Raw genomic sequence first — 115,343 nt, 5'->3', positions numbered from 1 at the left:
CCATAAGTTGGCGGCCTGTTTGACAAATGCCGAGCGTGAAGGAATGTCAGGAAACAGGTGTCGCCAGTGTCGGGTAAAATACTTCCAAATCTCAGTGTCCTTATGATGCCCAAGCCATTCACCGACAACTTCCATGGTGATCGCTTCACTATCAGTGAGCTTTGGTGGAAACCCTCGAAGTCGCAGTGGTACAGGAAAAAGCTCTTTTACCAAATCGTCGATCAAGCAGTAGACTGTAGTGATAAACTCTTCAACGGGCATGACTGAAACCTTCTTTGCTTTCTACTGCTTTTAATAGCAGAAAGCAGGATCAGTCATGTCTCCTTATGCAAACCTAAAAGTCGCACATGGCGTAAAGTATATAAAAATCATAGGGTCATGAACTAAGGAACAATATACATTTTTAATCAGATTATGAGCATATGTGCAAGAAGTGAAACCGCCTTCTATAATCAGGCGTTCAACCGGATGGATTTGCAAAATGCCTACCAGCAATATACTGGCGAGTGTTTTTGGTCGCTCACCAATAGGACCTATTCAAAAGCATATCACCACTGTTCATGAATGTGCGTCACAGTTGGAGCCATTCTTTCAGGCAGTGTTTGCGGAAGAGTGGGAGACTGCTTATGACATTCAGCAGAAAATCATCAAATTTGAGCACGAAGCGGATGCAATCAAGCGAAGCATCCGCCTGTCGCTTCCAAAAAGCCTTTTTCTTCCGGTTCCCCGTACCGACCTGCTGCAGATAGTAACCGTTCAGGATAAGGTTGCTAACCGTGCAAAGGATATTGCAGGCCTTGTGGTAGGACGCAAGATGATTATTCCTGAATCGATGCACGAAGCATTTATCACCTATGTGCGTCGCTCAATTGCAACATCTGCACAGGCGTTGAAGGCTATTCATGAGCTGGATGAGCTTCTGGAAACGGGCTTTCAGGGGCGGGAAGTAGATTTGGTAGAAAAAATGGTTGAAGAGCTGGACAACATTGAGAGTGAAACTGACAAGGATCAGGTGAAAATACGCCGTATGCTGTTTGATCTTGAGCAAACGCTGCCACCGGTAGAAGTCATGTTTCTGTACAAAATTATCGACTGGGTGGGTGATCTTGCGGATCGGGCTTCCCGTGTTGGTAGCCACCTCCAGTTGTTGCTGGCCCGTTAACTGAACCGGATGCAGACTGATGAGTATTATCGCTGAATATGGCACAGTCCTCCTGATTCTGGCCTGCCTGTTTGGGTTTTTTATGGCCTGGGGGGTTGGGGCCAACGATGTTGCCAATGCCATGGGAACTTCAGTTGGATCCGGTGCCCTGACGGTAAAACAGGCTATTTTTATCGCCATCCTGCTGGAGTTTACCGGTGCCTATCTGGCTGGCGGATCGGTTACCGAGACGATACGCAAGGGAATCATTGATCCCTCCATGCCCCTTCTGGTTGAGAACCCCAATCTGTTGGTCTACGGAATGCTGGCCTCACTGCTGGCCGCTGGAACCTGGTTGCTGGTAGCGACCCATTACGGTTGGCCGGTGTCTACTACTCACTCAATTGTTGGGGCTATTGTTGGTTTCGCTGCTGTTGGCATCTCTGCCGATGCAGTCAGCTGGGGAAAAGTTGCAACCATTGTTGCCAGTTGGGTTGTTTCTCCCCTGATGTCGGGACTGTTCGCTTTCCTGATTTTTGTCAGTGTGCAGAAGCTGATTCTGGATACCGAAAACCCCTTCAGAAACGCTAAGCGCTATATGCCTCTTTATATGTTTCTGGTTGGCTTCATGATGTCGATGGTGACGCTGATTAAAGGTCTGAAACATATTGGCTTACCGTTGGATTACACAGAAAGCATAGTGCTCTCACTCATTATTGGTTTGGTCATTATGTTTATTGGCCAGATGGCACTTTCAAAGATAAAAGAAGATGTTCAGGCGGATAAATCATTCCATTTCTCCAGTGTGGAGAAGGTCTTTGGTGTAATGATGATTTTTACCGCCTGTTCCATGGCATTTGCCCACGGCTCCAACGATGTTGCCAATGCGGTCGGGCCACTGGCAGCGGTGGTCAGCGTGGTTCACAGTGGTGGTGAAATTGTTGGTAAGTCTTCCGTTCCTGCCTGGGTTCTTCTGCTGGGGGCTGTAGGTATTGTTGTAGGGCTGGCAACTTGGGGCTATAAGGTCATGGCTACGATAGGCTCTCATATCACTGAGTTAACTCCCAGCAGAGGTTTTGCTGCTGAGCTTGCCGCAGCCTCCACCGTTGTGATGGCGTCAGGTACAGGGTTACCAATTTCCACAACTCATACACTGGTTGGTGCCGTTCTGGGTGTGGGGCTTGCCAGAGGAATTGGCGCTTTAAACCTCCGTGTTATTAGTACCATTTTCATGTCCTGGTTGATTACTCTGCCAGCAGGAGCCATTCTGGCCATTGTTTTCTTCCATTGCCTCAAGTGGATTTTTGGTTAGGCTCAAGTAGATTTAGTTTCCAATAAGGCTTGCCCTGTTTATCATCAACAGATACTCCCTCCACTAGAAGGTGATAATCAGGGCTATGAGCAGCCAGCCAACTTTCCAGCATGCACTTTCAAGATTGATAGAGATACCTTCTGTCAGCTCGACCCTCCCTGAACTTGATATGAGTAACCTGCCGGTTATCAATGAGCTGGCAGCCTGGTTTGAAGTCATGGGGTTTCAGTGTGAAATTCATTATCTGCCCCATGCTCCTCACAAGGCAAACCTGATTGCAACATTGGGAAGCGGTCCTGGAGGTCTGGTATTTGCTGGGCATACTGATACTGTTCCTTACGATGACAGCCTATGGAAGAGTTCACCATTTGCGCTTGAAGAAAGAGATGGCCGGTTTTATGGATTGGGTGTCTGCGATATGAAAGGCTTTTTTGCATTGGTGATGGAAGCCGTTCGCGGGTACCTGGACACCCCGCTGAAAGCACCGTTGATTATTCTGGCCACGGCTGATGAAGAGTCCTCAATGAATGGGGCTCGAGCACTGGCTGAACTGGGTCGACCTAAAGCACGTTACGCTGTGGTTGGCGAACCTACAGGGATGCGGCCTATTCATATGCATAAGGGCATCATGATGGAGCGTATCCAGATTCTGGGGCAGTCTGGCCATTCCAGCAACCCGGCCTTGGGGCGAAACGCCATGGAAACTGCCCACAAGGTGATTACTGATTTGATGCAGTTCCGTGAAGAGCTGGCAGAACGTTACCAGAATCATGGGTTTACTATTCCCGTACCTACTTTAAACCTGGGGTGTATCCATGGTGGTGATAACCCGAATAGGATTTGTGGGCAGTGCCAGCTGGACTTTGACATTCGTATGCTACCAGGCATGGACAGTGAACAGTTGCGTCAACAGATTCGCCAGAGATTGAAGACAATTGCTGAAGCGGATCAGGTTAAGGTATCCCTTGAAACCATCACACCTGCAATTGAGGCCTTTGCTGGTCATGAGAACTCAGCACTGGTTGCAGCCTGTGAGAAGCTGACAGGATATCAGGCAGAAAGTGTTGCATTTGGTACTGAAGCACCGTTTTTTAGTCGATTAGGCATGGATACGGTGGTATTTGGGCCAGGTGATATTGATCAGGCTCATCAGCCAGATGAATACCTCTCACATGATCGAATTAACCCAATGATTGAGGTTTTGAAGTCATTGATAAGACAGTACTGCTTGTCTTGAGCAGATGTAGTACATGATATTTGCTTAGCCTGAGCATGTGATTCTCATGGCTGCTTTATAATGGGTAAACAAGTGTGGCTTGCGTGAAAAAAAAGGATAACTCAGCAGACAGCGCAGAAAAATACGTAAAATTTTTCCGTCAATCGTCACCCTATATTCATGCTCACAGGGGTAAAACTTTTGTGATCATGCTCAGTGGTGAAACACTGGCACACCCGAATTTAAGTAATATCATCAGTGATATTGCCCTGATGAGCAGTTTAGGCGTTCGGTTGGTGCTAGTGCACGGCGCCCGGCCACAAATTGATGAGCGTTTACGTGAAAGAGGCATTAAAACGGCTATTCATAAAGGTGCGGTCGATAATGGGGGGCAGCATAATGAACGGCGAATTACTGATAGGCAGAGCCTTGAGTCTGTTAAAGATGCAGTAGGGAATATGAGAGCCTTGATTGAGTCAAGACTCTCGGTAGGTCTGGTAAATTCACCAATGCATGGTGCCAGAATTCGGGTTGTCAGTGGTAACTTTGTGACCGCAAGGCCCTTGGGAGTTCTTGATGGCATCGACTTTCAACATACTGGCGAAGTTCGAAAGATAGACAGTCAGGCTATTGGTCACCTGCTGGACAGCGGCTATGTGGTTTTGCTCTCCTGTCTCGGGCTTTCTCCAACCGGAGAAATTTTTAACATTGAGGTTGAAGAAGTGGCTACCCGAACGGCAATCAGCCTGGGAGCTGAAAAGTTGATACTCTATGGTGAGCAGCAAGGCGTTTTTGATCAGCTGGGTAACCTGATCAATCGAATTTCTCCCCATGAAGCCGGTAAGGAACTTGAAACTCAGGTTGGTGAGTCCAGAAGGTTACTTTCCTCAGCGGTTATCGCTTGCACCGAGGGTGTTGAGCGAGCCCAGATTATCAGCTATCAGGATGATGGCTCTTTGCTGATGGAACTGTTCACCCGAGATGGTGCTGGCACGTTGATTTCCAGAGACCACTATGAAGAAGTTCGTGGTGCAACCATTGAAGATGTCGGGGGGATTCTTGAACTTATCCGTCCATTTGAGGAAAAAGGCATTCTGCGCCGCCGTTCCAGAAAAGAACTGGAGCGGGAAATAAGGTTATTCAGTGTCGTTTTACTGGATGGCATGATTATCGGCTGTGCAGCTCTTCATCCATACTATGAACATGGTATCTGCAGGGCAGAGCTTGCCTGTGTTGTGGTTCACCCAGAGTACCGTCAGGCTCAGCGTGGAGACCGGTTGCTTGCGCATATTGAAGCATTGGCGAAAGACAAGGGAATGAACGAAATCTATGTGATGACGACTCAAACTGCGCACTGGTTTATTGAAAGGGAGTTTATTGAAGTGGCTTATGATGAGTTACCGGAAGAACTCAAAATCAAATATAACCCAAAGAGGCAATCAAAAGTCCTTATGAAAAGAATAAGCTGAGAAAGTGTGGGACTAGTTATCATTAAACGTTGCACCACAGTGAGGGCACTGATTAAGGTCAAGAGTCACACGGTATTGAGAGCCTGATTTCTCCATTGGCATATGCTGGCATGCGGGGCAACGTGCTAACTTATGATAAGCGAGAGATAACCAGAGAATATCCAGAAATATTATTATGAAACCAACCGTGAAAATGGGGTTGTGGGTAATAAAGAAAAGGGCAAATAGACTGATTCCTGTAATCAGAACGAGAGAGAATAGCTTGATTTGCCTTCTAAGCTTGAGGATGTTGGCTTGGTAAGTTTGACTCCAGTTTTCCCCTTGGTGGTGTAAAGGGTGGTACTCTTTTCCTGTGAATATGGTGAATATTGCCTGAGCAAAGATCAGCCCTCCAATGGAAAAGGGTATCAATATAATAAATTTGGCCATATCAGGCCGGCCTTCATGCCATAAGAGTGTTTCAAGAGCGAGTTGTACTGCAAAACCTGAGGCCGCAATAAGCCATCCGGTTAAAGCCTGTTTCTTAACTTTTTTAAATCGTACCCTTCCTTCATGTTCGGAGTCCTTTCTTGTCCTGACTTTCTGCCTTGCGGTGTGAGTCCTTTCACGTACACCTGGTCTTTAATCAGGATAGCAAGGCTTTGCCCTTAAAGGCCTTCTACTGCTTTGTAGCGGCTTTATTATCGGCAATCCATTTCAGGAAGCGTTCACGAGTTGTCTCGTCTGCCTGGTTATACCAGTACTGCAGCATACTTTCACTCATAGGCTGGGCGGTTGCCGGGGCAGGCATTACAGAGGGCTGTTGGGCTACCTGATAAGAAACACCCTGTGGGGTTGCGATATAAACGGTTCCCGCCATTTCTCGAACAGCAGCCGGGTTGTCTGATAAGTTGAATTTTTGAATATCCTCTACTGTATCGACACCAATCAACAGACCCGATTTATTTAGAACGCTGAACTCAAAGGGAGTGACCTGGCCTTTCTCGTTGCTCAGTGAGAACTGAGACTTTGGAGATTTTGACAGCCTGTCGGTATCTCTTGCTGTCTTCAGCTTTGGGGCTTTAATAGTGTAAGTCTGATCACCGGACAGGTTGAATGTCATGATATAAGGGCTGGAAGTAAACATCTTGGTATCACCACCCTCCCTTACCAGTGTTTTTAGCTGGAACACCAATTGGTGGCGGCCATTGCTGAGTGAAAGGTCTCTCTTGCCATCTAGCTTATCAGCATCTTTACCATCAAGAACCAACAGCTTTGTCTTCTCGGGCAAGATCAGAGTGTTATCTGCAATGGCTGGTATAGCCAGCGAGGACACCAGAAGTGCACCCAATATACGACGTATAAACATAAGACTGTGTTCTCCTATAGATAGTCAGTTGATTATAGGTGGGTAAAACTACCGGTTCGTATTGTTGTTTTCCGAAGTCTTTGTCTTGGGGAAAAACCTTATCGTCCGGGGGGGATAAGTCTTCGAGAGTCGGTAAGATGTTGGGCGTCGTATGGCTTTGAGTATCTTTGGTTCTTTGTTAACTCAACATGGTATTGAAATCGCCTAAGTATCGTCGCTTCTTTATCATCTTTGGCATCAGAGATAGCGTGGCCTAGCCAACCAAATAAGCTATCAAGGTTGAGATCATCCAGCTGAGTTTGCATCTCCTTAATGGCGGTTCTCTCATTAATCTCACCACGGCGGTATTTTGCAATTAGTTTTCCAGCCTCAGAGTTCTGGATGACTCTATAGTAAATATCAGAATTTTTCAGTTGTAGCATCCCATCAGCAGATAATGGCTGACTCATGCTTGGATTTTTGACTCTTACAGGTTGTGGTAAGAAAGGAAGTGTTTCACTTTGGGGCTGTGCTGAGATGGTCAGAGCCTTACTTCCATGGGCTACAAGCTGCCTCTTAAGGTGGCGGTTCCAATGATCCACCTTCGAAAGAACCAGCTCTTTAAACTGCATAAATGCGCAATCGACTTGTTGCCTAATTAAGTGTTGCCAGGCAGAGTATTTCAAAATGACAATTGCTGCATCTTCATCGCTCATGGCTCCAAAGCTTTTTTTTCCAAGAGCTTGACTTCTTTTTCGAACATCATGAAGGTCACTGCCTATTTTTTCCATATCTTTGATAGACTCCAGTAAATGATCAACCATAGGCTCAACCTCATTTTTCGCTACGGCACGCATAGTCGCAATTTCTTCTCGCTCTGTTCTCTCTCTTGTACCAAATAACTGTAATGTTGTTCCTTTTTTTCCAGTCCTGATTTCGTTCATTCTTCTTTGGTTTTGCTTGGAATTTTGATGGCTTGAGAAAAGATCTAAAAAGAAAAAAGCCGCGAACAAGGCTGTCCCCTGAATTGTAATCTGTGGGAGTGTAATGGTTCCTGGAACAAAGCGTACATTTCTTCCCGTTACTTTGATCAAATTTCCTAAATTTGCAAAGAAGAAGTTCTTTACCTGTTTAAATAGGAATCCCTGAATGAAACTACTGGCCATCGACAGTGATTTGTCGGTGTTTGATAGCTTTATATCTTCAATAGCGGGGGTGGGGGTGCTTCTTGCTTTTTTAACCGATGTTTTTCTTGATATCCGCGAAGGAATTATATTTCTTACCCAGTTATCGCCGTCTGTTTTTATCTGTTTTCCGTGAATCAAAAGTTGCTTATCTCTGGATACTTTCTTAAGTAGTTCTTTAATTTCTCCTTCAGACTTGCCGGAAAATTTTTCCTGCCACAAATCCTGTAAATCTTTGAGGTATCTATAATTAAGTACTTGCTGATGGATGGCGACATTTTCTTTGAGCAAGTCAAAGAAAAACAAATTTTCTTTCAGCTTTTGATGTTTTTTTTCATAAAGTGCTTTTGCTTCTTCAAGCTTAATGAGTTCCTGAGGAGGTAGATCTGGTTTTCCCGCCATTTTTTCAATTTTATCTTTTAGCTTTTCAAGGTCTCCAGCCTCATTATAAATGGCGGTAAAGTTTTTGTGCTTACAAACGTAAAGAAGCCATTGGATAAGGTCTTTTCTTTTTTTATCATCCTTTGGATCAACGCTTGAAAAATCAAAATCGGCATATTGCCTGATCTTCTTTAAACCATATAGTATTCGAAGCTTTCTAAAAACAGTAGTTCCACCTGTCCAGAATACAAGATAGCTGAAATTCGCAGCTAAACTCACACCTACAGCAACCCCAATGGTAATGCCTGCAGCAGGAGGAAATAATACTGACATTAATACCCCGGCAATAACGCCAATTCCAAACAGTATCTGGTTGCGCTTATTACGCAATATGACTCTCTTAAACCTGTTGGCAACTTCTTTAAGCTTCAGTTTTGAAAAAAATCTTTTTTGTGAAACTGTTTTTTTAATATGCTCGGTGCTTCTATCACGAATGAAATAGGCGGTTCTTTTGGGTGGATCCAGTACGGGTGCCGAAGCAGCTGCATGTTTTGGTCTGGTATTATTTTGAGTTGCTTCCAGTTCTTCTATGGGTTTGACGATGGACTTTCTTATTTTGTTGTCCAGTTCTATCATCAATTCAAGAGAGAAAGCTTTTTCATCCACTAAGCCTACTTCTTTAGCAAGCATTTTTATTGTTGTTTTAAGAAACTTTTGATTTTTTGAAAAGGTAGCCTCGCGGTCTTCCAGAGTGCCATTATGATCATTCAACCATTTGAATGACGCATTTACCTCCTTTAATAGTTGCGGATAAAGGACTTTATCAAAATAACCTGAAGGTAACTCTTTCCCTTTTCTAAGATATTCGTAAGCCAGGCTGACACCATCAAGCTTCATCGACTCATGCATGGCTTCTAGCGTTTCTGTGCTGACAGCAACTGTGCCGTTAACTATATCTTTTTTGTTGAGTTGATCCAGGGGAAGATGGCTATCTGTATGGAGATTATATACGGCAACAGCTACTTCTCTCTCTCTCTCTTTCTCTTTTCTGAAACTTTTTCTGGTATAGGTATTGGAACTCGCCTTGGTAAGGGAGGTTAGAACTTCCCATACAGGCTCTTTTCGATGGGAATGGAATAGCCATTTTTTAATTTTTCCAGGTATAGACGTTACCTTGCGTGACCAGTCCGCATGTTCAGTTGCCTGAAGAATCGCTGATTCAATATCCTTTTTCTCTTGGGCGCTTTTTTTGGGCAAATGAGCGTTCTGGTTACCCAGTGTATGGGGGCTGTGATTGCCAGAAGATACTTTTTGGGGCATTCCTCATTCCCTAAGGTAACCCGAAATGGTTTAGTATTTGTCTAGTAAAAACAACACATTAACAGTAAATCTGGATTTTGAGAGCCTAGCCTTGTGTTATTTCTACGGATTCAGCTAATTATAGACAATCCAAATAATTCTGATTTGTACGCCATTACCGCTTTGAACAAATCAGAATTACATCAACCAATAGTGCACTCAGTCTCTGTCAAGCACCAGGTAGCTGTAAGTAAGGGGCTGATCATCTTCTGACTGAATGTCCTCCCGAGAGGTTTCCCGCCACTCCTGCTGGTTGATTTCCGGAAAGAAGGCATCACCGTCAAAACTTTGGTAAACCCGGGTCAGGTAAAGGCGGTCAGCTCGGTCAATGGCCTGTCGATAGATCTGCTCACCACCAATGATCATGATTTCTTCGTTACCATTGATCAGGGCGATATCTTCAGCGAGTGCAATCGCATTATCCAGACTGTGAACTACTTTGACACCTTCATGAGTCCAGTCTTTATCCCGGGTAATGATGATATTAGTTCTGCCAGGCAGAGGCTTTTTCAGGGAGTCGAAGGTTTTCCGACCCATGATGATGGGCTTGCCCATGGTGACAGCCTTGAAGTAGCGCAGGTCTCCTGGCAGGTACCAGGGCATTTTATTGTTGATACCAATGGCATTGTTATCTGCCACTGCGGCTATCAGGGCCAGCTTCATCCGTGTCTACTCCGTTCTGATCCACAATACTCCTGGAAAGCGTATTGAGGTTAAAAATTATTGCCCAGCTTTTGGGTTGAAGACTCCAACATTTTCATGACCTTCTTCACGAAGGTGCATGGCGTGAAGCTGGCTCATTACACCTTTTTCGCAGTAGAGCAGGTAATGACGATCTTTGTCCAGCTCAGGGAAGCGTGTTCTTAGCTGATAGAAGGGGATGGTCACCACTTCACGCCCTGGCATGGTAAATGGTTTAATCTCTTCTTCAGTCGGGTGGCGAATATCGATAATCACTTCACCCTGATGAACTTCATTAACAACCTCAACTTCTTCACGGGTCAGATCATCTGCAATGATATCGTGGATAGAGACCATTCGTCGGCTTTGAATGGCATCTTCAAGTACTTCGAAGTTAAACCGCTCCTCTTCCGCTGCAATTTTTTCTTCCTTTGCCCGGGTTGTCGGGTTCTTGGAGATAACAGCGCAGTATTCCGGAATATTACGAACGAACTCTTCGGTACCGATTCGTATGGATATATCGATAATTGCCTGCTTATCCATGGTAATCAGAGGTCTGAGTACCAGGGCATCGGTTACCGAGTCAATCACCGCAAGATTGGGTAGTGTCTGGCTGGAAACCTGACCAATGGCTTCACCGGTGACCAGTGCAGCCATTTCCATTTCTTCAGCTACCTTACTGGCAGCCCTGAGCATCATCCGTTTCAGAATAACGCCCATCTGGGAGTTATCCACTTTGGTCAGAATTTCTTCAACTACGCCTTCAAACGGTACGGTAACGAACTTAACCCGGTGAGAAGCACCAAAGCGGTTCCACAGGTAGAAAGCCACTTCTTTTACTGCCAGCTCGTGAGCGTGTCCGCCAAGATTGAAGAAGCAGAAGTGGGTACGAATGCCGCGTTTCATGGTGAGGAAACTGGAGACCGTCGAATCAAAACCACCTGAAATCAGAGAGAGAACCGGTTCCTGAGATCCCAGAGGATAACCTCCCAGACCTTCTCCCCGTTTCTGAGTCATGAAATAGCGGTCATTTTTGATATCAATACGAACGGTTATTTCAGGGTTTTTAAGGCTCACCCCGCTGGCTTCGGTCTGCTGGTTCAGGCCGCCACCGACAAAGCGCTCTACATCAATGGATTGGAAGTCGTGCTTGCCGTTTCGGTTGCAGCGAACACAGAATGTTTTGCCAGCAAGCGTTTCTGAATGGGCTTCTATGGCTTTTTCCAGAATATCTTCCAGGCTGACCAGTTTGTGCTCTGCAACCTGCAGCCAGTAGGCAATCCCCGGAATATGGCTTAACAGATCACTGACCTCTGCCACCAGGATTTCATCATTGCTACTGGTCGTGACCTCAATATGATCCCATACACCCGAGACATCAATATTCTCATCCACGCGCTTGAGAATGGTGCGAATGTTTTTTCGCAGCATTTTGATAAAGCGTTTTCTTACCGGGGCACTTTTAATCGTGATTTCCGGAAACAGTTTGATGATGAACTTCATGGATCAGGAGACCTTGTGGGCTGGATAGTCCGGGCAGGTGGGGCGGATAGTTAAAACGTAACTATTCAGCACCCAGCAAAGGCGTATTGTTGTAATTTCGAACCGCTTTAAGAAGCGCCTGAAATATGTTCAACCCCTGCTTTTTAGCAGATGATAAATAGCTTCGGATTCGGGTAAACATGGTACCTCCGTCTTCGCTTCTGAAGCAGCCTGAGATCTTCTGCTTAAGTTTGGCCATCCTGGCATCACGTTCACTGCCATTGTTATCGAAGGGAATTGAAAAGTCCGACATGAAGCGCAACGTTTCAACCTTAAACTCAATAAGCCTTTTGAACAGGTTGTAGGCCTTGGTATTCCTGACCTTCTTACGTCCAAGCACCTGTCGTTGTTTTTCCATATAAGCGGTTTCCTTCGTGAGAGCCCTTTGAAGGATTTGGTCGTATATCGTCTCAATGCGAAGCTGTATTGCACCAGGCATTTGAGTCAGACCGGCTGCTTTGTATTTCTTGCAGAAGTGCCAGGAGAGCGTAAGCAATTTCATCAGCCGCAGAGCCAGCTTATTCGCATCCCTATCGACAACTCCCTGAAGCTCTCTCAGATGATGGGCATTACAAAGCACATGCACTGCCGCATAGGCAAAGTAGGACTTCCAATGATCGTGAACCAGAATGCCTGCAAAAGTCAGCAGGATGCCCATTGCATCCATTGCTTCACAACCTCGCCTTTCTGAGAGGTAGTAAAGCGTCCATTGGTCATCTCGCATAATGTGTAACCACCACAGTGAACCGTCAACCCGCATGCCAGTTTCATCCGCTCCTGCAACCGGACTTTCTTGTAAAGCATCGCGGATACTCTGCTCAGTAGAGGCCAGGTTCTCATGGGTATAGGCAACAAAATTGGCAACAGAGCCTGCGCTGACACTCATGCAATAAATAGTATTGAAATACTCAGACACCCGGTGATATGGGATGAAGTGATACTGGTTTAAATGAACAGCCATTGCCTGAGTCACTTCTCCGTATTGAGCAGCGGCTTTCACTCCTTGGGGAAACTCAGCGGTGTTCCGTTTACCACAAGGACATACTTTAACGTCTGCCCAGTACGCGGTAACTTCAAATTCTCCGGGTCTACCTGGATCAAAAACCTGTCGCTCAATGTATTTGGTGGGTTTAATATCGATAAGCGAAGACTGGCAACAGCAACATTTTTCAACCTTCAGATGCCTGACATAATCGGGTAAGGCGACACGTCTCAAACAAGAGCCTTGATGACCTTTCTGGCCACCTGGTTTATTGCCTGAAGATGGTCTAAGGCTTTTGGGGTTCGGTGTTTCCTGTGAGGAGCAGGGGGCTTCTTTGGAAGATGTATCACCTTTATCACTCCCTTTTTTACTGGGCTTTTGATAACCATCTGACGATGGTGGCTTACTACTGTTTTGACTGTTTTTATTAACCCTTTCTTCCAGTTCGCTGCAACGTTCCCGTAAAAGCGCATTCTCGGTCCGAAGCTCTTCATTCTCTTTAAGGAGAGCTTCGGTAAACGGAGTAGCTGGGAAGTCTGGTTCCATACTGGAGATTTGTTAGAAAAATTGAGTATAAGATGATGGTCGAAAAATCAGAAAATTCCAGATTTATATGAAGGGTGCTGAATAGTTACGTTAAAACATTAATTCATTGTGCATTATACCGAATAACCAGGTGCTCTGGACACCCTTGTGATAAAGACTGGCTTTAGGGCTCAAACGTCCGTAGAGAAGGACTCTGAAAAGCAGGTTTATCAAGGCAGGGTTGGTATATGTCTCTATACGTGTAAGTAAAACTGCAAATCCTATTTCAAAGGGGGTACACTGTCTGCCGCTGTTTTGTGAGATGGGTGTTTTGAAAACCATTTCGCACCTATTTGGTGCGCGGTATTCTTTTCTTGCACTAAAGTGGGTGTTTTGCTTTCTGGTCTCACTGCGCCATGCCTTATTCAGGTGCGTGAGAGTCGGGAGGATGATGTGCCTTGGATAACCTGAAGGCGTTAAAGTGAACAATAACCTTACTGGCTGGGTCGGTAGCTGGCTGTTTTTTGGTCACTTTTTACCTTTTTTCAGATTTTTCAACGAAGAGCACTAATTTTGCCCATCCCATCTGGTGGAGTTGCAAAATGTGGCATAGCTATTGCTATAGCTCCAGCAAGCGTATTTCTTTAGCTGCTGCTGGTTGATGAGACCTGGAAGCAAAGAGATTGATCAGTAAACCGCCTGATCCGAATACATTCGTCGCCAGTGCGGTGTTTGTCCTCTGGAGGAAATAATAAATGTCGAAGACTCTTAGCCTGATTAAGGAACATGACGTTAAGTGGGTTGATCTGCGTTTCACCGATACCAAGGGTAAAGAGCAGCACGTATCGATTCCTATTGGTGAAATAGACGACGAATTCTTCGAAGTCGGCAAGATGTTCGACGGTTCCTCTATTGCTGGCTGGAAGGGCATTAATGAGTCTGACATGATTCTAATGCCTGACGACAGTACAGCTACCATCGATCCATTCACTGAGGCGGCTACTCTTAACCTGCGCTGTGACATCGTTGAGCCATCCACCATGCAAGGTTATGAGCGTGACCCACGCTCTGTTGCCAAGCGTGCTGAAGAGTACCTGAAGTCTACCGGAATTGCCGACACCGCTTTCTTTGGTCCTGAGCCAGAGTTCTTCGTTTTTGACGACGTTAAGTGGAGTGTTGATATCTCTGGAGCTTCTTACGAAGTGAACTCTGAAGAAGCTGCATGGTCTTCCAACGCCAAATTTGAAGGCGGTAATATCGGTCACCGTCCAAAAGTGAAGGGCGGATACTTCCCGGTTCCACCAGTTGACTCCCTGCATGACCTGCGTGCTGCGATGTGCGATGCCATGGAAGCACAGGGTCTGGACGTTGAAGTTCATCACCACGAAGTAGGTACTGCTGGTCAGTGTGAAATCGGTGTTAAATTCAACACTCTGGTGAAGAAGGCTGACGAAGTTCAAATTCTGAAGTATGCAGTGCATAACGTTGCTCATGCTTATGGCAAAACGGCTACCTTCATGCCGAAGCCACTGGTAGGCGACAATGGTTCTGGCATGCACGTTCATATGTCTCTGTCCAAGAACGGTGACAACCTGTTTGCTGGTGACGGCTATGCCGGTCTGTCTGAAGAAGCGCTGTACTACATTGGTGGTGTTATCAAGCATGCTAAGGCGATCAATGCATTCGCCAATGCTTCTACCAACTCTTACAAGCGTCTGATCCCAGGTTTTGAAGCCCCGGTAATGCTGGCTTACTCTGCCCGTAATCGTTCTGCTTCTATCCGTATTCCATACGTGAATAGCCCTAAGGCCCGTCGTATCGAAGTGCGTTTCCCTGACCCGACTGCCAACCCATATCTGGCTTTTGCTGCCCTGATGATGGCTGGTCTGGACGGAATCAAGAACAAGATCCATCCTGGTGATGCTGCTGATAAGGACCTGTACGATCTGCCACCAGAAGAAGCTGCTGAGATCCCAACAGTTTCTACCAGCTTCGAAGAAGCTCTGGCTGCCCTGGATGCTGATCGTGAGTTCCTGACTGCTGGTGGTGTATTTACTGATGACATGATCGATGGTTACATCGAACTCAAGAAGGAAGAGTGCCTTGCCGTGAGCCAGACTACTCACCCTGTAGAGTTTGATCTGTACTACTCTGTCTAAAGCATCCTTATAGACTTTCTGAAAAATTGTTGTTTACCTCAAGCCAGAGCGATAGCTCTGGCTTTTTTATGCCCATGGACGGGCTGTATGCTGGCAATATCGCGAGCCAGTACCGTGTTAATTGTCAGTATCGATTTTCCCTGTTAAATAGTATTGGTAGCCATTAAGCTAACCTAAGATCGACGCGATATAAGTCGTGTAAGACTTCATCCGGAGCAAGAGGCTCATGAATATAAAAAAGGCAATGGTACAGTCTTTTCTGGCAGTTATTCTGCCAATGATCTTAGCGGACTTGGCATTGGCCGCTATTTACAAGACGGTGGATAAGGATGGAAACATTATCTTCACTGACTCTCGTCCTGCGGACCAACCCAGTGAAGAAGTTCAGTTGCGGCCTATTACTCCTATGTCTTCAGTTCCAACCAGTAGGCCCGGATCATCAGTATCATCGCAAGAAGAGAGTGAAGAGATGTATTCTCTTCTGGAAATTGTAGAGCCTGCCAACGATGCCACAGTGCGAAGCCAGGGGAACTTTACGGTGAGAATCGCTACTGAACCAAGAGTTCTTTCAGGTCACAGGATTCGTTTATTGCTGGATGGTGATGTAGTTGGTGAGTCCAAGCGAAAGTTAAGCTTTGAACTCAAGAATATAGATCGAGGCACCCATACTCTGACAGTAGAAATTGTAGATAACCGGAAAAAAGTGGTTCAGTCCTCTAACAATACCATCCATGTGCATCGCACGACGTTCAAACCTGCAGTTTCTATAAACCCCCCTTCACCCTGATTTAAAGTACCTTTTGCACCAAAAAGGGGAGTATCAAGCTGATACTTCCTCCTTACTCTAACAACCTCTCCTGATAACCCTGTTTTCAAACCTTGCTTGTATCGTCAATAAACTTGATGCTCTGAATATATAAGCGCACTATTATGGTGCGTCTAAAAGTTAATAAAATGGAATTAACTTTCAGCCATCACATTGAAAAGAGCCAATTGAATCGGGCTTAAGAGATAGGATGTGGGGTAGTTCAGGAAATTATCGCTAAAGAGAGGCCAGTCTTTGAAGGATGGTTTGATTTTTGCATTCACGATACCTGATGCTATTTCTCATTAAAACGAGACGACAACAGCAATAACAAGACTTGACCATGAGACCATGAAGCAGCTTTTACCTGAGATGATCCCTGAAACAGGAACTATGCAAAACATCATTCTGGATAACCTGAATACTGTGGTGATGGTGCTGGACCAGGAATTCAGGGTGATTACCCTGAACCCTGCTGCAGAAACCCTGCTGGATACCAGCTTGAAACGGGTGCTTAACCAGCCAGTTACTACCGTGATTCCTGAAGACAATTTCAGGGCTGATCTGGATCGCAGTCTAAGTCAGCATCAGCAGTTCACACGCCGGGAAACCGACTTTCCCATCAATGGGGAAATGATTAATGTCGATTACAGTATTTCACCCATAGCCTGTGGAGAAGCAAGGCTGCTTCTGGAAATCAATCCTCGTGACCGTGTTCAAAAGATTACACGAGAAGAGTCGCTGATTGCCAAGCAGGAAACCTCCCGTATTCTGGTGCGAGGTCTGGCTCATGAAGTGAAGAATCCACTGGGTGGAATTCGTGGTGCGGCTCAGCTTCTGGCCAGAGAACTGGACGATAAAGGGCTGAAAGAGTTTACCGAAATCATTATTCAGGAAGCTGATCGACTGCGTGATCTGGTCGACCAGATGCTGGGTCCCCTGCAGCCACCAAAGATGGAAGACCTCAATATTCATGAAGTACTTGAAAGGGTGATGCAGTTAATTAATGCAGAAACTGGGGGAGAGCTCAGGCTCAAACGGGACTACGACCCAAGTATTCCAGATATCCCGGGTGATTTTGAGCGATTGATACAGGCCATCCTGAACCTGGTGCGTAATGCCATGCAGGCCATAGATCAGGCAATGCCGCGTTCTGAAGGTTTGATTACATTGCGAACCCGTATTGCACGACAGTTTACGATTGGCACCCAGCGACGAAGATTGGTCTGCCATTTATCCATTATTGATAATGGGCCAGGTATTCCCACAGAACTGATTGAAAATATTTTTTATCCCATGATCAGTGGTCGTGCAGATGGCACAGGTCTTGGATTACCCATGGCGCAGTCGATAATCAGTTTACATCAGGGACTGGTTGAGTGTGAGAGTAAACCAGGCGAAACCGTATTCAATGTCTATTTACCGCTTTCGATGGACATGTCACAGGAGTGAAGTATGAGTTTGAATTCCAAAGTCTGGATCGTGGATGATGATCAGGCGATACGCTGGGTTCTGGAGCGAGCCCTGAATTCAGAAGGCATTGAAACGCAGTCCTTTGATGCGCCGGAAAAAGTGCTGGCTGCGCTGGAGCAAAGTGAGCCGTCAGTGTTGATCAGCGATGTTCGCATGCCAGGCATGAATGGTCTGGAGCTGCTGAAGGCGGTTCATGATCAGAAACCCGATGTGCCCGTTATTATCATGACCGCTCATTCTGACCTCGACAGTGCGGTGTCATCTTACCAGAGCGGTGCATTTGAATACCTGCCCAAGCCTTTTGATATTGATGAGGCTGTGGCACTGGTTAAGCGTGGGCAGGAGCATCGCCAGCAGCAATTGGCTGAAGCGCTGATTCCGGAGGCATCTCTGCAGGAAGAAGAGTCAACGGAGATTATTGGTGAAGCCCCTGCCATGCAGGAAGTATTCCGTGCCATTGGCCGTCTGTCTCATTCCAACATTACGGTGCTGATTAATGGTGAATCAGGAACGGGTAAGGAGCTGGTGGCCAGGGCGTTGCATCGACATAGCCCACGGGCAGATCGATCTTTTATTGCACTGAATATGGCAGCCATTCCCCGTGACCTGATTGAGTCTGAACTCTTTGGTCATGAAAAAGGCGCATTTACCGGTGCGGGTGGCATGCGACGTGGGCGTTTTGAGCAGGCAGGAGGCGGTACGCTGTTTCTGGATGAGATTGGAGATATGCCCGCAGATACTCAGACCCGATTGTTACGGGTACTTGCCGATGGTGAATTTTATCGGGTCGGTGGACACACACCGGTAAAGGCCGATGTTCGGATTATTGCAGCAACTCACCAGAATCTTGAAAAACTGGTTGAAGAAGGCAAGTTCCGTGAAGACCTTTTTCACCGACTGAACGTTATCCGGGTACATCTGCCAAGGCTTAAGGATCGGCGTGAAGATATTCCAAGGCTGGCGCGTTTCTTCCTTGATAAGGCGGGGAAAGAGTTGGACGTGGAGCCCAAGATTCTTCACACGGAAGCTGCCAATTATATCAGCTCTCTGGATTGGCCTGGTAATGTCCGGCAACTGGAAAATACCTGCCGGTGGTTAACGGTAATGGCTTCAGGCCGGGAAGTGCTGCTTTCTGACCTGCCTCCAGAGCTGATGAATAAAGGAGATAATGACCAGGGAGCAATTACGGGCTTCGGAAGTTGGGAGCAGCTTTTTCGCCAATGGTGTGATCGTGAGCTGGCCGCAGGCCATGTGGGTATCCTTGATCAGGCAGTGCCTGCTTTTGAAACCATCGTTATCGAGTCAGCCCTGGCCTATACCGGTGGACGCAAAAAGGATGCTGCTGAGCTACTGGGTTGGGGGCGGAATACGCTTACCCGTAAGATCAAGGAGCTGAACCTTGAACCTTCAGAGTCTTCAGAGGAGGAAGAGCTGACCGTTTAGATATTATTCTTTAATAACTCCCCAGCTTAGATGCTCCGCTTTCGTCCAAGTATGACCCAGAATCAGAAGGGAAAGGGGGAGCATGGCTTTGGAACACCAGAAATAGGGGAGTTATTCAGAAAGTATTTCTTAAGGTTTGAAAAATCAGTCCCCCAATATAATCAAGTCTGCCAGTATTTAACATTAAGAGCTGGTGGCTGCTACCGATACTGAACTAATAACGATTTAGCAAGGTAGCAAAAGCGTGGAACGGATTCCATTATTTAAGCAGGAAACAGTCCTTCAGAGAATTGGGGCTCTTTTATTTTCTGTTACCTTTGCCGTCACTATGGTGACAGAAACTGAGGCAGGCACCCAAGGAAAGCTGGGAAAAACCTCTTCAGGCTCATTTTCTATCACACTGATTGTATATCCTTCTTTAGAGTCACTGGTTGCCATTGTGGATGAAAACGCAACCGATGAAGAAGGTAATCCGATCATTATCCCAACGAATACTCTGAGCTTTGACCGCCCGGTTTCCCTTTGCATCTCAGGTCGTGGCCTCTCCCAGTTCAGCCTTGCTGCCAATGGCATCCGGGGCATTGATCTGAAAGTAACCGAGCCTGAACGTGAAATCTGGATTACTGAACAGCCATCAGCGGCATTTGGTGTTGAAAAAGACTGTCGCAACAGTACTCGAAAACTGATCGCACAGCCTGAGGTGGGTTTTCAGGGTTCAAAGCAGCCAGCGACCCTTCTAATTCATGCAGAGTAATCAGTGGGTTTTGGATATACTGACAGAAAAACCCATTTGAGATTATTTCTCTGGACAATAGAATAGGGGTAACAGTGTTCATCCCCTGTCGTCTCAAGCGCTAAAAAGCAACTCAGTAAAGTTTGGTCCAGGGCAAACCGGAATTACCATTATATGTTCATGAAACGCATTGCCAGTGGAGCCTGCCTGCTGGCGACTCTTATCGCCAGCTCACAAGCGCTGGCAACCATGTCTCTTGATCGTATGATCGTCTACTTCAAGCCAGACCAGCTGCCGCGGCAGGATGTGGTGGTCTCCAACCCGGATAAAGAAAACCTTTACCTTCAAACCGAGGTCTACAAGGTAGTTAACCCGGGTACAGAGAAAGAAGAACGTATTCGGATCACAGATCCCAATGAAATCAAATTACTGGCTACGCCAGGAAAAGCCATTATTCCACCCAGTGGTCGTAAAACCGTGCGTCTGGTGAGTCTGGAAACCCCTAAAGAGAAAGAGCTGGTTTATCGGGTAACATTCCGGCCGGTGGTGGGTGATCTGGAGGCTAAGAAAACCGCAATTAAACTGCTGGTGGCTTATCAGGCACTGGTTTTTGTCCGCCCGCAGAATCCAGAGTATAAAGTGGTCGGGAAGCTGAATAATGGCAAAATGACGTTTACTAACAGTGGCAACATCAATGTTGTTCTACGTAATGGAAAATATTGCACCAGCAGCAAAGAAGAAAGCTGTACTGACCTGAGCGATGGTACCCGTATCTATGCCGGTGAAAGCTGGGAAATGCCTTTGCCTGAGGGCGCAGCCAAAGGCAAAGGATTTATCCAGTATGGCCTGTTTGATGGTGAGTTTGAGGAGACTCAGAAGTTCTCTCTTTAATATCATATTAGTAACCTGTTGCGACACTCCTGCATTGATTATGTGGGAAGCTGTCATTCAGGCGTAATAGCGGAGGCATCGTACGATGTTGTCTACCATTTTATTATTTTTTCTACTCGTTCCAATAATTTAGAACTTACGCATTGACAGCTCTGATAAAAGATGGTCTCAGCCAGTCTTTACCATCAGAGAAGCTCTTAATGAAGTCCCAAATAGCATCCTTGAGCGCATCATTCTTAACGCGATAGATGCTACTGAGAGATTCAGATACTTTCTTGGCCTGAAGGCAGGCATACCCAAAGATAGAGGCAAAAATATGGTTCCTGACCTGCTGCTTTCCTCTCACCTGAAAGCGCTCAATACTGCAGAGTTGTTTCAGCGCCCGGTGATACTCTTCGATCGCCCAATGGTGCAGGTGAAGTTCATTAAAGCCTACCTGTGGTGATACCTCTGATCCAGCATGGGGTGTGTAGACGACGTAATGGCGCAGCTCGTTTTTTAGCCGCGTCCGGTACAAACGCACAGAACCAAAATTACGTAGCCAAACGGTTATTCCCTCTTCAGGAATCTCCAGGCTCTGCACTTGTTGGTAGTCACCCTTTTGGATAGAAACAGTACGGTTGCTTTTAACGGCAAACATAAAACCCAGACCGTTGTTTTTCACAGTCTTCAGGTTTGCGGCACTGCTATACCAGGAATCCCCCGTAACAAATGCAGGTCGTAAGCCCCATACAAGTACTTCTTTCAGCATCTCGAGAAAATAATCATTTTTGGACTTTCCGTCCGCAGAGTCATAGATACGGAAATTGACAGGAAGGCTATAGCCTTTGATATCGGTGTAATAGAGCGTTATGAGATTAATGCCCTTGACGGCTTTATGATGCTTGCCCGAGTAATGATAGCCGATGAATGCCGTGTAGTTACTGTACGGCTTATCCAGCACCGTATCATCAACCGATAGCGTGCCCCCATCAAGAATCAGCCTTGCGGCTACTTCCATGAAAAGGTCATTGGGAGCAAAGTCTTCACGTTGTAGAAAACGGTTAACGCTGTGGTGTGACATATCTCCGATCTCACTAAGGCGAGTACAGGTTGCTGATTTCGGCTCACACAATAGAAACCCTGTATATTTCGGCAAATCACACCCAGCTGTTGTAGGTCTTGTTATCTTTCTACGCACGACGACATCCGCTATTTTTTGCTGATCTAGCAATTTTTACAGCTGCCTGTCAATGCGAAAGTCCTATAATTCTTCTCCGTAGTGGATAGCTTCATAGCTGCTATGCGAAAAAATAGTTCGAATAGAACATGGGCCAAAGTTTGGTTCAGGCTATGGATGAATTCTAATAGTATTGGCTGAGCTGCAATCTTCTGGAGTATCAAGTTTCAACTTTTTGGAAGCTGGTTCAGTAATAACCGTTTCATCCGATTTCCGCTTTTCAATTGCCCGGGATTCCAAGCCTTTCTCCGATTGCTTTTTAGAGGCGTTGCAGCTGGAAATAAGCATAGAGCTAGAGCGCCCTGAAATACTTCTGGATTTAAGCCGAGCTTTGAATTCAGAAAAGCGTTCCGGTTTTTTGCTGTCCTTGAGTCTTTTATGAGTTTTATAGTGACTTTTACCATTCGCATCGCGAGTCACTATTTCTTCTTGAATGTCCTTTAGGGGCTTTGACCTTGGCACATAAGAAGGTTTATGCATAACGTACATAAAGGATTTCTAGTTCAATTATGTACGGAATGCAAACTGTCATGATTCAACTTTGCCAGTAACATATTTTTCCTGAGCAGAGCTGGCCAGTTATAATTCTGGTAGTAGGGCTTCAGCTGGGAGTTACCGTGATAGTCACAGTACCCTGATACCGCCCTCCATCGAAGGGTTGCTTTTTCAACGTTATCCTCACTTCAGCATTGTCCTTTCCACCACAATTTTCTTTATTGCTGCCTGTGCCGGTAACACCAGTTCCCGGTCTAATGCTGTTCTGCCATGCTTTCCCTATAGAGCGGAAGTCCACTTGGTAAGGTAACCGTCTGCTGCCCTGACTCAGGTTAAACTCATTGTTGTGGTCAGTATGGCCACCATTGGCTCTAAGCAGATATTTCCGCCATCAGAAACATAAACACAGAACGACATGGTTCTAGCGTCATAATTGCCAGCGGAGCCTTGGGTTAGCGATACATCTTTCAGATTGCTGATTTTTGCGGTTCGGTTTGCTTTCTTTCGAATACGAAATTCCAGAGTATCGTGATATTGAGTCTGTTCATCATCAAGACCAACGAGATAGACACTTTTATACTGACCGGGTTGTAAGCCCGTGAGTCCACTTTTCTTGAGTCTTAATTCAAAAGTAACGGTTCTTTCTTTTGCCACTTTCTCAGGGGCTTCAAAAAGCGATGACCAGTTATTCCAGCCATTGCTATAGATGGTGTACTTTCTACCGGTCTCGGATTGAAAACGTACCCGCCTCAAAAAAGTAGAAAGCCCATCCCGGTTGAGAGACGGTTTTCCTCTTCCTTCACCTTCATCCTGACTGGAAACACCAAAGCGGTAGTCCTGACCTCTGCCCACGGGGTTACAGCCACTCAGCTCACATACTGTTTTAAATTGAACGGTAATATTGCGATTGAAGTTATTGCCGACCTCATCCAGATTGACATCTATGTATTCAATATCCCGATCGAAAAAGAAGGCTGCTTTTGTGGTGCCAGAGAGCCATAACAGTGATACGGCAAGCCAGACTCTGAGCGGTGCTAAGATAGAATTCATTGTTTTAATATGAAATTTATAAGAATAGGATAATGGTAGGATTAAGCAGGGTTTCTAATGATTTAGGACTTTCGCATTGACAGGCAGCTGTAAAAATTGCTAGATCAGCAAAAAATAGCGGATGTCGTCGTGCGTAGAAAGATAACAAGACCTACAACAGCTGGGTGTGATTTGCCGAAATATACAGGGTTTCTATTGTGTGAGCCGAAATCAGCAACCTGTACTCGCCTTAGTGAGATCGGAGATATGTCACACCACAGCGTTAACCGTTTTCTACAACGTGAAGACTTTGCTCCCAATGACCTTTTCATGGAAGTAGCCGCAAGGCTGATTCTTGATGGGGGCACGCTATCGGTTGATGATACGGTGCTGGATAAGCCGTACAGTAACTACACGGCATTCATCGGCTATCATTACTCGGGCAAGCATCATAAAGCCGTCAAGGGCATTAATCTCATAACGCTCTATTACACCGATATCAAAGGCTATAGCCTTCCTGTCAATTTCCGTATCTATGACTCTGCGGACGGAAAGTCCAAAAATGATTATTTTCTCGAGATGCTGAAAGAAGTACTTGTATGGGGCTTACGACCTGCATTTGTTACGGGGGATTCCTGGTATAGCAGTGCCGCAAACCTGAAGACTGTGAAAAACAACGGTCTGGGTTTTATGTTTGCCGTTAAAAGCAACCGTACTGTTTCTATCCAAAAGGGTGACTACCAACAAGTGCAGAGCCTGGAGATTCCTGAAGAGGGAATAACCGTTTGGCTACGTAATTTTGGTTCTGTGCGTTTGTACCGGACGCGGCTAAAAAACGAGCTGCGCCATTACGTCGTCTACACACCCCATGCTGGATCAGAGGTATCACCACAGGTAGGCTTTAATGAACTTCACCTGCACCATTGGGCGATCGAAGAGTATCACCGGGCGCTGAAACAACTCTGCAGTATTGAGCGCTTTCAGGTGAGAGGAAAGCAGCAGGTCAGGAACCATATTTTTGCCTCTATCTTTGGGTATGCCTGCCTTCAGGCCAAGAAAGTATCTGAATCTCTCAGTAGCATCTATCGCGTTAAGAATGATGCGCTCAAGGATGCTATTTGGGACTTCATTAAGAGCTTCTCTGATGGTAAAGACTGGCTGAGACCATCTTTTATCAGAGCTGTCAATGCGTAAGTTCTATGATTATAAAATAGTCAGTTCTCTTAACTCTGAGCAGCACCTTATTAGAATAAACGATATGTCTAGCCGTAATAATATTGCTTATTACTGTGTGCTCCCGAATGGGTAGTAGTGGATCTTGCCTGAAGTCATCAAAGACATTCTCTGTATGTTAATCAGTCTTGGTTTGAACCAGGGGGGAGGTTATTTGGGAGTGATTACAACCGTCATGACATCGCTAAAAACACCCGAAGGCGCGTTGTTCACAAAGGACTGATCTGCTTCAATGGTAATGGTGGAGTTATAGCCAAACTTGGTATCCAGGCAGTTTCCTTCCTTACCACTTATCTTATAGGGCTCTGTCTCTTTTTCTCCCTCTTTGGCTATATTGAAACTGTCCTGCTCTTTACCGTTTTTATTCAGGAAACGGATGTCAACTTTATAAGGAATACTGTAGGCCTGAGTGCTGTCCGTGAGGTAGTACTCTTCTCCTTTTACCGTATTTCTGGCATCAAACAGGACACTGGCTTTACCTGAGCTGCTGTAGATGCAGGGATAGATAGTGGCAGAGGCATTGTTAGCGGGGAGAATCATATCTTCCAGTTTGGATATCCTGGCCTGACCCGGTTTGGCCAGTGAAATTGTCACGGGAATTGAAAGCCAGTGATACTCCGGTGTCTGGGCATCCTGACCCACCAGATAAAACTCCAGATTCTCTTTATTATCGAATAACTTTTTCAAGCCACTGGTCTTGAGCGTCAGGGTAAACGTCAATGTTGTAATATCATTGTCAGGTGCTGCCTGAGTAGACCATCTACCCAGCTTAAGTGAGATGCCCTGTGGCGTACCAGATACCTGAATTGTATTCTGAATGTATTCACCATAATCACCGTTGGGTTGGCTGGGCAGTGTATTGCCTCTACCGGACATACTGTCATCTGAAATGGCAAACCGGTATCTCTGGTATATCTTCTGCTGGCTTTCAATCGCGTATGAGCGGAAGCGAACATCAAAAGTGATATCTACACTGTTGTCAGAAGGAATAGTTACGGTTTTCCTGATTTCATAATCAAGAAACACAAACACTGCTTGGGCAGTAACTGGTAGGCACAGGGAGGTTACGCAAAGGGCACTGGCGAACAGAAAGTAGACTTTATTAAGGGCTTGCCTTGCCATTAAGACCTGTCTTGAGTAGTAGGGACTGAATTACAATCTATTGCATATTAATATTCATAAGGTGGCAATGGTGGAAAACCGAATGCTTTTGGCAAGGCATCACGGGATTGAAAATTAATCTATTGAAGTTAATTAACCGGGAGCAACCGTCAGATAGGCCGTGTCTTGATAAACACCTGCAGGCTTACCGTTGATCTCAATATCTTGAATCGTAATGTTCAGCTGCATATTTTCAGAAGTGCCGTTGCCGCAGGAGGTAGAATCAGCAGCGGTCCATGAATTATGAGTCACATAGCTGCCACCTTCAGCGAGTGCTTTCATATTGCTCTGGCCACTCCCACCCGCTTTTCCAACGGCCAGGCCATATTCAATATTGTCACTGCCATTGGAAAGCAAAAACTGACCACTGCCGTATGTGCTTTCACCGCGAATTTTTAAACTGGTGGTGCCAAAGCCGTAGACACAAAAGGTCTGCCCCTGGTCAACATCGCTGCCGGCGGTGTGGTTTATGGTCATATCTTCCAGACCAGAAATCTGGACCATAGGCACCAGTTCAATAGAAACGGTAAATTCAACTTCAACCGTGAGCTGAGGACTGGAACGTTCGGTAATTAAGGTAAACCGGCTTTCATACCGGTTAGTAAAGGCATTGTTGAGAATATCCGAGCGTTTAATTTTAGCTCGCAGAATATACTCATTATTTCTGCACTGCTGATGCTGCTGACTGGCCGTAAAGTTGAAAGGAGTATTTATCAGATCATCAGAAAATCCGCTCTGGGCATCACCATCCGCGCCCATAAGGGTCAGTGTAACGGGCAATGCTGCACTGGAACTGCTCTCAAGGACATACTGTCCATTTCGCCTCGGGCCATCAAAGCGCACCTGGAAATCGTTCAACTGGCGGTTCTTTGGGCCACTCCGGTTTTCCCGGTAGGCAATCAGGCAGAACAGGCGACCATCGGTTGCCGCTTCGGTAGCGCCACTGGCAATCTCTTCGCCACCCCACTGTCCCATCTCGATTGGGTAGAGACGTTTTATTTTGATCCAGTAGTTGTAGGCCCCGTCATTGCTGCTGGCGCAGTCGGCATCGGACTTGTTACAGTCATTATCGGGGTGCTCTCTCAATTTGATAACTGACTCATAGGTTAGCTTCAACCTTTCCAGTCATGAACTCAGACCAAAGTTGTTCCCAGCGCCCCTTACTCTGGATCAGTGCTCTTGTTGTCAAAAGCACTTCCGCTCCTGTTGCTTTCCACCTCATTCCAGAACCACATAATCGTTGCTTTACCAGAGTCTTACAAGCCGCTTCAGTAACTCCTGAACCTATTGGCCAATGGCGTTTAAGCGCCTGATGATAATTCATTAACTGGTGATTGTTTGTAAAATAGCTCACAGCTTTGTAGCGCTTCTCTGTCAGTGCGATTGTCTTTTTCGGGAGCTCGGCTGATTCAATTTCCTGAAGGATTTTTTTGGCTGCTCCACGCTTGTTTTTCAAACTATGTAGCCTGTCTTCAAGCCACTGGTGTCGCTTCGCCTTACTGGTTGGAAACAGTGCTTCCGCTGCTCCAGCTAAATATTCAGATGCATGATAAAAATCGAGTATCTGCCCAGAGGTATGTTGTTTCAAATAACTCCAGTTTTCTCTAGCCCCGTCAGCTACCCCGATGTATGTGGCATTTGGGTAGAGTCGTTTTAGATCTGCAATCTCCTCGTCGAGCTTGCTCATAAAGCTTTGTTTACCATACTCTGGCGAACTGGCTGTATATATCGTGTGGAGCCTGTCTCCATCTGCAGAATATAGGCTCAATGTCCCACACATGGCTTCCCTCCAGCCTTCTTCACAAAGCAGCATGCAGGTTCCATCCAGACCAATGGCTATTGTTTCAACAGGCTCTTTTAGTGGAGGAAGGTGGTAGTGAGTGTCTTGCTGGTCTTCAATTAATGCACCTACTCTGTCCGATAAATGCTTGATATAAGAATTTGAAAGCGTCCTTTGATGGTTGGTCTCAAAATCTTCTTTTACCGCAGGCGCTGGCATCTGGCTGTATTTCCAGGCGATAGACTTGGCAAATTTGGGGGTAGCTGAACCAATAATACCGGCACGAAGATCAAGTGCTGCCAGAGTACTGCCACCTCTGACACCCTGATATACGGAGCGCTCCAAAGGTATACGACCGTATAAGGTTTCATAGTGCTTAAGAACCTTTCCTTTGTAGTTCCACTTCTGCTGATTAACGACGATAGGTTCTTTATTGGGTGATTCAAATAGCCCCAATAACTCTTTTGTTCCAAGCTGCCCGGCTTCATTGAGTGCACGCTGTAAACTATCTTCAAGATTCAGCATGTTGCCTGAATCTATAGAAACTTCAATTTGCAAAACGATGCTTTTGGTAGAGCTGGAAATAACAGAAGCGGGCATGACAGTTAACTATTATGAGTGGTGTTCCCATAGTAGCTGTGAAAATAGAGCACTATTGTTTCAATCATTCAGAGAGAGTACCCCATTATCGGCATGGGAAACGACAGAGAAAAGAAGGGCTAAGACAAAGATAAAAGCGTTAAACAGCATAACGCAGTACTCCTGCAACTACCGTTATTATTCTTGATAACTGGTAAGGCAGGCTCTCCTTCCAACAAACCTCATTACTACCAGAATGAACATGGTCATAATACAGAATTTAATAAGGCTTATGAACACCCCTAGACAGCGCTCACCGTGAGGGTAACCGTGTCGCTATAGGTACCACTATTAACGGGTGTTTCATCCAGGTAGATACGTAGCCAGGCATTGAATGCATTGCCACAATTTTCTGTTGAACTTCCAGTACCGTAAAGGCTGTCTCCTGGTCGAATGTCCGCTTGCCAGCCAGAATTATCAGGAGAGAAATCCATTTTATAAACGACCCTTTCACTGCCATTGATCAGGTTGAATTTGTTTTTAAAATCATCATTACTGCCATTGGCTCTCAGGACGTACTGGTCACCATCAGTGACATAGATACAGAATGGCATCTGTTCTGCCCTGCTCTGGCTATTATTGTATTCAGTCAGATCAACGTCTTTGAGCTGACTGATTTTGACTTTTCGGTTGTCTGCTCTGCGAATTCGTATTTCAAGGGTTTCCCAGAGGTTGTATATTTCTCCTCCAACAAAACCGACATCACGACCAACAAGATAAATCGACTGATATTCTCCCGGGGCTAAGTTGTTTTTAAGACTTCCTCTTTTTAACGTTAATTCAAAAGAAGCCGTACGCCATGTTCCCTGCGGCTGGTTTATTTCAAAAGTGTCTGTCCAATCTCCCCCATTAGTAGGTATGTCTGCTCCCTGGGTACTATAACTGGCATTTGCTACTACGTTGTTTAAATCCCGATGATCTAGGTCTGGTGCTGGGCTCGGGGTGAAGAGAGAGAAACTGTTATTTTCACCGGCATCTTTCTGTGAAAGCCCAAACTTGTAGCTATGCTCCTCACCAATACAGTTTGGAAAACCCTGGTCAACATTGCATACCGACATAAAGCTGACCGTTACAGTACGAGTGAATTGTGAACTAACCTCATCAAGGTCGACATCGATGTACTCAATTTCACGATCAATATAAAAAGCAGAAAAGGCAGGTTGACTGGTAAACAGGAAAAATAGGCAAGCCAGGGATGGGCGAAAAAGTGACATGGTTACAGTCCTGAGTGAAGCAACCAATAACACGCAGTTATCAGAGCTTTTAAATTATCCAGCGATTAACCGTGAAGAACAGAAAACCGTGGCTTGCCTCAGAACAGCTACAGGTAAACATCTCCTTTTCAGAGGTGGTCTTATGTCAAAATTATTACTGAATAAAAACATGAAGTACAGTGTCAGGTAGCTTCTACATGAATTGTTACTGTATCCGTATATACGCCAGTGGAGAGGCTTTGATTACCTGGGATATCAATGAATAGCTGCATATTGTTTGCAGTATGTCCGTAACAATTCTGGCTATCAGATCCCGTCAGGCCATTAAGAAAAACACCCGGAGATAGGCTCTGGGGAGTGCCTCCCTGAAGAACAGGTTGCAGCATAATTTTGTAGTTTATAGGCTCTCCTCCTTGAGAGAGGTAAAACTGCTGATTAGCATCATTTTTTCCTGTGGCCTTGAGTTTAAATTCTGTACCTCCCTGAGAAAAAACACAGAAGTTCATCGGTTCGCTGGTAACAGCCTGGTTGCCTTCCGAAGTCATCCTTATGTCTTTAAGACCACTCACCTTGACTCTCTCTGGAACCTTGATTTTGAACAGCAGGTCTACCTCGTCATTGTAGGTAATCCAGCCAGTTTCTTCTCCGAACAACGAATAATTTGAGATGTAGGTTCCGGGAAGTGTGGAGTCCAGGGCATTATTAAAAATGGTAAATGTCAGAGTACTGTCCACGGCCTGATATTGCCCAGGCCGAAGTCCTGCTGAAAGTTCATTATTGTTGAGGGTCAGATCATTATTACCCTGTTTGTATTTGACTTGGCCAATCACAATATCTTCGGTGACCTGGTTCGTTTCCTGGTGCAGAAACGTAAAGTCAGAGCCTCTCAGGTAGTATGTCTCTTGTGACTGAAAAAAGTCACAACCACTCAGACTGGTTCCCCGGCAAGACTGTAATGTGAGATTGACTGGAACATCAAACTGTTGATTCTCCCAGTTCAGAGGAATTTCTATATCAACAGCGTTGTTGCTTAGAAAGGTAAAGTAACCAAAACCAGGTTGAGAGAATGAAAGCAGTAGAATGAATAAATAATTACGAAGGGAGGTTTCTTTCTCAGTACAAAAGCACATACAGACATTCCATGCTCTAAGTTCACTCTTATCCTTGCCTGTTAACGCTGAACGTTTTGGAAAATGCGCTTGCGATATAGGCAATATTTGCACTGACCAATCCGAAACCAGTCATCGATTTTCTGCTGTGTTGCGTGGCAGAATTAGACGAAAGTGCAATTCTATTTTAACGCAAGAATGTCTGGATCAGTAAGGGTTATTGCTTAAATGGCACGTATTTTCTGCGGATTTTGGGGGCGTGAGTGTATTTTTGCTTTTCAGGAAGGCTCCACCGTCAGATAAAGCGTCCCCTTGTACACTCCCGCAGGCTTTCCATTTATCCAGCTATCCAGTACCACAATCCTTACTTTCGTATTGGTACTGCCATTACAGTTTAACGACGTACTGCTATTTGTTGCTTCCAGCCATTCTCCGGGATCGACGGTGTTAAGGTTGGATCCATTGCTGGATAAACGAACCCTGTAGGGAATGTTATTAGCTCCATTGTGAAGTAAGAAAGGCTCTGTAGAGCCAGCCCCACCACTGGCCTTGATACGATAATCACCGCCACCGGAAACAAACACGCAGAACGGCTCTTCCTGTCGGTAGCGGTTATTGCCGCGGCCAGTCAGCACCATATCATCCAGTCCACTGATCTTGACCAGCGTTGGTAGATTTACCGTGAAATTAACATCGGAATGGTAACCGGTTGAGTCCTGGCCAATATCGACGGAAAAATTACCGCTGTAACTGCCAGGCAAGAGACTCTGTAGCTCAGAAGACAGCAGTTCAAACCGAACCCATGCCTGTGAAAAAGGCTGCTCATTACAGGACGTGGCACCCTGTTGATCGGACGTCAGGTTGCCCGGGCCCGGTTCTTCCCAGATGGACGAACCATTCACAGGAGCACCGCCACGCCACTTAAAAGCAACGGGTAGGGTATTGCTGCCGTTGCTTAAGACAAAATCATTGCCATCTCTGTCACCATCCACCTGCACATCAAATGGTAAACGGCTGAAGGCGTTGATATTGCTGTTGCCAGAGGGTTTTGTATAGGAAAGAATACAGTACTGCTGTTCGCCGTAAATCACGGAGCTATTATTGATAATCTCTTCTGTCTGAATCGTGATTTCCTGGTTTTCCATTCCAATGACGTCGGCACACCGTTCACTGTTTCCGGAGAGAGAAGCACACTCTAATGCCGCCAGAGAGGGAGTTATCCACAGGGTGAAAATAATAGCGGGGAAACGTTTTAGAGCGATCGAGAAAACATCATACAACATAACCAATTACTGCCTGTGCCATCACTTCGCTCACACTGAAACAAAAGATGGCCGAGCCCTGTTTTATTATTCTTACGTGTGACTAATGTAACTGATTTTATTGAGTTATAAACCCATTTTATCCAGTCAGGTGTCGATGCCAGTGTGATGGATTTTTCCCAAAAAATCCAACCGGTGAAACCATTCAGTGAACTGAAGCAGGGAAGAAAAGCTTAATCAGGAGTTACCGTAAACGTCATGGTGTCGCTATAAGCTCCCGTTGCCTCGCTAATATCGGGTGCATTGACGTTCACCGTCATATTGGGAACCAGGCACTGCTGTTCAGTAGTTGGGGTAAAACCATCCTTTTCTCTGTTTCTGAAATAGTACCTGCTTCTTCCTGCAGAGTCAGAGACGGTCAGGTTGTATTCAATGTAACTGCTGTTGCCGTTCTGCAGAGCGAACTTCTGGTTAGGTCGCTCAGCTCCAACGGAGCTGGATGCTTCCAGTGCGAATTTATTGGCTCCCATGGCAAACACACAGAATTGGTGGCTGCCTGTTGCTGAATTCCCATTGGGCTGCAGCGTAATATCTTCCAGCCCGAGAATTTGAATGACCGGTAATATTTCAATTTCTACCTCAAACTCCATCCATACCGGCCCCAGGCTGGTGGCATCCATGGTTGATTGCGATGATACCCGGAAGAATCCGGTATAAGTGCCGGTCCTGACTGTAGCAATAATATCCTGCCTGGCAACGGAAGCCGAAATCGTCAGCTCATTGTCCCTGCATTGCTGATAATTGTTGTTTCCCTTTAACGTAATGCGTTGTCCGGGGGTAAATATCTGCTTTGCCTGTGGCGCGCTGCCAGTTGTATCGCTGATCTCGAAGGTTACCGGTATCGAATAGCCGCCATTGTTCAGCAGGTACTGACCTGATGAAGATGAGCCATCAATCGTGATCTGAAGATCAAACATCTCCCGTGGGCTGCCTTCTAAAAAGGCAATGGTACAAAATTGTTTGCCACTGCTGACTCCGGTACTACCAGAGACAACCTCTTCACCACCCCAGGCCGGCAGCTCCAGTTCTTCAGGCAGGCGCTTTATCTTAACCCAGTACTTTCCATCCTGATCACAGTTGTTGTCAAAGCAGTCACTGTCAGCGTAAACAGGTGTCGCTTGAAGGGTTGAAAGGGCGAAAAGAAAAAGAGAGTACAGTGAAAGGAACTTCACCTTCTCAGCGGTTTGTGTGACAACAGCGCTCACAATAAGTCCTGATGAATAGGTTGTCTTTGGTAAGGGATCTTATACGACGTTTCTCAGCCTGCAGATTTCAGCAGGCTGAGAAGTGATGGAGAAATGAAATTATTGGTCGATATCATCCCGCTTAGTAATCGCCAGCTGGCCTTCCAGCAGCGGTGCGCACTGGGTATCGGCAAGATCAATGGTGCCCATCTGCAATACGTAACCGGCATCCAGTGGTTTCACGGGCAGCTGGCATAACCAGCCATTGTCCAGTTCAACCTGCAGGTTGCCCACATCGGAGCGGGTTTCCAGCTGGAACATACCGATATCGTCGGTGCTGCCAGGGTAGAGGCCACCGTTGATGCGCGCTCCTTCTAAAGGCTGACCATTAAACAGCAGTCGTCCAAACAGCAGCTGCAGCGGGATCGCTTCGTAATCGAGTGTCACCACATTACCAGGGTAAAGTGTCACAGTCTTTTCGCGCTCATCAAAACTGTACAGGGTTTCACCGGCCGGGCTCAGGCTGACCCGATACTGCTCGTAGGGTGACAGGGCAATAATGGATGGCGAACCGGCGATGGCATAACCACGACGCTGACCATTGACCTTAACGTCAAACACATCACCAGGTCGGCCGTCCAGATTCACCACCAGAGCACTCTCGGCACGCTCTTCACCGCCCAGGGCAAACACGTCACCATCGGTTAGGAAGCTGGTGCTCATGCTGCCACCCCAGGAGGTGGTATTGCTGGTATCGCCACGGGTATGGCTGGCACTGAAGCTGGCCCGACCATAGCGGTTGGCGTACTGTACGCTGCCATCCATGCGGTCATCGCCGGTTCCTCCTTCAACGCCCGCATCAAAACGGAGGTCGCCGTCCAGCAGATCACCATCATCCCATGAAGCTGAAAGGCGGAGTCGTTCAGAGCTGTCCGTTTCACCGTCACGCTTGCTGACTTCGGCCCGTGGCGTAGCCCGGAAGTTCCAGCGGTCTTCCCGATAACGGAAGCTGAAGCTGACCAGACCAATCTCGGTATCGCCGGATTTGCTCAAGCTCAGGGTGATATCACCATCGTAATCAAAGGTGCGGAACAGGGTGCGGCGATAGTCCAGACTGTGAGTCCGGGTCGGGTCCTGTTCTTCATTGTTGTCGTCATAGCTCTGGTTCAGGCTGTAACGGTAGCCCAGGCTGCCATCGAGCAGGGGCATGGACGCCGACAACGAGTGCTGCTCAAAGGCATTGCCAAACAGGCCGGGAATCTCTTCGCCATTGTCATCGACATCATTATCAATGGGTTCGTCGTGCCATAAACGACGATAGTTACCTGAAAGGGAAAGGTCACCCAAGGTCAGTCGGCTGTTGACGGTAAACCCCTTGCTGCCATTATCCGCCAGCATCAGTGATGGGGAAATTTCATAACGGTAGCCAAAGTGGTACAGCCCGAACTCCATCAGGGCATCGTCATTATTAATGGCCACCGCACCGGTAGCAGCCAGGGTATCAAACACCCGGCGGCTGGCCCCAGCACGGGTCAGCCACTGCTCGGTAAGCTCTGGCAGGGCTTTGTCGGCTTCACGATTTACCAGTCGGCCGGATTCCGCAAAGAACAGCCACTCACCGATGGGGGGAATCTGGCTCTGCTTGGCAAAGAAGCGGGTTTCGGTGGAGATCAGGTTGCCGTTCTCATCCAGAATACGAATCTCAATATCGTAAGCGCCACTGGGAAAGCTGGTGGTGTCCAGCTGCTGTGAGCCTGCTTCGAAGAATGCGCTGTCGATCAGGCGGTCATCTTTCCGAACCTCTACCCGACCACGGGTGGGCAGAAAGATTTCCACCGGCATACCGCCGGAGAAGTCCAGGTCTTCCCGTGTATTGTCGGAACTGTTGATTCTCAGGCCAACCATGGGCTGGTCAGAAGTCAGGTTCAGGCCAAAGCCGCTGGTGGATAACAGGCCACCGTTGTATTCCAGCCCTTCAAAATCCCGCTGACCGTAGAACTGGCTGACGGAGAAGTGGTTGGTATCGGAATAGTCCCAGCTCCAGTACAGGCTGTTCTCTTCCCAGGCGGCCATGGTCAGGCCGTTCAGGGTGTAACTGTTATCGCTGCCCTCGGCACTGGAGCCAGAAACGGCCGCAGAGAAGTTCTGCATCAAGGCAAAGCCCGCATCGGAAGGCGGCAGGTATTTGCGCACATCAGCAGCACGGGTCAGCATAAAACGACGATTGATGAAGATATCCACCCGGAAGCGGGACTCGTCAAAGATCACACCGGCCACCGGCGTTTCCAGAATGCCACAGTTTTGTGAATTATCCGTCAGACAGACCCGATCCGCATGGCTGTTCAGTTCACCAGTCAGGGTGCTGACGATCAGGGTTGGGTCATTCAGGTTACCAATCTGGCGGATCAGTTCGGCCGGGTTGGGCAGCTCAATAATGCCGGGGCTGAACGAGGCCAGCTGGGAACCGATATAGCGGTTGCCGAAGTAGATATCCACCAGGGATTGCTGGGTACCGCTGAGTTCTTCAAAACCATCGGGTGGGTTGGTTGCGGCGAGAAAAATAGGGTCATCAGTGTATGCCATGTGACTGAAAGTGAACATGGGAAATGCAAAAAGCATTGAGATGATGCACTTCCAACGACGCATAATAACTGAATCTTATCCTGGGTGTTTAACCACGGAGCTCACAAAGCTCACTGAGATTTATTGGGCTTCCACATTGGGTGGAGGCTGTTGGTTTTTGTTTGCACCACAAAGGCACAGAGGCACAAAGTTTTTGATTTGTCTCGTTCCCATGCTTTTAGGCCCTGTGGGTCCTGCGTGGGAATACATACCCTGTGTTGAGGGCTGCTGGAAATTTGTAGGTCGGTAACCGCAGAGCGGTTGCCGACATTGGGTTCAGACTATTCTGATCTTATTTGTCGGCTCTTTTTGATAACCTTCATCGTCGGCTCGCAAGCGAACCGACCTACATGGCTTAACTTAAATGGGAGCTACGAGGAGTGTTAAAGTATCAGTCCAAGCACCAATCTGGCTTGTAGCAGTTTTGACATTTGCTTCTGGGATTTCCACAAAGACTGTTGCGTTATCATCATTACAAGCTAGAGTGCTATCGTTTGATACGAATCCAGCTGCCCCATTGTCGTTGGTTTCCCCAGATTTGAGAGTGGCTTTACTTCCAGGAATAGTTGAAGTGGCTAACTTTCCAACTGAGTAATATACATTGTATTCCACGAAATCAGCTGCATCTGGGCTCATCAGCCTGAATTTGTTGCCATCTGCATTGTCACTTGATGCAGTAATTGCATATTTACCGCCAACACTATTGGTTGATACACAGTGTTGAGTACCTCCAATGAGATCCCCTTTGCCAAGAGGGGCTGAGAAGTCTACACTTTCAAGACCCTTGATAATAATTTGTCCCTTGATGTCCAGATTAATATCGAATGATCCTTCAGATGTAGCTCCTAGCAAGCCGTCGACACCTGGAGTTGCTGCAGCTATAGCGCCAGAACCCAATAAACCTGCAGAAACCGCCGTCGCCAGTGCCAATGTCTTTAATGTTTTCATTCTTTTGCCCCCATGCAGTGGTTAGCTGCCGTTTGCCTGTGATTACGTTCTGATCCGATGTCGCCTGGTTGGTGATTGGGGAAAAGGGGAATAGTCAATGGTGAAGAGTGAATAGATAAGGGGCAACCCCGCTTGTTACGCTTAACCAGTCACTATTTACAGTTAACGATTCACACTTTCCACAAACCCAGTCACAAACCTTTTCAAGTCAACACCGGATAATGGTTGTTTTGTGACCAAAGCCCTCTGCTGTATGACTTTCAGACAGATTGTAAACTTTTGGTCAGCCATTATATCGATCCCCGATTTTCAACATCTCGGAATAATACTCAAGCTTTTTGTGACTCGTATCACAATAAATTTTGCTGACTTTCGGTTTTTACGAATGGGGTGTGTGCGAGCATCTGTGCTTGGTCGATAATTGTCAGTTTTATGCTCGCACAGTCTGTCTCACTACTTACCAATTTGTTGCGTTTTTCTATCGCTTCTTCACAGCTGAAAATGCTGCTTATTCCCATCCAGCTTCCTGGCTGATGCATTATGCCGAAGCCGCCTGAATGATCAGCCATTCCACGCTTCATTATCACTTTTCACTGTCACAGAAATGTCATCGGTTTTTTCCTGAACCGCACAGGGCACAAGACTCTTAATGTGTTTTGGTTATTGGTTCGCTGCGACGAAGTACAGACTTGGAAACTATTTCCTTGTTTTTGGTTTTCACTGGAGTGTGATAGTGACAGCATAAAAAAATGCTGTGTACGTTGAGCACTTTGTGATGAAAACACTGACTAACCGTTGACTCCCCATAAATAGCCACTGGTTCCATCCACCTTGAACACCAGATTCATAAACTATTCTTAAAAGACATCTCTTTGTATGAATCCCCGATTTGAGGCTTTTGACAATGGACTTGTCTCCCTACGACCACAATCGCAATGACAGCAAACTGTTCCGCTATGGCTGTGGCGGTAATATGCTCGCCTTGTTTTTGACACTGGTGATGATCTTCGGGTTTACCCAGGCTGGCTAGGCTGTTGAGATCAAAAGCCTTTTGAACCACAAAGACCACAGAGCCCATAAAGGTTTTCTATCCTGGATCTATGGAAATTGAGGTAGGTCTGAGTTTTTGGTAGAAAAAACCAAAAATCTTTTCTTTATGCGACCGCCAAGGATGGTGGACGTGCTGGTAATGCACGACTGCATGGAAGCGGGAGTTAGGGTAACGCATGGAGCAGTTACCGAGGAGCAATTACCAGTGCTCTTTGTGGTTCAAAAATCATTGCTCTCTGTAGTTCCACCCCCTCCAGATGCTCTATGATTGGCGCTCTGTCATCTGTTGGATCTGCCCATGCTTGATGTTGTTCTCTACCAGCCGGAAATCCCCCCCAATACCGGCAATATCATCCGCCTCTGTGCCAATACCGGCTTTCGCCTGCATCTCATAGAACCCCTGGGCTTTGAGCTGGATGATCAACGGTTGAAGCGGGCCGGGCTGGATTATCATGAGTTTGCCGAGCTGAAGATTCACCCGGACTACCCGAGCTTTCTGGAAACCGTCAAACCGGGTCGTGTGCTGGCATTGAGCACCAAGGGTACCAGTAATTACAGTTGCTGCGCGTTTCGTGAGGGAGATGCTCTGCTCTTTGGCCCGGAAACCCGTGGCTTACCAGCGGAAATACTGGCGTCTCTGCCTCAAGATCAGGTGTTGAGATTACCCATGCTCCCGGACAGCCGGAGCTTGAATCTGTCCAATACGGTGGCAGTGATGGTCTATGAAGCCTGGCGGCAGATGGGGTTTGCAGGAGGAAGTTAGATTGTTAGATCGTTTCCCGTTTCCCGTTTCCCGTTTCCCGTTTCCCACAACAGCGCAGGTGATCTGGCTTGTTCGGGCATCGGTAAGCGGGAAACGGGTCGCGTTTATCAGTTAAAGGCTTCTGGCTGCTGCTGAGCGGACTGCTGTTCGCGAGCCTGCATGTAAAGTGCGTCGAAGTTCACTGGCGCCAGCATGAGCGGAGGGAAGCTGCCACGCAGTACCAGGTTATCGATGGCTTCACGGGCGTATGGGAACAGGATGTTCGGGCAGAAAGCACCCAGGGTACGGTGCAGTTCTTCTTCGTCCAGACCTTTGGCCAGGAAGACACCTGCTTGATGCACTTCAGTCACGAAAGCCGTTTCCTTGCTGTCTTCAGTACCGTTTTCTACGGTCACGGTCAGGGACAGAACCACTTCGTACAGGCCTTCTTCCAGCGGACGGTTGCTGGTGCTCAGGTCCAGTTTGACTTCTGGCTGCCACTGCTTCTGAAAGATTTCAGGCGCCTTTGGAGATTCAAAGGAGATATCTTTCATGTAGATTCGCTGCAACGCAAACTGCGGTGCCTGCTGCTGATTATCAGCCATTGTCATTTCCTTACTTTTGATGAACTAAGCGAATAACGCATTTTGGTAACGATCGTGCAGATTGTCCAGCCTGAGCCTATTTCTTGACGACTGGCAGGCTGTCAGAGGTCCAGGTAGACATACCACCCTGAAGCCTGACCACATTGGCAAAGCCTTCAGTTTTCAGCGTTTTGCCAACACTGCAGCTGTGTTGTCCCATGGCGTCGACCACAATGATGGTCTTTTCACGGTATTTTTCCAGTTCGCCAGCACGTTCCTTGATTTTTGCATAAGGAATGTTGATGGCGTTTACGATATGACCTTTGGAAAAGTCTGCTTTTTCCCGAACGTCGATCACCACACCCTGGTCCTGATTGACCATTTGGGTCAGCTGGGCGGTGGAAACACTCTGCCCACCCTTACGCATTTCAGTGAAGGCCAGTGCGCTGGCCAGCGCCACCAGTGCACCAACGTGCAGGGGGTGGTTAATGATAAACTCTATGAATTGTTCCATGCCGACAAGCTGTCAATCTATAAATTGAAAGGAGGCAAGTATACTTATCCCGCCTCAGGAAAGTAAGGACGAAACCACGGAAAAAAGCTGGCAGGCTTTTTGTCTGCATTGTGCGTTAGTACAAAAACCCTTCGCCAACTAAAATTACCGTATAAAGGTTGTCGGTGATAATTGTGCGGATAATTTCAGGAAATTGCAGAAATTTCCAAGGAATATCGCCGGTTGACGCCTTCTGATGTGATAGTTTGCAATTACTGGCATTTCACTGGAAACCGGCGGCAAAGCAGGTAGAATGCGAACCATTCCACTCACCATGAGGTTGGTTCAAGAGATCGCTGACGCAGGCTGATAAGACAAAAATGCAGCCTTATCTCGGACACGCTTCCAGACGCAGCCTTTTCTATGGCCATCCAGTTCGCCAAGGTTAAGAGCCCATGACTGATAAGCGCACACCTACCGCCCTGATCATCCTTGATGGTTACGGCTACCGTGAAGAAAAAGACAGCAACGCCATTCTGGCCGCCAAAACGCCGGTAATGGACCGTCTTTGGAAAGATAACCCTCACAGCTTCGTTTCCGGCTCCGGAATGGACGTTGGCCTGCCCGACGGCCAGATGGGTAACAGTGAAGTTGGCCATATGAATCTGGGTGCCGGTCGCGTGGTTTACCAGGAGCTGACCCGCATTACCAAAGCCATTCAGGACGGCGACTTCTACGAAAACGATGTGATTACCGGCGTTGTGGATAAAGCCATCAGTGCAGGTAAAGCCGTTCATATTATGGGGCTGGTTTCACTCGGTGGTGTTCACAGCCATGAAGACCACATTCATGCCATGATTGAGCTGGCTGCCCGTCGTGGTGCTAAAGAAGTCTATGTACACGCCTTCCTGGATGGTCGTGATACCCCACCGCGCAGCGCTGAATCGTCCCTGGAAAAACTGGACGCCCTGCTGAAAGAGAAAGGCATCGGCCGTGTAGCCAGCCTGATCGGTCGTTACTTCGCCATGGATCGTGATAACCGCTGGGATCGTGTACAGCAGGCTTATGACCTCATCACTGATGGCAAGGCCGAGTTCTCTGCTGCAACCGCTGTAGAAGGCCTGAAGGCCGCTTATGAGCGTGATGAAAACGATGAGTTTGTCAAAGCGACTGTGATCGGTGCGGAAGCAGCCCGCCTGAACGATGGCGACGCACTGGTATTTATGAACTTCCGTGCTGACCGTGCCCGTGAAATCACCCGTGCATTTGTTGATCAGGACTTTGAAGGTTTCCAGCGCAGCCGTGTGGCCAGTCTGGCTGGCTTCGTGATGCTGACTCAGTACTCTGCGGACATTCATGCACCTTGTGCGTTCCCGCCAAGTGAGCTGGTGAACACGCTGGGTGAATACATGGAGAAACTGGGCAAGACCCAGCTCCGTATTGCTGAAACCGAGAAGTACGCTCACGTAACCTTCTTCTTCAGTGGCGGTCGTGAAGAGCCGTTTGATGGTGAGAAGCGTGTGCTGGTCGCCTCTCCAAAAGTAGCAACCTACGATCTTCAGCCAGAAATGAGTGCTCCTGAAGTCACCGATCGTCTGGTTCAGGAAATTCGCAGTGGTGAGCACGACCTGATCATCTGTAACTACGCAAACTGCGATATGGTTGGCCATACCGGTGACTTCAATGCAGCGGTTAAGGCAGTTGAAGCGGTAGACGAAAGCATCGGCCGTGTGGTGGAAGCCCTGGAAGAGGTGGGTGGCCAGTGCCTGATCACCGCTGACCACGGTAACGCCGAGCAGATGGAAGACCCGACAACCGGTCAGGCGCACACTGCCCACACCTGTGAGCTGGTTCCTCTGGTTTACGCGGGACCTCAGGCTATTCAGCTGAAAGACGGTATTCTGTCTGACCTGGCTCCAACCCTGCTGGATTTGATGGGTGTGGAACAGCCTGCCGAGATGTCTGGAAAATCTTTGCTGGTTAAGTAAATTTTTCAGTATTCCCTGTTGTGGATAAGTGTAGCTATATACTTATCCACAACTGAGTTTATTTAAAATGACTAATCTTCTTGTATATTTTCGGATCCAGATTTCTGCTTTATCCTTTCGCCATACTGTGGGTAGATCATCCGGGTGTGTTATGAAAATTAAAACGTAAATTATGTTGACCCATCATCAAAGCTTTTCGTGCTTTGAAGCTATCTATGAATTCTTCTATGTGCTCTTCCCCGTGTTCTTTGAAGATTGTCTTCAAGTCCTTATAACGTTCGATAACTGAATCAGATAGTTCTTGAATGAGATAAATACGCGTCTGAAAGTCTTCTTTCCACTCGTCAACGAACTCGTGATAGTTTTTATACTCAGGCAACCCTGATAAGTTGAAGCTGATGTGGGGCATTGTATCCAGTATGGATACTAAGCGGGAGAGCATCTGTTTAGGGGGGGGATTGTTAACAGGGGGAGAAATTGAGGACAAAGAGTCTTGAACTTCAGTCATGACAACTTCAGAGGATAGCTCTTCTACTGTCCTCTTTTCGATGCCCTGACGGTTTAGTGATTTTTTAGTATCCATAATCAAGCCCTGTTCTAAACCATATTTATAATTATCAGTATCCTGAATATGCAGGAATCATGATTGACTTAATCTAGGATAGTGTGTGGTTTTAAATGCATTCAATCTTTACAATCTATTTTAATGCTTATTTAAATTTATAAATATTTAGACTTAAGAACGCCGGCTTTTCAATAAGTATTCCCATTAAGGTTTCTTTGCACAAAAAATACAGCGGCAAAGTGATTTTTCGTTTACAAAATCACTTTGCTTATTCAGCTGGGTAGCTATATTCAGGCTACGACATCCAGCAGTTCAACTTCGAAAACCAGTGTCGTGTATGGGCCGATTGCACCACCTGCACCGCGCTCGCCATAAGCGAGGTGATAAGGAACAAACAGTTTCCATTTGGAGCCCACATTCATCATTTGCAGAGCTTCAGTCCAGCCTGCAATCACTCCAGATACCGGAAATTCCGCAGGTTCGCCACGTTGAACGGAGCTATCGAATACGGTGCCGTCAATCAGGGTGCCGTGGTAATGAGTTCTTACGGTACTGGCACGAGTTGGCTTTTCACCACTGCCTTCAGTAATCACTTCAAACTGCAGGCCGGATTCAGTGACCTGAACACCTTCGCGTTTCGCGTTTTCTGCCAGAAACTGCTCACCTTCTGCAGACAGAACACGTGCTTTTTCTGCTTCTTCAGCCTGCAGGCGCTTTTGCATCTCGGTAAATGCTGCATGCAGGTCTTCATGGGAAACCGCGCTTTCTGCCCCATTCAGAGCATCAGCCAGACCAGCCAGTACCGCATCAATCGATAAGCCAGCGATTGGGTTGGATGCCAGTTGATCTCCCATCTGGCGGCCAATACCGTAGCTGACCCGTTCTTCCATGGTTTTGTAGATATCAGACATTAATAATCAACTTCTTTATGAACCAAGCATGGGAGTGTATCACGATTACCAGAAAAACAGTGGGGCGATAAGCCGTAGCAAATCCGATTTTCTGTATGCTGGTTAAGCTACAAGTCGCTACTTTCGAAGTAATATCCTGCTTGTTTTTCCAGGGCATGCACGATAGCAGGCGCCCAGTGTCGGGAAATAGGGCTTGAGGTTGGATTTGCAGATGGGATAACGAAAACGGCCACCCCTTTTGGGAGGGAGCTTTGTAAAAAATAGTGACTCCATGAGTTTAGGGTATTGAGGCTCTCCCCTTGAACTTTGCTTACTATCAACGTCTTTTCGTGCTCTTTCAGGATCCTGTGTGCAGGCGCTCGATCCATCTGGCTGCGAGAGAGGACTGCTTTCAGGCGTAGCTTCTCAGGAAGAGTCAAAGTATTAAAAACGATCGCCTGAGAGCCACAGGCCAAACTTGCGTACTGTGCTATGGCTCCTCCCAGAGAGCTTCCTGTTAGCACTATGCGTTTAAAACGACGGCTTTCATTGAGGCTTTTACAAAGGTAAGCAGCTTCATGCAAAATTTCGGGTTCGTAATTTTGAGAGATTTGAAACGAGGCCGTCATGGTGACCAGGCTGCGATAGTTAGCCTCGAAGACGGTGCCCGCAAATCCAAGAATAAGGGTATCAGTGGGTGTATGAATAAGACCACGAGCCTGTAACCCAGAGGACCTTCCTTCGAAGCGGCCGGTTTTCTGATTGAAATGCGTTTCAGCTTCAGTGGTAAGGAGATCAGAGGCGGTTAACGGTTTTAACTGCTGATGCTCAAGGCGGACAATGTTCCACTGGCTTCTTTGAGGGTTTGAGTGCTCCAGTTTATAGCTGTATGCCAAAAGGCTGGTGAGGGCATAAGGATAGAGAAACTCAGCCAGATTAGAGTCTACAGTAATTTCGGGGTTTCTGGTGTCACTGGTTGCATTATCGGATGAATATGGAGATAGACCTGCAGCACTACTGCCTTCAAATGCCGAAACGACAGGGATGGTTTTCAGAACGATGATAATAAAATAAGAAAAAACCATCTTTCTTTTAGCTACCATCATTCCACCTTTGCCATCATATGAACGAAGAACTGGTAACGTGAGACCGTCAAACGGTAACTTGGTTCAGCAGATTTATGCTTTTTCAGGCTCTGTCACCAGTGCGCTTCTGATTTTAATACTCACATCTATCAGGTGTTTTGAAAGTGTGATGTTGTATATGCTTGCTGACGATCGCTTACCTGGTTTTAGCGGGATGGTCGTTAACTTTATTCTGAAAACTCAATTATCGTCATTTAGCGATCATGATATGTCTGACGAATGAGGGTTGTGTATTCAAGCGGTAATTAACCGATTTGCCCGATCTAGCTCCCAAACACTTAAATCTGTGGCCATACCGATATTACAGGAGCAATAACTTTCAGCTTCAGCTTTTAATGCCAATACACTGTTTGGGCCCGCTTCAGGAGAGAGTTGGTAGCGCCCACTGAAGTGGGTAAGGATCAGGTTTGGAACACCACTGGCCTCAGCAGCTTCTGCAACCATACGAGCTGAGCTGTGCATCCAGACTGGGCCGACCTTTTGCAGAGCCGCATCGGTTAGCGTGGCTTCATGAACCAAGACATGCGCACCCTGAAGGGCATCAATTAATAGCTCTGGCTTATCGTTATCTCCCGCAATCACCGCGATGCGGCTACCAGGTGGAGGTTGCATAACCTGCTCAGGAGAAATACGTCTGCCATCTTCAAGAGTGACTTCCTGTCCTTTTTGCAACAGTCCCCACAGCTTTCCCTTGGGGACTCCCAGCGTATTCAGTTGGTCAATATTGAGTTGAGTGCTTAATGTTTTCTCCACAAAACGATAAGCGAAGCTGGGAACACGATGAGAGAGCTCATGAGCGGTCACTGTTACCTGATTATCCTGATACTGAAAATCTGACTGGTCACTGTGAATATACTCAATACTGAATGGAAGGTGGGAGACATCTGAGTAGTGTAATGCGGCTTCAACAAACTGCTGTACGCCATCCGGTGCGCAGATGGTCAGGGGGGCTTGCCGTCCCTGCATACTGGCGGAGGTAATCAGCCCTGGCAGGCCGTACATGTGATCGCCGTGAACATGAGTAATAAAGATGGTTTTGAGATTACTGAGTGTATAGCGACAGCGAAGCAATTGATGCTGTGTTCCTTCACCACAATCCACCAGATACCACTGTTTAGCATCATCAATAGCAAGAGCCAGTGCAGTGACATTTCTGTCGGTAGTTGGCATACCTGCTGATGTTCCGAGAAAAGTCAGTCTCATGAGTATCTGATTGGGATTTGAGTATATAAAGAAGTGTACCAGAGATGTTCTTCATATTGCTTATGAATGTCTTTCTTTTCTCGTTGTCTAAGTTGACCTTACCAATATAACGTATTTTTTATTAGAGATTTATAGATGGATTTTCCTAGGCATTTTGATCATCAGTCACATTTGTCTTCCATACAATCTGGCATTAGTACAAAGAAAACTACTCATGAATCAGCTTTTTTTTCTATGCATCAATGCAGAGAAACGGAGGGCCGTAAAGAAGTTACTGGCTCACACTCCCCGTTCAGGGTAGAGGAAGCAGCAGGTATAGAGTCACTCGTGAAACATGGTGATGTTCGAGAGGTATCTCCAGTCCGGTATCTTGGAGAAGGTGTAAGTGAACAGCAGCACAATAAAAATGAGGAATATGCAGTTCCCCGGCTTCACAAAGACGAAACTCTTGCAGGTGAAGCTAGCAGTTCAGTTGTAGAGGAAGAAGATGACAAAGAGCCAGCGCGTAAAAAAGCAAAAGTTGAGTGCGGTGAAACAGCTTGTGATAAATACCAGTGTGAATCTAATGAAATGTCGAAAGACAGTGCTGTCATTCTTGATCTTTCAAAACCTAAAAAGGCGGTAAAGCAGAAGCTGGATCACGTAAGCGAAGACAAGCCCTTAGACCCACCCATTGGGCCGACAAAAAGAAGTGCTTATTATGGCTATACAGGAGCAGCTGATCTATTGGTAGATCATCGAAGATCTAGACTCGAGGGTGATACTGCTGAAAATATCTGCAGCATATATACAAGCAATGGCGTTCGACAAAGCTATGGCTGTTTCGTTGATAGAAGTTGGGATAAACAGTTCCAAGTGACTGAAGAATGCCTGAGTTTTAATCAAAATTACAAAAAGCGAAAAAGAGACGAAGCTCTACTTAAAGAACTGATTGATGATGCGAAATCGTTATTCCCTGATGCAGGCGAAGAGCTTGATCGTTACGTAAAGGAGGTTTCGAGGGGGGGGGGAAGAGCTAAAACTCTCAGATATTATAAATAGGCATAAAACTGATTGGCTTTCATCTCATTCTTGGTCAAGCGGTTTATCAACAAATGTAACTATTCAGCACCCTTCATATAAATCTGGAATTTTCTGATTTTTCGACCATCATCTTATACTCAATTTTTCTAACAAATCTCCAGTATGGAACCAGACTTCCCAGCTACTCCGTTTACCGAAGCTCTCCTTAAAGAGAATGAAGAGCTTCGGACCGAGAATGCGCTTTTACGGGAACGTTGCAGCGAACTGGAAGAAAGGGTTAATAAAAACAGTCAAAACAGTAGTAAGCCACCATCGTCAGATGGTTATCAAAAGCCCAGTAAAAAAGGGAGTGATAAAGGTGATACATCTTCCAAAGAAGCCCCCTGCTCCTCACAGGAAACACCGAACCCCAAAAGCCTTAGACCATCTTCAGGCAATAAACCAGGTGGCCAGAAAGGTCATCAAGGCTCTTGTTTGAGACGTGTCGCCTTACCCGATTATGTCAGGCATCTGAAGGTTGAAAAATGTTGCTGTTGCCAGTCTTCGCTTATCGATATTAAACCCACCAAATACATTGAGCGACAGGTTTTTGATCCAGGTAGACCCGGAGAATTTGAAGTTACCGCGTACTGGGCAGACGTTAAAGTATGTCCTTGTGGTAAACGGAACACCGCTGAGTTTCCCCAAGGAGTGAAAGCCGCTGCTCAATACGGAGAAGTGACTCAGGCAATGGCTGTTCATTTAAACCAGTATCACTTCATCCCATATCACCGGGTGTCTGAGTATTTCAATACTATTTATTGCATGAGTGTCAGCGCAGGCTCTGTTGCCAATTTTGTTGCCTATACCCATGAGAACCTGGCCTCTACTGAGCAGAGTATCCGCGATGCTTTACAAGAAAGTCCGGTTGCAGGAGCGGATGAAACTGGCATGCGGGTTGACGGTTCACTGTGGTGGTTACACATTATGCGAGATGACCAATGGACGCTTTACTACCTCTCAGAAAGGCGAGGTTGTGAAGCAATGGATGCAATGGGCATCCTGCTGACTTTTGCAGGCATTCTGGTTCACGATCATTGGAAGTCCTACTTTGCCTATGCGGCAGTGCATGTGCTTTGTAATGCCCATCATCTGAGAGAGCTTCAGGGAGTTGTCGATAGGGATGCGAATAAGCTGGCTCTGCGGCTGATGAAATTGCTTACGCTCTCCTGGCACTTCTGCAAGAAATACAAAGCAGCCGGTCTGACTCAAATGCCTGGTGCAATACAGCTTCGCATTGAGACGATATACGACCAAATCCTTCAAAGGGCTCTCACGAAGGAAACCGCTTATATGGAAAAACAACGACAGGTGCTTGGACGTAAGAAGGTCAGGAATACCAAGGCCTACAACCTGTTCAAAAGGCTTATTGAGTTTAAGGTTGAAACGTTGCGCTTCATGTCGGACTTTTCAATTCCCTTCGATAACAATGGCAGTGAACGTGATGCCAGGATGGCCAAACTTAAGCAGAAGATCTCAGGCTGCTTCAGAAGCGAAGACGGAGGTACCATGTTTACCCGAATCCGAAGCTATTTATCATCTGCTAAAAAGCAGGGGTTGAACATATTTCAGGCGCTTCTTAAAGCGGTTCGAAATTACAACAATACGCCTTTGCTGGGTGCTGAATAGTTACCAACAAATAATAGCTCTCGAGATGATAGAAGGATCGTGGGTTTAAATGATTCTCAAAGAGATAAGCTTAAGTTGATTTTAATGCGCAGCAAACCTGGTGATTTTGGGATTGATGAGTACAAGTGGTCTTCTGCGAGTGTAAAAGAGTTAATACAGCTTCAATTTTCTGTCGTGTATCAAGAGAGCTCAGTGAAAAAACTGGTTCATCGGATGGGATTAAAGTTTGGGGATATTAACGACATTGGAAGGCTAAAATAAGTAAGCAGCCTACCCCCTATTTTTCATTAATTACGAGTGCATCCCACTGGGTTGATGTTGAGCAATCTTGAACAGCAGAAAATAACTACAGTTTTCAAGCATGAGCTTATGGTTGAACTCTGCCCTCTGAAAGCTCGTCAGCCAGTTCTTCAAGCTCTTCAGGGTCATGCCAGGCGTTGATGATTTTCTGGATGGTATCTGGACTCATTGATGCCTTATTGATGATACCTGCCATCTCCTCCGCGCTCAGACACTGGCCATCAAGCCCATAGCAGAGTGTGCTGAAGGCTTGAAGCTGGTCAATAATGTTGCTGGTTGACAAACTTTTCAGACCAATAAACTGAATCGCATTCAGTACCCGGGGGTGCAGGTGTCCATTTCTTCCCAGTGTATGAATGGCTTGACGAAAAACTTCAGCAAGAATGGGGGAGGCAGCGTCATTATTTTCAAATGGCGTGTTATTCAGGATATTGCACCAGCGCTCCTGCTCATCATAAGACCACCGACGCATCAGGATACTGAAATCATCATTACTCAGTCCCGGGTTAAATACCTGTAGTTTGCGAAAGGCCTTCAGGCGAGGCTCTATTCCCGGCCATTCCATATATATGCGGCCAAGGTCTTCGCTGAAGGCCTTATATTCCAGAGGGTTTGCTATCAGACCAGATGCAATAAGTTGTTGACTGGTGATGCTCTGAAGTGCTTTCGGTGTTTCGGCATACGCCTGCGCTGATGCCATCGGGTTTTCCTGATCCCTGGTGAGTGAGTTTATTGGGTATACAACCCATTCGATGTCTTTTCTGTCTTTCTGGTGTTTGTTTACAAATTCTGTGATGGCCTGGTTAATAGCCTCACTGACACAGTTAATCAGTGTTTCATCCGGTGCTTCATCGGCTTCCTGCCGAGCCCGTATCTTTTCGCTGGTGGTTTCTACCAGAAGGTTTTTAAAATAACTCAGATCTTTGTCTGAATTATTTTTTGCATGGAACTGTTTCCAGGTATTATTCAGCTGCTCGAGCAATCTGGAAAACCAGTCACTTTCTGTGAGTTCTGAAAGTTCATTGCAGTGGCGGCTAAAACCGGTATTTATACTTTTTTCCAGAATACTGACCGTTTCAATTGCCTGTCCATGGGCGCTGTCTACAAGGCTGCGGATCGTGTTAGCAACACCTTCGATTGTCGCTGATTGCCAGTCAAACTGGGTATAAATGCGGGTGAACTGCTCTTCAAGACCCATTTCACAGCCCAGTTGGTCTGCTTTTCTGGCTGTTTTCAGGCAAACTGACTTTATTAGCTCCCGCTCAGTGTTGCCTTTCATGGAAGACACTTTCTTTAGTAACCCCTTTTTCAGGCTTTTCCCTGCAACTATCTGTTTTTTCTCATTTAAACGGGCAGGAGAGGATCCCTCTCCATTTTTGATAATCAAATCAGCCTGCTTAAGCCATTTGCGGAGATAGTGGTAGTCCGAGAGCATCGAGAGAATCCTTTCTAAACTCTTTTGTTTTTTTCTTATCATTTTTAATTTAGTTCAGTAATAAAAGGTGGGTTGCCCTTTATTCCGGTTTATTGACATCTGGCAAGATAACCCGATTACAGCCTCCATATACTCAGAACCAATGATAACAATGAAGATGTGAGGCGCTCGTTATGAAAAGCGGCATGGCTGAGTTACACAGCGACCCTATCCGAAATATTGCCCTTCTGGGCCACTCCGGCAGTGGCAAGTCTGCCTTGATTGAATCGCTCCTGAGAGAGGCCGGAGCCATAACTGACCCGGAGGGGCGAAGGGCTACGGACTATACGCCTCAGGAGCAAAAAGCTGGCCACTCACTGGAAACCTCACTTTTTCATCTTCATTCCCACAATACCCGCATTAACCTGATTGATACTCCCGGAACCCCTGAACTCTTTGGCCGGGCTATGAGCATCCTGCCTGCGGTTGAATCAGTTGCACTGGTTATCAATGCCCGGCAGGGGGTGGAGCAGATTGCCCGCAAGTCGTTTGAACAGGTCCGAAGCCGGAAAAAATGCGGGCTGATTATTATCAATCACTGTGATGCTAGTGATGCTAAGGCAGAAAGCACATTAACTGCTCTGCAGGATCGTTTTGGTCAGCACTGTCTGCCGATCAACCTTCCCTCCAGTGATCATTCTCAGGTTGTGGACTGTTATTTCCAGCCAGACTGTACCGCAGAGGTTGCTTTCAGCTCAGTCAATGAGGCACATGATCGCCTGGTTGAACAGGTAATCGAGGTAGATGATGACCTGATGGATCTCTATCTTGAGCAGGGACAGTCCATTGAACCGCCTCAACTCCATGATCCTTTTGAACAGTGTCTGCGGGAGGGCCACCTGCTGCCTGTCTGCTTTGTTTCCGCCAGAACAGGGGCTGGGGTGGATCAACTCCTGAGAATCATCAGTGAGCTAATGCCGACTCCTGAAGAAGGGAATGCACCACTGTTCATGAAGAAAGAAGGGGCGAAAATGGGAGAGGAGGGCGTTCCGGCTCTGGTGACTGCGGACCCTGAAGCGCATACCCTAGCCCATGTGTTCAAGGTAGTAACCGACCCGTTCATAGGCCGCATGGGGGTATTTAGAATCCACCAGGGGACCGTAGAAACAGGCAGCCAGCTCTATATTGGCGATGGACGCAAAGCCTTCAGGGTAAATCATCTGTTGAAACTGCAGGGAGACCAGTCACTGGAGGTTAGCTCTGCTGGCCCTGGGGATATTTGTGCCGTCGCAAAAGTGGATAACATCCACTTTGATGGGGTACTCCATGACTCCCATGATGAAGATCACTTTTATCTGGAGCCTCTGGCCTTCCCTGAGCCCATGAGTAGTCTGGCTATAGATACCACTCGTCATGGTGATGAACAGAAATTGTCGGATGCCCTGCACCGCATGGTGCTTGAGGATCCCAGCCTGGTCGTTGAGCACCGCGAATCCCAGAATGAAACCATTATCTGCGGCCTCGGAAGTGTGCATCTGCAGATCGTTCTGGAAAAAATGCAGGCGGTATATAATCTTGAAGTGAGTACACGCTTACCAAGGGTTGCCTACCATGAAACCATTCTGAAACCCTCAGAAGGGCACCATCGACATAAAAAACAGAGTGGAGGCTCTGGCCAGTTCGGCGAAGTTTTCCTGCGAATCGAGCCGCTATCAAGAGGGGCTGGCTTTGAGTTTGCCAGTGAGGTTGTTGGTGGTGTGATACCGAGTCAGTACATGCCAGCTGTGGAAAAAGGCGTCCGTGAGGTGATGAGTTCAGGCGCCATCGCCGGTTACCCGATGCAGGATATTCGGGTTGTTGTCTATGATGGTAAGCATCACAGTGTGGATTCAAAAGAAATCGCCTTTGTCACAGCGGGAAAGAAGGCTTTTCTTGATGCCATCAGCCGTGCGGAACCGGTAATCCTTGAACCTTATATGGCGATAAAAGTGACAGCTCCAGTATGGAGCGTAGGAGATATTACCGGCCACCTTTCTGCTGACCGGGGAATGATCACCGGATCGGAGTCCAGAGAAGGGGATGAAGTTTGCATTGAGGCAGAGGCTCCCCTGGCCAGTATTATGGAATACAGTAACGCCTTGAAATCCATGACCTCCGGAGAGGGGGAGTTTTCCATGGCTTTCAGCCGTTATGAGCAGGTTCCTGCTAATGTCCAGAAAACTCTGATTGCTGACGCCAGGCAATAATCTCCTGTGGCACTCAATTCACTGAGTTGAGTGCCCTCTTTTTCCTCATCTATATCTGTCTTTTAATTGCAGGCATACTGGTAGTGTTTTAGCCAACAGCCAAAGATTCCTTCCATGACGTTTTTCAATTCGCTGATCCATAGCAGAGACAAAAAGAAGAGGGTGCTCTCAGCGCTGGTATTTGCAGTGTTCTCGATGACTCCCCAGTGGGGAATGAGTAATGAGCAAGCCACGACCGAGGCAGAAATCAAAGCCATTGATAGTGATATTCAGCATGCAAAGAAGTTGCTGGAATCATTGAATGCGGAAAGATCTTCTGCCCAGGATCAGGTTCAGAAAAATGATAAGGCTATCCATCAACTGAACAGCGATATCAGCAACCTTGAAACTCGCCTCAAGGAGGGGCAGGGCGAAATAAAAAAGCTCCAGAGCCGTCAGGAACAACTGACGGCAAAAAGTGAGCAGCAGAAGACTCAGGTTGCCCAAAGTCTGCAGTCACTCCATAAAAGCCTGGGGGATAGCCGCATCAAACTCCTGTTGAATCAGGAAGACCCGGAGAGTGTGTCCCGCCAGCTGGTTTATCTGGATTATTTTCAGCAGGCCCAGCTTCAGTCGATTCGAGAGTATGAAAAAACGGTAGCTGAACTTGAGTCAGTAAAAAACAGTCGCCATGAACTCATTGCTCAGCTGAGTGAAGAGAAAGTATTGATTGATCAGAAGAAGCAAAAGCTGGTCAAACAGCAAGCAGAGCGTAAGAAACTGCTGAGTGACCTCGCAAATCGCTATCGCAAAGGCGGTAGGGAATTGCAACAGCTGGAGCAGGAACGGGAAAAGCTGGATAAGGTGCTGGCCAGTATCATCAGCCGTAAACTCAGCAACAGCCAGTCCTTCAAGAACCGCAAAGGCAAGCTTCTCTGGCCGGTCAATGGCAAAGTGCTGTTTTCGTTCAATGATCAGAATCCGGAAACCCGCATGCGGTGGCAGGGAATGTTTATTGCCACTAAATCAGGAACCACTGTGAATGCCGTGCACGATGGGCGGGTCATTTTCGCAGACTGGTTAAGCAGTTATGGCCTTTTGGCGATCGTTGATCATGGTGATAACTTCCTGACGCTTTATGCCCACAATGACTCCATTCTCAAGCAGGAAGGTGATACCGTGCTGGCAGGTGAACCTCTGGCATTAAGTGGCCAGAGTGGTGGACAGCAAGCCGAAGGGGTCTATTTTGAAGTGCGGCAAAATGGTAAACCCCAGAATCCTTCTTTATGGCTTGGCCGGTAGGTAATTCAGTGTAGTTTCGATCGGTGAGACCGATAAGTAATTCCTATACTTCACTGATTTTAAAAAATGCTCGGGAGCATTCATGAATTTGAATTTAAACCTCAACCGGCTTTTCAAGGCTTCATCTCTGGCTCTGGCCACCAGTCTGGCACTGACTGGCTGGGCTGATTCTGTCAGCGAGGAGCCTCAGGCGCTTGAGATTCCTGCTTCCGGGAACGCCAGCCAGAGTGTCCAGGTTGAGCTGGATGCCGAGCATCCCAAAGAACAGAAAGGCCGGCTTCCCCTGGATGAACTTCGTACCTTTACTGAAGTGATGGAGCGCATTAAAAAGGCCTACGTTGAGGAAGTGGATGACAAGACGCTGCTCGAAAATGCCATTCAGGGAATGCTCAGTGGCCTTGATCCGCACTCGGCGTATTTGAAACCAGACGACTTTAAAGAGCTTGAAGAAAATACTTCTGGTGAGTTTGGTGGGCTTGGTATTGAAGTGGGTATGGAAGATGGGTTTATCAAGGTGGTCAGCCCCATTGATGATACACCAGCCTCCAAAGCTGGCATTCAGGCTGGGGATCTGATTATCAAGCTGGATGATATTTCAGTTAAAGGAATGAGCCTGGGAGATTCGGTTGACAAGATGCGGGGTAAGGCTGGTACTCCCATCAAACTGACCATTGTTCGCGAAGGTGAAGAGAAACCACTTGACGTCTCTCTGGAACGTGCAGTTATTAAAGTCCAGAGTGTCAAGGCGAAGACGCTTGAGCCAGGCTACGGCTATATCCGTGTCAGTCAGTTTCAAGCGGATACTGGTAAAGAACTGGTTGATACGTTGAATGAGCTGAAGAAAAAGCAGAAAGGCGACAAACTTCACGGTCTGGTTCTTGACCTTCGCAATAACCCTGGGGGGGTACTTCAGGCAGCAGTTGGTGTTACCGATGCGTTCATCAGTGAAGGCCTGATTGTTTATACCGAAGGGCGAATTCCAAACTCAGAACTGCGTTTTAACGCCACTGCCGATGATCCTTCTCAAGGGGTGCCTCTGGTGGTACTGATTAATGGTGGCTCTGCATCGGCTTCAGAGATTGTTGCCGGTGCATTACAGGATCACAAACGTGCGGTTTTGATGGGCACTGAGTCTTTTGGTAAGGGATCTGTACAAACGGTATTACCATTAAGCGTTGATTCGGAAAAGGGGTTAAAGCTGACCACTGCCTTATATTACACGCCCAATGGTCGCTCCATTCAGGCCGAAGGTATTAAACCGGATATTGTTGTTCATCGCGCCAAAGTCACACCGATTGATGCCCCTCAGCAGTATAAGGAAGCTGACCTGCAACGACATCTTAGCAATGGCAACAAAGATGAGGCATCCAGCGGTAAGAAAGTGAATTCCAGTAAGGCAGAGAAAGAGGTTGCCGAGCTGCTCGCTCAGGATTATCAACTGAATCAGGCATTGAACGTATTAAAAGGAATGCACATTAATGCGGTTACAGCTGGTAAGGTTGATGAAAAGAAAACCGCTGCACTTAAACCTATGAAAACGGCTCCATAGCTTAAAAAAGCTTAGAATCGATAGGATACACCAAAATTGATGACGGGCTGCCAGCGGGCTGTATTTGTTTCATCGAAATTGTTTTTTGAGATGGACTTCAAACTATTGACGGTAGGGGAGGCAAGGTTGCTCCCCTCATTATTTTCATAAACGGCGCCAATGTCGACTCGAACCCCCAGCCTGGCCTGATCAACCATTTTTTTCCAGCCTACGCCAAGGTAAGTTTTGTTGTTATAACGTGCACTTTGTGAGTCTTTGGATGAATGGTGGAAGCTGCCTGCAGACATACTGAAGTTGTTATCAAATGGCTGATAATCAATGCGCAGGCCTTTGGCATTATCCGCTGGGCTCAATGGTTGGTTGCTTAGCTCAATGGTAGAGGAGTGGTCTTTACTTTGGGAAACTTCGGAACGTTGTTCAGTAACCAGATCAACAGCGCCCATCATATTTACATGGTCGTCTGCCTGAGCAGTGCTCAGAACCGTTACTCCTAAGGCAATGATTAACAGATGACCATTCATGGCACCTTTTCCTCCATCCTTCTCTTCATTGGTATGAAGAACCGGAAAACGGTAGCTTTATGCCAGTAGATATTGAACAGCTTTTTTATAAGACAACTTACTTTATCCTCTCTGTATTTATCACAAGAATCAACTGTTCTTTTGCGCAAACTCTATCTATTTTTTAATGCACTATTTTTGTTCGCTGATTCATTTTCATGAAGTGTACAGACCGTGTACTAAGTATTTTTCGCAATACCCGCTGAATTTACCACTCTGATGCCCGATTCTTCTCACTGATAGACTTAGCGCCAAAATCGATTGGCTGTGGATAACCCCCATGCAAGTTCAAAATATGCCCAACTATGGTGCAGTTCCTCCTGCGGAAATGGCAAAGCTGGCTGAGCAGGCGGCAATAGGCAAAGCAAAAAAACATCCTGAAGTAACCGTGATCCTGGCGATTATGGCCGGTATCTTTGTTGCCATTGCCGGAATGTTTTATTCCGTTGTTATGGCCGGTGCTCAAGGCATGCCTTACGGTATGTCCAAGCTGGTCGGTGGTATCGTGTTCAGTACCGGTCTGATGCTCGTAGTACTCTGCGGTGCAGAACTGTTTACCAGCATTACTCTGCTGCTGATGGGGAAAGCAACTGGCAAACTGAAGTTCCGTAATATCGTAAAGAACTGGAGTCTGGTTTACGTTGGCAACTTTATTGGTTCTATTCTCTTTGCCCTGTTGATTATTGGTGGCGGTGTCTGGGAAGGTGGCAATGGACAGGTTGGTCTCTCTTCCATGTATATTGCCAAGGCCAAACTGGGCTATCCATTCTTCCAGGCCCTGATCCTGGGTATCCTCTGTAACCTGCTGGTTTGTCTGTGCTACTGGATGACCCTGAGTGCACGCACGGCTGCTGGTAAAATGATGGCCTGTATTCTGCCGGTAGCAGCGTTTGTTGTCGCTGGTTTTGAGCACTCCGTAGCCAATATGTACCTGCTACCAATGGGCTACATGATTAAGTCTCTGGCAGGCCCTGAGTTCTGGCAGGCGATTGGTTACACCGCCGCCGACTTCGATATGATCAATCTGACCAACATCTTTATGAATCTGCTGCCGGTAACCATTGGTAATATCATCGGTGGTGGTGTGATGGTGGGATTGAGCAAGTGGTTTGTGTACCTTCGTGTAAAAGGCTGATCAGTATCTCACTGAGCAACCATTAACACGGTTAAAAGCGGCGATAGAGCCGCTTTTTTTTTATTTAATGGTCAGGCATTCGCTATCTTTTATGTCAGGTGCTCTGGTGGCTGGTATTATCTGATGGATCGATGAAAATTACCGTGATGGGGGAAGCATGAGGTCAGTCGCAATATTCTGTGGTGCCCGGTCTGGTCGTAAGGAGGCGTATCGTCAGGCAGCTGAAGCATTGGTGGACTCTTTGTTAGAGCAAGGCATCACCATTGTTTATGGTGGCGGCAATATTGGACTGATGGGAGCTATTGCTGACCGAGCCATTGCTGGTGGTGGCAGGGTGGTGGGTGTTATTCCCCATGCTCTCGTCGAACAGGAACAGGCACACGAAGGTTTGAGTGAATTGATTCATGTAAATGACATGCATGAGCGCAAGCAGAAGATGAATGAACTGGCAGATGGCTTTATCACGCTGTCTGGTGGTGCTGGTAGCATGGATGAACTGTTTCAGGAGATTGCTCATAAGCAGGTGGGCTACCACGGTAAACCCTGTGCCATTTTGAATACGGCTGGCTATTATGATCATTTAGTGGCCTGGTTGGAGAATGCCGTGGATGAAGGCTTTATTACCCAGTACTGGTATGACCAGTTGGTGATTGATGACTCTCCGGCAGAACTGGTGAATAGAATGATGGGGGCAAGAATATGAAGCCACTGCTGGTCTATCTGCATGGCCTGAACAGTTCATCCCAGTCCAGAAAGGCTATTCAAACGACAGAGTATGTGCAAGACAACCAGTTGGATCTTGAGTTATGGATACCCGACCTGCCGGTTTTCCCGTCGGATATCGTGCAGTGTTTACAGAGTCACCTCAAAAAGTCACTGAACCTGCGGGATATCTACATCATTGGCAGCTCTCTTGGTGGCTTCCTGGGTACCTGGCTGCAAAGCTGGTTACTGGATAATGGACACAGCCAAAAGGCCAGACTGGTGCTGATTAATCCAGCCGTTGTTCCCCATGAACGATTCGAAGAGTTTCTTGGCCCCCAGAAAAACTTTCACACCGGTGCTGACTGGGTAATGACCGAAGAGTATGTTGAGCAGTTGCTCCTTCTGGAAGTAGACCCGCCAGCATCACCGGAAAACACGCTGCTCATGGTACAGACGGGAGATGAAACGCTGGACTACCGCATGGCGGTGGAAAAATATCAGCAATGCAAATCGATCATTCAGCCAGGAGGCAGTCACGCCTTTGATCATTTTGAGAAAATGCTGCCAGAAGTCTTTGACTTTCTAGGAGCCTGTCGGACTTAACCAGACTTTGTCGCAGTAGGCCAGCGTGAAGTCCGGTAGGTTTCCAGCACAGGATTTTCTGACATTCGTTTGAACAAGTCACCGTCCATTCGTTACACTTCCGTCATTATGCGATCAGTCAGCAAGGACTCATGGTAAAGAACGACTACAATGCCGAGGCGATTGAAGTACTCAGTGGCCTTGACCCGGTGCGCAAACGCCCCGGAATGTATACCGACACTACCCGGCCAAATCATCTTGCCCAGGAAATCATCGACAACAGTGTGGATGAAGCTCTGGCAGGTTTTGCTTCCCACATAAAGGTCACCCTGCACAAAGACCAGTCCCTGGAAGTAGTGGATGATGGCCGTGGTATGCCGACCGATATCCATCCAGAACATGGCATCTCTGGTATTGAGCTTATCCTGACGCGCCTGCACGCGGGTGGTAAATTCTCCAACAAGAACTACCAGTTCTCTGGTGGTTTGCATGGGGTTGGTGTGTCTGTGGTAAACGCGCTCTCCAGCCGCCTGGAAGTGACCGTTCGTCGTGGTGGCGTGGTGTCATCCATCAGCTTTAAAGATGGCTACAAGGATGAAGACCTCCATGAAACTGGCACCTGCGGGCGTCGCAATACGGGAACAACGGTTCACTTCTGGCCCGATGCCAGCTACTTCGACTCCCCACGATTTTCCGTACCACGGTTAATGCACATTCTCCGTGCCAAGGCAGTACTTTGTCCTGGCCTTCGGGTTGAATTTGATGACAGGATTTCCGAAGACGTCACCGAGTGGTACTACGAAGATGGCCTGAATGACTATCTCAAAAGTGCGACCAGAGGCTTTGCCGTTCTGCCCTCTGAACCCTTTACCGGTTCCCTGAAAGGGGAAAGTGAAGCCGTCGACTGGGCCGTCCAGTGGTTGCCCGAGGGTGGTGAACTGTTGACGGAAAGCTATGTCAACCTGATTCCAACCCCGCTGGGTGGTACCCATGTTAATGGGTTGAGAACCGGTTTGCTGGAAGCGATACGGGAGTTCTGTGAGTTCCGGAATCTCCTGCCTCGTGGCGTTAAGCTAGGGGGGGATGACCTATGGGAAAACTGTTCCTATGTGCTGTCTGCCAAGCTGGCAGATCCTCAGTTCTCCGGTCAGACCAAAGAGCGGCTCTCTTCCAGAGAGTGTGCTGCTTTTGTTTCTGGTGTCGCAAAAGATGCCTTTAGTCTCTGGTTGAACCAGCATACCGCTGAAGGTGAACTGCTGGCAGAACTCTGCATCAGCAATGCCCAGAAGCGGATGCGCAAAGCCAAAAAGGTCGCCCGTAAAAAAGTGACCCAGGGGCCAGCGTTGCCAGGAAAACTGGCGGATTGTGCCAGCCAGGACCTGAGCATGACCGAACTGTTCCTGGTGGAAGGGGACTCGGCGGGTGGTTCTGCCAAGCAGGCTCGTGACCGTGAGTATCAGGCCATCATGCCGTTGCGCGGTAAAATCCTGAACAGCTGGGAAGTGGACTCCTCTGAAGTCCTGGCCTCCCAGGAAATACACGATATCTCGGTAGCTCTTGGAGTTGATCCGGCATCGGACAATCTTGATGGTCTGCGCTACGGCAAAATCTGCATTCTGGCCGATGCGGACTCCGATGGACTGCACATCGCAACGCTGCTCTGCGCGCTGTTCGTTCAGCACTTCCGCCCGCTGGTGGAACGTGGCCATATCTATGTTGCCATGCCTCCACTCTACCGCATTGATGTGGCCAAAGAGGTCTATTACGCCCTGGATGAAGCGGAAAAAGAAGGCATTCTTGAACGCATCCGTGCCGAGAAAAAGAAAGGCAAGATCAATGTTCAGCGCTTTAAGGGACTGGGCGAGATGAACCCTCTGCAGTTGCGTGAAACGACGATGTCTGCAGACACTCGTCGTTTGGTTCAGCTGACTCTGGACGATGAGGAAGAGACTACCCAGCGGATGGACATGCTGCTGGCTAAAAAACGCAGCTCAGACCGTAAGTCCTGGTTGGAGTCCAGAGGCAATCTGGTTGAAATTGCTTAATTCTGGTTTTTAACAAAAGATTTATTTAAACAACCACTAGCTGGCTTTTAGAATACCCTCTACGAAGTAGGTGGGTATTCAGTTTTTACAGAACTATAGCTACTTCATACAAAGTGTGGGTTACTAACTCTATGAAAAACACTTGGAATTCCTGGCAGTTGATTGATGGTGGGCGTCCGAAGAAGTCGGGTATCAGGAATACAGGTGTTTATACTGTTTATACAACTTTGTAAGCAAGGGGTGACTCTTCGACTGCACAGCATTACAGCTTTTGCTGATAACTGGAGTGTATTGACGGTAAAACAGGCGATATACAATGAGGCTCTGGTGTGGACAGGTAAATGTCCTGCAAGATCTGTAAGTTGTAATGCACACTGGGTACTACTGGTTGTGAGTTTCACAACATTTCTTACGATTTCGGTGAGACCATGATTATGCTGAGTATCTGCCTCATTAAATTCGGTTTCTTTATACCGTTTCAAGGCATAGCATAAATCACTCACAGTAGCTGCCGCATTCAGACCACTTCCAGATGCCCCTAGAATGCCTGTTACTACTGAAGCTGCTGATGTTGATGATTCAACTGGCATCATGGCCATTGAAACAATAGGCGCAAGCAGTAAAGCACTTTGAGCAATAATCTTTATCATAGGCACTACTTTATTTTTATGATGACTTCGAAATATCGTTGGAAGCTCTTCTTTGCAGGTTGCTAACAGAGAGAGAGCACTCATACTAATACTAAAGGCCAGGAGATAATGATTATTCGCCAGTGTTTTAGGTTCAACAGAGTCATAAAAGCTTTTTTCGCCTTTGGCTAGCTTGGCTAATTCAACTGTTTCAAGTTCACTGCAAAAGGCTGTTTTAACATAATCAGGAAGTCGATCAACAAACGAATCATTTCTGAACTTGAAAATATCGTTGCACTCACTGTCGGTTGGTAGTGTTAAGTTACAGTAGGCTGGAGCGGAATCGTATTTGGCAGGTAAAGTTGCACTGGTTTTGAAGTATTTCAAGCATCGAACATCAGTATATATTTCTGTCATATATTGTATTTTAGGATCTGGGCACTTTGGTATCTTTTTCCAGTTTTCACACAAATAAAAGCCTGCTGTTGTTTTGGAATGTATTTCAGGTTGAGATGATTTTGTATTTTGATCTAGTAGTTTTTCAATCGCTTTTCCAGTTGTTAATGTTTCAAAGTCTTCATTGGCAAAAAAAGAAGTGATTTTCTTCGTAATAGTTTGATCCCTTTCTGTAGGAATTCCAACTAGTGGTTCGCAATCATCATGAAATTCTCCATTATAAGAATAACTGTCGATATCTGCTCTTTCAGAAATTAAAAAATGATCAAAATTACTTTGATCTGGAATTGTTATAGTATGTCTTGAGAGTTTAAAGCGAACATCATCAGTGTTATTTTCTTCCATTTGTGAGCTGCTGATGTCAACTTCTTCCAGATTATCTATTTCTAATGGTGTTCCAAATGTATAATACGCTGTGGGTGAAGAGGGTAGAGCATCCATAGAAGATACCTTATTAATATGTCATATTTTGAAAAAAACACCTGCTGTCTTTCAGGGTTTGATAAGTTGTCTAAATATTTCTTGTTCAGTCTATCGTTGATGGTTTTTTTCCTATCTTTAGAAATCAAATAATATTATTTCTTGTTGAAATGATGCTTTGGTTCAATATCAAAACGATCTTCAAGCTGAAGAATTACGTATCGTGAGATTTTCTGCATATCACCACGTATTGTTTTTAGTTTTTTAATAATTTCAATGGCTTCTTCTCTGTTTGCATCAGGAAATACGATGCCATGTCTGGTTAGCGATGGAGAACCAGGCTTTTTAGTTAATGACTTTGTTGATGTATTTGGGGGAATGGCTGTAACTCCTGTCTGAGAAGTTTTGCTGTTTTTAAGTGCAAGATGAAATTGTTTTCCTAATTCAGTGATTATTTTAAGAGTCAATGTTTGTAGGCCACCACGTAGGTCTAACAGTCTTTGTATTATCTCTCTTGCTTTTTCCTTCGTTAAATCTGTAGAGGGAGAATCTGTTTGAGCGATGGTTGGTGTAATGAATATCTTCGGATCAGTGCTCGAAGCAGTTTTTTGAAGAATTATGCCAGCTGTTGGTAATGGATCTGTCACTGGTTTTTGAGTAAACGTTGTATGCTTTTCTGCAATAATATCTGAGGCAGTTGTTTGATAAGCCGATGATGGTGGTGATACAGATTTTCCGGAATTTGGAGAGTGTGTGTGCTCTATCTCTAAATCATCACTTGACGTTGTGGTAAATATACCAGGAGTCAAAGGGACGCCTATTTTTTGATTGCCTGTTGGTACTCGTTCAAGTGTATCTCCAGTCGAGTTTCCTGAAGAGGCACTAGCAACACCCAGGCCAACACCAACCCCAACCCCAACCCCAGCCACTGCAGCACCACCTAATACAGCACCTCCGACTTCAGTCCCTTCTCCTGCTACTGCCATATCAGCTGCCAGTTCAACGACGGCAAGCGGTTCAACAGCTGCAGGTTCAATTGCTATGGGTTCAACAGCAGCAGGCTCTACAGCTGCTGGTTCAACAGCTGCAGGTTCAATTGCTACGGGTTCAACAGCAGCAGGTTCAACAGCCGCAGGCTCTAAAGCTGCAGGTTCAACGGCTGCAGGTTCAACGGCTGCAGGTTCAACAGCTGCAGGTTCAATTGCTACGGGTTCAACAGCAGCAGGCTCTAAAGCTGCAGGTTCAACAGCTGCAGGTTCAACAACTGCAGGTTCAACAGCTGCAGGTTCAACAGCTGCAGGTTCAACGGCTGCAGGCTCAACGGCAGCAGGTTCAACGGCAGCAGGTTCAACAGCCGCAGGTTCAACAGCCGCAGGTTCAACGGCAGCAGGTTCAACAGCTGCAGGTTCAACGGCTGCAGGTTCAACGGCTGGAGGTTCAACAGCTGCAGGTTCAACGGCTGCAGGTTCAACTGCAGGTTCAACAGCCGCAGGTTCAACGGCTGCAGGTTCAACGGCTGCAGGTTCAACGGCTGCCGGTTCAACAGCTGCAGGTTCAACAGCTGCAGGTTCAACAGCTGCAGGTTCAACAGCTGCAGGTTCAACAGCTGCAGGTTCAACAGCTGCAGGTTCAACAGCTGCAGGTTCAACGGCAGCAGGTTCAACAGCTGCAGGTTCAACGGCAGCAGGTTCAACAGCTGCAGGTTCAACGGCAGCAGGCTCAACGGCAGCAGGTTCAACAGCTGCAGGTTCAACAGCTGCAGGTTCAACAGCTGCAGGCTCAACGGCAGCAGGTTCAACAGCTGCAGGCTCAATAGCTGCAGGTTCAATAGCTGCAGGTTCAATAGCTGCAGGTTCAACGGCAGCGGGTTCCACAGCCGCAGGAGGATTATCAAGGCCAAGTATTCTGGCTGCTGCTTGTTCACCAGCAGCACGTGGAAAAGCTGGAAACCCTGGTCCTCGTAGCCATCCTCTTTCAAACATATCTGCCAATCGGCGATGCTGTAAGGAGTTAGCTACATCAGGCACAGGACCAGGAACTTCCATAGGAAGGTTTGGAAGTGCACCATCTAAAACATCAGGTAAAGTGTAGAAGTTCAGACCTGACCTGACAGTTACCGATTTTCAAGAAGGTGTCTGTCAGGTTAAATTCAGGCTATGAACTTTTCCTTCCAGATCTCTTTCCCATCAATCAGTGTTTCTATCGGCGTTCTCCCGTTGCACTGCTTACCTTGATGGGTACGCTCAGTATTGTAGTGAATTAACCATTCGTCCAGATCTGACTGAATCATCTCAATACTCGTATACAGCGTCTTTCTCAATGCAGGTTGATAAAACTCCTGCAGAATCGTTTTATGGAAGCGTTCACAGATTCCATTCGTTTGTGGATGCCGGGTTTTCGTCTTCGTATGTTCAATGTCGTTCACCGCCAGGTAAAGTTGATAATCGTGTTGATCAGCACGACCACAATACTCTGTACCTCTGTCTGTCAGTATTCTGAGCACAGGTAGCTCTTGAGCTTCATAGAATGGCAACACGCGGTCATTGAGCAGGTCTGCAGCCGTAATTGGGGTCTTTGTCTTATAGAGTTTGGCCTGCGCTACCTTGGAGTAAGTATCAACATAAGTCTGCTGATAAACGCGGCCAACACCTTTAAAGGTTCCAACATAGAAAGTGTCCTGTGAACCAAGGTAGCCAGGGTGCGCTGTGTCAATCTCACCACTGGCCTCATCATCCAGCTTCTTGCGCTCAAGTGCCCTGACCTGGGACTCGGTGAGAATGATTCCTTCTCGAGCCACTTTCTCTTCAAGGGCTTTGAGGCGCAGTTTGAAGCTTCCCAGATCATTTCTTAGCCAGATGCTTCTCACACCGTTGGGAGAGGGGTGCTCTCTCAATTTGATAACTGACTCATAGGTTAGCTTCAACCTTTCCAGTCATGAACTCAGACCAAAGTTGTTCCCAGCGCCCCTTACTCTGGATCAGTGCTCTTGTTGTCAAAAGCACTTCCGCTCCTGTTGCTTTCCACCTCATTCCAGAACCACATAATCGTTGCTTTACCAGAGTCTTACAAGCCGCTTCAGTAACTCCTGAACCTATTGGCCAATGGCGTTTAAGCGCCTGATGATAATTCATTAACTGGTGATTGTTTGTAAAATAGCTCACAGCTTTGTAGCGCTTCTCTGTCAGTGCGATTGTCTTTTTCGGGAGCTCGGCTGATTCAATTTCCTGAAGGATTTTTTTGGCTGCTCCACGCTTGTTTTTCAAACTATGTAGCCTGTCTTCAAGCCACTGGTGTCGCTTCGCCTTACTGGTTGGAAACAGTGCTTCCGCTGCTCCAGCTAAATATTCAGATGCATGATAAAAATCGAGTATCTGCCCAGAGGTATGTTGTTTCAAATAACTCCAGTTTTCTCTAGCCCCGTCAGCTACCCCGATGTATGTGGCATTTGGGTAGAGTCGTTTTAGATCTGCAATCTCCTCGTCGAGCTTGCTCATAAAGCTTTGTTTACCATACTCTGGCGAACTGGCTGTATATATCGTGTGGAGCCTGTCTCCATCTGCAGAATATAGGCTCAATGTCCCACACATGGCTTCCCTCCAGCCTTCTTCACAAAGCAGCATGCAGGTTCCATCCAGACCAATGGCTATTGTTTCAACAGGCTCTTTTAGTGGAGGAAGGTGGTAGTGAGTGTCTTGCTGGTCTTCAATTAATGCACCTACTCTGTCCGATAAATGCTTGATATAAGAATTTGAAAGCGTCCTTTGATGGTTGGTCTCAAAATCTTCTTTTACCGCAGGCGCTGGCATCTGGCTGTATTTCCAGGCGATAGACTTGGCAAATTTGGGGGTAGCTGAACCAATAATACCGGCACGAAGATCAAGTGCTGCCAGAGTACTGCCACCTCTGACACCCTGATATACGGAGCGCTCCAAAGGTATACGACCGTATAAGGTTTCATAGTGCTTAAGAACCTTTCCTTTGTAGTTCCACTTCTGCTGATTAACGACGATAGGTTCTTTATTGGGTGATTCAAATAGCCCCAATAACTCTTTTGTTCCAAGCTGCCCGGCTTCATTGAGTGCACGCTGTAAACTATCTTCAAGATTCAGCATGTTGCCTGAATCTATAGAAACTTCAATTTGCAAAACGATGCTTTTGGTAGAGCTGGAAATAACAGAAGCGGGCATGACAGTTAACTATTATGAGTGGTGTTCCCATAGTAGCTGTGAAAATAGAGCACTATTGTTTCAATCATTCAGAGAGAGCACCCCCTCAAAGACCTCACATGAAAAAACTTCTTCTAATTTTCCTGTTGCGCTAGGCTCATCGGTATTTTTCTTAGTATCAAAGACCTGATAGCCTTTGTGATTAGTTTTTATGCGAAATTCTAGTTGTCCATCGGGTGAGTATGCTGTGACATCCATATTTCGGTTAATATCAGCGTTAAATTGGTTGTCTATATGATGCTCATCAGGCTTCAGTTTGTGAACTGGAACCAGCATTGTCTTGCTAAAGAGTTGGCTCTTAGAGCTTGATGGAGAAACTTCCTGCTGCTTTTTTGAAAAGCTTTGACATTTATCCTGCAGGTGCATTGCATCATCAACTCGCCTATTTATTTTTATTATGTCCTTATAAAGCTCTAATAGATTATCGTAAAGTGGGGTTCCTTTTGCTAAAGGTCGGATGTCTTTAATTCGACTTAGGACGTTAATGAGTTCTTTTTTATCTTGGCTGATAGCTCCATAGCGGGTACTTTTTTTATTAGTGTAATAATGTTCAAAAAGCTTCTGGCAAGTTTGATCCGATAAAAATTCAGGGGCGGTATTATCATGATCGGTTAAGTAATGTTCAAATATTTCATGCCACGGTTCTGGAAGGCACTGATTGGCTGTATCTTTTAAACCCATAATAGATTTACGAACCGTCTCAGCAATCTCAGCCATATCAGTATCAGTGAATTCTTCAAACTCTTCATTAACCTCGCTATTGTCATCGACCTCACTATTGCCATCAACCAACGACTCAAATCCCTCAGCGGTTATATTCTGAGTGGGTTGTTCATTTCTTGCCGCTCCCAAGAACAGGGAAACCCCATAGTTTTTAGCCCACGCAAACCAGGAGTCGTGTTTTTCGGAGGTTGGGGCACTTTTATCGGTCTGAGAAGATGAGGCTGTTTCTGTTTGTTGCACGTCAGAACGAACAGACGTCGCTCTTTGTTCTATTGGTGTACCTTCAGGCCCATCCATTTGTTCTGGACACGATGGGCTGGCAGATAGATCCTCACTTTTCGGAGCTGATAGAGAGTTATCTGCTGCTTCAAAAGTAAAGTCAGGCTGCTTTCCTTGATTGTTGGGTGGGACACTATTCATCAGCAGATCCTCCTGACCTGATACCCTGGGATACATCATTGTCTTCAAAAACAGCATGTAATTAATTGGAACAATCTGCTCTTGCTTATCATCTTGGACAATTTATATAAACCAACGTTCAATTTAATTTTAGCAAAACCCCTTTTATTTCTGTTTCAGCTATTTGAAAGGGCTAAAAAACCTTAAAAAAGCAGGTGGTTATCATTGTTAATGAAGTGATAATGGATAATGGTAACGCTATGATGTGCTCAGATTACTAGTATCTGGAGCGGTATCATGAGTTCGAATAAGCCTTTTTTTGATGATGTGACTACCCTTTATGGACGCGTGAGAGCGGCCTGCCATGAGGACTGGCAGGAATACTGCCACCACCCGTTTGTCCAGGGTATTGCCGACGGCTCGCTGCCACAGGCCTCTTTCCGTCACTATCTTCAGCAGGACTATCTGTTCCTGATTCACTTTGCCAGGGCTTACTCACTGGCGGTTTATAAGTCGGATAACCTCGAAGATATGCGTTCTGCATCAGAGTCTGTGAGCGGCATTTTGGGAGAAATGACACTGCATCTGGCGTATTGTCAGGAATGGGGACTGACAGAAAAGGATGTGGTCAGCCTGCCGGAAGCCCGGGCCAATATGGCTTACACCCGTTATGTGCTGGAGCGGGGAATGGCTGGCGATATTCTTGATCTTTACACGGCGTTATCTCCCTGTGCAGTCGGTTACGCGGAAATTGGGTATCGTTTGAAGAACGATCCAGATACGCTCAAAGAGGGCAACCCTTACTGGGCATGGATTGAAACCTACGGTGGTGAAGAGTACCTGGAAGGTGCCAGAAAGCAGGTTGAGAGGTTGGACCATCTGGCAAAATCCCGTTATAACGCCGCGCGAATGGACTCCCTTTGTCAGACGTTCCGGGAAGCAACTCGACTGGAAATCGGGTTCTGGCAGATGGGGATGGACTGCTCGTTTTAACAGAATCATCAAGGCACTGCTGTTATCGCTGTTACAACGAATGGCAGTGCCGTCAATCATCTGGATCATTTATTTCATTTATCTGACAGCCCATCCCTCCCCATCCCGTGAAAGACATAGTATTAGAAGACGTTCGAAATAAATACCTGTGCGATGAGGAAGCTTTGAACCCAAAAGACACAGAGCCACTAGCAAACGTCGATTTTTTCGACTGGTTTCTTTTAAATCTCTGAGCGGCACTGTTCTATGCAAGGGTGCGGCCAGAATAGGTAGTTTCCCATCGGTTGATATTTAATTATTGGGTGTCAGTGTTTTGTCAGCTGAACAGTGTTTGTTATTCCCGGTTCTTAGGGAAACCTTTGTCTCAGTAATTTCTTTGATTATTTAAGCGTTGATATACATCAACGGAATGTAAATTTTTATAAAGCAGGGATATCATATTCCACTTGTTTTTTCGGTAATTACCTATCTCGTTGTTTGATTGTTTTAAATCCTGTTATTTTTTGTGGTTTATTCCCTTCCCTGATTAATCAAGGCCTTCGTCCTAATTTCTGATTATTTGTTATCACATACTGATTAATTTTTATCCTTGCAATAGCAAAAAAAATCATAAGCGGATTCGATTATGTAATGTGACCTTAGTGCAAACACTCTTGAATAATTGCCTCCAAATTAAGTCGCCCGCATCGGTGAGGGGGCTTCTGCATTTCACCATGCATAAGAAGAAAGGCGACAGAAAAAGCACACACATCACACACAATTTCAGGAGTGAACTCCATGCAAAAGAAAATTCTTGCAGCTGTTGTTGCTTCCATGATGGCCGGTCAGGCTATGGCCGTTACTCTGGTTGACGATGGCACTAACAAAGCTACCATCGGTGGTTACCTGGACCTGCGTTACATCGACCAGGACAAAGGTGAGCACACTGGCGACAGCAGCCGTATCAACTTTGCTTTCGAGCACAAGATGACTGAAGCCACTACTGTTTTTGCTAAGACAGAGTGGGGCTTCGACACTACTGGTGATAAAGACGATTACTTCTGGCAGCGTCTGGCTTACGTTGGCGCCAAGAACGACCAGCTGGGCTCTATTGCTTACGGTCAGCAGTGGTCTACTTACGGCATGGTTGCTGGCTGGACAGATGTGTTCGCAGCTACTGGTGGTGAAGCTTCCGGTTTCTACGGTGCTGACGGCGACGCTCTGGGTACCGCTCGTGCTGAAGACGCTCTGCAGTACAATCACAGCTTCATGGGTCTGAACGTTTCTGCTCAGTACCAGGTTGGTGAAGAGTCTGTTGACACTAACGAAACTCGTGACGGCTCTTACGCTGTTGCTGCCAGCTACGACCTGCCAATGGGTCTGAGCATCGGTGCTGCTTACAACGAAGCCAAAGTTGAAGTAACTGGTGCAAATGGCTACAAAGCCAAGTCTGCTATCGTTGGTGCCAAGTTCGAAGCTGACAAGATCTACGCTGCTCTGACTTACGCTGACCTGAAGAACCGTGAAACCAGCGACTACCTGGGTGCGGTAGAAAAGGCAGAAGGTATTGAACTGTACGCCAGCTACCAGCTGAACGAAATGTTCAAAATTGGTGGTGGTTACAACCAGCTGAAAGACAAGAGCAACACTACTGGCATCAAGGGTGAAGTAAAGTACATCCCAGTTGAAGTAGTTTACACTCAGGGTCCTGTTCAGCTGTCCGGTACTTACCAGTTTGAAGACAGCGTAATGCACACTACTGGTGCTAAAGCTGAAGACAAGATCGTTCTGCAGGCTCGTTACTACTTCTAATATCGAAGTAGTTGCTTAGCAGCAATGTCTTCGCCGGAATTCCGGCAATAGAAAACCCGCTTTGGCGGGTTTTCTGCGTTGAGCTCATTCCAATGCTCTTAGACTGTCGTGTAGGCAGCAAAACACTGGAACCCAAAAGGGACACAAAGAACATAAAGTAATCCTTTTAAAGACTATCTCATTCCCACGGTCATCTGCGGAATGAGAGGAGCTTTGTGTTTCAGTGCCTTTGTGGGTTAAAAAATCTCTGTGGCTCCAAAAATCACTCCGGCCCCGGTGGAAACCCATCCGTCATGATCTGCTCCATCGTCCATGGATTAGTATCTGGGAACTCCTCTTCCGGTACCTCCAGCTCTCGCGAAGCATCCCGACAGGCAATGGGGTAACACTCAAGCAGACACTCATCCATCAACCCATACAAGCTGGGATTCTTCATCAACAGACGTTTAACGATCGCCCGTTCTTTTTCGAGGCTGTAATCGATCACCATAAACCAGCTGCGATACCATCGATTCAATGTGCGCAAATCTTCCTTAAAAGCACGTAGCTGCCACTTGAGCAGCAAAACCATTATGTGAGTCAGGTGGGTTTCCAATGAGTTGACTTTTTCCTGACCCAGGTCTTCCACTTCTTCAATCAAATTTTCCAGATCCAGAGAGTGAAATTTATTCTTTTTTAATAAATCAATTTGCTGACGGGTCCACTGATAAAAATCCGTTTTATACAGGTTACTCATAGTGATGGCCTCCCGATACTACTCAATGTTTTTTTAAGAATGTTAGCGGTATATCAGACAAATTCCTGCAACTTGCCAGCTCGGCTTCTGAACTGCACCTGCGATCGATTCGATCCAGTGAAGCAGAAGGCTATTGTTGCAGCACCTCGGAGAATGAGCTGACTCATGGTTAATCTGGGGGCAACTTGTTCACTGACAGATAACACGTCTTTCGTGGCAATAGCTTCCAGATTTACTCTTGAAAATTCATCAAGAAGGCTTTTATCTCCTTGGTACGAATTCTCTAAATAAGATCGATAGAGTTAAGCCCGCTGAAATCCTGTATAAGAATATATTGATCGTTCCTGAGCTGTTTTATTTCTATAAACAAGAAGCTTAATATGAAATACGGAGCCTTATTATTTAGCCATGCTCTGGAAAAATAAGGCCAGCACCTGAAGAACCTTCCTAAGTCTCGGCGGATTATAGGCTATGAATATCCAGCTTATCGTAAAATTGACAATATATTGTATTTCGAGATTGAGGCATGTTTTCTGCCTGCGATCTAATTCTGTAGAGTATCTATATGACAATCTCATAAGGAGTATAAATAAATACTGGTTTTGTGAGAAAATATCTGTCAATTATCTTGCAAAATCATTATGCGCATTTTTGATTTTATATTGTAAAGTCAGTGTGTTTATAGAAAAGCCTGACTCGTTGGCATCAGGAGCGACCATCTAAAACTTTCAATGAAATCATCAGTAACGGATTTCAAATATAATTAACTTGAAATATATACGGCTGTATTAATCTTTTATTAGATAACTCCTAAAAGTAATAACCATACATGATGTGTATTTATTATCTGAGTCTATACTCTGCTCTGCGGTAACTTCCTTTAAATATTTATTTGAGAGGTAAGTAGCATGAAGTATGTTGTTCGTGTCCTGAGCTTATGCTTTTTGATTAATAGTGTCCCGTTATTTGCAGCTGAAGACCATGATCTTATACGTCTAAGGTCATTTAATGACTTTCTTATGGAAATTATCCGTCAAACAGGTGATAGAACTGTACTGATGGAAGGGGGTGCTCTCTCAATTTGATAACTGACTCATAGGTTAGCTTCAACCTTTCCAGTCATGAACTCAGACCAAAGTTGTTCCCAGCGCCCCTTACTCTGGATCAGTGCTCTTGTTGTCAAAAGCACTTCCGCTCCTGTTGCTTTCCACCTCATTCCAGAACCACATAATCGTTGCTTTACCAGAGTCTTACAAGCCGCTTCAGTAACTCCTGAACCTATTGGCCAATGGCGTTTAAGCGCCTGATGATAATTCATTAACTGGTGATTGTTTGTAAAATAGCTCACAGCTTTGTAGCGCTTCTCTGTCAGTGCGATTGTCTTTTTCGGGAGCTCGGCTGATTCAATTTCCTGAAGGATTTTTTTGGCTGCTCCACGCTTGTTTTTCAAACTATGTAGCCTGTCTTCAAGCCACTGGTGTCGCTTCGCCTTACTGGTTGGAAACAGTGCTTCCGCTGCTCCAGCTAAATATTCAGATGCATGATAAAAATCGAGTATCTGCCCAGAGGTATGTTGTTTCAAATAACTCCAGTTTTCTCTAGCCCCGTCAGCTACCCCGATGTATGTGGCATTTGGGTAGAGTCGTTTTAGATCTGCAATCTCCTCGTCGAGCTTGCTCATAAAGCTTTGTTTACCATACTCTGGCGAACTGGCTGTATATATCGTGTGGAGCCTGTCTCCATCTGCAGAATATAGGCTCAATGTCCCACACATGGCTTCCCTCCAGCCTTCTTCACAAAGCAGCATGCAGGTTCCATCCAGACCAATGGCTATTGTTTCAACAGGCTCTTTTAGTGGAGGAAGGTGGTAGTGAGTGTCTTGCTGGTCTTCAATTAATGCACCTACTCTGTCCGATAAATGCTTGATATAAGAATTTGAAAGCGTCCTTTGATGGTTGGTCTCAAAATCTTCTTTTACCGCAGGCGCTGGCATCTGGCTGTATTTCCAGGCGATAGACTTGGCAAATTTGGGGGTAGCTGAACCAATAATACCGGCACGAAGATCAAGTGCTGCCAGAGTACTGCCACCTCTGACACCCTGATATACGGAGCGCTCCAAAGGTATACGACCGTATAAGGTTTCATAGTGCTTAAGAACCTTTCCTTTGTAGTTCCACTTCTGCTGATTAACGACGATAGGTTCTTTATTGGGTGATTCAAATAGCCCCAATAACTCTTTTGTTCCAAGCTGCCCGGCTTCATTGAGTGCACGCTGTAAACTATCTTCAAGATTCAGCATGTTGCCTGAATCTATAGAAACTTCAATTTGCAAAACGATGCTTTTGGTAGAGCTGGAAATAACAGAAGCGGGCATGACAGTTAACTATTATGAGTGGTGTTCCCATAGTAGCTGTGAAAATAGAGCACTATTGTTTCAATCATTCAGAGAGAGCACCCATGGAAGGTGAAATTGAGCCATGGCCAGAGCACATACCCGCACCAGATCGCCCATGGTATGACGATGGTGTGATGCATATACACTATAAATACGTGTTCACACCACTGATTAAAGGTATTGATAAAACACCTAAGATTTTGCTCTATACCCGCGAGGCTGTTGATTACGCAACTGTTAAGGTATACGGTAAGTTACAACTGTTTAGCCTGATACAAGACTCTAGCAATAGTGGGATGATTCTTCTAAGAGCAGACGATATTAGTGATGAAGGTATTACCGCTGAAGCCATAACAGAAGAAGAAATGGCTGAAGATGAAGGTGTTGTATTAGAAGAAGAAGAAGCTTGATATAACCCATTAAAGAGCAGAGCCCTGGGGAGGATGTAGCCCCTTGAACTGTTTCTGCTTTTAATAATGATGAGTTCGAGCAAACTGTTTCTAGTCATCAGTTTGCACGACTCAAGGGTTAGGCAGGTGGATGTAGTATTAAATAGTTAACTGTACTGCTTCACCTGTTTGTTCGGATAGGCAACGATTCAGCACGGCCATAAATGCTTCCCCCTTACCATCCAGTAACCAATCACCTTGTTTATCATCATAATCAAAATGAAAACCGCCGCTTCTGGCAGCCATCCATAGTTGCAGCAGAGGTGTTTGACGACTGAGAATGACTTTACTGTTGTCTTCGCAGGTCAGGGTAAGAATGCCTGCAGAGGTTTCATAGTCAATGTCCAGCCCGGAATCATCTATGGCGTCTTCAATGGCCAGCATCAGGCCATCCAGGAGTTCATTATATTGACTTTCTTTCATCGTTATCTCAGCACAAACAGGATCAGAATGAGCGAATTCTAGCCTGCATACGGTTTTATCGGTAGAGCCATACGTGATTCGGCAGTTATACTGTATGCACTGAGTATAAAGGAAAGGACTATGAGACAGTTCACTCCAATGATCATGACTGCCATTGCGTTATTTGTCCTGCTGCTGACAGGCTGTGGACAGAAGGGAGACCTTTATCAACCGAAAGCTTCAATAGTTGGAAGTGATGTATCTACCCATCACCCAGGCTAAGAGCCTTTGTGAGCGTAGCCACCGTAGTCGGAAAAAATACACTAAGAATTGAATGAATATGGGGAACAGTCACCTTATGGAGTGGTTTACTTTTCAGCCCTCAGTAGGTCTTGAGCCTGAAACTCAAGCGCTTTTTGCAGAAGAAATTCCTGTTCAACAGCTGGCCAGTCAATACGGTACGCCTTTGTATGTTTACTCCAGAAAAGCCCTGGAAGTCAGCTATCAGGCATACCATAAGGCAATGGCTGAGTGGCCCCATCTGATTTGTTATGCCGTAAAAGCGAACAGCAACCTGGCGGTGCTCAATGTTCTGGCTCGATTGGGAGCAGGCTTTGATATTGTCTCTGTCGGTGAGCTGGAACGGGTTCTGGCGGCTGGAGGTGATCCCGCCAAGGTGGTTTTTTCCGGGGTAGCCAAACAACGTCATGAAATTCGCCGGGCGCTTGAAGTGGGTGTCCACTGCTTCAATATTGAGTCAGAACAGGAGCTGGAGCGTATACAGGAAGAAGCGCTGGCAATGGATAAAATTGCCAGCATCTCCCTGCGGGTAAACCCGGATGTTGATGCCCAGACTCACCCGTACATCTCCACTGGTCTGAAAGATAACAAGTTCGGAATTGATATTAACCGAGCTCCTGCGGTTTATGCCCGTGCTGCTGAATTGAGTCATATTGAGGTGGTTGGTGTTGATTGTCACATTGGATCACAGCTGACAACCACCGAACCTTTCCTGGATGCCTTGGATCGTCTCCTGCTGTTAATGGATCAGTTGAAGGACCGGGGCATTCATTTGAAACATCTTGATATTGGTGGCGGCCTGGGGGTTCAGTATCAGGACGAGACGATTCCTTCACCTGCAGATTATCTGGTATCGGTAAAACAGCGGCTTGTTGAGCAGGGCTATGGTGATGTGATGCTGGTGGTTGAGCCAGGCCGGTCCATTGCAGCCCAGGCCGGTATCATGCTGACCCGCGTTGAGTTGATCAAACCTACTGAGCAGAAGAATTTTGCCATTGTCGATGGCGCTATGAACGACCTGCTGAGGCCATCCATCTACAGCGCCTGGCACACCATTGTAAATACGGTAGTGCACTCTGATGTCGATAGTCATGTGTATGACATTGTGGGACCTGTCTGTGAAAGTGGTGATTTCCTGGGTAAGGAGCGGAATCTGGCCATCAGGGAGGGCGATCTGCTGGCGGTGTATTCTGCGGGCGCGTATGGTTTTGTGATGAGCTCTAACTACAACACCCGAAATCGAGCCGCAGAAATCATGGTTGATGGCACTGAATCGTATGTGATTCGTCGCCGGGAAACGGTTGAAGAGCAATTTGCTTCAGAAAGTCTGCTGCCGTAATAAAGTACGAAGAAAGAACGAAAGATATGTTGCTACATTTCACCAAGATGCACGGTCTGGGTAACGACTTTATGGTGGTCGATATGGTGTCCCAGAACCTGCGCCTGCCCCCGGAAAAAATCCGTCGTCTGGCGGATCGGCGGTTTGGGATCGGTTTTGACCAGTTGCTGTTGGTTGAGCCGCCAACGAATCCCGATATGGACTTTCGCTACCGTATCTTCAATGCCGATGGCAGTGAGGTAGAGCAGTGTGGTAATGGAGCCCGTTGTTTTGCCCGTTTTGTACGTGACAAAAAGCTGATCGGTAGAGACCGGATCCGGGTTCAAACCGCAGGGGGAAACATTGAACTGAATATTCAGGGAAATGGTGAGGTTTGTGTGGATATGGGGATGCCAAGGCTGGAACCTGAACAGGTGCCGTTCAATGCAGAGCAGCGTTCAGAGACTTATCCCCTGCAGATTGATGATCAGGTTATTGACGTTTCGGTAGTTTCCATGGGAAACCCTCACTGCGTTTATCTGGTAGATGATGTTCACAAGGCGCCAGTAGAAACCTGGGGGCCACTTATTGAAACGCACCCGGATTTTCCTCGGAAGTGCAATGCTGGATTTATGCAGGTCCTCAGCACTGATGAAATAAACCTGCGGGTATTCGAGCGTGGTGTTGGTGAAACGCTTGCCTGCGGTACCGGTGCCTGTGCCGCCGTGGTAGCAGGACGTCAACGAGGTCTGTTGGGCGAAACTGTTAAAGTGAATTTACCGGGGGGCAGCCTGTCTATTTATTGGCCGGGAGAGGGCAGTCCGGTTATGATGACAGGAGCAGCAACCCGCGTTTATGAAGGATACACCCGGCTATAAATCCGCTAAGGGCCAAAGACAATGACCGAACAAATCGTCGAAGTTGACAAGGAACAGCAGGAAGCGCTTGATGAGCGGAAGGCTCTGAAACCCAGGCAGGTTGCAGACTATCTGAGAGAGCATCCTGATTTTTTTGTTGGTCGTGATGATCTGTTGTTGGATCTGACGCTGCCTCATCAGCGAGGGGATGCTATCTCTCTGGTGGAGCGTCAGGTGGCACTGTTGCGTGAAAGGGCCCTGGATTATCGACACCAGCTGGCCCGTTTAGCTGAAAACGCCAAAGAGAATGAAAAGCTCTTTGAGCGTATGCGCCTACTGGTATTGGCCCTGCTCGAAAGCAAGGATCTGGAGCAGCTGGTGGAAGTGATCGGTGACAGCCTCAATCATGAGTTTGGTATCGAGTTTCATTCGTTGATTCTGTTCAGTGAAAAACCGATGAGTCTGCCCGTAAGGATTGAGCATACAGACGTTGTTGTCGAAGCACTGGGTTCCATCATGACCAGTGGTAAAGCCATTTGTGGGCAGGTGACTCAGGCAGAGTTGGACTTCCTGTTTCAGGAACAGGCTGAAAATGTTGGTTCAGTGGCCATTGCTCCCCTGAGCTATGCCCTAAGTGAACCGCAGCAGCTTGGGGTTCTGGCATTGGGCAGTAAAGATAAAAATCATTTTAAGGCCAGCATGGGCACCCTGTTTATCAGTTACCTGGGCGATATATTGAGTCGAATTCTGGCTCGACAGCTTCATTCATGAGTCATTCCTCTTCCGATTCTGGTTCTCATGACAATAGCGGCCTACAGAAGTCAGTTGTCGCTTTTATTGATTACCTTCGCTATGAAAAGCAGCACTCACCTCATACGCTGTCTGCCTATCAGCGTGATCTTGCCCGTGTTATGCAGCAGGCTTCAGCCAAAGGTATTCAGGAGTGGGAAAAGATTACCGAGAAGCAGTTAAAGTACTGGCTTGGACTCTGGCATGAAGATGGTTTATCCAGCCGCAGCCTGCAGCGGCTGATCTCATCACTTCGTCGTTTTTATCAATACCTGTTAACCCAGGGCGTTGTATCCAATAACCCGGCCCAACTGCTTCGGGCTCCAAAAACTGGTCGGCCTCTGCCGGTGACTCTGGATGCTGATCAGGTTAACAACCTGTTGGATGGCCAGTATGGTCAGGCGGATGGTGACCCTCTGAAGTGCCGTGACCTGGCCATCCTGGAGCTCTTCTACTCTTCAGGTTTGCGTCTGGCCGAGTTGGCGGCACTGAATATTGACAGCTTTTCCGATGAGTTTTCGCAAGTGAGAGTTCTGGGTAAGCGCAGTAAAGAGCGAGTAGTTCCTGTGGGAAGCAAAGCTCGGCAGGCAGTTCAACACTGGCTGACGTTTCGGGAATTGTTTGCCAGAGGAGAGAGTGGCAGTGCTCTGTTCCTGTCAAAGCAGGGACAGCGTATCAGTACCCGACAGATTCAGAACCGTATCAAGGAGTTTGCCCGAGAAGCAGGTATGCCAGTGGGAGTTCACCCCCACATGCTGAGACACTCGTTTGCCAGTCACCTGTTGGAGTCCAGTGGTGACCTGCGCTCAATTCAGGAGCTGCTGGGGCACAGTGATATCTCCACCACCCAGATCTATACCCATCTGGACTTTCAGCATTTGGCAGCGGTGTATGATAAGGCTCACCCAAGAGCTAAGAAGAAAAAAGATGAATAAACAGCAGTACGTTCTTATTAACCGTACTGCTGTTGTTAGGGCCTGTTGACGTTTCGTTCCGGGCTCAGCGGATCAGGGCTCTCCTATGACGAGGCGCGGCATTGCAGGAAGGCTGGCTGCCTTTCAAAATGCTGCAACAAAGACATAGGGGTGTCCTGATCCGCCCGAAGGATGGTCCAGAAAAGCGCCATCTGCTTTGTCAGACTTGCTTGATGTAGAATAACTACACTCTGCGCAAGTCTTTCGTGCATAAGACGCTTTTCTGGGCCACTGAGTATGCAACGAAACGTCAACAGGCCCTAGCTATCAGAGTAAGAATGCTCCGATAAGGAAGTAGCCCACCAGCGTCACCAGCAGAATACCCATAATATTCAGGGCAAAGCCTGCTTTCATCATATCGGTTATGGCCAGTTTTCCTGAGCCAAAGACAACCGCATTTGGTGGAGTGGCCACCGGCATCATAAAGGCGAAGCTGCAGGCCAGAGCCGCAGGTGCTGCCAGCATCACCGGATCAATACCCAGGGTAACGCCCAGAGCACCCATCAATGGCAGGAAACCAGCGGCCGTTGCCGTATTACTGGTCAGCTCGGTCAGGAATGTGATAACGGTCACGACAAAAGCGACCACCAGAAGCACAGGCAGACCATTGGCAATGCTCATTGCTTCAGCTACCCAACTGGCCAGGCCGGTATTCTTGATCTGTGCTGCCAGGGTTAAACCTCCACCAAACAGCAGGAGAACACCCCAGGGAATCTCTCGGGCTTTTTCCCAGGACATGACATAAACACGCTTATCGTGCTTCACCGGAATGATGAACAAACTGATTGTTGCCGCAATGGCAATAATGGTGTCAGAAAGACCGGGAATATACTCCTTGAGGAAAGGCCTCATAATCCAGGAAATGGCAGTGACGGCAAAGATAATGGCGACCGTTATTTCGCCACGGCTCATTGGGCCCAGCTCTTTCAGCTGTTCACGGAATACCGTTCTGGCTTCAGGGTTCTCTTCAGTGGACAGTTTAAAGCCAAAGCGGGTGAGCCAGATCCAGGCAACGAGCAGCATTAACAGGCTCATGGGCAGGCCAACCATCATCCACTGGGCAAAGCCAATTTCCATGTTGTAATTTTCAGACAGGAAGGCGGCCAGCAGGGCGTTGGGAGGTGTGCCGATCAGCGTGGCCAGACCACCAATACTGGCGCTGTAGGCAATAGCCAGCAATAATGCTTTGGCGAAAGAGCTGTTTTCACCTTCATTGTTGCCACTCACCATGGAGGCAACGGACAGACCAATAGGCAGCATCATCACGCTGGTGGCGGTATTGGAAACCCACATGCTCAGAAATGCGGTAGCAATCATAAAGCCGGCAATCTGGCGATCGGGCCGGACACCGGTTTTCAGCATGATATGAAGGGCGATCCGCTTATGCAGATTCCAGCGTTCCATGGCCATGCCCAGCATGAAACCACCAAAGAACAGGTAGATGGTTGGATGGGCGTAGGGGGCTGTCACTTCCTTGATGCTGGCAACGCCCAGCAGTGGCACCAGTATCATAGGCAGTAACGAGGTCACAGGAATGGGGACAACTTCCGATACCCACCAGATGGCCATCATGGTCGCTACACCCACCATATACCAGGCGTGCTGCTCCATACCGGAAGGTGGTGGCACTACCAGCGTGAGCAATAAAACCAGTGGTCCTGCAAACAGGGATAGCCAATAGAGCGCACCCGGAGAAGATCGTTTAAAGGCTGTATTTTTTTTTGTCACAGTATCAGATCCATTGCGGTTTATACGCATAGTGTCTTTTATTTTTAAAGGTGCGGATACTGATCTGTGTCAATGAGGTGTTTGTTTTTTTGGTATTATGTGCTTTTGTTGAAAAAATGTGTTTATAAACTGTATAAGGCTATGGATTGTTGATAACAGCACAGCTAACTCTGGAAATAGAAATTAGCTGTGAATAAAGTCATGATTGATAAATGCTTGAAAAAAATAAACCACTGGTTTTAGGTTATGATTATTAAACCAGAGATATCAGTATGTATCTTGTAAGGCATCGGCTGGTCTGGCATGTAACATGACGACTCTATCTGTAAATACTTTAATAGTCATGTTTGCATCTAATTCATTTATCTTTGTCATATTGAAATGATATATATAATTTTGTCCAACAGGACCAAGTCTTATAACTGATGACAAATGATCTGTTCCTTCATGAACTGGAATCGTGCAGGTAGCATAATATTCGCTGTAATAGTTCCATGCAGAGCAGGAGGATTTATGCTCTACATGAGAAGTTCTCGCCCAAACATCCATTACCAGTTCGTGCCATGATCCTGACAAGCTGTTGTAGAGAGATATGGTATGATTTTTTTGCAGGCTGTCCGTAGGGAACCCTTTTTTTCCATGTACAAAAGGTATAAACAAATTTGTGTCTTCGCTGGAATCATATGTTTTTAAAGGGTCTTGTTCAGAAATATTAAAATTATCCCTAAAAAAGTCTTTGTTTTTTTCAATTGGCGCAAAAGTCAGGCCACCTGATGCTACGCCTGTGAATTTATATAAGCCATCTTTTTTATCTAATACTAATAAAGGTCGGCCTGAATCACCGCTACAGCTTTTATAGCTTTTTCCATCTTTGTCTTTAATTGGTCTAAGGGACACTTTTAATGTGCAGTGGTGCCCATTTAAACATCTCTGATAACGTTTTATTTTCTCAGAATTTTGCTGAGAGGATAAGACTGATCCTCCATCTGATGTCAAGTTAGTCAATATAGGGTGGCATTCTTTCTCGGGATTAGTATTTCTCCATTTTAGGTCATAAGTAGCCTTGTAGAAACCTATGCGTGGTATGAAATCCACTGTTTTACAGTCATCCCCCGTTGCCCCCAAACCTATTGTTAGATAATCAGGGGTGTGCTCGTTGAACCCGCTTTCTTCCTTGGCTTTTAAATAGATGTCCTGACATGATTGACCTTCAAATGCTGTTTTAGAGCTGTCTTTCCATTGTAAAAATTGATATTTTTGATCATAAACAACATGATCATTATGTGTTTCAAGTCTTAGTGCATGACTAGGAAAATCTGGTGATGTTTTCAGTAAAGCTATATCATCCTCCACTGCCTTATCGAGAAAGTTGAGAATAATTTCAGTAACACTTGGCTTTGCTGCTATCTTTTCGACAGAAAAGTCCTGACCATCATAAACTACGTGCATATCTTCAGTATTTTTGCTGGTGCAATGTCTCGCCGTAACTACTATATCTTTAGCTAAAATACTTCCGGTACAAAAACCACCGCCATTCTCATTCGAAAAAACTTTTACAAGAAATTTGTCAGTAATACCTCCAGCGGCCACCTGGTCTCCAACAAATCTTTTTCTTCTTGAATGAGGAGATTGATCTTCTTGTTGAATATTTTCATCCTTCTCAATGGTGGCTTCTGAAATCACAGAATCAGGTGATACAGGTGTTGGTTTGTTATGTTCTGAAAATAAATTATTCAATGCTTCAGCGGTTTCACTTTCCAACATTGGATTATCCAGCATTGGCAGTGTTGTATGTTTGACTCGATCGGGCTCATAAGTCACCCAGTCACTGGCTTGTGCTTGCGTAAAGTCAGGTAGTTGAGGTGGGAATGTCTCAAATGGATAAGCCCCCGAACTCATTGGTTCAGAAACGGAGTGATCCTGTGAATTGGACCCTAATGTATTTAGCCTCAGTAAACCTGCTTCATTATCCATAGCCTGAATCCCGGTTTGTCTATCCATTAAGGACTTTGCAAGTGCTGCCCCGGCAGCTAAGGTGAGGAGTAGTCCGGTAGTAGTAAAAAACAGAGTTCTTGGAGAGGAAAGAGCTTGACATGTTCTATGTAGAAAATTGCAAGTTCTAGACAGTACGCTGCTTGCATCTTTATGATCATCTCTGGTTTTTTCTATTGATCCATCCAGAGTGACAATATGATGGTTGGAAGATGACGTCTGTAGGTGAGTTGGGTGCTCTCTCTGAATGATTGAAACAATAGTGCTCTATTTTCACAGCTACTATGGGAACACCACTCATAATAGTTAACTGTCATGCCCGCTTCTGTTATTTCCAGCTCTACCAAAAGCATCGTTTTGCAAATTGAAGTTTCTATAGATTCAGGCAACATGCTGAATCTTGAAGATAGTTTACAGCGTGCACTCAATGAAGCCGGGCAGCTTGGAACAAAAGAGTTATTGGGGCTATTTGAATCACCCAATAAAGAACCTATCGTCGTTAATCAGCAGAAGTGGAACTACAAAGGAAAGGTTCTTAAGCACTATGAAACCTTATACGGTCGTATACCTTTGGAGCGCTCCGTATATCAGGGTGTCAGAGGTGGCAGTACTCTGGCAGCACTTGATCTTCGTGCCGGTATTATTGGTTCAGCTACCCCCAAATTTGCCAAGTCTATCGCCTGGAAATACAGCCAGATGCCAGCGCCTGCGGTAAAAGAAGATTTTGAGACCAACCATCAAAGGACGCTTTCAAATTCTTATATCAAGCATTTATCGGACAGAGTAGGTGCATTAATTGAAGACCAGCAAGACACTCACTACCACCTTCCTCCACTAAAAGAGCCTGTTGAAACAATAGCCATTGGTCTGGATGGAACCTGCATGCTGCTTTGTGAAGAAGGCTGGAGGGAAGCCATGTGTGGGACATTGAGCCTATATTCTGCAGATGGAGACAGGCTCCACACGATATATACAGCCAGTTCGCCAGAGTATGGTAAACAAAGCTTTATGAGCAAGCTCGACGAGGAGATTGCAGATCTAAAACGACTCTACCCAAATGCCACATACATCGGGGTAGCTGACGGGGCTAGAGAAAACTGGAGTTATTTGAAACAACATACCTCTGGGCAGATACTCGATTTTTATCATGCATCTGAATATTTAGCTGGAGCAGCGGAAGCACTGTTTCCAACCAGTAAGGCGAAGCGACACCAGTGGCTTGAAGACAGGCTACATAGTTTGAAAAACAAGCGTGGAGCAGCCAAAAAAATCCTTCAGGAAATTGAATCAGCCGAGCTCCCGAAAAAGACAATCGCACTGACAGAGAAGCGCTACAAAGCTGTGAGCTATTTTACAAACAATCACCAGTTAATGAATTATCATCAGGCGCTTAAACGCCATTGGCCAATAGGTTCAGGAGTTACTGAAGCGGCTTGTAAGACTCTGGTAAAGCAACGATTATGTGGTTCTGGAATGAGGTGGAAAGCAACAGGAGCGGAAGTGCTTTTGACAACAAGAGCACTGATCCAGAGTAAGGGGCGCTGGGAACAACTTTGGTCTGAGTTCATGACTGGAAAGGTTGAAGCTAACCTATGAGTCAGTTATCAAATTGAGAGAGTACCCGGTGAGTTTCCATCTTGTAAGCTCGCAATTAAAATGAACCGGCACTAAGACAAGTTTGTGTTAATTCAGTTCAGTTTAAATTTTTATTTTTAATTGCGATTTTTGTAAATTGTTTTTTGAATCGATTTTTTGTTTATAGTTGAAAACAAAAAAATGATGCCAAGGATGATGAGTATATTGAGGATAAGATAATATGGTATGGTTTTTTTTCGATTGACGAGGTGGTAATCGTTGCGACAATGGTGTTGTCTTTAAATTAGATCTTAGATTTTATAATGTTCTTTAAAAGTATTGTTTTTTTTTGTGGATTTGTTTTTTGGTTGATTTACTTTGATGACGAATAGTAATTTTTAATTATAAGATGGTAAGTAAAAATTTTTATGAAGGAAAAAATATTACTGCTCAGTGTTGATCGGAATCATTACTTTCTAAAAGGGCATTAGGTGGGATGGCAATAAGTTGGCTTGAAAAATAACGCGTTTATATTGATGGTTGAGTAGTATTTTATAACTACCACTACACTCTATAGCAGTCTCTTAAGACTAAGAAACTGCTACATATGTGGGGTAGTTATGAGGTAGCGTGTTAGTCGTATCTCACTACTTTGCCACATTGCCCGCAACGTTCAATGCATCCCAGGTACGGGCAAAGGGCGGGGCATAACAGAAATCCATCATTCCCAGATCTTCCGTTGTTAAGCCACCTTTAATGGCAGCAACCAGCGCATCAACCCTTAATACCGCACCTCGACCACCGGCAATCTGGCCACCCAGCAGCTTTTTGCTGACGGTTTCATAAACCAGCTTCACCAGAATATCGGACTGACCCGGGTAGTAGTTGGTGTGGTCTTTGTCCTTAATGACAACTGTCTGATAGTCAATACCCTGCTCTTTCGCGTCCCGCTCACTGAGACCGACACGTCCAGCTTCCAGGCTGAGTACTTTGACGCACGCAGCACCGTAGGCTCCGGGGAAGTGTTTATCCAGGCCGCCCATTACTTCACCAACAAGACGTCCCATTTTATTGGCGTAAGTGGCGAGGGGAATCCATACCGGCTTTTCCAGCTGCCCATGGATAACCGTGGCGCAGTCACCGGCACTGAAGATATTGGGAAGATTGGTTCTGCCCTGATCATCGGTAACGATGGCACCATTGCCCAGCATTTCCAGGCCGAGATCGCTGACAAAACGGGTATTGGGGCGGACTCCGGTACAAAGCACCACCAGGTCTGCCTGATACTGACCTTTATTGGTGGTTAATAAAAGGCGATGGCTTTCATCTTCAGTCAGTGATTCAACCGACTCCTGCCAGTGACAGTGAATACCTTCTTGATTCAGGGTGTTCATCACCCACTCTGCCACCTCTTGGTCAAAGGTACCGGCCAGAGGGTGAGAGGCACTTTCAATAATACGAACATTCTTACCCTGTCGCTCAAGTGCCTCAGCCATTTCCAGACCAATATAGCCGGCACCAATGATGGCAACGTCCCTGATTTCAGCGCTGGTGATGGCTTCTTTCAGATAAATGCCATCCTTCATGGTTTTCACGCAGAATACCCGACCATTGTTAAGACCTTCTTTCAGGCCCGGAACCGGTGGAATCACCGGCTCGGTACCGGTTGCGATCAGCAGGCGGTCGTAAGGTTGTTCAAAGTACTCACCAGTGGTCAGATTATGGACATGAACAACCTGGTTACTGGCATTGATCTGTGTGACCTGATGTCGAGTTCGTACATCAATTCCCCGGGTAGCAAACTGCTGAGGAGAAAATTCTGACATCTCGCCCGCATCGGAGAAGAAATCACCCACGTAATAGGGCAAGCCGCAGGCGCCAAACGAGATCACATCCGATTGTTCAAAGACCATGACGGTAGCATCTTTTGCCACCCGTCGGGCTTTGGCCGCGGCACTCATGCCCGCAGCCTCACCACCGATAATGACGATTCTGAGTGGCTCAGAAGTCGAGGGCTGATTCAGTTCATGCTCTCGGTTTTCAGAATAAGCAGACATCAGGAAACTGCATCCATATCCAGTTCAAGGGAATCATTGCTGTTGAAGGTTTCCATATTCACCTCACCCATGGCACGGCCACCCACAAAACCGGTCGTGATGGCACCACTGACGTTGACGGCAGTACGGCCCATATCGATTAATGGCTCGATGGAAATCAACAAACCAGCCAGCTCAACAGGAAGACCCAGGGCAGAGAGAACAATCAGTGCAGCAAAGGTTGCGCCGCCACCCACACCGGCTACGCCGAATGAGCCAATGGCGATAGTAACAATCAGGGTGCCGATAAAGCTCAGGCTGGTTGGGTCAATGCCCACTGTTGGTGCAATCATCACGGCCAACATGGCCGGATAAATGCCTGCACAGCCATTCTGCCCAATTGTGGTGCCGAAGGACGCAGCAAAGTTGGATACCCCTTCAGACACACCAAGACGCTGAGTCAGGGTCTGAATGGTCAGCGGCATGGTGCCTGCACTGCTCCGTGAGGTAAAAGCAAAGGTAAGTACCGGCAGGACTTTCTTGATGAACTGGATCGGGCTGGCACCCACCATGGTCACCATGATCAGGTGAACCACAAAGACCGCAATCAGAGCCGCATAGGATGCGATGACAAACTGGATCAGTTGCAAAATATCGGTGAAGTTACTGCCTGCCACGACTTTAGTCATCAACGCGAGGATGCCAAAGGGCGTCAGTCTCAATACCATCGTTACGATACGCATCACGATGGCGTGGGCAACCTCGACGGTTCGTTCAAAGTGACCAGCTACTTCAGGCTGTTTGCAGTGTAGACCGAGTACAGCGACACCAATAAAGGCTGAGAAAATCACCACGCCAATAATGGACGTACTGCGGGCTCCGGTCATATCCAGGAATGGATTAGACGGGATCAGGCTGATCAGCATATTGGGAATGGAGAGGTTTTCCACCCGGGTGACAGTGGACAGCAGCTGCTCACCTCTTGCTGCTTCGCGAACACCGGAAGTGATGGATTCAGCGCTTAATCCAAAGCCAAGGGCAGAAATAATGCCAATGGCGGCAGCGATGGAAACGGTCACCATCAGCAGAGCCAGTATCCAGCCACTGATCTTGCCCAGTGTACCAGCGCCTTTCAGTTTCAGAATGGCTGAGATCACGGAGACCATGACCAGTGGCACAACAATCATCTTCAACAGGCCGACATAGCCATTGCCGACAATATTGAACCAGCTGATGGACTCCATCAGGGTTTCAGAAGGGTAACCATAAAAGAGCTGCAGGCAGGCACCGTAACCGACACCCATACCCAGGGCGATAAACACCCGCCGGGTGAAGGGCATGTACTGCTTCTGGAAACGGTAGAGCAGGTAGAGCAACCCCACCATAATAAGGATATTGGCCAGTACTGCTAATGACATGGTTCTTATTCCCTTCCTGTTTTAAAAGGTGTTATTTGCTCAGGGCCTGCTTATGGCTGGCACTAAGACATCCCCAGCTCGAGTCTCTATAATAAGATTTTTTCAGAGACCTGAGTTGAGACGTAAGATCTTTGACCTTAGTTCCGTAAAGTTGTTTTGAGACTAACTACCTACAGTAGCAGGTCGGCCATTATTCAATAATTTGACGGCTCGCGAAAGCATGGTAACCCCCTGTTTTTTAGAATATTTTTTTTGTAATAACTGTGGTTTTATGGAATAAGTAGGAGTGTATCTTAAGAGGGAGTTTTAAAGGATGATACTGATCAAACTTTCATCTTGCATGGTAAGGTAAATGAGTATTTCTCACTAAGAAAATGCAGCCCGTTAGTTTATGCGTTTAGTTCGCGAAGTTGCTAAGGTGTAAGGTTGACTAGAATATAATCTGCTTATAAGGATGTTTACAGGAATAAGGAATTAATACTACAACTCCAGAAATTGAAGCTGATAGATCATGGATAATAACTACCGCTCGCTTGATTTTTATCATGCCTCTGGTGTGGGGCGGATGTCTGAACCACCGTTACCGGCTCCTTCACAAGACAGAGGACAACCAATTGTAGGTGCTGCAGAAAGCCGGATGAGTGCTTCAGCACCGGACAGGACGATTGACTCTTATAAATTGCAACAAGTTTTATCATCGAAAAAAACGGCTGGTTTGACATTGCCACCTCACATGGAAACGCTGGCTGGTCAGATTGGTCAACTTTCAAGAATTACCGGCTCAGACTTTCACAAAATTGATAGCTATTCTATGCACAGAGGACGTATCCCTGTGCTGGAAAATTTATTTTCAGTAGCTGCAGCTGGAAAGCTTCCTTCGTTGCGAGAACTTCTTGAGGACCGAAAGCAATATGTCAGCGGTTTGGGTCAGAGGTTCGGTGACCTTGTTGCTGATCCTATTTTTTTATACCTTCATTTTTTATTATTTTTTCATGCTCGCGGAGTTCCAGATATTAAGAGCCTGGCTCCTTACCATGAAGTAAAGCAGTCAATGATAGAGTACTGGTGTTTTCTTATTCGGCCAGAATCACTTGGGAAAAAAGTTCAGGAGTTGTGTGAGCCAATATTAGGCGAGCCATTTCTTCCTGGAAATTGTGAAGAAACTGGAAGATTGAATACTAAAAAAGAATCAAAGTTATTGTTATCTTTTTATAATTGTGTTGAAAAGGTGGAAGAAAGGCATAGAAGAGAAAATGAAGCAAAATTCCCAAAACGCTCTTCAAGCCACTTACAAATTGGCTCATCGCTCACGAACAGTAATATAGTCAATTTGCTGCTTGATTTTCTGAGTATTAGCTGTGGGGAAAAAGCTGATAGAGTAATGGCTTCATGGCCGAAAAATGTGGTGAGGTTTTTAGATTATGAGTTTTCGAAAATACGGCCTGATTCCAATGCCAATTTGTTTAGATCCAGGTTGGCTTGAACGTGTTTTCTCTGGTTGAATCGTTAATAATTGCTGGAAGAATTAATTTTTTGCCTGTCATTAATATAACCTTCGATCTTTATTTTTATGAAACTAGACGATGATCCGCTAAATTTCATAAATTGTTGGATGTTTTTTATCCTGATTTTTACATCGACCTCTGTCCATCCTGAGTACATGGGAAGTGACTTTTCTAAGGTTTGGCGACAAGTTACTTCTGATGAATATGTCCTTCCTCATAATGAGATTTCTTTTGGTTATCTGCTCAATTGGGGTGTAAATGAAATAAAAAACTCCGCAAAAAGAACATTATCAGATCATTCAGATGTCTTGCCTTATTTTACTAAACTGGTTCATCCAAACGGTATTTGCCTCAGTGGAAAATGGCGAATAATGCATGACAACCCATACGGTGGGTATTTCAGGCAGGGCTCTGAGGCTCTGATTATTGCCAGGGCATCGGTGGCATTGAATAAAACAACAAAAGGTCACCAGCGGGCCTTTGGTTTTGCCGGTAAATTATTTCCTACGACAGACAGTGATGATGTGGTGAAAACGGCGAATTTCTTTCTAATCGATGATCTGGGAGGAACCAGAGCAGAACACTATACCAGTGTGGCTATGACCAATGAACCTGCCAGCTCAATCACGCTGGCCGTTATCAGGCATCTGGTTTATTCCATTAAATTAGCGGTTACGTTTGGAAAGGCAGACAGTAATCCGGGTATTCGGCAGCTTTATGAGGTGTCTTATCTGGGTGAAGAAAACACAGCTACGGTCAGAACACCAAGATGGATGAAAGTACAGGCGTTACCTGGGCAAACGGTAAATGCTGAAGACTTTCGGGATGAACTGAATGTGGATGCTCATGGAGGCGAAATAACATTCTCGGTCTCTGTTGCCAGCTCACAGGATAGCCGTGGTAGAAAAAACTGGTCTGAGATTGGTGAAATTATTCTGGATGCTTCTGTGGTGTCTAACTCCTGTGATCACCGTTTGCACTTTCATCACCCTAAGTGGATTTATAAACTGAATTATTAATTCAATCATCTAATATCGAGCGAAATAAAGGGCTGTTTCATACCATTGTCGAAAATAACGCCATTTCAAAAATGGATAGATGAAGTAGAGCTGATTTAATATTACTACTTTATCTACCATTTATTTGCATAAAACTAAGTCTTTGTTAAAGTCGATTTGCAATAGTCAATTGCATTCGCTAATAGATTGTAATTTCCTGGATAGGAGGGGAACGGGAAATCATGGCATTCAGTTCCCGCCATTAAATGTGAGTGATCGTCATTTCTATGAGCTAAATTAGTATCTCCGTGACGAATGGGAATAGAGCATGATTGCATCATAGGCTCCATATTTTTACCACCTGGTCTCCAAAATAAGCATTCAGCAGTGCTAGAGGCACTACTGGCTATGTAATTGGCACCTTGTTTAAATAGAAATCCCAGTTTTTTACAAACATTATCTGCTCCTACGCAACTTATTCTGGCTCGTCGATCATCAATGCTAGAACCAATGGGTGCTGAAGATTCATCGGTTAGTGAATATATGGTTGCCGCTATTACTGCGATGCCTACAGCTACACCAACGCCAGCAGCGATATAGCAGCGATTATTGTTAACAGCACTAACTATTCGGCCTCCCATTCTTCGACAGAGCCCTGTATTGCTTGCCTCTTCCTGAGTGTAACTTTCGGTAGTGGGAATGAAAACTGCGGTACTGTCACTAAAACCAGCCTGAAAACTAGCTTCCATAGTTTACTCTCTGAACTATTCGAAAAATCCGTAAATTGTATTATTTACATTAATGAGATCAATTTTTGAATTGTTTGAGTTGATTTAAGCCGGATGCATATTAGTTGGCTGTAAAAGATGTGCAAGATTTTTTATGTGGTAAATAGTGCTAAATAAATTCAGCGAATTTTTGAGGGGAGTTAGGAGGTGAGGCTTTGAATAAAAATCCTCTGGCAGTGCCAGAGGGTTAAGATTTAGGTTTATTTGTAAATTTGAAAATTAAAAATCCAACATGAATTTATCACTATTAATTGGTTTCTTAAGCTCCCCATTCTCTTGCAGATAGTCAGCAAAAGCCTGATAGCGGCCAGCATCCCTGGCAGCAGGTCTCAGATCAAAACGGGAAATGGTGTCAAACCAGGCGCGGCGGTTCAGTTCGTTATCCAGTTTCTTGGGGCTGTAATCCCTGAAAATTTCCCAGGATTTTTCCGGATTATTCACAATGTATTGTGTGCCCAGTTCAATTGCCCTGAGAAAACGACGAATGGCGTCTTTATCGTTCTTCTTGCTGTTGGCGATAAAAATCAGTTCGTCATAAGGCGGAATGTTGTTTTCCTCGTAATAGAACATACGACCCTTACGCCCTTCAATGGCCAGCTGGTTCAGCTCGAAGTTGCGATACGCCCCCATGATGGCATCCACGCGGCCACTCATCAGGGAAGAGGACAGGTTCCAGCCCACATTGACCAGTTTTACATCCTTGGCGCCAAATCCATAAGGCTCAAACAGGGTATCCAGGATCGCATTCTCTATACCCCCAATGTTCAAACCAATGGTTTTACCCTTCATATCTTTCAGGGACTTGATGGGGCCATCATCCAGAACCAGCAGTCCGTCCAGAGGTGTAGCCACCAGTGTGCCGGCCCAGGCAAGGGGAAGGCCGTTGGCCACACCGTGAATCAGGCTGGGCTGGTAGTAAACGGCGAGATCCACTTTTTCCGCCGCCACCAGTTTGGGAGGCAGGTTTGGATCCGCGGGCTCCTGAATATCGACCTTAAGCCCCTGGTCTTCGAAGTAGCCATTCTCCTGGGCAATGATAATGGGGCCGTGATCAGGATTGACAAACCATTCCAGCATCAGAGTCAGCTCTTTCAACTCACTGGCTGGCTTGGTAACAGCCGCCTGACTGCTTGCACTGGCATGCAGGCTGACGGAGAGCATCAGTGCCATTGCCCATAGGAAAGTGTGTTTCATCAGTTTTTTCATTTCTTATTCCTGAGAAGTTTCCGGTTGCCACGGAATGAGTCTGCGTAAAAGACGGTCGGTAGTGTAGTAAAGGGTGACGGAGCAGAAGGCCAGTACGGTGAGAGCTGCAAACATCTGGTCAACCCAGAGTCGTGCATTAGCCTGAAGCATGAGATAGCCAAGACCGGCGCTGGAGCCAACCCACTCCCCGACAACGGCACCAATCGGTGCAACCACAACGGCTACTCGCAGCCCTGACGCCAGAGCTGGCAGTGCCGCAGGCCAGCGAATATTGCGAAGAATGGCAAACCGGTTTCCGCCCATGGTCTGGGCCATATCCAGCCAGCCCTGATGGGTATGGCGCAAACCGTCATAACAGCAGGTGGCCACGGGAAAAAAGATCACCAGAATCGTCATCACCACTTTGGAGGTCAGGCCGTAACCAAACCAGAGCATCAATATTGGTGCGAGAGCAAATACCGGAATGGCCTGAGTGATGAGCAGAGGTGGTAAGAGCCAGGGCCTTAACGCGGTGAAATAGACGAGAATCAAAGCGAGAATAATGCCCAGCAGAACGCCAAGCAGCAGTCCCAGCAACATTTCACTGAGGGTAACCAGCGTGTGTTCCCATAACAGGCTGGCATTCTCAACCATGCTGTTGGCCACTTCCAGCGGATCGGGAAGGATGTAGGCTGGCATATCAAAAGCAATCAACAGAGCGTGCCAGAGAACCAGGAGGCCAATAAGAACAATGAAGGGTTTGATGGAGTCTTTCATTTTTTATTGCCCCTCTGCTTTATCATCAAACGACTCATGACGTAAACGATCCAGCAGTTTGCCCTGTAATGACATCAGGTCATTATTAGCCAGTGAACGGGGTGTCTTTCCTGGTGGAGTAATAGCATCCGTCAGACGAGCAGGTTGTCCCTGCAGGTGATAAACCTCATGACCAAGGCGCAGAGCCTCCAGAGGATCGTGGGTTATTAACAGCACAGTGCGGTTCTGTAGAAGCTCACAGGCAAGGTCCTGTAAGTTGAGACGGGTGATGGCATCCAGCGCACCGAATGGTTCGTCCATTAATACCAGTGGCCGGTTTTCCATCAGCGTTCGGGCCAATGCTACCCGCTGGCGCTGACCTCCGGAGAGGTTCTGGGGCAGAGTGTGCGCTTTTTCTGTGAGGCCAACCTTTTCCAGAATCGACATGGCCTGGTCCTGAACCTCAGCGGATAAGACTGGACGCCCCCTTAACATATCGACCAGATTGCGGCGCAGACGCTGTCCCAGCGTGATGTTTTCAAGTACCGAAAACCAGGGCAGCAGAAGATCCTGCTGTGCCATCCAGGCAATCCGATGATTAACCGAAAGACCGTCCTGACAAGCAACCTTTCCCGTTGTTTCTCCCGCAGGCAGGCCGGCAATCAAACGCAGCAAGCTGGTTTTACCCACTCCGCTGCCGCCCAGAAGGCAGGTCCACTGGCCCCCCTTAAGGGTCAGGTTAAGATCTTCAAAAACACAGTGGTTTCCAAATCTAAGACTGGCATTGCGAATAATCACATCAAACATCGTTAAATCGCTTCCCGCTTCCCGCTTCCCGCTTCCCGCTTCCCGCTTCCCGCTTCCCGCTTCCCGCTTCCCGCTTCCCGCTTCCCGCTTCCCGCTTCCCGCTTCCCGCTTCCCGCTTCCCGCTTCCCGCTTCCCGGATGCATGTACTTCAAGGGCATCGGGTGACAGGGAGTGGGCTGTGACTATTTACCACGTTCGGTAAAAGTGATGGACCGGGCCATGGCCTGAACCAATGCTCAGATTGTCAGCATGGGCAATCGCACCGGCAATGTATTCTTTGGCAGACCTGACGGCATCCATCAAAGGATAATCCCTGGCCAGCAAAGCGGTTACTGCAGACGACAATGTACAGCCTGTGCCGTGGGTGTTTCGGGTTTCAACCCATGGGGATTCGAGCTTGTGCAGTGTCTTACCGTCATGGAACAGGTCGACAGCTTTGTTGTTGCCACTGTCTGAGGATAGGTGGCCACCTTTCAGTAATACTGCGCTGGCTCCCAGATCCATCAATGGATCAATCATGGCGATCATGGCTTCCAGTGACTCCGGGCGGGGACAATTCAGGAGAACCGCTGCTTCCGGCAGGTTTGGCGTAATGAGTGTTGCTTTCGGTATCAGCTTGCGACGCAGGTTATCAATGGCCGCTTCCTGCAGCAGTACATCACCGCTGGTGGCCACCATGACCGGGTCTACCACCAGATATTTCAGCGGGTAATCACTGGCAGCGCGGGCAACCGTATCAATCACTTCAGGCTGGCTCAGCATGCCAACCTTGGCGGCGGAAATGTTCAGATCGGAAAAGACAGAATCCAGCTGCTCACGGACAAAGGCGGGTGATACGTCAAAAATACCCTGAACACCCAGAGTGTTCTGTGCGGTCAGCGCAGTGATCACACTGCAGCCATAGGCACCAAGGGCTGAGAAGGTTTTCAGATCTGCCTGAATTCCGGCACCACCGCCACTGTCAGAACCGGCAATGGTCAATGCGATTGGTGTAGAAGACATAAGCTCGCGCCTCTCCACAAGAGAAACTCCATCAGTACATCATTAGGACTGGCGGGAAAAGAGGGCGGGGCGTTGGGTTAACTCTGTGTCCTGTCGAGAATATTGCTCCGTGCCGGGGCAATCAGATGCGTCGAATAACAGGCTTGCACGATTGTTAGTACATCAGGGTTTTATCAGCTCTCAGGCCCGTCGGTTTCCTACGCCAGCATTATCTGGTTCAGGTTCTATGGGTGTATCTCAGTTCTGCCTTTCATTATTGGGACGGCAGAACACCCCAACCAACACCGGCCGAGTCTATGGGGTTTGCCATAAGCTGTCCAGTGAGTTGGATGAATTGACGCTTATTAAATAAGTGTTATGTTATAACGTGTTGATTCTGTGAAGGTGGGAATGTGTTATGAAAAAAGGTATTCACCCGGAATACAGAAAAGTTGCTTTCCACGACTTGGGAGCGGATAAGTTCATGATTGTCCGGTCAACGGTACAGACCGATCGAACGGTGGATATTGGCGGTCAGACATATCCCTATATGACGCTGGATGTTTCTTCTTATTCTCATCCCTTCTATACCGGAAAACAGAAGGCTTCCACTCAGGATGGCCGCGTTGCCCAGTTCAATAAGCGTTTTGGGAACCTAGGTCTCAAAAGGAGCAAGTAAAGTGCAAAAAGTCGCAGCAGTGACTGCGCCGTTCAGGGGAGGGCAAAGAAGAAAAATAAGACCTATTGGCAACAGAGCTCGGCATCGACTTGATGCCGGGTATTCGATGCAGAATATTCAAGGAAAGGGGCTATCCGGCCCTGCGGATTAACCAGAAATACAGCGGATAGGGCAGGCGACGCAGAATCCCCAGGATGGCGGCGAAAATGCGAGGGAATCGAATTTCGAACTGTCGCTCCTTCATTCCTTTGACGATGACTTCCGCAGCTTTATCCACCTCCATCAGAAAAGGCATTGGGAATCGGTTCTTGTTGGTAAGTGGGGTTTTCACAAAACCCGGGTTGATCACTTTGATAGCAATACCGACCTCAGACAGCTCCGTATTGAGAGATTCTGCCATATTGATTAACGCCGCCTTGGTTGCCCCATAGCCTGCGGCTCTGGGTAAGCCTCGATAGCCTGCCAGAGAGGCATTAATGGCGATGGTTCCTTTTCCCTGCTTTTTCATACTGGTGATCAGTGGCTCAAGGCAATGGCATACGCCCATCAGGTTCAGTTCCACCTGCTGACGCACGGCGCTGCTGGTAAACTCAGTTGCGGGAGTCGAAATATAGGTTCCGGCATTTAAAATCGCCTGATCAATACAACCATGAGTTTCAATGATCTTGTTTACCGTCTCAGTCACTGCGGTTTGATCAGTAACATCCAGAGGGTAAGGAATAATCCTGCCTTTCAGCTCAGTTGATTGATTTGCCAGAGCCTCCAGCCGTTCCTCACTTCGTGCACTGGCCGCTACGATCATCCCTTCCCGGGCCATCGCAATTGTCACCGCTTCACCAATGCCCTGGCTGGCTCCGGTAATCCAGACGACTGGAGGATTAGAAGGCGCTATATCCTGGTTAGAGCTCATATTTACGTTGCCTTTTTATTGTTGCTCTTTGACGGCTTTCTCTGGCCCGGATTTTTCAAAAGCGACGGTCAACGTACCCAGCTTTATCCCCCACTTACTCATGGTGGCAACATTCAGCAGTACGCCATCTTCCTGAAGGAACATCCAGTCATCAAAGGTAACAACCCACTCCCGGCCATTGATGGGTAGGCGCATCTGGTATTTGAAGTTAAAGGCATTGCCAGCACTTCGGCCAATGGCACGGCCAACGATATCTCCGGCGGTTCCCTGGTAGTGTCCATCGCCAATAATTTTGATGCTCCAGATGCGGTTCGACTCAGTGCCGTCTGAGTAGATGAAATCCTCATTCAATGTCAGCACACCGTCTTTTACTTCACCGTTCATGAGAACTTTAAAGCGCTTTTGAACATTACCAAACCGATCCTGGAACATGCCCCAGGCGACGGTTTCTCCAGCAAAGTATTCTTCAATTTTCAGGTTCGGCTCATTGCCGGCATAATCTTCGATATTCATGGTAGAGCACCCCGTCAGCATAAACAGTAAGCTCAGGAGCCACACTCGTCCTGACCTCCATTCCTTTGTTGTTCTTAACGAGACAGACATGATGTTTCCTCATGCTCAGTGGACATAGGTTTGGTGAGTTTGTAGAGGCAGACATCAATACTCTTGAATTGAAAACCGGTAGCGCAGTAATCCAGGTAAAACTGCCACATCCGTTTAAATCGCTCATCAAATCCGAGCTTTTCGATGGTGGGCCAGGCCGCCAGGAAATGCCGTTTCCACTCACCCAGGGTTTTTGCATAATCGAGACCAAATGAGAACGTATTGGCAATAGCTAACCCAGGTTTGCTGGTTTGCTCTTTCATCACTTTATCGCTGGGCAGCATGCCACCGGGGAAGATGTAACGCTGAATAAAGTCAACACCACTGCGATACTCTTCAAAGCGGGAGTCATCAATCAGGATGGCCTGAATCACTGCAGAGCCACCGGGTTTCAGGCTGTTGTAGATTTTTTCAAAATACACTGGCCAGTGCTCTTCACCAACAGCCTCGATCATTTCTATGGAAACGATATGGTCAAACTGCTCATGGATATCCCGGTAATCCGTAAGACTGAACTGGTGGGACTGGTTATCAGACTCCTGTTGTGCATAGGCGAGCTGTTCTTTTGACAGTGTGATCCCGTGGTAAGCGCCTTGATGTCTCTGGTTCAGTGTTCTGGCAAAGCCCCCCCAGCCACAACCAACCTCAAGAACGGAATTCCCCGGGCGGATCTCAAGCCAGTCGATAATGGTGTTGTATTTATTGCTCTGTGCCGTTTCCAGATCTTCATGCTCATCCAGGTAAAGTGCACTTGAATAGGTCATGGATGGGTCAAGCCATAGCGTATAAAAGTCATTGCCCAGGTCATAATGAGCGGCAATATTACGGCGACTGCCGGAGCGGCTGTTACGACGCATCTTGTGCAGGATTCGATTAACCAGGTTGCTGAGCCAGTTAGATGCCATCAAGTCCTGCAGGTTGTCCTCGTTGACCATGGCCCAGTCGGTCAGTGCTCTCAGATCGGGAGTACTCCAGTCGCCATTGATGTAGGACTCTGACCAGCCCAATAACCCTTGACTGCTTTGTTGGATCAAACCCATAGGGTTATGGATCTGAAAACAGGGGATTGGGGTGCCTGACTTGAATTGCCCGACCATAATGCGCTCATTGCCATCAATGCGCAGCTCAATTCTACTAACCCCAGACTTTACTAATCGCTTTTCCAGCCAGGAAAGGACCTTTCTCAATGCAGGGAACAGTGGTTTCGTAGTTATTTCCGTGGAACTGGTTGAGTTCATGTATTTTTCTCCCTGTTCGCTGCATTTTTTCCTTTCGCTATAGGCATTTCTGCGCGGCTATGGCTGAAAAAGAAATGTCTAGGCGTGTGTGTGTAAATCGATATGCCCTTAAGCCAGAGACGTAAGGCTTCCCAGTGAATAGCTGCCATGACTTTTATGGTTTGCAGTGGCAAAAGCATGGTTTGTTTTACGATAAAACGATCGGTAATGGTTTGTCGCAGCCCTTTGAACACCGCAGTAAACAGCTTACCGCTTGAATCATTCAAGTTAATGCCAAGAGTGACACTCTCTTCTGGTGGCTGTATTCGGAAATGGTAATAGCAGTCCATTGGAAAGAAAGGGGAAACATGCAGTGCTTTGTCTGCCTGTTGCTGAACGATCTGCTTTTTATGTTCCAGGGGGCGGGTATCGTTCGGTTGGTCTTCACGCTTGACAGCCGCAACATAGGAATGCCTTTCTCCAAAGGTATTGCTGACTTCATAGACGATGGCTGTCAGCTGTTTATCTCGATAGCAAAAGTAGACCGCCAATGGATTAAAGGTGTAGCCAAACATCCTAGGGTAACACAGCAGGCTGACGTTGTCCGGTGTTTGAATATTATGTTGGTCAAGTAACTGATTGATCTGTTCCCGCAACGGCGTATCGGACCCATCGCCATGGTCACAGGGATAGAAAGACACCACGTTAAAACGGTTGACGGAAAATAACGTTAACTGCTTGTCCAGCGTATGAATGCCATCCAGATCCAGCAACCAGGAAGCAACCCGATAAGAGAAACGATGCTTTTTCGGCTTGAACCGATGATGCATCAATTCGCCAGCGTATATAGCAGAACCAGAGAAAGACTCCATTCTCAAGATTCCTGCGTTTGAGGTCGAGAGAGGGGCTGTTGAGAGTCCGCAACGCCTGAGCCAAAAAAGCTTCGTCCAAACAGGTCTGGCCGATGAAGTCGGTCATTTTCTCCCTTAACCTGCCAGGGCCGGCGAATGCCTCCAAGGCTTTCCGCTACAGCAAGACCGGACTGAAGCCCATCTTCGTGAAAGCCATAGCCCATCCAGGCACCGCAATACCAGGTTCTGTTTCTGCCCTGCAGTTCCCAGATTCTCTCCTGAGCTTCAATGGCATCACGGTCAAATACCGGATGATCATAAAGATAACAGCCATGAATCTGGTCAGTGGAAGGCTCCTGCTCAGGATTCAGAGTGACAAACAGTGGAGGACCTTCCAGATGCTGCAGGTTATTCATCCAGTAAGTAACCGCAGGGCCATGTTCATGGTCTTTTTCTGTTGAATTTGAACCAAGATAGTTCCAACTGGCCCAGGCCTTTTTGTTATCCGGCATCAGTCGCTCATCACTGTGCAAAAGAGCCTTGTTTCGTTGAAAGGTAAATGCTCCCAGCAAGTGCTGTTCAAACTCATCCGGTTCAGAGAGTAAACTCAGTGACGTGTCTGCATGGCAGGCCATCACTACGTGATCAAAGCTCCAATCTTTACCCTGAAAATCGGTCAATTGAACCCGATCGGGGAAGCGCTTGATCTTCCTGATGCAACGGTTGGTGAGCGCAGATTGACCCAGCTCATTAATGATCCGCTGAACATACTCTCGGCTGCCGCCCTTAACTGTCAGCCATTGTGGTCGGTCCGACAATTGGAGCAGGCCATGATTTGAGCAGAATCTCAAAAAGGCCAGGGCAGGGTAGTCCAGCATTTTGTCCGCAGGCGTTGACCAGATGGCAGCGCCCATCGGGATAAGGTGGTCATGGATAAACCGCTGGCTGAAACGTTCACGATGCAGCAGCTGACCCAGGGTTAACGAAGCATCAATACCCTCTTCATGTTCAAGTCTGCCCAGCCATTTTTCACTATTACGATAAAAACGCAGAATATCTGCCAGCATCAACCAGAAGCCTGGGCGCAGCAGGTTTTTCTTTTGTGCGAATAATCCTGACAGGTCAGTACCAGCGTATTCTGTAGCTCCGTTGTTCAAAGAAACCGCAAAAGACATGTCTGTGGGGACAAAAGGCACCTGCAGGTGTTTGAAAAAAGCGATCAGGTTTGGGTAGGTTTTCTCATTAAAGACTATAAAGCCAGTGTCTACAGGGACAGGGTTCTCATCACCAACAGACACAGTATGACTGTGTCCTCCAAAGCGGTCATCCTTTTCAAATAAGGTCACGTTGTGCTGCTTTGAAAGTAGCCAGGCGCAGGACAGTCCGCTGATACCGGAACCGATGACCGCTATGTTCATTCCTTTCGTGGACACGAATGAGGCTCCCTGTTGCTTTTATTAGGCCGTTGAATACTGTTAAGAGCATCTACGCACAGAGTGGCATAATGGTTCACTAAAAAACAGCTCGCCCGTAATTAGCCTATGCTTGTACAGGTAAGAAAAGGAGGGAAAGCATATAATTATCTTTTACTATCATGAATTTCCTGTCAGTGAACTCAATCTGCACAGCCTGAGTTATTAACACTTTTGGAGTTATTGACGCTGTTGGTGTACTTTGGCAGCGTGACAATACTTGAGGGTATTGTTGTTCATAAAGTGCCCACTTGCTTGACGTTTTCCTGCATAACTATTCTTTTTTTTTCCGGGCCTTGAGTATCCCTGTGCTGCCTGGTAACTGTACATAGCCTGTTTTTACTAATCGAATATAAAGTACCATCACTGGATTGATAGTAGTTGCCATCGTTAAATAGGTGGAGGTTCAGAAGAGTTGATAGTGCTCTCGGTAGATAAATTCTCCGATTACTTTATCGTGAACTTCTTCTGATCTTGAAAAGCAAATAGATCGTCGAGCCAACCTCTTCAGACGTGTCCTGAAATTCAGGTTCTGCCTCTCTATACGCTGAGTAAAATGCTTACCAATAATATGCTTTTTCTCTGGTAACTGCTTCGCATAGGATGCCCAGTCATCCGTACAGAAAAACTCAAATCGATAGGGGGCCAGCAATTTCAGTAGCTTTTTCAGTGTCGCATCCGTTCGGCGACCAAATGCATGGGCAATTATCCGCTTGAAGCGTGGCTCCCAGGCATACCAGAGCCAGCGTTGATTTTTCTTACTGCCCACGAATGACCACTGTTCATCCATTTCGCAGATCAACTTAACCTTCGCATTCTCGAATGGAAACTCTGTTACTGCTGGCGGCGATAGTCTTTTAAGTGGGCGATGACAGTGGTTCGGCTAATATTGAGGTATCGCTCAATGTCTCTGACACCAGAGCCATTATGGGTTAGCCGGACAATCCTTTCATGTATACCTGGTTGGTTAGCGTTGTAGAGATAATGCAGCTGAAAGGTCTTGTTGCAACTTCGGCATAGGAACCTTTGGAGCCCTGATCTGGCCTTTCCATTTCTGACAATATCATCAGATTTACGACAGTGAATACAGATAACTTCAATAAAAGCCATAGCAGTACAGAACAAAAGACTGGCATAGTAGCAGACTTCAGCTTAGTTAATAGCCATCAACTCTTCTGAACCTTCACCGAGAGCACTATCAACAGTTGTAACTATTCAGCACCCTTCATATAAATCTGGAATTTTCTGATTTTTCGACCATCATCTTATACTCAATTTTTCTAACAAATCTCCAGTATGGAACCAGACTTCCCAGCTACTCCGTTTACCGAAGCTCTCCTTAAAGAGAATGAAGAGCTTCGGACCGAGAATGCGCTTTTACGGGAACGTTGCAGCGAACTGGAAGAAAGGGTTAATAAAAACAGTCAAAACAGTAGTAAGCCACCATCGTCAGATGGTTATCAAAAGCCCAGTAAAAAAGGGAGTGATAAAGGTGATACATCTTCCAAAGAAGCCCCCTGCTCCTCACAGGAAACACCGAACCCCAAAAGCCTTAGACCATCTTCAGGCAATAAACCAGGTGGCCAGAAAGGTCATCAAGGCTCTTGTTTGAGACGTGTCGCCTTACCCGATTATGTCAGGCATCTGAAGGTTGAAAAATGTTGCTGTTGCCAGTCTTCGCTTATCGATATTAAACCCACCAAATACATTGAGCGACAGGTTTTTGATCCAGGTAGACCCGGAGAATTTGAAGTTACCGCGTACTGGGCAGACGTTAAAGTATGTCCTTGTGGTAAACGGAACACCGCTGAGTTTCCCCAAGGAGTGAAAGCCGCTGCTCAATACGGAGAAGTGACTCAGGCAATGGCTGTTCATTTAAACCAGTATCACTTCATCCCATATCACCGGGTGTCTGAGTATTTCAATACTATTTATTGCATGAGTGTCAGCGCAGGCTCTGTTGCCAATTTTGTTGCCTATACCCATGAGAACCTGGCCTCTACTGAGCAGAGTATCCGCGATGCTTTACAAGAAAGTCCGGTTGCAGGAGCGGATGAAACTGGCATGCGGGTTGACGGTTCACTGTGGTGGTTACACATTATGCGAGATGACCAATGGACGCTTTACTACCTCTCAGAAAGGCGAGGTTGTGAAGCAATGGATGCAATGGGCATCCTGCTGACTTTTGCAGGCATTCTGGTTCACGATCATTGGAAGTCCTACTTTGCCTATGCGGCAGTGCATGTGCTTTGTAATGCCCATCATCTGAGAGAGCTTCAGGGAGTTGTCGATAGGGATGCGAATAAGCTGGCTCTGCGGCTGATGAAATTGCTTACGCTCTCCTGGCACTTCTGCAAGAAATACAAAGCAGCCGGTCTGACTCAAATGCCTGGTGCAATACAGCTTCGCATTGAGACGATATACGACCAAATCCTTCAAAGGGCTCTCACGAAGGAAACCGCTTATATGGAAAAACAACGACAGGTGCTTGGACGTAAGAAGGTCAGGAATACCAAGGCCTACAACCTGTTCAAAAGGCTTATTGAGTTTAAGGTTGAAACGTTGCGCTTCATGTCGGACTTTTCAATTCCCTTCGATAACAATGGCAGTGAACGTGATGCCAGGATGGCCAAACTTAAGCAGAAGATCTCAGGCTGCTTCAGAAGCGAAGACGGAGGTACCATGTTTACCCGAATCCGAAGCTATTTATCATCTGCTAAAAAGCAGGGGTTGAACATATTTCAGGCGCTTCTTAAAGCGGTTCGAAATTACAACAATACGCCTTTGCTGGGTGCTGAATAGTTACCAACAGTTTATGATTCATGACCGCTTTTTCTGGTTTGGTTGGCGAAATATAATAATTGCTTTTTAAAAAATAACTGTTGTTGATTGGTGTGTGCTTTTAAATGAAAAAGAGACATGTTTTTTCAATCAAGATATCTGCTATTAATAATTTTTCAGATGAGAAAAATATATAAGTAAACATATGAACTTTTTTTTGGCCGAAAAATCAAATCTTGGTGAGGGTTTTTTAATAATCAGGAGCGCATAAAATGAGTACACCACAAATTCCAGCCCAGAGCCTAGTATTTCAGACACAACTTCCAGATGCACCAGTCTTAAATAAAGATGGCGCTGGTCATACAACACCGGCAAGGTTTAATGTTAGAGATGTTGGTAAATCTGAAATAAGTAGTTTTTTTAAGAGGCAGACACCAGGAGAAATAAAACAACTGGCAAAGGCTACTAGTATTGAAGCTAGAAGAGTACATGGCGAAAATTGGAATAGAAGTAATCTTGATGGAGACCTGAAGACGTTTAGATTACCGAGAGATTTCAGTCGTCGTGATGATTTAGATGATCGTAAGTCCAGTGCAATTCTTCATGTTTATCAAAAAGTAAAAAAAGAAGCTGTAGATGCTGCTGATAGAGGGGGGGAAGGTCATGCATTGCCTCTGGCGAAAAACTTATGTGATCTTTTGAATGCTAACGAGGCAAAAGAGGGAGATAAAAATAGAAGTACTCACTTTATTGGTATGGAGTACTTTAAAAAGGAAATGGACATGCAGCAGCAGAAATTATTACGGGCCTTGGATTCTGCACGCTCTGTTAGAGATAGCCTTGGGCAAGAGAGTTATGGAGTAAAAGAGCCAGGCTGGCCATCAGCTGAAAGTCCAGTTTTTGATTATGGTCAAAACCCCCCCATACCATCGGAAGGAGCTGCAAACAACTCTGTTTCAGCGCCGCCATGTTATGAGATAAGTGAAGCTGAAAAAGTACCATCGCAATTGCCTAATTTGGAGGCTTGTATCAGTGGTTTAATGCTAGGAGATGCTGAAAAAGTTGGTGAAAAGGTAATATGGATTGAATCAGAACTTGGGCGAATAGGTCGGCTTCTTCTGTCAGAGGATCTGTCTGCCCGGTTAAGTGCAATAAATGCTCGCTTAGAAGAATTTAAACTACAGCAGAGGGTTGACTCTGAGATGAGTCAGGTTGAACAGTATGATGAAAAAATTGATGAGCTTGAAGCATCGTTAAAAAAAATAGATAAAAGTACAGAAAATAACCATGAAGTTAAGTCACTTGAGCGGAAGATCGATAGTTTATCCAAACAAAAAATTGACAGGCTTACCTCTGTAGAAGAAGAGAAGCGAAGGCTGCAGAGTCGTGTGGAAGAACTAAGGGGACATATTGATGAATGGAGGAGATGTGCCTGCGCTAAGGAGGATGTTGAACACCTTGAAAGTCAACTTAGAGAGCTTCGTAATCATAAAGAACAAAAGTCAATGGGTGATGTTGACTTACTATCTACAGGAATAAATAAGTTTGTTAAACAAGTTGAAGAACTCCCATTTGGAGATGATAGAAATAAATGCCTGGGACAGGCGAGTAAGCTTAAATTTGAGATGAATGAAGCTAAGGAACAGATTGCAAGGCACCAGTTGAATGAGGCTCTTAAAGCAGCAGAAAGGCATATAGTTGTGTTGGAGCGTGATACTACCACTATTCCTGAACAGCATTTCATGACACCGGTCAGAGAGAAGTTAAACAGTGTAAAGTCACTGCTGGTTGTTGTTAGCTATGATGAAGTGCTTGAAATGCGGGATAACTTGGAAAAGCGGTTCAAAAATCTTCAGGATCGATGCGTTAATGGTCAGGGTTCTGCATCAAAAACAGCGACTTCAAGTCAAATCCAGGGAGAAACCATAGTAAATAATATTCAAGAAATTTTTGATAATGTGGAAGCGTTGATTAGTACATTAGAGAAGGATCCAAACCCACCGGGGGAAAGGCACCTGACTCATATCGATACTTTGCTGAATAAAGTAAAAGACCAATTGACTAAATTAGTCGGACGTGAATTTGAGAGTGCTCGTGATGGGCTGCAAACCACCTATAGCAACTTGGCCCAAAGGCGAAATGAACTTCGAGGTAAGGTAGCAGGTATTGCTATGCCTACTACCACTGAAACTGATCCAGTAAGTGGTAAGCAGAATCAAACCTGTGTTGATGAAATTAGACAGGCTTTGGGCTTAGTAGAGGCTAAAATTGAAGCTTTGGAAAATAATCCAAAATGCCTAAATAGCAGTGACCTTTGTACACAAGTCGAAGCTGGTCTTGCAGGTGCAACACAGATGCTGAGTGAAATTAAAGACCCGGCGCTTAAGCCCCAGCGGATAGAATTGAATACAGTGCTTAAAAAATTAGCGAATAGATCAACAGTTCTTGAAAGAAGAAGTAACAATCAAGGGCAGGGATTGAGTGATATCAATGTTCTCCAGCTAAATAGGACGTTTTTGAGAAAGATCGCTGATCACTTAAGTTCACGTGATATTAATCAACTTATGTTCTTAACCAACATCCCTGATCAACACGAAGAGCAAATTAAAAGCTCCGCAGATAATGGTATTGAACTGCTCAAATATCTGGAGCATAGGGTGACCATTGATGAAATGATCGAATTTATGCGTGATATAGGTAGGCGAGATATTGCGAGAAACATACGTGAATATAAGGATAACGCGATGTGCGACTTTGTCTGAAACTATCTCAAATTACTAGCCCGGATATTTCATAAACTGCCCCGAATCTCGGGCAGGACTTTGTCGCCCTAAGGGATTTTGTGAGGGAGTGCCGTACCGGGGAGTACGGTCGACCGAGCAAAACTCCCTTAGGGCGGCAAAGGACAAGCGAGAACGGGAGCACGTTTATGAAATATCCGGGCTAGCATGATGGTAAGTCCAAGTTGTATCTTCAAAATCACGCAATTATTTGCTTTCCGTTTTTTAATCTTCGGAAATAAGGTTCTCAAACTGTATTGCAGGACGACCAGCAATTATATTCAGATAAGAACCAATATTATGTGCCAGTAACTTCCGAGCGATACGTGATGTCATATGCCATCTATCTCGACAATGGCACTTTTCTATTTCAAAGCGCTCTGTCAATTGACCTATCACTGTTTCTATTCTCCGTCGTACCCGTAATACCAGCTTTACAAACGACTTCGGACGTTCATCTTGCATGTTTTTTCTCAGTGGCGTCTGAAGATCAATACCTAATTCCTGACAATCAGCTTTAAACTCAGGCCTTATATAGCCCTTATCGCCAAGCAAGAGGCCAGAAATGGTCTCGAGCATGTCATAGGCTGCATCACGCTCATCTACGTTCGCTGCGGTCAGAGTAAAACCCACAGGAATCCCTCGTGCTTCAACCAGCAAATGCCCCTGAAAGCCATAGAACTTCTTGTCCTTGGAAGCGCAGTAACCATAACCAGCCTCAGCTTTAAAGATACGGCTCTGTGGTGCACGGGTTCTGACGACAACATCAATCGGAAAACCATCGATTAAATGGATATCTGCATTATCTGCATGCATCATCTGGACTATACGAATTTGCAGTCGTTGTTTCACATGCCATAAGTTGGCGGCCTGTTTGACAAATGCCGAGCGTGAAGGAATGTCAGGAAACAGGTGTCGCCAGTGTCGGGTAAAATACTTCCAAATCTCAGTGTCCTTATGATGCCCAAGCCATTCACCGACAACTTCCATGGTGATCGCTTCACTATCAGTGAGCTTTGGTGGAAACCCTCGAAGTCGCAGTGGTACAGGAAAAAGCTCTTTTACCAAATCGTCGATCAAGCAGTAGACTGTAGTGATAAACTCTTCAACGGGCATGACTGAAACCTTCTTTGCTTTCTACTGCTTTTAATAGCAGAAAGCAGGATCAGTCATGTCTCCTTATGCAAACCTAAAAGTCGCACATGGCGTAAGGATAATTAGAAGCCTGTCTGGCTTATCAATCCGTCGAGAGAAAAATTCTGATTTTAGTTTTTAGGTTGACTTGATTTGAATAGTACTTTTGTTCAATGAAAAGCAGCATAAAAAATGCGGAGCTTTCAGCTTTTCGGATGAAATAGTGAGGGGTAGCAGTAGCAGCTGAAGTAACCTTCAGAAAACGATTGATTTGCTAGGATCAAATCTTCTGAAGGATCTGACCTGCCTGCAACCCCATCACAGTATCCTTCATTTCGTATTCTGGCCCGGGTAATCGAGAGAATTGATATTGACTGGAATGTCAAACAAGCCTCTGTTTATCTATGTCGAGAGGCCGTATACAGCACATCTGATGTTGTAATGTGAACCACACATGAGGCAGAAGAGTCAAACGGATCGAAATGTTCAGTAGATGAATACGGCGTTCTGTGCAGTTGCCAGCCCTGTAATGAAAGTTGCTTCCTGCGACTCACTGGCTGTGCACGATTTGAAAATGTACCGGCAGCTGATCCCCGAGGACTATTTTTCTTCCCATATGGAGCAGACGACACTGCTTTCCAGCCATTACCAGCGTATGGCCAGCCATGATCTCCTGATGGCGTTATTGCTGATGGGGGAGGGATGGGCTTTGTTACCGGAATATTGCGTTGCTGATGCTATTGAAGAAGGAACCCTGCAACGGCTTGATGTTAAGGAGCTGAATACCCCCCTTAGGTTTCCATTCAGCATTTTGTCCCGCAGTGAGGCGGTGACAGGACCCGTTAAAAAAGCCCTGCTGGTTTCACTGCGTGAACAGGGGCAATTGTTCAGTGGAGTGGAGACCTAGGAGCCTGTCGGACTTAGCACTGACCTACTGCGAATAAGCCGGATTTGGCCATTTTTTATGCTGCTTTTCGTTGAATAGAACCACTATTCGCCTCAAATCAGCATAAAAACTGGCTCAAACCGGACTTTTTCTCGCTACGGTCGGTTAAGTCCGACAGCCTCCTAGAACGCTTGATTGGTATTACCTGTTTAACCATGGGAAATTCAGGGTGAATAAAGCAGATCACCAGAGAATCGCCATTTTCTATTAAGGAAAAGCTATGCAGGACAGTTAATGAAGGTATTATGAAAAGCTGTGGCTGTGTTCACGGTAAAGAGATCCTTATTGGCACTTTTTACGTAAAAGCAGTCATGTATAAGAAAATTAAAGAATTATGGTACATCTTCGGCTTGTTGAAACCTCTATGGAATTCAAACCTGATCAGGCAGCGCAAAAGCAGGACTTCAGGCAGGTTCTCGTTGATCTGGCGAAAAGTCGCGATAAAAAGCTGTTTATGCAGCTTTACGACTATTTTGCTCCTCGACTGAAAAGCTTTCTGGTCAGAAAGGGGGCTAATGAAGAGCTGGCAGAAGAGCTGGTTCAGGAAACCCTGCTGTCTGTATGGCGTAAGACTTCCAGTTATGACCCTGCAAAAGCTACGGCTTCCACCTGGATCTTTCGCATTGCCAGAAATCTATGGATTGACCGGCTTCGTAAAGAAAAGCCAGACATGCTCTCCCCGTTAAACAGCTACCCCGAGGCAGGCTACACGCCCAGTATGGCGGTCTGTGATTCAGGGCGTTTAAAAGATGCCCTGGATGCCTTGCCTCAGCAACAGGCTCAATTGGTTTACAAAGTGTATTACGAAGGAAAATCCCACCGCGAAATTGCTGAAGATATGGACATGCCCATTGGCAGTGTGAAGTCTGGCCTCAGGCTGGCTTTTGACAAATTACGGGTTCGCATTGGAGGTGAGTCATGAGCTGCAATCACCACCCCGATGACAGTACCCTGCTCAGCTACGGCGCGGGCAGCCTGCCGGATGCACTTTCCATGGTGGTTGCCTGCCATCTGGCCGTATGTGATGACTGTCATGACAAGGTTGCGCATGCAGAACAGATTGGCCTTGGGCTGATGGAACAGGAACCGGTGGAGTCCATATCCAAAAGCTCCCGGGACTGGATGCTAGCTATGTTGGATGAGCCGGTCGAAGAGGTTTGTTCCGAAACCCGGAAAAGGCCAGAAACTGATTTGGATGGCGATATTCCAGAGCCTCTGCGGCCAATGATTGGCCAGTGGTTCAGCGATCTTCACTGGCGCACCATGGCGCCTGGCATGAAGCAGTTTATTCTGCCTGCATCCCAGGGCAAACTGCGACTGCTTAAAATTGCTCCGGGTACATTCATGCCATCCCACGGTCACAGTGGTTCTGAGCTTACCCTGGTGCTCAAGGGCTCATACAGCGATGAGCTGGGGCGCTTTTCTGCCGGCGATGTGGCGGATGTTGATCCCGACATGACCCATCAGCCGGTGGCCGATACCCATGAAGGCTGTATCTGCCTGATTGCAACGGACGGCCCACTCCGTTTCAAAGGATTGGTCCCACGACTGTTACAGCCATTTTTCCAGCTATAAACGCTGTAAGTCAGGTCAATAGCCAGAATTCTTGCTATTGACCTGAACTTTCTTCTCGACGAACCTGTCTTAGTTCCCAGTAAAAAGTTCCTTTTGAAATTCCAGAGAGATCGTTTCATGACGCTTACTGCCCTTGTTGTAGTTGCTGTAGCTTCACTACTGTCATTTGCACTGGCGTGGTTTGTCTGCCGGCAGACCCAGAAAAACCTGAAATTGCAAATGGAGCGGGAAGTCGATGCCCAGCAGCTGCAGATTACTCAACTGTCAGAGCAGAGAGCATCTCTGCAGGATGAGTTGGCAGAGCAGCAGGCAGTGCTTCAGGAAAAACTGGAAGCGAGCAAAAACCTTCTGCAGAAAGAGACTCTGCGTCTAAACGACCAGCTTAGTCAGCATCAGGTCAAGGCTGGACGGCTGGAAGCGATGCTGATATCTGAACGCAAGCGAGAAGCGGAAAAGAGTCGGGACCTGCAGGAGCTGGTGAAAGAACTGACGGCTGAAAGGTCAGGGCGCAGCCAGTCCGAACAACGTGTGAAGGAACTGGAGACACGGCTTGAAGAGCAACAGGTACAGAATCAGAAGGCCCTGATGCAGCTTCAGGAAAACAAAGAAGCACTGAAGCAGGAGTTTAAACACCTGGCCCATGAAATCTTTGAAGCCAGGGGTAAAGTGCTCTCTGATCAGCACCACGAACAGCTGCACTCACTATTAGCACCATTCAAAGAACAGCTGGGTGAATTCCGTAACAAAGTTGAGGAAGCGCATCGGGAAGACAGTGTCAGCCGAGCGGCGTTGAAGCAGCAGTTGGAAACCATGCATCAGCTCAACCGCAAGATGACGGACGATGCCGAGAGCCTGGCCAAAGCCCTGAAGGGTGACAAGAAACTTCAGGGTAACTGGGGTGAAATGCAGGTTGAGACCATCCTTGACAGCAGTGGCCTGATCAAAGGGCAGGAATACGAGCGGGAACCGAATTTCAGAGACGAAGAAGGCCAGAACAAGCGGCCTGACTTTATTGTCCATCTGCCTGAAGGAAAGCACCTGATTATTGACTCCAAGGTGTCGCTGGTGGACTACATGGCTTTTGTGAATGCAGAAAAGGATGCTGACCGCGATGCAGCCATGGCACGTCATATCCAGAGCATCCGCAATCACATCAACAGCCTGAACCAGAAAGATTATCCCAACCTGCCGGAAATCAAGGCACCGGACTTTGTCTTTATGTTCATGCCAATAGAGCCGGCATTTATCTCGGCATTTCAGTATGACCAGAAGTTATTCAACGATGCCTTTGAGAAGCGTATTGTTGTTGTCACGCCGACCACTCTGCTGGCAACGTTGAGAACGGTTGCCAACCTGTGGACCATTGAGCGGCAGAATGCCAACACCCGAAAACTGGCCGACAAAGGTCGTCAGGTGTACGACAAATTACGCATTTTTGTTGAAAAAATGGAAAAGCTGGATATCCAGTTGGGTAATGCCCGTACCACTTATGACGATGCCATGAGTACGCTGAAGCACGGTCGTGGAAACCTGATTGCCCAGGCGGACCAGTTTTTGGCACTTGGGGTTCGTGTTAAAAAGGAACTGCCTGCCAAGACCCTGGAAACGGCGGATCTTGAGCCTTTGGAAGCAGAGGAATTGTTAGCTCTTGAGGCTGAGACGCAGCCAGCAGCCTCTGTCCCGGAGAAACAGCCTGCTCATCAGAAGGGCAGGGACAATGTACCAGAGGGCAAGGAGGTCTCCAGCGTTGCAGAAGCCTCCGCCTTAGCGCCACAAAAAGCTGTTGACGAAGAACCTGCATCCCGACTAACGGTGGATAACCAGCCAACAGGTGAAACAGAGTTCGCTGAACCGGTTCAGGCTCAAGAAGATAACCATAGAGCAGCGCCAGCTGAAGAGATAACGGCTCATGAGCCGTTAGTGACTCCTGAAACTGAAAGCCAGACGCCTGATCCCACTTCACTGGTGGCTAATGCGGACCCTGTATCCGAAGAAGCAATTGACCGGTTGTACCATGAGGATCCTTTGGCAGACGACACTGTCTTAAGTATGTCCGGTGAAGATGAATTGTCAGGCCCTGCCGATTTCTCCGAGCTGGAGTCCAAGCTTTCTGAACTGGGCTATGACGTATCTTCTCTTGATGGCGAACAGTCTTCTCTTGAAGCAGAGCTGGCAAGGCTGGAGCAGGATCATCCTGAACATTCCTGGTCAGACTATGAGCAGCAGTTCCGGTCAGAAGATACGCCGTCAAAGTAACGCCTGCTAAAAAGCGTATTTATCCCCACTGTGCCACCTATGAGATTTCAGTAAGCTAGTTCCAAAAGAACATGGACTTTCCTGAAATCTCAATCCCGGCACATTCTCATGAACACGACGATGAAAGCAGATCTGGTACTTCTGCTGGTTACCCTGCTGGCTGCCTCTGGCTGGCTGTTTTCCAAATTTGCTATCGGGGGAATGCCGCCACTTGGTTACATCGGTGTTCGTTATATCGCAGCTGCGTTGTTGTTGCTGCCCTTTGCCGCAAGGCAACTCTTCCGGCTAAACCAAAAACAGCTGTTCATCAGTGTGATGGTGGGGCTGATTCAGACCATGGCCATGTACCTCTGGATTCAGGCGGTGGATAGCTCTGATCGCCTGGGAGAAGGGGCGTTCATCATGAGTCTGTCCATGATTATGGTGCCCTTTATGGGAAGGTTACTCTATGGCAGCCGAATTGACCGCTTCACACTCTTTGCCCTGCCATTTGCCATTGCTGGTATTGCCCTGCTGGCACTGAAAGGCAGCTGGGAATTTGAACCCGCCCAGGGGTTGTATCTAATGGCTACCCTGTTTATTGCCTTGCACTTTGTGTACACCAATCATAATGCGCCAGGCATTCCTTCAATGGCTTTGACCTTTATGCTGCTGCTGGTGCCGGGCGTGGCAGGCATGATCATTTCTTTCACCACTGAAAGCTGGCCGGAGCAAGTGGCCACGGACACCTGGGTCTGGGTGGCCGCAGCAGTATTGATTGCCACCAGTCTTCGCTATTTCCTCTATACCTGGGCTCTGAAACATTCAGAAGCCGGCCATGCCGCGCTGATCATGGTGATTGAACCGGTATGGACGGCGCTGATGAGTGCGATCTGGATGGGAGAATCCATGACTTCTCAGAAGCTCCTCGGTTGTGGACTGATCTTTATGGCGCTGCTGGTTGCCAGATGGCGTTCCATCTTTAAGCCAGCCATTGCGGAATCACAGCTGGTCCGGGAATAGCGTATTGAGAATAAACGGGTAGCGGCTTGCCACCGGGCGATGCCGCTTATGCGTCAGGTAAATGGTTTCATAAACGGCAGTAGTCATATTGAGGATGCTGATATCCTGCTGCCGGGGAAAAGCATTCACAATGGACTCTGGTAAAACGGTAAAGCCATTACCGGCGGCTACCGGCTCGAGAATCAGGTTGATCTGGTTTACCGCGCCTTTTACCGGGAACTCGGAAAGATGCCGGAATTGAGCATAGTTTGCCCGGAGCACGGATGAAATGTGATGCTTGGCATCCGGGTGCATGATCACTCCCAGCTGACACAAATCATGGTAACTGGCACCCTGATAATTAGCTGGAACCACAAGCAGTAATTGCTCCTGGTCGATAGGACGGGTGATCAGTTCTGGTTCGTCGGTCTGATGGGTAATCAGGCCAATATCAATGGTATTACTCAACAGTTCTGACACAATTCTGTGGTTCGGAGCCACCTCAAACTGCATCAGCAGCTCTGGATATTGCTGCTGTATGGCACAGAGCTGAGGGTAAAGCCTCATGGCCAGTGCACCCGGACTGCTGAGTTGGCAGGTCCCCTCATAAGGATTGTCCTCTTTCAGGGACGCTTTCAGCTGTTCTTCACTCAAGACCAGTTCCCTGGCAAAACGAAGTACCTTTTCACCTTCCTGTGTCAGCTCGAAGCCTTTTTCATTCCGGTTAATCAGCGTTGCCTGGTAATACGCTTCCAGTCTGCGGATATGCTGGCTGACGCCTGGTTGCGTCATGTGCAGCAAGGCAGCGGTGCGAGTGAAATGCTTCTGCTCAACCAGCGCAATAAAGGTCTTTAGCCAGAGTGGATTTACCATAACAGGATTTTATCAATATCATCAAAAATGATAATTTTTTGTTCTCGAAATAAGCTTCTACACTGATGTCATTGCTATTGAGGTAGAAGACAATGACAGACCAAGTATACCCAAGAACCTTTTCTCATATCGGTATTTCTGTTCCAGATCTGGAAAAGGCCGTTACGTTTTACACTGAAGTGCTGGGCTGGTACCTGATTATGGAACCCACCACGATTGTAGAAGACGACAGCGCCATTGGTGAGATGTGCACCGATGTATTCGGTGCTGGCTGGGAGCACTTCCGTATTGCTCACTTATCCACAGGTGACAAAATCGGTGTTGAGATCTTCGAATTTAAAAATCAGGAAAACCCTGAAAATAACTTCGAATACTGGAAAACCGGCATTTTCCACTTCTGCGTACAAGACCCGGACGTTGAAGGACTGGCAGAGAAAATTGTGGCTGCCGGTGGTAAGCGTCGTATGGAAAAACCACGCTTCTACTACCCAGGCGAAAAGCCATATCGCATGATCTACATGGAAGACCCGTTTGGTAACATCCTGGAGATCTACAGCCACAGCTATGAGCTGACTTACTCAGCAGGTGCTTATAATTGATTGGATGGTGTGACTGATTCAGACACATCCTCTGAAACCGGTTGTTGCTGAGCGTGGGACTGGCCTGAAACAATCAGCAGTCCCCGGGTTATCCCTCTGGGGTCCGTGGAGTTAATCGCATCCAGCAGCGTGGACACACGAACCCATACCGGGAGAAAGCTGAATCGGGCAACGTCCAGAATCAAAACCCGGTCGCTGTCCGCATCGTAAGCCCCCAGTACTGACCAGTGACCACCCCCTTTTTGTTGCAGGTAGGCACGGTGGTAGTTAACCAGTACATAATGCTCACAATTAACCAGCTCTCTTGCCACGATATCCCGCAATTGATCAACGGTCACACTGTCCCCATTGACCACCTGTACTTCTGCACCGTGAGCTTCCAGAGCCAGCTGTAACTCATTCATGCCCACACCTCTCGACATCACGAGTCTTGGAGATAGAAAGGGGAGGATGGTGGGTGTAAAAAAGCTGTCCTGTGTGACGTAGTGGTAAGGGTAATAGACGGGATCACCATTCTGGCAGGAGCCGAGGGTGTTAAGCACCGTGACCGCGCTGGCAACGCCACAGTAAGATTGGGTTTTCTGGGTGGTTAGATGAGGCATCAGTCGCCAGAAATCGGCATTCTCTGGTAATTTTTTCTGCAGAGGAATGGCTTCAGGGCTGTTCCAGTAAATAGCAGTATTTTGCTCAGCAGCACATACGCTGGAAAATGTAAGGCATACAAAAGCACCAAGGCAGAAGGCCCGGACTCTCGTTAACATCATGGTTTCAATCTTTATCCAGTACAGAAGGCGTGTGACAGGCTGTTTCAGAAAATAAAACATAGTTCTTAATCAACGCTCTTGCTGCAATCTTTATCAATAGTTTATAGAGTGACCTGCAAAGCAAAGAGACGCTGTGGAATTCCGGGAGAAGGAGAGCGATGTCTGTGGACAGCAAAACAGAAAAAAGGAATGTCTTGATTACCGGGTGTTCTTCCGGCATTGGTCGAGCCCTGGCCCTGGAATTCCATCAAAGAGGGTATGCTGTCTGGGCAACGGCCCGGAATATAGAAAGCATCAGGGACCTGACGGATCATCCCGTACAGGTGCTTGCGCTGGACGTCAGGAACGAACAGCAGGTAGATGAAGTGGTTCAACATATCCTTGTTAGGGATGGGCACATCGACATACTGATCAATAACGCAGGCTATGGCAGCATGGGACCGCTGATCGATATGCCGGGTGAAGAATTAGAACATCAGTTCTCCACCAATGTGTTTGCCCCCATGGCGCTGATCCGCAAGGTGGCTCCTCATATGTGTGCCCGTAAACAGGGTACGATCGTCAATATTGGCAGTGTCTCCGGTGTCTTGTTCACACCATTTTCAGGCAGTTACTGCGCCTCCAAAGCTGCATTTAATGCCCTGTCTGATGTGTTGAGAATGGAATTGAAACCGTTTGGGGTACGGGTGGTGACCGTTCAGCCTGGTGCTGTCCAGTCACGATTTGCTGACAATGCCAGCCGGGTACTGGAACAGGTGTTCAAGCCAGACAGCCTCTATATGCCCATTGAGGCGAAGGTCAGGGCACGAGCCAATGCCTCACAGGATAACCCCACACCGGTGGATCACTTCTGCCAAAACCTGGTGAACAAACTGGAGTCCGGGCGGAGTCTCAACATCATCCGGTTGGCCAATGGCAGCTTGGCGTTTCCATTGCTGAAAGCACTCCTGCCAACCGCCATTCTTGAGAAAGTGCTTAGCAAAATGTTTGGCCTGAATCGCCTTCGGTAATTTTTTTGTCCGTAGGTATATATTCTTTTTGCCTTTGTGTTGAAGGTGATATAAAGTACGCCACCTGTTCGGGGCGGTAAACGTTTTGAGCAAATGGTGAGGTGTCCGAGTGGCTGAAGGAGCACGCCTGGAAAGTGTGTGTACGTTAATCGCGTACCGAGGGTTCGAATCCCTCCCTCACCGCCATGTTCCCTTCTGTAAGTTCCTGATTCTCTCCTATTAAATAGCTTGTTCTAACGACTGTTGCAATATTCTGTCCACGATGTGTCGACAGTAAAATTTCCTTGTTCTCCTGTCATAACCTACATCCCTTCTGTTCGAATATTGAACGAGAAAAACACTCGGTTTCACAGTCATTACCAGCAGATTTTACGCATGGATTCTTGAGCCACTTTTCAACTGACTGACACCAAAATCAACTTCATTCTGGGTTGTTATCGTCAGAGCTGATTCCCCAGTTTGGATTTCTGTCCGGTGCCAGCTACAACAAGGCGCATATTCCGGGGGCAAAACAGTTTCTGTTCCCCATTCCGGATATGA

99 protein-coding genes, 1 tRNA gene, 2 pseudogenes and 1 riboswitch (2 of these 103 running past the window's edge) are annotated in these 115,343 nt (G+C 46.7%); of the genes and pseudogenes, 48 read left to right on the top strand and 54 right to left on the bottom strand.

Annotated features, from left to right (window positions below):
- A protein-coding gene (locus ACOCLE_RS17980) for an IS982 family transposase (protein ID WP_419533099.1) crosses the window boundary here: on the bottom strand, nt 1–261 show its 5' portion. The gene continues 630 nt to the left of window position 1, outside the view; the window shows 261 of its 891 coding nt (coding positions 1–261); the start codon lies at nt 259–261; its stop codon lies off the left edge, out of view.
- Nucleotides 262–481: 220 nt separating this feature from the next.
- Between ACOCLE_RS17980 and ACOCLE_RS17975 the strand changes: the two genes are divergently transcribed.
- The 4 genes from ACOCLE_RS17975 (at nt 482) to argA (ending at nt 5,138) form a co-directional block, all read left to right on the top strand.
- A complete protein-coding gene (locus ACOCLE_RS17975; RefSeq protein WP_419533621.1) occupies nt 482–1,162 on the top strand; it encodes a TIGR00153 family protein in 681 nt (226 codons plus the stop codon).
- Nucleotides 1,163–1,181: 19 nt separating this feature from the next.
- Nucleotides 1,182–2,453: an inorganic phosphate transporter gene (locus ACOCLE_RS17970; RefSeq protein WP_419533620.1), complete on the top strand. Its 1,272-nt coding sequence runs from the start codon at nt 1,182–1,184 to the stop codon at nt 2,451–2,453.
- A gap of 85 nt (nt 2,454–2,538) precedes the next feature.
- Nucleotides 2,539–3,690 (top strand): acetylornithine deacetylase, encoded by a 1,152-nt coding sequence (gene argE, locus ACOCLE_RS17965; RefSeq protein WP_419533619.1) that lies wholly within the window; start codon nt 2,539–2,541, stop codon nt 3,688–3,690.
- An 83-nt stretch (nt 3,691–3,773) separates the two neighbouring features.
- Entirely contained in the window at nt 3,774–5,138 is a 1,365-nt protein-coding gene (gene argA, locus ACOCLE_RS17960) for an amino-acid N-acetyltransferase (RefSeq protein WP_419533618.1), read from the top strand.
- Nucleotides 5,139–5,150: 12 nt separating this feature from the next.
- Here the strand turns inward: argA and ACOCLE_RS17955 are convergent, their stop codons facing one another.
- From ACOCLE_RS17955 to tnpC (ACOCLE_RS17930), 6 genes are all read right to left on the bottom strand, one after another.
- Nucleotides 5,151–5,567 carry a hypothetical protein gene (locus tag ACOCLE_RS17955; protein WP_419533617.1) on the bottom strand — a complete coding sequence of 139 codons (417 nt, stop codon included), beginning with the start codon at nt 5,565–5,567 and terminating at the stop codon, nt 5,151–5,153.
- Nucleotides 5,568–5,796: 229 nt separating this feature from the next.
- The gene (locus tag ACOCLE_RS17950; protein ID WP_419533616.1) at nt 5,797–6,486 is read right to left on the bottom strand and encodes a DUF2057 family protein; all 690 of its coding nucleotides are present in this window, start codon (nt 6,484–6,486) and stop codon (nt 5,797–5,799) included.
- A 98-nt stretch (nt 6,487–6,584) separates the two neighbouring features.
- A complete protein-coding gene (locus tag ACOCLE_RS17945) occupies nt 6,585–9,350 on the bottom strand; it encodes a hypothetical protein (protein WP_419533615.1) in 2,766 nt (921 codons plus the stop codon).
- A gap of 198 nt (nt 9,351–9,548) precedes the next feature.
- On the bottom strand, nt 9,549–10,052 hold the full coding sequence (locus ACOCLE_RS17940; RefSeq protein ID WP_419533614.1) for a dihydrofolate reductase: 504 nt from the start codon (nt 10,050–10,052) through the stop codon (nt 9,549–9,551).
- Nucleotides 10,053–10,109: 57 nt separating this feature from the next.
- Entirely contained in the window at nt 10,110–11,573 is a 1,464-nt protein-coding gene (thiI, locus tag ACOCLE_RS17935; protein WP_419533613.1) for a tRNA uracil 4-sulfurtransferase ThiI, read from the bottom strand.
- A 61-nt stretch (nt 11,574–11,634) separates the two neighbouring features.
- On the bottom strand, nt 11,635–13,140 hold the full coding sequence (gene tnpC, locus ACOCLE_RS17930; RefSeq protein ID WP_419532963.1) for an IS66 family transposase: 1,506 nt from the start codon (nt 13,138–13,140) through the stop codon (nt 11,635–11,637).
- 734 nt (nt 13,141–13,874) lie between these two features.
- On the opposite strand from tnpC (ACOCLE_RS17930), the gene glnA reads away from it, so the two are divergent.
- The 6 genes from glnA (at nt 13,875) to ACOCLE_RS17900 (ending at nt 20,623) form a co-directional block, all read left to right on the top strand.
- Nucleotides 13,875–15,278 (top strand): glutamate--ammonia ligase, encoded by a 1,404-nt coding sequence (gene glnA, locus ACOCLE_RS17925; RefSeq protein WP_419533612.1) that lies wholly within the window; start codon nt 13,875–13,877, stop codon nt 15,276–15,278.
- 226 nt (nt 15,279–15,504) lie between these two features.
- Nucleotides 15,505–16,065 carry a DUF4124 domain-containing protein gene (locus ACOCLE_RS17920; protein WP_419533611.1) on the top strand — a complete coding sequence of 187 codons (561 nt, stop codon included), beginning with the start codon at nt 15,505–15,507 and terminating at the stop codon, nt 16,063–16,065.
- Nucleotides 16,066–16,476: 411 nt separating this feature from the next.
- Complete coding sequence (gene glnL, locus ACOCLE_RS17915; RefSeq protein ID WP_419533610.1) at nt 16,477–17,535, top strand: nitrogen regulation protein NR(II); 1,059 nt, start codon at nt 16,477–16,479, stop codon at nt 17,533–17,535.
- Between the two features lie 3 nt (nt 17,536–17,538).
- A complete protein-coding gene (glnG, locus tag ACOCLE_RS17910) occupies nt 17,539–18,999 on the top strand; it encodes a nitrogen regulation protein NR(I) (RefSeq protein WP_419533609.1) in 1,461 nt (486 codons plus the stop codon).
- A gap of 244 nt (nt 19,000–19,243) precedes the next feature.
- Nucleotides 19,244–19,753, top strand: a complete 510-nt coding sequence (locus ACOCLE_RS17905; RefSeq protein ID WP_419533608.1) for a hypothetical protein — start codon at nt 19,244–19,246, stop codon at nt 19,751–19,753.
- A 153-nt stretch (nt 19,754–19,906) separates the two neighbouring features.
- Nucleotides 19,907–20,623 carry a molecular chaperone gene (locus ACOCLE_RS17900; protein ID WP_020584198.1) on the top strand — a complete coding sequence of 239 codons (717 nt, stop codon included), beginning with the start codon at nt 19,907–19,909 and terminating at the stop codon, nt 20,621–20,623.
- Nucleotides 20,624–20,759: 136 nt separating this feature from the next.
- On the opposite strand, the gene ACOCLE_RS17895 is transcribed toward ACOCLE_RS17900, so the two are convergent.
- The 3 genes from ACOCLE_RS17895 to ACOCLE_RS17885 form a co-directional block, all read right to left on the bottom strand.
- Nucleotides 20,760–21,803: a transposase gene (locus ACOCLE_RS17895; RefSeq protein WP_419533005.1), complete on the bottom strand. Its 1,044-nt coding sequence runs from the start codon at nt 21,801–21,803 to the stop codon at nt 20,760–20,762.
- 150 nt (nt 21,804–21,953) lie between these two features.
- On the bottom strand, nt 21,954–22,331 hold the full coding sequence (locus tag ACOCLE_RS17890; protein ID WP_419533607.1) for a hypothetical protein: 378 nt from the start codon (nt 22,329–22,331) through the stop codon (nt 21,954–21,956).
- A 333-nt stretch (nt 22,332–22,664) separates the two neighbouring features.
- A complete protein-coding gene (locus ACOCLE_RS17885; protein ID WP_419533606.1) occupies nt 22,665–23,387 on the bottom strand; it encodes a hypothetical protein in 723 nt (240 codons plus the stop codon).
- A 129-nt stretch (nt 23,388–23,516) separates the two neighbouring features.
- On the opposite strand from ACOCLE_RS17885, the gene ACOCLE_RS17880 reads away from it, so the two are divergent.
- Nucleotides 23,517–24,560 (top strand): transposase, encoded by a 1,044-nt coding sequence (locus tag ACOCLE_RS17880; protein ID WP_419533005.1) that lies wholly within the window; start codon nt 23,517–23,519, stop codon nt 24,558–24,560.
- Nucleotides 24,561–24,749: 189 nt separating this feature from the next.
- Here ACOCLE_RS17880 and ACOCLE_RS17875 read toward each other — a convergent pair whose 3' ends face one another.
- From ACOCLE_RS17875 to ACOCLE_RS17830, 10 genes are all read right to left on the bottom strand, one after another.
- Nucleotides 24,750–25,721, bottom strand: a complete 972-nt coding sequence (locus ACOCLE_RS17875; RefSeq protein WP_419533605.1) for a hypothetical protein — start codon at nt 25,719–25,721, stop codon at nt 24,750–24,752.
- A 132-nt stretch (nt 25,722–25,853) separates the two neighbouring features.
- Complete coding sequence (locus ACOCLE_RS17870) at nt 25,854–26,876, bottom strand: hypothetical protein (RefSeq protein WP_419533604.1); 1,023 nt, start codon at nt 26,874–26,876, stop codon at nt 25,854–25,856.
- Complete coding sequence (locus ACOCLE_RS17865; RefSeq protein WP_419532972.1) at nt 26,860–28,140, bottom strand: ISKra4 family transposase; 1,281 nt, start codon at nt 28,138–28,140, stop codon at nt 26,860–26,862. The genes ACOCLE_RS17870 and ACOCLE_RS17865 overlap by 17 nt, the downstream gene beginning before the upstream one ends.
- 281 nt (nt 28,141–28,421) lie before the next feature.
- The gene (locus ACOCLE_RS17860; protein WP_419533603.1) at nt 28,422–29,393 is read right to left on the bottom strand and encodes a hypothetical protein; all 972 of its coding nucleotides are present in this window, start codon (nt 29,391–29,393) and stop codon (nt 28,422–28,424) included.
- Nucleotides 29,394–29,575: 182 nt separating this feature from the next.
- Nucleotides 29,576–30,616: a hypothetical protein gene (locus ACOCLE_RS17855; RefSeq protein ID WP_419533602.1), complete on the bottom strand. Its 1,041-nt coding sequence runs from the start codon at nt 30,614–30,616 to the stop codon at nt 29,576–29,578.
- Nucleotides 30,617–30,780: 164 nt separating this feature from the next.
- Nucleotides 30,781–31,785 (bottom strand): hypothetical protein, encoded by a 1,005-nt coding sequence (locus ACOCLE_RS17850; protein ID WP_419533601.1) that lies wholly within the window; start codon nt 31,783–31,785, stop codon nt 30,781–30,783.
- Nucleotides 31,786–31,997: 212 nt separating this feature from the next.
- A complete protein-coding gene (locus ACOCLE_RS17845) occupies nt 31,998–33,029 on the bottom strand; it encodes a hypothetical protein (protein WP_419533600.1) in 1,032 nt (343 codons plus the stop codon).
- A 99-nt stretch (nt 33,030–33,128) separates the two neighbouring features.
- On the bottom strand, nt 33,129–35,591 hold the full coding sequence (locus ACOCLE_RS17840) for a TcfC E-set like domain-containing protein (RefSeq protein WP_419533599.1): 2,463 nt from the start codon (nt 35,589–35,591) through the stop codon (nt 33,129–33,131).
- Nucleotides 35,592–35,990: 399 nt separating this feature from the next.
- Nucleotides 35,991–36,578: a hypothetical protein gene (locus ACOCLE_RS17835; RefSeq protein WP_419533598.1), complete on the bottom strand. Its 588-nt coding sequence runs from the start codon at nt 36,576–36,578 to the stop codon at nt 35,991–35,993.
- Nucleotides 36,579–36,928: 350 nt separating this feature from the next.
- On the bottom strand, nt 36,929–37,159 hold the full coding sequence (locus ACOCLE_RS17830) for a hypothetical protein (protein ID WP_419533597.1): 231 nt from the start codon (nt 37,157–37,159) through the stop codon (nt 36,929–36,931).
- 323 nt (nt 37,160–37,482) lie between these two features.
- Between ACOCLE_RS17830 and ACOCLE_RS17825 the strand changes: the two genes are divergently transcribed.
- Entirely contained in the window at nt 37,483–37,608 is a 126-nt protein-coding gene (locus ACOCLE_RS17825) for a hypothetical protein (protein WP_419533596.1), read from the top strand.
- A 318-nt stretch (nt 37,609–37,926) separates the two neighbouring features.
- The gene (gene trmL, locus ACOCLE_RS17820; RefSeq protein ID WP_419533595.1) at nt 37,927–38,391 is read left to right on the top strand and encodes a tRNA (uridine(34)/cytosine(34)/5-carboxymethylaminomethyluridine(34)-2'-O)-methyltransferase TrmL; all 465 of its coding nucleotides are present in this window, start codon (nt 37,927–37,929) and stop codon (nt 38,389–38,391) included.
- A 107-nt stretch (nt 38,392–38,498) separates the two neighbouring features.
- Here the strand turns inward: trmL and secB are convergent, their stop codons facing one another.
- Both secB and ACOCLE_RS17810 read right to left on the bottom strand, forming a co-directional pair.
- Nucleotides 38,499–38,996, bottom strand: coding sequence for a protein-export chaperone SecB (gene secB, locus ACOCLE_RS17815; RefSeq protein ID WP_419537227.1), 498 nt, complete (start codon nt 38,994–38,996; stop codon nt 38,499–38,501).
- A gap of 55 nt (nt 38,997–39,051) precedes the next feature.
- On the bottom strand, nt 39,052–39,468 hold the full coding sequence (locus ACOCLE_RS17810; protein ID WP_419533594.1) for a rhodanese-like domain-containing protein: 417 nt from the start codon (nt 39,466–39,468) through the stop codon (nt 39,052–39,054).
- Nucleotides 39,469–39,902: 434 nt separating this feature from the next.
- On the opposite strand from ACOCLE_RS17810, the gene gpmM reads away from it, so the two are divergent.
- A complete protein-coding gene (gene gpmM / locus ACOCLE_RS17805) occupies nt 39,903–41,435 on the top strand; it encodes a 2,3-bisphosphoglycerate-independent phosphoglycerate mutase (protein WP_419533593.1) in 1,533 nt (510 codons plus the stop codon).
- Between the two features lie 136 nt (nt 41,436–41,571).
- Here the strand turns inward: gpmM and ACOCLE_RS17800 are convergent, their stop codons facing one another.
- The 4 genes from ACOCLE_RS17800 to ACOCLE_RS17785 all read right to left on the bottom strand — a co-directional run bounded on the left by ACOCLE_RS17800 (nt 41,572) and on the right by ACOCLE_RS17785 (nt 45,205).
- Nucleotides 41,572–42,018, bottom strand: a complete 447-nt coding sequence (locus ACOCLE_RS17800; RefSeq protein WP_419533592.1) for a hypothetical protein — start codon at nt 42,016–42,018, stop codon at nt 41,572–41,574.
- Nucleotides 42,019–42,290: 272 nt separating this feature from the next.
- Complete coding sequence (locus ACOCLE_RS17795) at nt 42,291–42,911, bottom strand: FKBP-type peptidyl-prolyl cis-trans isomerase (protein ID WP_419533591.1); 621 nt, start codon at nt 42,909–42,911, stop codon at nt 42,291–42,293.
- Between the two features lie 107 nt (nt 42,912–43,018).
- The gene (locus ACOCLE_RS17790) at nt 43,019–43,996 is read right to left on the bottom strand and encodes a hypothetical protein (RefSeq protein WP_419533590.1); all 978 of its coding nucleotides are present in this window, start codon (nt 43,994–43,996) and stop codon (nt 43,019–43,021) included.
- A 273-nt stretch (nt 43,997–44,269) separates the two neighbouring features.
- Complete coding sequence (locus ACOCLE_RS17785; protein ID WP_419533589.1) at nt 44,270–45,205, bottom strand: MBL fold metallo-hydrolase; 936 nt, start codon at nt 45,203–45,205, stop codon at nt 44,270–44,272.
- Nucleotides 45,206–45,373: 168 nt separating this feature from the next.
- On the opposite strand from ACOCLE_RS17785, the gene ACOCLE_RS17780 reads away from it, so the two are divergent.
- From ACOCLE_RS17780 to ACOCLE_RS17770, 3 genes are all read left to right on the top strand, one after another.
- Nucleotides 45,374–46,279 (top strand): hypothetical protein, encoded by a 906-nt coding sequence (locus tag ACOCLE_RS17780; RefSeq protein ID WP_419533588.1) that lies wholly within the window; start codon nt 45,374–45,376, stop codon nt 46,277–46,279.
- A 144-nt stretch (nt 46,280–46,423) separates the two neighbouring features.
- Entirely contained in the window at nt 46,424–47,929 is a 1,506-nt protein-coding gene (gene tnpC / locus ACOCLE_RS17775; RefSeq protein ID WP_419532963.1) for an IS66 family transposase, read from the top strand.
- A gap of 39 nt (nt 47,930–47,968) precedes the next feature.
- On the top strand, nt 47,969–48,190 hold the full coding sequence (locus ACOCLE_RS17770; protein WP_419533587.1) for a winged helix-turn-helix domain-containing protein: 222 nt from the start codon (nt 47,969–47,971) through the stop codon (nt 48,188–48,190).
- 106 nt (nt 48,191–48,296) lie between these two features.
- Here ACOCLE_RS17770 and ACOCLE_RS17765 read toward each other — a convergent pair whose 3' ends face one another.
- Nucleotides 48,297–49,664 carry a hypothetical protein gene (locus ACOCLE_RS17765; protein ID WP_419533586.1) on the bottom strand — a complete coding sequence of 456 codons (1,368 nt, stop codon included), beginning with the start codon at nt 49,662–49,664 and terminating at the stop codon, nt 48,297–48,299.
- Between the two features lie 173 nt (nt 49,665–49,837).
- Here ACOCLE_RS17765 and fusA point away from each other — a divergent pair, with 173 nt between their 5' ends.
- From fusA to ACOCLE_RS17750, 3 genes are all read left to right on the top strand, one after another.
- Entirely contained in the window at nt 49,838–51,889 is a 2,052-nt protein-coding gene (gene fusA / locus ACOCLE_RS17760; protein WP_419533585.1) for an elongation factor G, read from the top strand.
- A gap of 114 nt (nt 51,890–52,003) precedes the next feature.
- A complete protein-coding gene (locus ACOCLE_RS17755) occupies nt 52,004–53,170 on the top strand; it encodes a murein hydrolase activator EnvC family protein (protein ID WP_419533584.1) in 1,167 nt (388 codons plus the stop codon).
- 82 nt (nt 53,171–53,252) lie between these two features.
- Nucleotides 53,253–54,719, top strand: a complete 1,467-nt coding sequence (locus ACOCLE_RS17750) for a S41 family peptidase (RefSeq protein ID WP_419533583.1) — start codon at nt 53,253–53,255, stop codon at nt 54,717–54,719.
- Nucleotides 54,720–54,730: 11 nt separating this feature from the next.
- Here the strand turns inward: ACOCLE_RS17750 and ACOCLE_RS17745 are convergent, their stop codons facing one another.
- Nucleotides 54,731–55,240 (bottom strand): hypothetical protein, encoded by a 510-nt coding sequence (locus tag ACOCLE_RS17745; RefSeq protein WP_419533582.1) that lies wholly within the window; start codon nt 55,238–55,240, stop codon nt 54,731–54,733.
- A gap of 319 nt (nt 55,241–55,559) precedes the next feature.
- Between ACOCLE_RS17745 and focA the strand changes: the two genes are divergently transcribed.
- The 4 genes from focA to parE all read left to right on the top strand — a co-directional run bounded on the left by focA (nt 55,560) and on the right by parE (nt 59,746).
- Nucleotides 55,560–56,414, top strand: a complete 855-nt coding sequence (gene focA, locus ACOCLE_RS17740; protein WP_419533581.1) for a formate transporter FocA — start codon at nt 55,560–55,562, stop codon at nt 56,412–56,414.
- Between the two features lie 157 nt (nt 56,415–56,571).
- A complete protein-coding gene (locus tag ACOCLE_RS17735; RefSeq protein ID WP_419533580.1) occupies nt 56,572–57,117 on the top strand; it encodes a TIGR00730 family Rossman fold protein in 546 nt (181 codons plus the stop codon).
- The gene (locus ACOCLE_RS17730) at nt 57,114–57,722 is read left to right on the top strand and encodes a YqiA/YcfP family alpha/beta fold hydrolase (protein WP_419533579.1); all 609 of its coding nucleotides are present in this window, start codon (nt 57,114–57,116) and stop codon (nt 57,720–57,722) included. Before ACOCLE_RS17735 ends, ACOCLE_RS17730 begins: the two co-directional genes overlap by 4 nt.
- A gap of 131 nt (nt 57,723–57,853) precedes the next feature.
- A complete protein-coding gene (gene parE / locus ACOCLE_RS17725) occupies nt 57,854–59,746 on the top strand; it encodes a DNA topoisomerase IV subunit B (protein ID WP_066015644.1) in 1,893 nt (630 codons plus the stop codon).
- A gap of 104 nt (nt 59,747–59,850) precedes the next feature.
- Here the strand turns inward: parE and ACOCLE_RS17720 are convergent, their stop codons facing one another.
- Nucleotides 59,851–61,272, bottom strand: a complete 1,422-nt coding sequence (locus ACOCLE_RS17720; protein ID WP_419533578.1) for a hypothetical protein — start codon at nt 61,270–61,272, stop codon at nt 59,851–59,853.
- Between the two features lie 134 nt (nt 61,273–61,406).
- The gene (locus ACOCLE_RS17715; RefSeq protein WP_419533577.1) at nt 61,407–62,237 is read right to left on the bottom strand and encodes a hypothetical protein; all 831 of its coding nucleotides are present in this window, start codon (nt 62,235–62,237) and stop codon (nt 61,407–61,409) included.
- 303 nt (nt 62,238–62,540) lie between these two features.
- Here ACOCLE_RS17715 and ACOCLE_RS17710 point away from each other — a divergent pair.
- Nucleotides 62,541–63,215, top strand: a pseudogene (locus ACOCLE_RS17710) (pentapeptide repeat-containing protein); the annotation flags it as partial.
- Between the two features lie 185 nt (nt 63,216–63,400).
- On the opposite strand, the pseudogene ACOCLE_RS17705 reads toward ACOCLE_RS17710, so the two are convergent.
- The 3 genes and pseudogenes from ACOCLE_RS17705 to ACOCLE_RS17695 all read right to left on the bottom strand — a co-directional run.
- Nucleotides 63,401–64,129, bottom strand: a pseudogene (locus ACOCLE_RS17705) (integrase core domain-containing protein); the annotation flags it as partial.
- Between the two features lie 28 nt (nt 64,130–64,157).
- Nucleotides 64,158–65,438 (bottom strand): ISKra4 family transposase, encoded by a 1,281-nt coding sequence (locus ACOCLE_RS17700; RefSeq protein WP_419532972.1) that lies wholly within the window; start codon nt 65,436–65,438, stop codon nt 64,158–64,160.
- Nucleotides 65,439–65,498: 60 nt separating this feature from the next.
- Nucleotides 65,499–66,620: a hypothetical protein gene (locus ACOCLE_RS17695; RefSeq protein ID WP_419533576.1), complete on the bottom strand. Its 1,122-nt coding sequence runs from the start codon at nt 66,618–66,620 to the stop codon at nt 65,499–65,501.
- A gap of 276 nt (nt 66,621–66,896) precedes the next feature.
- Between ACOCLE_RS17695 and tenA the strand changes: the two genes are divergently transcribed.
- On the top strand, nt 66,897–67,592 hold the full coding sequence (gene tenA, locus ACOCLE_RS17690; protein ID WP_419533575.1) for a thiaminase II: 696 nt from the start codon (nt 66,897–66,899) through the stop codon (nt 67,590–67,592).
- 777 nt (nt 67,593–68,369) lie between these two features.
- On the top strand, nt 68,370–69,383 hold the full coding sequence (locus tag ACOCLE_RS17685) for a porin (protein WP_419533574.1): 1,014 nt from the start codon (nt 68,370–68,372) through the stop codon (nt 69,381–69,383).
- Between the two features lie 262 nt (nt 69,384–69,645).
- On the opposite strand, the gene ACOCLE_RS17680 is transcribed toward ACOCLE_RS17685, so the two are convergent.
- Entirely contained in the window at nt 69,646–70,119 is a 474-nt protein-coding gene (locus ACOCLE_RS17680; RefSeq protein ID WP_419533573.1) for a DUF29 domain-containing protein, read from the bottom strand.
- Nucleotides 70,120–71,212: 1,093 nt separating this feature from the next.
- Entirely contained in the window at nt 71,213–72,493 is a 1,281-nt protein-coding gene (locus ACOCLE_RS17675; RefSeq protein WP_419532972.1) for an ISKra4 family transposase, read from the bottom strand.
- Between the two features lie 14 nt (nt 72,494–72,507).
- Between ACOCLE_RS17675 and ACOCLE_RS17670 the strand changes: the two genes are divergently transcribed.
- A complete protein-coding gene (locus ACOCLE_RS17670) occupies nt 72,508–72,924 on the top strand; it encodes a hypothetical protein (RefSeq protein ID WP_419533572.1) in 417 nt (138 codons plus the stop codon).
- Nucleotides 72,925–73,062: 138 nt separating this feature from the next.
- Here the strand turns inward: ACOCLE_RS17670 and cyaY are convergent, their stop codons facing one another.
- Nucleotides 73,063–73,386: an iron donor protein CyaY gene (gene cyaY, locus ACOCLE_RS17665; RefSeq protein WP_419533571.1), complete on the bottom strand. Its 324-nt coding sequence runs from the start codon at nt 73,384–73,386 to the stop codon at nt 73,063–73,065.
- Nucleotides 73,387–73,506: 120 nt separating this feature from the next.
- On the opposite strand from cyaY, the gene lptM reads away from it, so the two are divergent.
- From lptM to xerC, 5 genes are all read left to right on the top strand, one after another.
- Nucleotides 73,507–73,647 (top strand): LPS translocon maturation chaperone LptM, encoded by a 141-nt coding sequence (gene lptM, locus ACOCLE_RS17660; RefSeq protein ID WP_419533570.1) that lies wholly within the window; start codon nt 73,507–73,509, stop codon nt 73,645–73,647.
- 76 nt (nt 73,648–73,723) lie between these two features.
- Nucleotides 73,724–75,004, top strand: coding sequence for a diaminopimelate decarboxylase (lysA, locus tag ACOCLE_RS17655; protein WP_419533569.1), 1,281 nt, complete (start codon nt 73,724–73,726; stop codon nt 75,002–75,004).
- A gap of 26 nt (nt 75,005–75,030) precedes the next feature.
- Nucleotides 75,031–75,861 carry a diaminopimelate epimerase gene (dapF, locus tag ACOCLE_RS17650; protein ID WP_419533568.1) on the top strand — a complete coding sequence of 277 codons (831 nt, stop codon included), beginning with the start codon at nt 75,031–75,033 and terminating at the stop codon, nt 75,859–75,861.
- Between the two features lie 21 nt (nt 75,862–75,882).
- Nucleotides 75,883–76,611 (top strand): DUF484 family protein, encoded by a 729-nt coding sequence (locus tag ACOCLE_RS17645; protein WP_419533567.1) that lies wholly within the window; start codon nt 75,883–75,885, stop codon nt 76,609–76,611.
- The gene (gene xerC / locus ACOCLE_RS17640) at nt 76,608–77,564 is read left to right on the top strand and encodes a tyrosine recombinase XerC (RefSeq protein WP_419533566.1); all 957 of its coding nucleotides are present in this window, start codon (nt 76,608–76,610) and stop codon (nt 77,562–77,564) included. The genes ACOCLE_RS17645 and xerC overlap by 4 nt, the downstream gene beginning before the upstream one ends.
- A gap of 306 nt (nt 77,565–77,870) precedes the next feature.
- Here xerC and ACOCLE_RS17635 read toward each other — a convergent pair whose 3' ends face one another.
- Both ACOCLE_RS17635 and ACOCLE_RS17630 read right to left on the bottom strand, forming a co-directional pair.
- On the bottom strand, nt 77,871–79,331 hold the full coding sequence (locus ACOCLE_RS17635; protein WP_419533565.1) for an SLC13 family permease: 1,461 nt from the start codon (nt 79,329–79,331) through the stop codon (nt 77,871–77,873).
- Nucleotides 79,332–79,598: 267 nt separating this feature from the next.
- The gene (locus ACOCLE_RS17630) at nt 79,599–81,305 is read right to left on the bottom strand and encodes a trypsin-like serine protease (RefSeq protein WP_419533564.1); all 1,707 of its coding nucleotides are present in this window, start codon (nt 81,303–81,305) and stop codon (nt 79,599–79,601) included.
- Nucleotides 81,306–81,638: 333 nt separating this feature from the next.
- Between ACOCLE_RS17630 and ACOCLE_RS17625 the strand changes: the two genes are divergently transcribed.
- Complete coding sequence (locus tag ACOCLE_RS17625) at nt 81,639–82,919, top strand: ISKra4 family transposase (protein ID WP_419532972.1); 1,281 nt, start codon at nt 81,639–81,641, stop codon at nt 82,917–82,919.
- A 626-nt stretch (nt 82,920–83,545) separates the two neighbouring features.
- On the opposite strand, the gene ACOCLE_RS17620 is transcribed toward ACOCLE_RS17625, so the two are convergent.
- Entirely contained in the window at nt 83,546–84,955 is a 1,410-nt protein-coding gene (locus tag ACOCLE_RS17620) for a CoA-disulfide reductase (protein WP_419533563.1), read from the bottom strand.
- The gene (locus tag ACOCLE_RS17615) at nt 84,955–86,352 is read right to left on the bottom strand and encodes an L-cystine transporter (RefSeq protein WP_419533562.1); all 1,398 of its coding nucleotides are present in this window, start codon (nt 86,350–86,352) and stop codon (nt 84,955–84,957) included. Before ACOCLE_RS17615 ends, ACOCLE_RS17620 begins: the two co-directional genes overlap by 1 nt.
- Before the next feature lie 511 nt (nt 86,353–86,863).
- Here ACOCLE_RS17615 and ACOCLE_RS17610 point away from each other — a divergent pair.
- Both ACOCLE_RS17610 and ACOCLE_RS17605 read left to right on the top strand, forming a co-directional pair.
- The gene (locus ACOCLE_RS17610; RefSeq protein WP_419533561.1) at nt 86,864–87,835 is read left to right on the top strand and encodes a hypothetical protein; all 972 of its coding nucleotides are present in this window, start codon (nt 86,864–86,866) and stop codon (nt 87,833–87,835) included.
- An 87-nt stretch (nt 87,836–87,922) separates the two neighbouring features.
- A complete protein-coding gene (locus tag ACOCLE_RS17605; protein ID WP_419533560.1) occupies nt 87,923–88,876 on the top strand; it encodes a hypothetical protein in 954 nt (317 codons plus the stop codon).
- Between the two features lie 134 nt (nt 88,877–89,010).
- On the opposite strand, the gene ACOCLE_RS17600 is transcribed toward ACOCLE_RS17605, so the two are convergent.
- The 5 genes from ACOCLE_RS17600 to thiD all read right to left on the bottom strand — a co-directional run bounded on the left by ACOCLE_RS17600 (nt 89,011) and on the right by thiD (nt 93,393).
- Nucleotides 89,011–89,604, bottom strand: a complete 594-nt coding sequence (locus ACOCLE_RS17600) for a hypothetical protein (protein WP_419533559.1) — start codon at nt 89,602–89,604, stop codon at nt 89,011–89,013.
- Between the two features lie 258 nt (nt 89,605–89,862).
- Entirely contained in the window at nt 89,863–90,837 is a 975-nt protein-coding gene (locus ACOCLE_RS17595; protein WP_419533558.1) for an ABC transporter substrate-binding protein, read from the bottom strand.
- A 15-nt stretch (nt 90,838–90,852) separates the two neighbouring features.
- Nucleotides 90,853–91,605: an ABC transporter permease gene (locus ACOCLE_RS17590; protein ID WP_419533557.1), complete on the bottom strand. Its 753-nt coding sequence runs from the start codon at nt 91,603–91,605 to the stop codon at nt 90,853–90,855.
- Between the two features lie 3 nt (nt 91,606–91,608).
- Entirely contained in the window at nt 91,609–92,391 is a 783-nt protein-coding gene (locus ACOCLE_RS17585) for an ABC transporter ATP-binding protein (RefSeq protein ID WP_419533556.1), read from the bottom strand.
- 186 nt (nt 92,392–92,577) lie between these two features.
- Nucleotides 92,578–93,393, bottom strand: coding sequence for a bifunctional hydroxymethylpyrimidine kinase/phosphomethylpyrimidine kinase (gene thiD, locus ACOCLE_RS17580; protein WP_419533555.1), 816 nt, complete (start codon nt 93,391–93,393; stop codon nt 92,578–92,580).
- A gap of 177 nt (nt 93,394–93,570) precedes the next feature.
- A riboswitch (TPP riboswitch) is annotated at nt 93,571–93,680 on the bottom strand.
- A 110-nt stretch (nt 93,681–93,790) separates the two neighbouring features.
- On the opposite strand from thiD, the gene ACOCLE_RS17575 reads away from it, so the two are divergent.
- Nucleotides 93,791–94,051: a type B 50S ribosomal protein L31 gene (locus ACOCLE_RS17575; protein ID WP_419533554.1), complete on the top strand. Its 261-nt coding sequence runs from the start codon at nt 93,791–93,793 to the stop codon at nt 94,049–94,051.
- Between the two features lie 130 nt (nt 94,052–94,181).
- Here the strand turns inward: ACOCLE_RS17575 and ACOCLE_RS17570 are convergent, their stop codons facing one another.
- The 6 genes from ACOCLE_RS17570 to ACOCLE_RS17545 form a co-directional block, all read right to left on the bottom strand.
- Nucleotides 94,182–94,961 carry an SDR family NAD(P)-dependent oxidoreductase gene (locus ACOCLE_RS17570; protein ID WP_419533553.1) on the bottom strand — a complete coding sequence of 260 codons (780 nt, stop codon included), beginning with the start codon at nt 94,959–94,961 and terminating at the stop codon, nt 94,182–94,184.
- A 15-nt stretch (nt 94,962–94,976) separates the two neighbouring features.
- Nucleotides 94,977–95,474 (bottom strand): DUF3833 domain-containing protein, encoded by a 498-nt coding sequence (locus ACOCLE_RS17565; protein WP_419533552.1) that lies wholly within the window; start codon nt 95,472–95,474, stop codon nt 94,977–94,979.
- Nucleotides 95,475–95,548: 74 nt separating this feature from the next.
- Nucleotides 95,549–96,802, bottom strand: a complete 1,254-nt coding sequence (locus ACOCLE_RS17560) for a class I SAM-dependent methyltransferase (protein ID WP_419533551.1) — start codon at nt 96,800–96,802, stop codon at nt 95,549–95,551.
- On the bottom strand, nt 96,799–97,653 hold the full coding sequence (locus tag ACOCLE_RS17555) for a DUF1365 domain-containing protein (protein ID WP_419533550.1): 855 nt from the start codon (nt 97,651–97,653) through the stop codon (nt 96,799–96,801). Before ACOCLE_RS17555 ends, ACOCLE_RS17560 begins: the two co-directional genes overlap by 4 nt.
- A gap of 2 nt (nt 97,654–97,655) precedes the next feature.
- Entirely contained in the window at nt 97,656–99,065 is a 1,410-nt protein-coding gene (locus ACOCLE_RS17550) for an NAD(P)/FAD-dependent oxidoreductase (RefSeq protein ID WP_419533549.1), read from the bottom strand.
- Between the two features lie 445 nt (nt 99,066–99,510).
- A protein-coding gene (locus tag ACOCLE_RS17545) for an IS1 family transposase (protein ID WP_419533548.1) occupies nt 99,511–100,214 on the bottom strand; the annotation gives its coding sequence in 2 pieces (ribosomal slippage) (nt 99,511–99,974 and nt 99,974–100,214; 705 coding nt in all).
- 186 nt (nt 100,215–100,400) lie between these two features.
- Here ACOCLE_RS17545 and tnpC (ACOCLE_RS17540) point away from each other — a divergent pair.
- Together tnpC (ACOCLE_RS17540) and ACOCLE_RS17535 are read left to right on the top strand one after the other, a co-directional pair.
- On the top strand, nt 100,401–101,906 hold the full coding sequence (tnpC, locus tag ACOCLE_RS17540; protein WP_419532963.1) for an IS66 family transposase: 1,506 nt from the start codon (nt 100,401–100,403) through the stop codon (nt 101,904–101,906).
- A gap of 251 nt (nt 101,907–102,157) precedes the next feature.
- Nucleotides 102,158–104,647, top strand: a complete 2,490-nt coding sequence (locus tag ACOCLE_RS17535) for a hypothetical protein (RefSeq protein WP_419533547.1) — start codon at nt 102,158–102,160, stop codon at nt 104,645–104,647.
- A gap of 243 nt (nt 104,648–104,890) precedes the next feature.
- Here the strand turns inward: ACOCLE_RS17535 and ACOCLE_RS17530 are convergent, their stop codons facing one another.
- Nucleotides 104,891–105,781, bottom strand: a complete 891-nt coding sequence (locus ACOCLE_RS17530; RefSeq protein WP_419533099.1) for an IS982 family transposase — start codon at nt 105,779–105,781, stop codon at nt 104,891–104,893.
- Between the two features lie 511 nt (nt 105,782–106,292).
- Between ACOCLE_RS17530 and ACOCLE_RS17525 the strand changes: the two genes are divergently transcribed.
- The 5 genes from ACOCLE_RS17525 to ACOCLE_RS17505 all read left to right on the top strand — a co-directional run bounded on the left by ACOCLE_RS17525 (nt 106,293) and on the right by ACOCLE_RS17505 (nt 111,578).
- Nucleotides 106,293–106,706 (top strand): LysR substrate-binding domain-containing protein, encoded by a 414-nt coding sequence (locus ACOCLE_RS17525; RefSeq protein ID WP_066016835.1) that lies wholly within the window; start codon nt 106,293–106,295, stop codon nt 106,704–106,706.
- A 403-nt stretch (nt 106,707–107,109) separates the two neighbouring features.
- Nucleotides 107,110–107,667, top strand: coding sequence for a sigma-70 family RNA polymerase sigma factor (locus tag ACOCLE_RS17520; RefSeq protein ID WP_066016848.1), 558 nt, complete (start codon nt 107,110–107,112; stop codon nt 107,665–107,667).
- Nucleotides 107,664–108,320: a ChrR family anti-sigma-E factor gene (locus ACOCLE_RS17515; RefSeq protein ID WP_419533546.1), complete on the top strand. Its 657-nt coding sequence runs from the start codon at nt 107,664–107,666 to the stop codon at nt 108,318–108,320. The genes ACOCLE_RS17520 and ACOCLE_RS17515 overlap by 4 nt, the downstream gene beginning before the upstream one ends.
- A gap of 117 nt (nt 108,321–108,437) precedes the next feature.
- The gene (gene rmuC, locus ACOCLE_RS17510) at nt 108,438–110,576 is read left to right on the top strand and encodes a DNA recombination protein RmuC (protein ID WP_419533545.1); all 2,139 of its coding nucleotides are present in this window, start codon (nt 108,438–108,440) and stop codon (nt 110,574–110,576) included.
- A gap of 108 nt (nt 110,577–110,684) precedes the next feature.
- Complete coding sequence (locus tag ACOCLE_RS17505) at nt 110,685–111,578, top strand: DMT family transporter (protein WP_419533544.1); 894 nt, start codon at nt 110,685–110,687, stop codon at nt 111,576–111,578.
- On the opposite strand, the gene ACOCLE_RS17500 is transcribed toward ACOCLE_RS17505, so the two are convergent.
- Nucleotides 111,558–112,430, bottom strand: coding sequence for a LysR family transcriptional regulator (locus ACOCLE_RS17500; protein WP_419533543.1), 873 nt, complete (start codon nt 112,428–112,430; stop codon nt 111,558–111,560). The two genes, ACOCLE_RS17505 and ACOCLE_RS17500, sit on opposite strands and share 21 nt — an antisense overlap.
- A 92-nt stretch (nt 112,431–112,522) precedes the next feature.
- On the opposite strand from ACOCLE_RS17500, the gene ACOCLE_RS17495 reads away from it, so the two are divergent.
- Complete coding sequence (locus tag ACOCLE_RS17495; RefSeq protein ID WP_419533542.1) at nt 112,523–113,029, top strand: lactoylglutathione lyase family protein; 507 nt, start codon at nt 112,523–112,525, stop codon at nt 113,027–113,029.
- Here the strand turns inward: ACOCLE_RS17495 and ACOCLE_RS17490 are convergent.
- Nucleotides 113,020–113,793 (bottom strand): phytochelatin synthase family protein, encoded by a 774-nt coding sequence (locus ACOCLE_RS17490; RefSeq protein WP_419533541.1) that lies wholly within the window; start codon nt 113,791–113,793, stop codon nt 113,020–113,022. The two genes, ACOCLE_RS17495 and ACOCLE_RS17490, sit on opposite strands and share 10 nt — an antisense overlap.
- Nucleotides 113,794–113,957: 164 nt before the next feature.
- Between ACOCLE_RS17490 and ACOCLE_RS17485 the strand changes: the two genes are divergently transcribed.
- The 3 genes from ACOCLE_RS17485 to ACOCLE_RS17475 all read left to right on the top strand — a co-directional run.
- Complete coding sequence (locus tag ACOCLE_RS17485) at nt 113,958–114,803, top strand: SDR family oxidoreductase (protein ID WP_419533540.1); 846 nt, start codon at nt 113,958–113,960, stop codon at nt 114,801–114,803.
- A gap of 95 nt (nt 114,804–114,898) precedes the next feature.
- Nucleotides 114,899–114,989 (top strand) — tRNA-Ser (locus ACOCLE_RS17480).
- 245 nt (nt 114,990–115,234) lie between these two features.
- Nucleotides 115,235–115,343, top strand: the 5' portion of a protein-coding gene (locus tag ACOCLE_RS17475; RefSeq protein WP_419533539.1) for a hypothetical protein. It continues 74 nt past the right edge of the window; only the first 109 of its 183 coding nucleotides appear in the window; the start codon lies at nt 115,235–115,237; the stop codon falls past the right edge of the window.

This window comes from Endozoicomonas sp. (genome assembly GCF_965196975.1).
In the GTDB taxonomy this organism is placed as follows: Bacteria; Pseudomonadota; Gammaproteobacteria; order Pseudomonadales; family Endozoicomonadaceae; genus Endozoicomonas.
This window is presented reverse-complemented; position numbering and strand designations above follow the sequence as displayed.

Bases quoted from the DNA above. Each gene is read 5' to 3' on its own strand.
- ACOCLE_RS17975 (WP_419533621.1), top strand. From the start codon at position 482: ATGCCTACCAGCAATATACTGGCGAGTGTTTTTGGTCGCTCACCAATA.
- ACOCLE_RS17970 (WP_419533620.1), top strand. From the start codon at position 1,182: ATGAGTATTATCGCTGAATATGGCACAGTCCTCCTGATTCTGGCCTGC.
- argE (WP_419533619.1), top strand. From the start codon at position 2,539: ATGAGCAGCCAGCCAACTTTCCAGCATGCACTTTCAAGATTGATAGAG.
- ACOCLE_RS17955 (WP_419533617.1), bottom strand. From the start codon at position 5,567: ATGGCCAAATTTATTATATTGATACCCTTTTCCATTGGAGGGCTGATC.
- ACOCLE_RS17950 (WP_419533616.1), bottom strand. From the start codon at position 6,486: ATGTTTATACGTCGTATATTGGGTGCACTTCTGGTGTCCTCGCTGGCT.
- ACOCLE_RS17945 (WP_419533615.1), bottom strand. From the start codon at position 9,350: ATGCCCCAAAAAGTATCTTCTGGCAATCACAGCCCCCATACACTGGGT.
- ACOCLE_RS17940 (WP_419533614.1), bottom strand. From the start codon at position 10,052: ATGAAGCTGGCCCTGATAGCCGCAGTGGCAGATAACAATGCCATTGGT.
- thiI (WP_419533613.1), bottom strand. From the start codon at position 11,573: ATGAAGTTCATCATCAAACTGTTTCCGGAAATCACGATTAAAAGTGCC.
- tnpC (WP_419532963.1), bottom strand. From the start codon at position 13,140: ATGGAACCAGACTTCCCAGCTACTCCGTTTACCGAAGCTCTCCTTAAA.
- glnA (WP_419533612.1), top strand. From the start codon at position 13,875: ATGTCGAAGACTCTTAGCCTGATTAAGGAACATGACGTTAAGTGGGTT.
- ACOCLE_RS17920 (WP_419533611.1), top strand. From the start codon at position 15,505: ATGAATATAAAAAAGGCAATGGTACAGTCTTTTCTGGCAGTTATTCTG.
- glnL (WP_419533610.1), top strand. From the start codon at position 16,477: ATGCAAAACATCATTCTGGATAACCTGAATACTGTGGTGATGGTGCTG.
- glnG (WP_419533609.1), top strand. From the start codon at position 17,539: ATGAGTTTGAATTCCAAAGTCTGGATCGTGGATGATGATCAGGCGATA.
- ACOCLE_RS17900 (WP_020584198.1), top strand. From the start codon at position 19,907: ATGTTCATGAAACGCATTGCCAGTGGAGCCTGCCTGCTGGCGACTCTT.
- ACOCLE_RS17890 (WP_419533607.1), bottom strand. From the start codon at position 22,331: ATGTACGTTATGCATAAACCTTCTTATGTGCCAAGGTCAAAGCCCCTA.
- ACOCLE_RS17885 (WP_419533606.1), bottom strand. From the start codon at position 23,387: ATGAATTCTATCTTAGCACCGCTCAGAGTCTGGCTTGCCGTATCACTG.
- ACOCLE_RS17875 (WP_419533605.1), bottom strand. From the start codon at position 25,721: ATGGCAAGGCAAGCCCTTAATAAAGTCTACTTTCTGTTCGCCAGTGCC.
- ACOCLE_RS17865 (WP_419532972.1), bottom strand. From the start codon at position 28,140: ATGCCCGCTTCTGTTATTTCCAGCTCTACCAAAAGCATCGTTTTGCAA.
- ACOCLE_RS17860 (WP_419533603.1), bottom strand. From the start codon at position 29,393: ATGTCACTTTTTCGCCCATCCCTGGCTTGCCTATTTTTCCTGTTTACC.
- ACOCLE_RS17850 (WP_419533601.1), bottom strand. From the start codon at position 31,785: ATGTTGTATGATGTTTTCTCGATCGCTCTAAAACGTTTCCCCGCTATT.
- ACOCLE_RS17840 (WP_419533599.1), bottom strand. From the start codon at position 35,591: ATGGCATACACTGATGACCCTATTTTTCTCGCCGCAACCAACCCACCC.
- ACOCLE_RS17835 (WP_419533598.1), bottom strand. From the start codon at position 36,578: ATGAAAACATTAAAGACATTGGCACTGGCGACGGCGGTTTCTGCAGGT.
- ACOCLE_RS17830 (WP_419533597.1), bottom strand. From the start codon at position 37,159: ATGAAGCGTGGAATGGCTGATCATTCAGGCGGCTTCGGCATAATGCAT.
- ACOCLE_RS17825 (WP_419533596.1), top strand. From the start codon at position 37,483: ATGGACTTGTCTCCCTACGACCACAATCGCAATGACAGCAAACTGTTC.
- trmL (WP_419533595.1), top strand. From the start codon at position 37,927: ATGCTTGATGTTGTTCTCTACCAGCCGGAAATCCCCCCCAATACCGGC.
- ACOCLE_RS17810 (WP_419533594.1), bottom strand. From the start codon at position 39,468: ATGGAACAATTCATAGAGTTTATCATTAACCACCCCCTGCACGTTGGT.
- gpmM (WP_419533593.1), top strand. From the start codon at position 39,903: ATGACTGATAAGCGCACACCTACCGCCCTGATCATCCTTGATGGTTAC.
- ACOCLE_RS17800 (WP_419533592.1), bottom strand. From the start codon at position 42,018: ATGGATACTAAAAAATCACTAAACCGTCAGGGCATCGAAAAGAGGACA.
- ACOCLE_RS17795 (WP_419533591.1), bottom strand. From the start codon at position 42,911: ATGTCTGATATCTACAAAACCATGGAAGAACGGGTCAGCTACGGTATT.
- ACOCLE_RS17790 (WP_419533590.1), bottom strand. From the start codon at position 43,996: ATGATGGTAGCTAAAAGAAAGATGGTTTTTTCTTATTTTATTATCATC.
- ACOCLE_RS17785 (WP_419533589.1), bottom strand. From the start codon at position 45,205: ATGCCAACTACCGACAGAAATGTCACTGCACTGGCTCTTGCTATTGAT.
- ACOCLE_RS17780 (WP_419533588.1), top strand. From the start codon at position 45,374: ATGGATTTTCCTAGGCATTTTGATCATCAGTCACATTTGTCTTCCATA.
- tnpC (WP_419532963.1), top strand. From the start codon at position 46,424: ATGGAACCAGACTTCCCAGCTACTCCGTTTACCGAAGCTCTCCTTAAA.
- ACOCLE_RS17765 (WP_419533586.1), bottom strand. From the start codon at position 49,664: ATGCTCTCGGACTACCACTATCTCCGCAAATGGCTTAAGCAGGCTGAT.
- fusA (WP_419533585.1), top strand. From the start codon at position 49,838: ATGAAAAGCGGCATGGCTGAGTTACACAGCGACCCTATCCGAAATATT.
- ACOCLE_RS17755 (WP_419533584.1), top strand. From the start codon at position 52,004: ATGACGTTTTTCAATTCGCTGATCCATAGCAGAGACAAAAAGAAGAGG.
- ACOCLE_RS17750 (WP_419533583.1), top strand. From the start codon at position 53,253: ATGAATTTGAATTTAAACCTCAACCGGCTTTTCAAGGCTTCATCTCTG.
- ACOCLE_RS17745 (WP_419533582.1), bottom strand. From the start codon at position 55,240: ATGAATGGTCATCTGTTAATCATTGCCTTAGGAGTAACGGTTCTGAGC.
- focA (WP_419533581.1), top strand. From the start codon at position 55,560: ATGCAAGTTCAAAATATGCCCAACTATGGTGCAGTTCCTCCTGCGGAA.
- ACOCLE_RS17735 (WP_419533580.1), top strand. From the start codon at position 56,572: ATGAGGTCAGTCGCAATATTCTGTGGTGCCCGGTCTGGTCGTAAGGAG.
- ACOCLE_RS17730 (WP_419533579.1), top strand. From the start codon at position 57,114: ATGAAGCCACTGCTGGTCTATCTGCATGGCCTGAACAGTTCATCCCAG.
- parE (WP_066015644.1), top strand. From the start codon at position 57,854: ATGGTAAAGAACGACTACAATGCCGAGGCGATTGAAGTACTCAGTGGC.
- ACOCLE_RS17720 (WP_419533578.1), bottom strand. From the start codon at position 61,272: ATGGATGCTCTACCCTCTTCACCCACAGCGTATTATACATTTGGAACA.
- ACOCLE_RS17715 (WP_419533577.1), bottom strand. From the start codon at position 62,237: ATGGCAGTAGCAGGAGAAGGGACTGAAGTCGGAGGTGCTGTATTAGGT.
- ACOCLE_RS17700 (WP_419532972.1), bottom strand. From the start codon at position 65,438: ATGCCCGCTTCTGTTATTTCCAGCTCTACCAAAAGCATCGTTTTGCAA.
- ACOCLE_RS17695 (WP_419533576.1), bottom strand. From the start codon at position 66,620: ATGAATAGTGTCCCACCCAACAATCAAGGAAAGCAGCCTGACTTTACT.
- tenA (WP_419533575.1), top strand. From the start codon at position 66,897: ATGAGTTCGAATAAGCCTTTTTTTGATGATGTGACTACCCTTTATGGA.
- ACOCLE_RS17685 (WP_419533574.1), top strand. From the start codon at position 68,370: ATGCAAAAGAAAATTCTTGCAGCTGTTGTTGCTTCCATGATGGCCGGT.
- ACOCLE_RS17680 (WP_419533573.1), bottom strand. From the start codon at position 70,119: ATGAGTAACCTGTATAAAACGGATTTTTATCAGTGGACCCGTCAGCAA.
- ACOCLE_RS17675 (WP_419532972.1), bottom strand. From the start codon at position 72,493: ATGCCCGCTTCTGTTATTTCCAGCTCTACCAAAAGCATCGTTTTGCAA.
- ACOCLE_RS17670 (WP_419533572.1), top strand. From the start codon at position 72,508: ATGAGTGGTGTTCCCATAGTAGCTGTGAAAATAGAGCACTATTGTTTC.
- cyaY (WP_419533571.1), bottom strand. From the start codon at position 73,386: ATGAAAGAAAGTCAATATAATGAACTCCTGGATGGCCTGATGCTGGCC.
- lptM (WP_419533570.1), top strand. From the start codon at position 73,507: ATGAGACAGTTCACTCCAATGATCATGACTGCCATTGCGTTATTTGTC.
- lysA (WP_419533569.1), top strand. From the start codon at position 73,724: ATGGAGTGGTTTACTTTTCAGCCCTCAGTAGGTCTTGAGCCTGAAACT.
- dapF (WP_419533568.1), top strand. From the start codon at position 75,031: ATGTTGCTACATTTCACCAAGATGCACGGTCTGGGTAACGACTTTATG.
- ACOCLE_RS17645 (WP_419533567.1), top strand. From the start codon at position 75,883: ATGACCGAACAAATCGTCGAAGTTGACAAGGAACAGCAGGAAGCGCTT.
- xerC (WP_419533566.1), top strand. From the start codon at position 76,608: ATGAGTCATTCCTCTTCCGATTCTGGTTCTCATGACAATAGCGGCCTA.
- ACOCLE_RS17630 (WP_419533564.1), bottom strand. From the start codon at position 81,305: ATGGATAATGAAGCAGGTTTACTGAGGCTAAATACATTAGGGTCCAAT.
- ACOCLE_RS17625 (WP_419532972.1), top strand. From the start codon at position 81,639: ATGCCCGCTTCTGTTATTTCCAGCTCTACCAAAAGCATCGTTTTGCAA.
- ACOCLE_RS17620 (WP_419533563.1), bottom strand. From the start codon at position 84,955: ATGTCTGCTTATTCTGAAAACCGAGAGCATGAACTGAATCAGCCCTCG.
- ACOCLE_RS17615 (WP_419533562.1), bottom strand. From the start codon at position 86,352: ATGTCATTAGCAGTACTGGCCAATATCCTTATTATGGTGGGGTTGCTC.
- ACOCLE_RS17610 (WP_419533561.1), top strand. From the start codon at position 86,864: ATGGATAATAACTACCGCTCGCTTGATTTTTATCATGCCTCTGGTGTG.
- ACOCLE_RS17605 (WP_419533560.1), top strand. From the start codon at position 87,923: ATGAAACTAGACGATGATCCGCTAAATTTCATAAATTGTTGGATGTTT.
- ACOCLE_RS17600 (WP_419533559.1), bottom strand. From the start codon at position 89,604: ATGGAAGCTAGTTTTCAGGCTGGTTTTAGTGACAGTACCGCAGTTTTC.
- ACOCLE_RS17595 (WP_419533558.1), bottom strand. From the start codon at position 90,837: ATGAAACACACTTTCCTATGGGCAATGGCACTGATGCTCTCCGTCAGC.
- ACOCLE_RS17590 (WP_419533557.1), bottom strand. From the start codon at position 91,605: ATGAAAGACTCCATCAAACCCTTCATTGTTCTTATTGGCCTCCTGGTT.
- ACOCLE_RS17585 (WP_419533556.1), bottom strand. From the start codon at position 92,391: ATGTTTGATGTGATTATTCGCAATGCCAGTCTTAGATTTGGAAACCAC.
- thiD (WP_419533555.1), bottom strand. From the start codon at position 93,393: ATGTCTTCTACACCAATCGCATTGACCATTGCCGGTTCTGACAGTGGC.
- ACOCLE_RS17575 (WP_419533554.1), top strand. From the start codon at position 93,791: ATGAAAAAAGGTATTCACCCGGAATACAGAAAAGTTGCTTTCCACGAC.
- ACOCLE_RS17570 (WP_419533553.1), bottom strand. From the start codon at position 94,961: ATGAGCTCTAACCAGGATATAGCGCCTTCTAATCCTCCAGTCGTCTGG.
- ACOCLE_RS17565 (WP_419533552.1), bottom strand. From the start codon at position 95,474: ATGAATATCGAAGATTATGCCGGCAATGAGCCGAACCTGAAAATTGAA.
- ACOCLE_RS17560 (WP_419533551.1), bottom strand. From the start codon at position 96,802: ATGAACTCAACCAGTTCCACGGAAATAACTACGAAACCACTGTTCCCT.
- ACOCLE_RS17555 (WP_419533550.1), bottom strand. From the start codon at position 97,653: ATGGAGTCTTTCTCTGGTTCTGCTATATACGCTGGCGAATTGATGCAT.
- tnpC (WP_419532963.1), top strand. From the start codon at position 100,401: ATGGAACCAGACTTCCCAGCTACTCCGTTTACCGAAGCTCTCCTTAAA.
- ACOCLE_RS17535 (WP_419533547.1), top strand. From the start codon at position 102,158: ATGAGTACACCACAAATTCCAGCCCAGAGCCTAGTATTTCAGACACAA.
- ACOCLE_RS17530 (WP_419533099.1), bottom strand. From the start codon at position 105,781: ATGCCCGTTGAAGAGTTTATCACTACAGTCTACTGCTTGATCGACGAT.
- ACOCLE_RS17525 (WP_066016835.1), top strand. From the start codon at position 106,293: ATGAATACGGCGTTCTGTGCAGTTGCCAGCCCTGTAATGAAAGTTGCT.
- ACOCLE_RS17520 (WP_066016848.1), top strand. From the start codon at position 107,110: ATGGAATTCAAACCTGATCAGGCAGCGCAAAAGCAGGACTTCAGGCAG.
- ACOCLE_RS17515 (WP_419533546.1), top strand. From the start codon at position 107,664: ATGAGCTGCAATCACCACCCCGATGACAGTACCCTGCTCAGCTACGGC.
- rmuC (WP_419533545.1), top strand. From the start codon at position 108,438: ATGACGCTTACTGCCCTTGTTGTAGTTGCTGTAGCTTCACTACTGTCA.
- ACOCLE_RS17505 (WP_419533544.1), top strand. From the start codon at position 110,685: ATGAACACGACGATGAAAGCAGATCTGGTACTTCTGCTGGTTACCCTG.
- ACOCLE_RS17500 (WP_419533543.1), bottom strand. From the start codon at position 112,430: ATGGTAAATCCACTCTGGCTAAAGACCTTTATTGCGCTGGTTGAGCAG.
- ACOCLE_RS17495 (WP_419533542.1), top strand. From the start codon at position 112,523: ATGACAGACCAAGTATACCCAAGAACCTTTTCTCATATCGGTATTTCT.
- ACOCLE_RS17490 (WP_419533541.1), bottom strand. From the start codon at position 113,793: ATGATGTTAACGAGAGTCCGGGCCTTCTGCCTTGGTGCTTTTGTATGC.